Here is a 111,585-nt window from a genome sequence, read left to right on the forward strand (position 1 = left end):
GTGGTGTTGTCGCGTGCTTTTGATCGCCGCACGCCTTCGCATCAATGCGGCACGGTACGTATCGGCGATAATCCAGCAACAGCGCCGCTTGATCCTTATTGCCGTGCTTATGACCACCCCAATCTCTATGTGGTCGATGCGTCGTTTCTGCCGACATCGGCGGCGGTCAATCCTGCGCTGACGATTGCGGCGCAAGCTCTGCGCGTTGCTGATCACATTCAAGCGGAGGTGCTCGCATGAGCCGTCAAAGATCTGTGGCACTGGTGACTGGCGGGCGGCGTGGTATCGGGCTTGGCATAGCGCGTGCTTTGGCCGCCAAAGGGTTTGATCTGGCGATTACCGACCGTGAACGTGATGAGGCGGTTATCCATGAATTGCGCGGGCTTGGGGGAAGGGTGGCTTTCTTTGAAAGCGATCTGGCATCTATCGAAACGCATGAAGCGACGGTTGAAGCCGTTGTGAATGAGCTTGGAGGCATTGATTGTCTGGTCAACAATGCGGGCATGGGGTCGGTCGAGCGCGGCGATTTTCTCGGGCTGAAACCTGAGAATTTCGACACGATTATTGATGTGAACCTGCGCGGTACGATGTTTTTTACGCAAGCGGTGGTGAAATCCATGCTGGCGGTGACGGATGTGCGTTTTCCGCGCAGTATCGTGACGATCAGTTCGGTTTCTTCAGTGATGACTTCGCCCGAAAGGCTTGATTACTGCATCAGCAAAGCGGGTCTGACAGCCTTTGTGCAGGGGCTTGCACTTCGGCTGGCCGAAGCACGGATCGGCGTGTTCGAGGTGCGTCCCGGTATCATCCGCACCGATATGACAGCGCGTGTTGCCGAGCGTTATGACGGACTGATCGAAGGTGGTCTGGTGCCGATGAAACGCTGGGGCGAGGCAGGCGATGTCGGCGCTATTGTGGCCGGGCTTGCAGGCGGTGATTTCATTTTTGCGACGGGCTCGGCGATCAATGCCGATGGTGGCCTGTCGATTGCGAAGCTTTAGTTTCTCGGGAGGAGAAACGCATGAAGTACGACTATATCATTGTTGGCGGCGGTCCTGCCGGTTGCGTTCTCGCCAATCGTCTGAGCAAAGATGCAGCGATCAAAGTGCTGCTGCTGGAAGCAGGCGGAAGCGACTGGAATCCGCTGTTTCACATGCCTGCCGGTTTTGCAAAGATGACCAAGGGTGTAGCGAGTTGGGGCTGGGAAACCGTTCCGCAGAAGCACCTCAAAAATCGTGTGTTGCGCTATACGCAGGCAAAAGTCATTGGCGGCGGCTCCAGCATCAATGCGCAGATTTATACACGCGGCAATGCAGCCGATTATGATCTATGGGCTACTGAGGACGGCTGCACCGGTTGGGACTATCGCCATGTGTTGCCCTATTTCAAACGCGCTGAAGACAATCAGCGTTTCAATGATGATTTTCACTCCTATGGCGGGCCGCTTGGCGTTTCGATGCCTTCCGCACCATTGCCGATTTGCGACGCCTATATACGCGCGGGTCAAGAACTCGGCATTCCGTATAACCCGGATTTCAATGGCCGTGAGCAGGCAGGCGTCGGCTTTTATCAGCTCACCCAGCGCAATCGCCGCCGCTCCTCTGCATCCCTTGCCTATCTCGCGACGATCAGGGATCGCAAGAACCTTACTGTGCGGATGAATGCGCCGGTGCGCAGTATCGATCTGGAAAAGACCCTAGTCACCGGCGTTACACTGATGAACGGCGAGGTTTTGCGCGCAAACCGTGAGGTGATTGTCTCGTCCGGCGCTATTGGCTCACCGAAGCTTCTGCTACAATCGGGTATCGGCCCTGCTGACCATCTTAAAAAGGCTGGCGTTAATGTGAAGCATGATCTGCCGGGTGTGGGTGAGAACATGCAGGATCACCTCGATCTGTTTGTTATTGCCGAATGCACAGGCGATCACACCTATGATGGCGTGGCAAAGTTGCATCGGACGCTGGGCGCTGGCCTGCAATATATCTTTCTGCGCTCTGGCCCGGTGGCGTCCAGCCTCTTTGAAACCGGCGGCTTCTGGTATGCTGATCCGGATGCCCGCTCACCGGATATTCAGTTTCATCTGGGGCTTGGTTCGGGCATTGAAGCTGGCGTCGAGAAGCTCAAGAATGCAGGGGTGACGCTTAATTCTGCTTATCTGCATCCGCGCTCGCGTGGAACCGTGCGGCTGGCTTCCAATGATCCGGCTGCAGCACCCCTGATTGATCCGAATTACTGGAGTGATCCGCATGATCGCAAGATGTCGCTTGAAGGCCTGAAGATCGCGCGCGAAATTATGCAGCAAGACGCACTAAAGCCCTATGTCATGGCGGAGCGTCTGCCGGGGCTAAAGGTCGTCAGTGATGATGATCTGTTCGATTATGCCTGCGCCAATGCCAAGACCGATCATCATCCGGTCGGAACCTGCAGGATGGGGACGGATGCGATGGCCGTTGTCGATCTGGAACTCAAAGTGCGCGGCCTTGAAGGTCTGCGGGTTTGTGACAGCTCAATCATGCCGCGCGTTCCCTCGTGCAACACCAATGCGCCGACCATCATGGTCGGCGAAAAGGGTGCGGATATTATTCGCGGTCTCGACCCGCTACCGCCTGTTGTATTTTCATGGGAGAAAAACGAACACAAGCGGCGCGCGCGGGGTTAATCTTCGTTCACCTCAAAACGCAGATAACCCGCGATGCCGGAGCCTTTGTAGTTCGGATTGTCGGACGGGTGGTTCACGCCGTCATTGACCGGAATGATCTTGAAGTCGAAAGGTGAGACGCCTTCGAGACAGGCGACATTCACGCCAAACTGATGCGGGCTGGATCGGCGCTGGTGGAACGTATAAATTCCGCATTTCGAGCAGAAATAATGCTTGGCCGCACCCGTATTGAATGTGTAGAGCGTCAGCGCATCTTCGCCTTCCAGAACTTCTACGCCATTAAGATCTGCGGAAACAGCGACTGCACCGCGCATTCGGCAATAAGAACACGTGCAGCGGCGCGCCGTGTGAAGCCCATCGGATAGTTTGACGCGAAAGCGCACGGTTCCGCAGTGGCAGGCACCATTGGCAGTTTGAATATCAAGATTCATTTGTAACTCCTCTTTCGCCAGAATCTTATTTCGCTCTTTCCGGCTTTACCATTGGAAAAACTCAACTAAAGTCTCACTCACAAGATTTTGGGAGGGGTTGAATGAGTGGATTTGCGGTCGTCACAGGCGGTAGCACCGGTATCGGCCGACATTTGGTTCTGGCGTTCGCAGAGGCCGGATATGCTGTTGCTTTCAGCTTCAAAGGTGATGAAGAGCCGTCAAACACACTTATGGAAGAGGTGGAGGCACAAGGCGGTCAGGCGCTTGGGATCGAGTGCGATGTTGGTTCCGCTGCCGAAGTGGATGAGTTTTTTGATGAGGTTTGCAGCTGGTATGGCGATGCGCCGGACGTTCTCATCAACAATGCCGGTGTTCAGGCCTGGGCACCTTTGCTGGAGCTTTCCGAAGATGATTGGGACGATGTTATTCGTACCAATATGAAGGGCTGTTTCCTGAATACACAAGCGGCAGCCAGACGCATGGTTGATGTCGGTAAAGCTGGTTCGATCATCAATATTGGCTCGGGCTGCAATAAGCTCGCCTTTCCCAATCTGGTTTCTTATACGGCCTCAAAAGGTGGGATTGAACAATTCACCAAAGTTTCGGCGGTAGAACTTGGACCCAAGGGCATCAGGGTCAATTGTGTCGCGCCGGGCGCTATTCTCAACGAGCGCACGATGCAAGAACAGCCAGATTATGCGGCAAGCTGGAGCCGGATTACCCCATTGCGCCGCGTCGGTTCTGCCGAGGATATTTCAGGGCCGGTGCTGTTTCTGGCATCGGATGCCGCCCGCTTCGTGACAGGGCAGACACTCTGGGTTGATGGCGGGGTATTCTCGCAAGCCAGCTGGCCCGTCTGAGCATCGCGGTATATAACATCATAAAATTGATAGTGCTTTGTTTCAGGTAAAGCAGGCTCAACAAGGAATGAATTACATGAATCCTGTCTGGAAAAAATGGATTATCAGTCTTGTTTTCGGCGTGATAATTGCTCGCTTTGGCTCGTCTCTTTTAGTGCCAGCAGTATTTTCTCAGTTTGGTGGAGCAGGATCAGATTCAGGTAATGTTGACGCGATCATTGTCATCAGCTTGCTGGTTCAATTGCTTATAATTGCCGTGGTAACGACTTTTCTGTCACGCCTATCAGATACCAGACAGCGCATTGGCTGGGGCTGTTTCATACTCGGAATTGTTGTTCTCGGTGGTCTTCTCGCGACGCTTTTCGTTTCAGATATTAGTATTTTTGACATTATGCAGTCGGGTACCGAAGTACGGAATGATGAGATGACTGCGTTCATCTTCTGGCTGATGGTGCTGGTGTTGCCGTTTGCCGTCGGCGGGCTCGTTCTAACAATTCTGGGTTGGTTTCTGATTTCAAGAAACCGCCAAAAGAAGATCATCTGACGAGGCACTTTACCAGTGTGGGGTGCCCTCTGGTCTGATGGTGATCCCGACTGGATTCGAACCAGTGGCCTCAAGATTAGGAATCTTGCGCTCTATCCTACTGAGCTACGGGACCAGCACTATCAAAGCCCTGCTTGCGCTGAGCATTTTCCGACACATACTGTTTTTCGTGGCTTTCGCCAACCCCGCAAAAAGCGGGGCAGGCGCATTTATTTGCATATTGCTTTTCAGGCGGCGAGGGCGGTTTCAATCACCGACACAAAATAGCTCACGCCATAAGGAATGGCTTCGTCGTTGAAGTCGTAGGCTGGATGATGCAGGCCAGGTGTATCGCCATTGCCAAGGAAGATATAAGCGCCCGGGCGCGCTTCCAGCATGTAGGAAAAATCCTCCGCGGCCATCATCGGAGCTACATCGGTTTTCACCTTGCCTTCGCCAGCGACATTTTTTGCAACGCGGGCTGCAAAATCGGTCTGGTTATCATGGTTATAGGTGACCGGATAATTGTTCTTGTAGCGAACGGTGATTTCCGCACCCGTTACAGCTGCGATACCAGCCGCTGCATCGCGAATGCGCTTTTCGGCATAGGCGCGCGTTTCTTTGCTTAGCGTGCGCACTGTGCCCGAAAGCTTGGCAGTTTCCGGAATGACGTTATAGGCTTCGCCAGCGTTGAATTTTGTGACTGAAATCACAAGCGAATCTAGCGGATCGATATTGCGTGAAACAATGCTTTGAATAGCGATATGCAGTTGTGAACCAGCAAGGATCGGATCAATTGTGCGGTGTGGCTGCGCTGCGTGACCACCACGTCCTTTGATCGACAGATCGAACTCGTCGGTTGCTGCCATGATCGGGCCTTTGCACATGGCAAATTGGCCGACCGGCAAGCTTGGAAGATTATGGACGCCATAGACTTCCGTAATCGCGAAACGGTCCATCACGCCGTCCTGAACCATGGCAAGCGCACCTGCGCCACCTTCTTCGGCTGGCTGGAAAAGCAGAACCGCAGAGCCGCGGAAATTGCGGGTTTCAGCGAGATATTGTGCAGCACCCAAAAGCATTGCCGTATGACCGTCATGGCCGCAGGAATGTGCTTTGCCCGGATTCTGGGAGGCCCATTCGACACCGCTGGTCTCGTTAATCGGCAGCGCATCCATATCGGCGCGCAGACCGATGGCTGGACCATCACCGTGACGACCTTTGATGACGGCGACAACGCCGCTGCGACCAACGCCGGTTTCGACCAGATCACAACCAAAAGACTTCAGCTTTTCTTCGACAAATCGTGCCGTGTCGTGAACATCATAAAGCAGTTCAGGGTTTTGATGCAGATGACGGCGCCATGCGGCGATCTCCGCTTGGGTTTCGACGACACGATTAAGCACTGGCATTTCGAAAATATCCTGAGATTTTTTATGTACAGAAGTTGTCAGGATATGACGTTTCGGTGAAAGCGGGCAATCCCTATTTGCCTTTTGATTGCCACATGGCATAGATAACAGAAAGTAAATTCTCCTTTTTCATTGATGTATTCGCAAGCGGTTATCGTTCTTGCTGATTGGAACTACGAATGATCTCGAAGTCGTTGAAAATCCTTTGTGCAGCCGCGGCTCTTTCAGCCCTGACTTTGTCGAGCGCTCTGGCGAACCCATCAATTGCTGTCGATGTGGCCACCGGTAAGGTTTATTCGGCTCAGGATCCATTCCAGCGCTGGTATCCGGCGTCGCTTACCAAGATGATGACGGCTTATGTCACGTTTCGGGCGCTCCAGTCGGGACAGTTGACGCTTGAGTCACCGGTCAAGATGACCGTCAATGCTTCCAAAGAGCCGCCGAGCAAGATGGGCTATCGCCCGGGTTCGGTGTTGACGCTTGATAACGCGCTGAAAATCATGCTGGTCAAGTCAGCCAATGACGTGTCGGTTGCCGTTGCGGAAGCAGTTGGCGGCAGTGAGGCTGCTTTCGTCAAGCGTATGAATGCCGAAGCGCAGCGTATCGGCATGAGCGGATCGCGTTTCGCCAATCCAAACGGTCTGCATGATCCGAACAATTATTCGACCGCGCATGATCTGGCGGTGCTTGGTGTGCAGCTGCGTCGTGAGTTCCCGCAATATGCGCATTATTTTAATACCGAAGCGATTGACGCGGGCGACGGTAAGAAGCCACAGGCCAATTACAACATTCTGCTGGGTCGTTTTGACGGCGCGGACGGTATGAAAACCGGCTTCGTTTGTGCGTCTGGCTTTAATCTGGCCAGTTCCGCAACCCGTCAGGGCCGGACAATTCTGGCTATAGTTCTGGGCGCTGATCGTCAGGAAAACCGTGCGGTGCAGGCAGCTCAGCTGATGACCGACGCTTTCCGCTCTAATGGTGCGGGCGTGCCGACGCTTGGGACGATGGTGCCACCTGCAAGCAGCGCAGTTAATCAGGCAGTGGATATGCGCAAGGCCATTTGCAGCCAGCAGGCCATGGCTGATCGCTGGGATGGTCGCGATGTCGAAGGACGTTTGCAGCTCAATTCGCCTTATATTCACGCGATGACCCGCGAGCCTGTGCCGGTTCAGGTCGGACTTGTTTCAGCACCACCAGCGAAGATCACACGCGTTGGACAGCTCGATATTTCGCAGGTTCCAGTGCCGATGCCACGTCCGCAGCGCACATCCGCTTCAATCAATTAAGATAGTACCATGCCGCATCCAATTCCTGTTTCCGTGCTGACCGGCTTTCTTGGTTCGGGCAAGACCACGTTGCTAAATCGCTTGCTCAAAGACCCGGCGCTTACTGATACTGCTGTGATCATCAATGAATTTGGTGAAGTCAGCATCGATCATCTGCTGGTTGAAGAAGCGAGCGAAGGCGTGATCGAGCTTGCCGATGGTTGCCTCTGCTGCACCGTGCGCGGCGAGTTGGTGGATACGCTGGCTGATCTGATTGACCGTCTTCAGACGGGAAAGATCAAGGCATTGAAGCGGGTGATTATCGAGACGACCGGCCTTGCCGATCCGGCACCCGTGCTGCATTCGATCATGGGGCATCCGGTTCTGATGCAGGCTTTCCGTCTGGATGGTGTGCTCGCGACCGTTGACGCCGTCAATGGCATGGCGACGCTTGATAATCACGAGGAAGCCGTCAAGCAGGCGGCAATGGCTGATCGTATCGTCATCACCAAAGCCGATATGCCGGAAGCGCAGGCAGCGCTTGGAGCGCTCAAAGCGCGGCTGAAGCTGCTTAATCCGGGTGCGGATATTCTGGAGGCGTCGGACACGCGCACGGGCTATGCGGCTCTGTTTGAATGCGGGCTTTATAATCCTGAGACCAAGACGGCAGATGTGCAGCATTGGCTGAACGCTGAAGCCTATGAAGATGATCATCATCACGATCATTCGCACCATTCTGACCACGGCCACGACCATGTTTGCGGCCCTGATTGTGATCATGAACATCACCACCACCATCATCATCACGATGATGCGATCCGCTCATTCTCGCTGCGTCATAAGGAGCCGATTCCGTTCTCGACGTTCGAAATGTTTCTCGATCTGCTGCGTTCGACCCATGGCGAGAAGCTGCTGCGCGTGAAAGGCATTGTGCAGATTGCCGAAGACCCGGAACGTCCGCTGGTCATTCATGGTGTGCAGAAGATTTTCCATCCGCCCGCGCGCCTGCCAAAATGGCCAAAGGACGAGCATGAAACGCTTTTGGTGATGATCGTTAAGGATTTGCCGGAAGCCTATGTGCGTGAGCTTTTCGACGCATTTCTTGGCAAGGCAGGGATTGATCGTCCAGACCGGGCCGCGATGATGGATAATCCGCTGGCAATTCCCGGATTTCCTACCCGTTAATTATTTTTTCTGAATGAGAAAACGGTGAAGGTTTTCATGGCGCTCTTGCGAAAGCAGAGCGTGGCCTTCCTGCGCGCAGAAATGTGGAAGGTCAATGCCTGACAAAGGGTCGGTTGCTTCCACCCAGAGACGCGCGCCAGCTGCCATGTTTTGCAAGCGATTGCGCGTCTTTAAAACAGGAAGAGGGCATTTAAGCCCTCTCAGATCATAGACCGGAACATCTTCACCCATTGCGGATTAGTTTCCGCCGAGCTTCCACCATGCCTTTTTCTTTTCAGGCGCTGGTGCTGCCACAGTTTCTGCAACGGTGTTTGCCGTGGTCATAGGCGCTGCAATGGCTGGGTTCTGCTGCGGAACAGGAACAGAAGCTGTCTGTGTTGCATCAACGACCGCTGGTGTTGCTGCAATTGCTGTGGCTGGCTGCACCGAGATCGGTGTTGCCGCAGGCGCAATATCCGGGGCATTTGGCGTTTCAGCCGATGAAGGCGAAAGCGATGGTGGTTCACGCGTTACTTTTTCGCCGCGTGCACGTGCGGCACTCCATGCGGAGACGAGCTTCGCTTCGGTTATGCCCTGAATGGATGGTGCAGGCTTCTTTTGTGCGGCACTAAAGGCTGACTGGAACGTCTTTTCATACGATGTCGTATAGGCCATCGATTCAGCATTGGCCGAAGGCGGGCAGGCATCGGTTGCGGAAAGCGGCTGGCCATCCGGTGTCGGTACGTTGAAGACATAACGCTTTTCGCAGACGTCAACTTTTGGCGGCACCTTGGTCGCTTCAAAAGTGTCATAGCCTTGCTTAAGCATTTTCCAGAACGAGTAATTCGGGTCGCTCTTATAACGCGCCATGTTGGCTGCAGTCATACGGAACGGGAAGGCCTGAATCTGGAAGTCACGCTGTCCGCCTTTGAAAGCATCGCGGCCAAAGGCATAAATCTCGCTCACGCTCTCATCGGTCATCGAATAGCAGCCCGACGACGAACAAGCGCCATGGACCATCAGATTCTGGCCGGTGCGGTTGTGCGCGCGGTCATAGGCGTTCGGGAAACCAATGTTGAAAGCAAGGTGATATTGCGAATTTGGGTTCATCTGGCCGGGGCGAACATTATAGAAGCCCTCTGGTGCCTGACGATCACCCTCTACGAATTTCGGACCAAGTTTACCGGACCATTTGCAAATTTCATAAGATGCAATCTGATCGTATTTGCCGTTATTCTTCTGCTTCCAGACTTCGAGGACGCCTTCTTCCTTGAAAATACGAACCATGACAGGCGAAGTGCGCGTCATGCCCTTCGACTTCATCTTGGCGACCATTTTCTCGGAAAGTGGCTTTTCAGCCCGAAGGCTGAGATCGGAAACGGACGAACCCTGACAACCCGCAAGCAGAGCGGAGGCCATGAGAGTTGCAAAAAGTGCGGTTCTGATCTTCATATCGCATCAAGCCTGTTTCGAAATCTGAATTTTCAGTATTCGTTTATTAACAACAAAACCTTTCGGTATCGTTGATAATTCCTTGCTCAAATACCTAAAAAACAGCGTGTCCGCAATATGGCGGAAATGGCGGCATGATGCAAATCCGGCGCAGTTTGAGCTGCGCCGGGGTGAAATTCTGTATTTTATAGTAAACTGAAGCTTAATTCGGTCCCGGTGAAACGAGGGTCGATAAGATTATGCTTCAGTAAAAGACTTTAGAATAAGTTCTAAAGATTACGGCCGATGGCCAAGAACTTCTGGCGACGTTCCTGCTTCAGCGTCTCACCATCGACATCTTTCATCGAACGCAGCGAAGCGGTGATGATGTCACCAGCTGCAGCAATCGTCGATTCCTTACCGCGATGGGCGCCGCCGAGCGGTTCAGGAATGATGCCGTCGATGACCTTGAGGTCGAACAGATCCTGCGCGGTAATGCGCATGTTGGAGGCTGCATCCTTGGCGCGCGTTGAATCGTGCCAGAGGATCGAGGCCGCACCTTCCGGCGAAATCACCGAATAGATTGAATGTTCGAGCATATAGACGCGGTTTGCGACAGCAATCGCGATTGCGCCGCCGGAACCGCCTTCACCGATGATGATCGAAATAACAGGCACGCGCAGCTTGAGGCATTCAGCGGTCGAACGTGCAATGGCTTCTGCCTGACCGCGTTCTTCAGCGCTCACGCCCGGATAAGCACCGGCGGTATCGACAAACGTGATCAGCGGCAGCTGGAAACGGTCGGCCATTTCCATGATGCGGACGGCTTTGCGGTAGCCTTCAGGACGGGCCGAGCCGAAATTGTGCTTGAGGCGCGTCTTGGTGTCCGAGCCTTTTTCCTGACCGAGAATGGCAACGGCCTGACCATTGAAGCGGGCAAAGCCGCCCTGAATGGCTTCGTCATTGGCGAACTGGCGATCACCGGCCAAAGGTGTGAACTCGGTGAAAAGCGTGTTGATATATTCAAGGCAGTGCGGACGATCCGGGTGGCGGGCGATCTGTGCCTTCTGCCAAGGGGTCAGCTTGCGATAAATATCCTTGAGCGCATCGGCCGAGCGTTTCTCGAGACGGCTGATCTCGTCGCTCATCTCAACACTGCCTTGTTCCTGAGCGAGTTTTTTCAGCTCAAGGATCTGGCCTTCAAGGTCTGCGACGGGTTTTTCAAAATCGAGATAGTTATACATCGGGCCTGACTATTGTGCGTTTCCAGAGATGTTGGCCATAAAACACCCCAGATAACGGCTGTTTTACGACGCCTTACATATTTACTTCGAGCGCATCTTGCAAATTTTTCTGAAATTCTCTTAAACGCCGCGCGCTTAATCGGCAAGCGGATGATGTTCACTTACCAGCTTATGCAGTCTTTCTTCCAGTACATGCGTATAAATTTGCGTGGTCGAAATGTCGGAATGACCAAGCAATTGCTGCACAGTTCTTAAGTCTGCACCATTTTGCAAAAGATGGCTGGCAAAGGCGTGGCGCAGTACATGCGGAGAGATGGACGCGCTTGAAAGCCCGGCACGTGCTGCCAAAATTTTAAGTTCACGGCCAAAAACCTGTCGCGCCAGATGCCCGGTTTCAGAGAAGGCGGGAAACAGCCACGGATTATCATCGCTGCCGGGTAAGGCATCGCGGACCACGATAAAGGCTTGCAGCGCTTCGCGCGCTTTTGGCGACAAAGGCACCATGCGGTCCTTTGAGCCTTTGCCGCGTACAATCAGAAAGCGATGGTCCGTTCGTGCGACACTTACAGGAAGGCCAACAAGTTCTGAGACACGCAAGCCCGTTGCATAAAGCGTTTCGAGAAGGGCATGGAGACGCAAAGCCTTGAAATGCTCGGCTGGCTCCGTTGCTTCCTGTGCTTCCAGCGCTGCGCGGTCGAGAAGGCGACCTACATTTTCGACGCTCATGATTTTTGGTAGTGGCTTCTGCTTTTTTGGCGCATCGATCACACTGGTCGGATCGTCCTGCCGAAAGCCTTCCGCATAGAGAAAGCGATAAAATTGTCTGAGTGCAGACAGGCGCCGCGCTTGTGACGTAGCCGCGAAACCTTCATCGGCCATGCTATCGAGAACACGACGGATATCGTCGGTCTTTGCCTCAGCGAGATTGATGCTGCGCGCTGTGAGCATATCGGCTGCTGCTTCCAGATCGCGCTGATAGGATTCCAGCGTATTATGCGCTGCGCCGCGTTCCGCACTCATCATTTCAAGAAAATTTTCAATCGCGAGTGATGCGCGCATGTCTATTCCTGATTATCCGTGTTGTCTTCCACAACTGGCTCTGGCTGTGGTGGCGCAATGACGGTCTGCTTCAACTTCGACGACGGAATCTCGGTGGTGATTTCATGGGTGGTGGGCTTCACAAAACTGGCGAGCGAGAACATTGCGCCATAGATTATGGCAGCAATCACAGCGAGCAGAAGAAGAATGCGCGTCAGCGTGGGCATGCGTTGTTTATGCTCGGCTATTAAGACGAAAGCAAGGAGCGTCCGAACTTGGCGCTAAAAAGCCGTATTTGGTTCGGTTTTGTCGATGAAAGGATTGACGGCGCACGGTTTTTCATATGGAACCGGAGGAAATGGATGAGGCCAATGAGCAGTACAACAAAACAAACAGATATTAACGAGAAGGCGGACATTGTTCGTCAGCTTCTTGGCGCGAAAGTGGTTGTTCTTGTTGGGCTGATGGGTGCAGGCAAATCGACGGTTGGCCGCAAAGTGGCAACCATGCTCAATTTGCCGTTTAAGGATGCAGATAACGAGATCGAGTCTGCGGCCCGCATGACGATCCCTGAACTGTTCGATGCCTATGGCGAGGCAGAGTTTCGTGATCTAGAACGCCGTGTGATCCTGCGTCTGCTTGAAGATGGTCCGATGGTTCTTGCCACTGGTGGTGGCGCATATATGAACGCCGAAACCCGCGAAGCTATCGCCGCAAACGGTGTTTCGATCTGGCTCAACGCGGAGCTGGATGTCTTAATGGATCGCGTTTCGCGCCGTCAAAATCGTCCGCTTCTCAAGAATGATGATCCGCGCGGCGTGATGCAGCGACTGATGGATGTGCGCTATCCGGTTTATGCGCTGGCTGATGTGCATGCCATGACACGCGACGACAAAAAAGAAGTGATTGCCGGAGAGCTGATCGATGTTCTGATCGCGCATCTGGACAAGAATCAGGTTTAAAGCCTCTGGGAGAATGCAATGAGTGCCGACAATGTGACAGTTCCGGTTTCGCTGGGAGACCGGTCTTATGAAATCCTGATCGGCAAAGGATTGGTTGCACGCGCTGGCGAAGAAGTTGCGAAGCGTCTTCCGGGCATTCGCGTGGCAATCGTCACCGACGAAAATATCGCCAAAGCGCATCTTGAAGCACTCACAGAGAGTTTTGCGCGCGCAGGCATCGAATCAACGCCGGTTATCGTTGCTCCGGGCGAAAAGTCGAAATCGTTTTCCGTGCTCGAAACTGTCACCAATGCCGTGCTTGCAGCGCGTCTTGAGCGTGGTGACGCAGTTGTGGCCTTTGGTGGCGGCGTGGTCGGTGATCTCTCCGGTTTTGTTGCAGGCATTGTGCGTCGCGGCATGAACTTCGTGCAGATGCCGACCTCTCTGCTGGCGCAGGTGGATTCGTCCGTTGGTGGCAAGACCGGCATCAACACTCAATATGGCAAGAATCTCGTTGGCGTTTTCTATCAGCCGCAGCTGGTGCTGGCGGATACGGATGTGCTCGACACGTTAAGCCCGCGCGAATTTCGTGCAGGCTATGCCGAAGTCGCGAAATACGGCCTGATTGATCGCCCGGATTTCTTCGCATGGCTTGAGAAAAACTGGGAAGCGGTTTTTGCAGGCGGTGCAGAACGTACGCAAGCCATTGCTGAATCATGCCGCTCGAAGGCCGCAGTTGTCGCACGCGATGAGCATGAAAATGGTGATCGTGCGCTGCTTAATCTTGGTCATACATTTGGCCATGCGCTGGAAACAGCGACAGGATATGATTCAAGCCGTCTGGTGCATGGCGAAGGCGTTGCCATCGGTATGGCACTAGCACATCGTTTTTCGGTGAAGATGAACCTTTGCGGTATTGAAGACGCTGAACGCGTCGAGGCGCATCTGAAGACTGTTGGTCTGCCGACGTCGCTAAAAGATGTGCCGGGTGGTTTGCCGGACGCTGAAAAGCTGATGGATTACATCGCACAGGACAAGAAGGTCTCGCGCGGTGCGCTGACCTTCATTCTGACACGCGGTATTGGTCAGTCATTCATTGCCAAGGACGTACCTCCGGCGGCAGTGCTTGAGTTTCTTAAAGAACGACTGATCGCCTGATGGCCGTTCCCGCAAATAAGCAGGAACTGCTTGCGGCGATCGAAACCAATTATGCGCGACTGGTGCTTGATCTGGGTCGGGTGTCGCCTGAAAAATCCGCGCTCAAAACCATGGATGGCCATGCCAAAGGCACGCTGATGAGCGTGCATGATTTGGTTGCCTATCTGGTTGGCTGGAACGAGCTGGTGCTCAAATGGTGCACGCGCAGGGATCAGGGGCTTTCCGTTGATTTCCCGGAAACGGGTTTTAAATGGAATGAACTGGGCAAGCTCGCGGCCAAGTTTTACCATGATTATGAAGATATGCCGTTTGCCGATCTTCTGACGCGGTTTGAAACTGCGAAAAATGCGCTGGTCGCATTGATTACGGAGCGCACTGACGCAGAGCTTTATGGTGTTGAGTGGTATGAGAAATATACGCTCGGGCGCATGATTCAGTTCAATACGTCCTCGCCCTATGCCAATGCGCGGGGACGTCTGCGCAAATGGCTTAAGGCTTAGAGATAGAAAGATCAGCGGCGGGTTGGTTCGCCGGGTGCCGAAGGTTCCAGCGCCAGCGCGTGAACACCGGTATTGAGTTCATCTTTCAGCAGATCGTTTATCGCACGATGACGCGCTATGCGGCTTAAGCCTGTGAAAGCATCGGACACGATGCGCACGCGAAAATGTGTTTCGCCGGTGCCGTCATAGACCTCATGTTCGCCACGATCTTCGTGATGATGGCCGGCATGGAGATGGCTTTCATTGATGATTTCAAGCTTTTCGGGGGCAAACGCTGCTTGCAGTTTTGCTTCCATCGAAGATTGTTTGCTATTGTGAATGGACATTTGGGCCAGTTCTCCCCATATAGACGCTGTGCTTCATATAGACGTCGCCCCGGCGACAATCGGTGGGGCAAATCCGCACAGGAATTGGTATCTGCATAAAATTTTCGCCCTGACCTCGTGGCCAAAACCATTCAGGACGAAAAGTCAATTCTTGTTTCGTCACTCTTATTCCGCATAATCCGATTCGATGACAACGAACTCAAAATTTTTCGACAGCATCCGCATCCGTCCCAAGAAGGAAGCGGAAAAGAAGTCCAGTGGTCCCTGCTGCCAATGGGATGGTTGCGATAAGCCTGGTACGCATCGTGCCCCGGTTGGGCGTGAGCGCGAGGGTGAGTATCTGCGTTTCTGCGTGGATCATGTCCGCGAATATAATAAGAATTTCAATTATTTCTCTGGTCTCAATGACAGCGATATTTCGAAATTCCAAAAGGATGCGATCACCGGCAACCGTCCGACATGGTCGACGACCTCTAATCCGACAGGATCCACACGCACGTCGCCCGATATGGCAAAGCGGCGTTCGGGTTCTGCTGCCTATCAGAACCGTATGCGTGATCCGTTTGGCTTCGTGAAGGATGCCAAAAACAACACCGGTACTGCCAAGGCTGTGCAGCGCAAACCGCGCACTTTGGAAGTAAAGGCACTTGGAACACTCGGTCTTGATGCAAATTCAACTAGCGATATGATTAAGTCTCGCTATAAAGAACTTGTGAAGCAACACCATCCCGATGCAAATGGTGGTGACCGCGGGTCTGAAGAAAGATTTCGCGAGGTCATTCAGGCTTATCAATTGCTCAAGACGGCAGGTTTTTGCTAAAGCCTGTTTGGGCTTTATGAGCCGAGTATCAGGGCATTCTTTGCCCTGACGGACATTCATCTACTGCGCTTTTGTGCAGATGCGATTACGGATGCCCGCAACTGAACTCAAGGGGCGCCATCCGGCTCGCCGGAAATCGGCCTCCTGATTGAATTTGAATGTCGCGGCAGGACAGTTCCTGTCGCTCTGGAGGCATGATGAACAAGGTTGAGCGGGATATAGCCAATTTGCCGGATACTACGGTTTCGGTACGCGAAGTGTTCGGGATCGATTCCGACATGCGTGTGCCAGCCTATGCGGCAGGCGATTCCTATGTGCCGGAAATAGACCCGGATTATATTTTTGACCGCACCACGACGCTCGCGATCCTCGCAGGATTTGCCTATAATCGTCGCGTGATGGTTTCCGGTTATCATGGTACGGGTAAATCGACCCATATCGAACAGGTCGCAGCCCGCCTCAACTGGCCTTGTGTCCGTATCAATCTCGACAGCCATGTCAGCCGTATCGATCTCGTCGGTAAGGATGCAATTGTCGTCAAGGACGGCATGCAGGTTACTGAATTCAAAGATGGCATTCTGCCCTGGGCCTATCAGCACAATGTTGCGCTGGTTTTCGACGAATATGATGCGGGTCGTCCGGACGTCATGTTCGTGATCCAGCGCGTTCTGGAAACCTCTGGCCGTCTGACGCTTCTCGACCAGAGCCGTGTGATCCGTCCGCATCCAGCGTTCCGCATGTTTGCAACTGCAAACACCGTTGGCCTCGGCGACACGACTGGTCTTTATCACGGCACGCAGCAGATCAATCAGGCACAGATGGACCGCTGGTCGATCGTGACGACGCTGAATTATCTGCCGCACGACAATGAAGTGAACATCATCCTCGCCAAGTCCAAGCATTACCAGAATGCTGAAGGCCGTGAGATCGTTAACAAGATGGTTCGCGTTGCCGACATGACCCGTCAGGCCTTTATCAATGGCGATCTTTCGACCGTGATGAGCCCGCGTACTGTCATTACCTGGTCTGAAAATGCCGCGATCTTTAATGATGTCGGCTTTGCATTCCGCCTGACCTTCCTCAACAAGTGTGATGAACTTGAACGCCAGACTGTGGCTGAGTTCTATCAGCGCGCTTTCGGTGAGGAACTTCCAGAATCGGCTGCCAATATCGTTTTGGCATAAGACTGGATGATGCTCGTCGCCCATAATGGGCGACGATGCTCTGTATGAAGTCAGGATAGGCAGATGTCGGGCCAGAAGTCAGGAATTGGCGATAATTCGCGCGAGCGCAAAAACGGACCAGTGGATTCTGAGCCGTTCAAGCGGGCGATGACTGTTACAATGCGCGCCATTTCCGGTGAGAACGAACTGGAAGTGGCTTTCAGCAATGATCGCCCAGCGCTGACTGGCAACCGTGCCCGCCTGCCTGATCTGCCAAAGCGCCCGACTGCCCATGATGTTGCCGTCACACGCGGCCTTGGCGATTCCATGGCGCTGCGTCAGGCGCGCCATAATGCCCGTATTCACGCAAGCCTTGCGCCAGAAGGCAAACAGGCGCGCGCGATCTACGATGCGGTTGAGCAGGCGCGTGTCGAATCCATCGGTGCGCGCGCCATGGCAGGTGTTGCCGAAAACCTTTCGGTGATGCTGGCTGATAAATATGCCCGCGCCAATTTTTCCGCAGTGACTGACAAAGAAGATGCGCCGCTCGAAGAAGCTGTGTCGCTTCTCTTGCGCGAAAAACTGACCGGACGCAAAGCGCCCGCTGAAGCTGGTCCTGTGCTTGATCTCTGGCGCGAATGGATTGAGCAGAAGGCTGGTCCTGAACTCGCACTTCTTGGCGAAAATCTCGAAGATCAGCAGGCTTTCGCGCGCACCGTGCGCGACATGCTGGCCTCGATGGATATGGCTGAGGAGCTTTCGCAGGAAGAGCAGAGCGACGAGCAGGACGAAGACAACGAGCAGACGCCGGAGCAGGACGAAAACGAAGAAGGCGGCGAGGAAAATCAGGAAGGTTCTGATTCCGCTGAAAGCGACGAATCGGATAATTCCAGTGAAGAAGGCGAACAGGGCGAAATGGAAGCCACAGACGCCTCTTCCGATGATCTTGACGATAGCGAGGATGTCGACGCGGAAACGCCGGGCGACACACGCCGTCAGAACCAGCCTTTCGCCAATTTCGCCGAGCATGTCGATTACAACGTGTTCACGCATGAGTTTGATGAAGAAGTTGAGGCCACCGATCTTTGTGACGAGGCCGAACTTGCGCGTCTGCGCGGTTTTCTCGACAAGCAACTGGCCAATCTGCAAGGCGTTGTTGGCAGGCTTGCCAACCGTTTGCAGCGCCGTCTGATGGCGCAGCAGAACCGCTCATGGGACTTTGATCTGGAAGAGGGGTATCTCGATAGTGCACGTCTGGTGCGTATCGTGATCGACCCGACGCAGCCGCTTTCCTACAAGATGGAGCGCGATACCGATTTCCGCGATACGGTTGTGACGCTGGTGATCGACAATTCCGGCTCGATGCGTGGGCGTCCAATTACGGTTGCAGCGACCTGCGCCGATATTCTGGCGCGCACGCTGGAGCGTTGCGGTGTGAAGGTCGAAATTTTGGGCTTTACAACTAAGGCTTGGAAGGGTGGGCAGTCACGCGAAGCATGGCTTGGTCGTGGTAAGCCATCCAATCCGGGTCGCCTGAATGATCTGCGTCATATCGTTTATAAGCGCGCAGATGCACCGTGGCGCCGTGCACGCAACAATCTTGGCCTGATGATGCGCGAAGGCCTGCTCAAGGAGAACATCGACGGTGAGGCGCTGATCTGGGCGCATCAGCGCTTATTGGCACGTCCTGAACAGCGCAAGATCATGATGATGATTTCTGACGGTGCGCCGGTAGATGATTCCACGCTTTCGGTTAATCCGGGCAATTATCTGGAACGTCATTTGCGTGCGGTGATCGAAGAGATCGAAACCCGCTCGCCGGTTGAGCTGATCGCTATTGGTATCGGCCATGACGTCACGCGCTATTATCAGCGTGCTGTGACGATTGTGGATGCCGAAGAGCTGGCTGGTGCGATGACCGAGCAGCTCGCTTCCCTGTTTGAAGAACAGGGTGCAGGTGGGGCAGGGCGAGGACGCCGCCGCGCTGGCAGGTGATATTGGTTAAAGATAATGAAGGGGCTGGAGTAGCCCCTTTTTATTATCTTCTTACGCTTGCTGGCGGGTTGCTGCCAACACGATTTCACGAATGCAGACGCCCTGTGGCTGGTCATAAGCATAGACGATAGCGCGTGCTACGTCGTCGGCTGCCAGCACAGGCGCACCCATGCTCTTCTTCCAATCCTCATAGCCTGCCTTGATGCTTGCATCATTGGTGTGGCTGAGAAGTTCGGTTTCAACAGCTCCCGGCGCAATCGTCACAACACGCACGTCATGCGGGGATAGTTCTTCACGCAGGTTCTCGGAAAGGCCGTGCACCGCAAATTTCGTGGCTGTGTAGGCAACGTGATTGGCGAATGTCTTGCGACCAGCCACCGAGCTTATGTTGATTATAGTGCCGTGCTTGCGTTCGACCATACCAGCGGAGACGGCATGAATGCCATTGAGCAAGCCCTTGACGTTCACGTCCAGCATCTTGTCCCATTCGTCCGGATTTTGCTTTGTTGCGTCACCCAGCAGCATGACACCCGCATTGTTGACGATTACATCGGCAGGGCCAAATTTCGCTTCGGCTTCGTGAACGGCGGCCAAAAGAGCTTTGCGGTCGGTAACGTCGACAGATTTGCACAATGTGTTTGGTAGATTGAGCTTTTCCATCGCATCAAGGCGACGTGCCAGCAGCAGCAATGGATGACCACGAGCAGCAAACATCTTCGCTGTGGCAACGCCAATACCTGAACTCGCGCCGGTAATGATGACGAGCGGCAGCTTTCCCTTATTATCGGACATCTAATAAATCTCTATCTAAATATAAATATCTTCAGAAAAGCACAAAAGACGAGGGCGAAATAAATCCGCACAGCCTTTGCTAATTATAAACAATATAGAAACCGAGTCCGATAAATAAATTCGGGATGGTTAATCATCCATATTATCGGAGCGCGGTATATAGAGTTTACCGCGCCCAGAGGAAACTGAATTTTATTCAGATAAATGGATTGTGATTGAAGATCTATTTCGCACGATCCGGCGCATAAAGCGCTGGGGCGAAAACCGCCAGAATTGCACCGTAAGGCACCAGCATCAGCGTTCCCATTACAACCTTCACAAAGAAGTCACCGATAGCCAGCGAAGCCCAGAGAGGCATTCCAAGACCAAGGAAAGCGGCGGGATCGGTCAGCGATGAGTCCGGCAGGCCAGTTATGGCGTCAAGCCATGCAAATTGTGCAGCGAAGGCAATGGAGAAGAACAGCAGCGTATCGACAATCGAGCCGAACATTGCTGCCGCGAAGGGAGCTTTCCACCATGTCTTCTTGCGCAGGCTATTGAAGACCGTAATGTCCATCAATTGCGCAATCAGAAATGCTGAGCCAGACGCAATGGCGATACGCGGCGTTGCCAGCCAGATCGACATGAAAACACCAAGGACAAAACCCGCATAGACGACTTTACGCGCGGCCGCAGGGCCAAAGCGACGGTTTGTCAGGTCATTGACAAGGAAGGCAAATGGATAGGTAAAGGCGCCGTAGGTTAGCATTTCGCCGAGGCCAAAATGCTCAAATGGATATTGCACAAAGATATTGGAAGCGGCGACAGCCGCGCACATGCACAATATGGCCGGCAAAAGCCGGGACAAAGCAGGGCTTGTATTCAACATTTTTTTATCCTGGGTGATGTCACCAGTAAAAAAGGCTGACGCGAGTCAGCCTTTTTTGTCAAAACTTAAAAAGCTGATTGCTTATGCAGCAACTTCAGCCTGCTTCTTCGCGATCTGACGCTTCAGCAGGCGAGCGCGCTGCGAAAGTTCTTTGTCGTCTGACTTTGCGAGGAAAGCGTCGAGGCCACCGCGATGCTCAACCGAACGCAGAGCAGAAGCGGAAACGCGAAGACGGTAGCTCTGGCCGAGAACTTCGGACATAAGCGTAACATTGCAGAGGTTCGGCAGGAAGCGGCGACGCGTACGGTTGTTCGCGTGGCTGACATTGTTGCCGTACTGGACCGAGGTGCCGGTCAATTCACAAGCGCGGGACATTTTGGTCTCACCTTCAAATTTTTGTTTCTCAGGCCCCGACTCGAATGTCCGAATTCAACGCAATCATAGCACTATTTCTGCTGCTGGCGCGCGATCTCGGACAGGCGGCCTATTGGGAAAGTCGCGTTTCTATAGTGAGACTAGCGATTACAGTCAAGATAGATTCCGTCAGCATGACCTAAAGGCGCGCAATTCCGGCAGTTTTCAGCCCAGACCACGCAATCCGATCATAACTTTGCCAGCTTTTTCTGTTCGACACAGCATATCAATTAGAAATCTGGCGCAGATTTTGAGTTATTGATACTCGAAAGCTTAAAAGCAAGACACAGCATCTGTCGAAAAAGAGAATCGGTTACAGGTGTAGTTCATGGGTCGAGTGGCCGGGCATCATTCTTGTGAGAGGATTGATGCGACGCTGATAAGACGAAAGGAAAGTCTGGCATGATCATGCAATCGTATTTCCAGCAACCGGTTAATAAGCGGGTCGTCAAGCGAAGACTTGCATTTCTTACCGGACTGACGATTGCGACTGTGTCGATGATGAGTTCCGCGAAAGCTGATGATCTCTATCGGACTGAATACGATATTTCCATGTTTGCGCTTTCTATTGCGCGCTCTGCGATTGAGACGGTCGTTAAAGGTGCCAATTATGGCGTGAATGGCCGTTTTAAAACCTCTGGTATCGCTCGCATTTTTGATGATACCGACGGTACTGTTTATGTGGGCGGCAGTTCGACCCAGAGCAAGGTGACGCCCTCTGCCTTTGATCTCGCTTATAAGCATGGGCGAAAGAACAAGAGCACGAAGATACGTTTTTCAGGCGGTAATGTCACAGCGTCAGAAAACGTGCCGCCGGTCAAAAAGCGCGATCCGTGGGTAGAGATAACCCCAAAAGACTTTATCAATGTCAGCGATCCGCTTAGCGCGCTGATGATTCCGACCAAAGACCCGAAGGCAGTTTGTAATCGGACGCTCAGAGTTTTTGATGGCCAGACCCGCGCTGACATAATTTTGAGTTTTAACGGCACCGAATCCTTCACCACCAAAGGTTTTACGGGCGAGTCTGTTATCTGTTCGGCGAAGTTTGTGCCGCTTGCCGGGTATCAGAAGGGCAAGAAGGCCATCGATTACCTCGCCAATCGCAGCAAGATCACGATCTCATTTGCTTCGCTTGGCAATTCAGGCATCTATGCGCCGGTGGTGGCGCGTATCGGCACACAGCTTGGAACACTGAAAATCGAAGCGACGCGATTCGAAAAAATTCAGTAAGCGTCTTTATTCTCAATGTTTCGGATGCAGGCATTCGTCATGATTGCCAAGAATTTCGATAACCCGGCACTGATCGATACGGCCGTGTGCCGTGCAGTCCAGCATCCTTAACAACTCGGTTTTCAATGACATCAGCTTTGCTATGCGATGCTCAACATCGATCAAACGTGCGCGCGCAATAGAATCAGCCGCAGAGCAGGACTGATCGGGATTGTCCTGAAGGTCCAAAAGTGTACGGATTGCATCGACTTCAAAGCCCAGATCACGCGCATGGCGGATGAAAAGCAGTCGCTGAATATCTGCATTGTCGTAAAGGCGGCGATTGCCTTCCGTGCGTGGCGGCACGGGCAAAAGCCCGATTTGCTCGTAATAACGGATAGTTGGCACTTTTACACCACTGGCTTTAGACGCCTCGCCAATCGGAACATTTGTAATCATTTTTTCACTTGCTCCTCTAGTCGCTAGAGGATGTAGACCTTGTTTTAGACATTTCAAGTGTGATCTCGCTAGGGGCAGGCTATGAACGAAATTCTGAAACAAAACCGGTTTCGCGTGGAAGGTATGGATTGCGCTTCCTGCGCAACGAAAATCGATACAGCTGTGCGCCGGGTTTCGGGCGTGGAAGATGTTTCCGTATCCGTGACAACAGGCATGATGACGGTGCGCCATGATGGTAGCAGCGATCTGGAAAGCGTCGCCAAAAAGGTTCGCAGCCTTGGTTATGGCATTGAGCCATTGGTTGACGAAAAGGCGCCTGCGAAGCATCACGATCACGATCGTGACCATGCAGGCTGTAGCGGCCATGATCATGACCACAAGCACGACCACGCTCATCATGATCACGCTCATGACGAGCGGGAAGCAAAGCAGATTATAGCGGCTGCCGACAGTTTCCGTTTCCTTGTTGAAGGGATGGATTGTGCTTCCTGTGCGGCCAAGATCGATACGGCGGTGCGCCGTGTTGGTGGCGTTCAGGATGTTTCGGTTTCCGTGACCAACGGCACTATGATCGTCAATCATGATGGCTCATCGCAGGCTGATGATATTGCGGCGAAAGTCTCTCAGCTCGGTTACAAGGCCAGTGTGCAATTGGCTGCTGATGCAACATTGAAGCCAGCCGCACGCGTAAAGCCAAAGCGCTGGTGGCAGAGCGCTAAGGGTCAGATGATGCTCGCCTGTGGCGGTGGTCTGGTGCTTGCCTATATCGTCGGGCATCTTTATCCGCCGATTGAACTATGGGCCTTCACGGCTGCCATGCTGATCGGTCTGATACCGATTGCAAAACGCGCCTATTCGGCTGCCATCAACGGCACGCCATTTTCTATCGAAATGCTGATGACGATAGCGGCAATCGGCGCGGTCATCATTGGTGCGACGGAAGAAGCCGCAGCGGTCGTATTCCTGTTTTTGGTTGGCGAATTGCTGGAAGGTGTGGCCGCTGGCAAAGCGCGTGACAGTATTCAGTCGCTGACTGCCCTTGTGCCAAAGACCGCTTTTCTCGAAAGCAATGGCACAACGAAAGAAGTGCCAGCGGAAGAGTTGAATGTCGGCGATGTGATTGCCGTGCGTCCCGGCGACCGTATGCCTGCTGATGGCGAGATTATTGCTGGCGAAAGCGCTATTGATGAAGCACCGGTGACGGGTGAAAGCACGCCGGTTGGTAAAGCCGTGGGCGACAGTGTTTTTGCTGGCACCATTAATGGCGATGGTTTGCTGCGGGTGAAAGTGACAGCCGCAGCGCAGGACAATACGATTGCGCGTGTTGTGCGGCTTGTTGAAGAAGCACAGGAAGCCAAAGCGCCGACAGAACGTTTCATCAATCGCTTTTCGACCTATTACACGCCGGGCGTTGTGGTCGTCGCAGCTCTCGTTGCCATTCTGCCACCGCTTGTGGCAGGTGCTGAATGGGGTGAGTGGATTTACAAGGGCCTTGCCATTCTGCTGATCGGTTGCCCTTGTGCGCTGGTTATTTCGACACCTGCGGCCATTGCAGCTTCGCTTTCAGCCGGTGCGCGCCGTGGACTTTTGCTGAAGGGTGGCGCAGTTCTGGAGACCATCGGCAAGATCACAACAGCCTGTTTTGATAAGACCGGCACATTGACCGAAGGCAAGCCTCAAGTCACCGATGTTCTCTCTGCCACACTTTCAGAAGATGAAGTGCTGCGACTTTCTGCATCGCTTGATGCGGGTTCCAGCCATCCGCTCGCTCTGGCGATTGTTGGCGCATCGGAAGCGCGTGGACTGAAAATCTCGGCAGTTTCGACCGGCAAGGCACATGGCGGTAAGGGTGTGTCGGGCGTGGCTGATGGTGTTGAGCTGTTTTTGGGTTCACGCAAGGCTGCCAATGAAATCTCTGTCATTCCGGACGATCTTGCTGCCCGAATTTCGGCCTGTAACGATGAAGGCAAGACGGTTTCGGTGCTGGTTGCAGATGGCAAAATCGCGGGCGCTATCGCGATGCGTGACGAGCCACGTGCAGATGCGATTGCAGGGCTAAAGACACTCAAAGCTGCCGGTATTCGCACTGTTATGCTGACCGGTGATAATCGCCGTACAGCAGAGGCAATCGGCAAGGATCTCGACATTGAGGTGCGTGCCGAACTTTTACCAGAAGACAAACAAAGCATTGTTGGCGAGTTCCGCAATGAAGGTCAGATCGTTGCCAAGGTCGGCGACGGTATCAACGATGCGCCAGCACTTGCCGCAGCGGATGTTGGTATCGCCATGGGCGGCGGTACTGATGTGGCGCTGGAAACGGCGGACGCAGCCGTGCTGCACGGGCGTGTAGGCGATGTGGCCGCAATGGTTGATCTATCCAAGCGGACCATGCGCAATATTCATCAGAACATTGCAATCGCGCTTGGGCTGAAAGCTGTTTTTCTCGTGACAACAGTGCTGGGTATTACCGGCCTATGGCCAGCCATTCTGGCCGATACGGGTGCAACCGTTCTGGTGACGATCAATGCGCTGCGCTTGCTGAGACAGCCTTCTTAGAACGCGCATCTTTTTCCGAAAACCGTTTCACACTTTTCGGGATGCGCTCTAAAAACAAAACCGGCGAAGTTTCCTTCGCCAGTTTTTTAAAAACTTATTCGCCAATCAGTTCGCGGATACGATCACCATTTTGCTTGGCAAAGGTGACATGCTCCGGGTTGATCTGTTTCACTTCATCGACAAGCTGGTCTTCTTCTTCGGCATCCGCTGCTGCAAGTCCGCTCATCATCGCGAAGTAGGCGAGAAGATAATCGCGGGGTGCAATATTTTCCGCCTTCATCACTTCGACGACTTGCGGGCGCGACTCAATACTTTTGACCATGGAATCCATTGAAGGTCGCGCATCCAGACCTTCTTCCGCGGTCGGAGAAAGCTGCATATCTTCAAGCTTGTTATGGATTTTCAACATCCGGTCCAGCAGGTCTTCGCTGAGCTTGAAATTGTTGATTTCTGCTGGTGTTTGCAAAGGCGTCGCAATCGCCAGAATGTCTTCGGCAACAGCTGTTTTGACAGTTTGCGGCAGGATCGCGAGCGAGAGGCCCAGCAGGGCTGCGGTCTGGAAGCGTTTTGCATTCTTGAAGCGTTTCATCGTGAAAATCTTTGTCATGATCGAATCCTAGAATAAATCTTTGCGCTTACGGATTTCCGCAAAAACAGCTTCATCAGTTGCGTTCTGCATCCCAAGACGGGTGCGAATGCGGGCATCGTGCCAGCGCAGAAACGGATTGGTTGCCATTTCAAGCGCTATGCTGGTGGGTAGCGTCATCTTATCAGCCGCACGCAGTCGCGCAATCTCTGCTGAACGTTCTTTCAGAGCCGAATTGTCGGGATCGATTGTGAGAGCGAAACGCGCATTGCTCTGGGTATATTCATGGCCGCAATAGACTGCCGTGTCGCCCGGAAGGGCCACAAGCTTTTGCAGCGATTGGAACATCGTGCCGGGTGTTCCTTCCAGCAGACGTCCGCAGCCCAGTGCGAAAAGCGTGTCGCCGGTAAACACGACTTTTGCTTCCGGCAGGTAGAAGGAAATCTCGCCATTCGTATGGCCGGGCGTGGAGATCACTTTGACTTTGAAAAGCCCGAAGGTGAATTCGTCGCCATCCTGCACGGTGCGGTCGAGAGTGGGAATTTTATCGGCCTCAGCCTTTGGACCAATGATGCTAACGCCGAATTTGGCCTTGAGCGCCGCATTGCCTTCGACATGGTCGAGGTGATGATGCGTTGTGAAAATGAAATCCAGTGTCCAGCCACGGCGCTTGAGAGCGTTTTCAACGGCTGCCGCATCGGGCGCATCAATTGCCGCCGTCAGATCGCTTTCAGGATCATGAATGAGAACGCCATAATTATCGCTGCGGCAGATGAATTGTTCAATGTCCAGCCTTTTGTCGATTTGGGACATGGCGTCCTCCTTGATTAATCTTAGTCTTTACGGGCTTCTGGCAAAGTGTGCTTCTGGATAAGCGGCATTTGTAAAAGTGTGAAGACAACGGTGATCGGCATGATGCCCCAGACCTTGAAGGAAACCCAGGCATCGGTCGAAAAATTGCGCCACACGACCTCATTCACCACCGCGAGGAAAATGAAGAACAGGCCCCAGCGGAAAGTGAGCTTCCGCCAGCCTTCAGCATCAAGCTTGAAGGCCGAATCAAACACATAGCCCAGCAGGGATTTACCGAACAAAAGTCCGCCCAACAGGATCGCACCAAACAGCGTGTTGACGATGGTGGGCTTCATCTTGATGAAGGTGTCGTTGTGCAGCCAGAGCGTCAGCGCGCCAAACACCAGAACCACGATGCCGGAAATAAGCGGCATCATCGGCAACGTGCGCGTCAGCGACCATGAAACAGCAAGCGCTATAACGGTCGCAACCATGAACAGGGCGGTTGCCAGAAAGATCGGTTCGCCAATCTGGCCAAGCACCGGAAAGCGTTCGATCAGATTCTCACCACGTGCATTGGCGAAGAAAAATACGAGAAGCGGTCCGAGTTCCAGCGCAAGCTTGAGAAGTGGCGGCACTTCCTTGCGCTCGGCTTCGGTTTTTTGCGAGGGATCGCGTTCAAAAACGGGATGCTCCATCAGGCAACTCCTGCGATGGCGCGGGCAAAATCCTTGGCCGCAAATGGTTCAAGATCATCGACACCTTCGCCGACGCCGATGAAATAGATCGGAAGCTTATGTTTGGCCGAAATAGCGACGAGAATGCCGCCGCGTGCCGTACCGTCTAGTTTGGTCATGACAAGGCCGTTGACGCCAGCGATATTCTTGAAAATCTCAACCTGATTGAGCGCATTCTGGCCAGTGGTGGCATCAAGCGTCTGAAGAACTGTGTGTGGGGCTTCAGGGTCGTGCTTGCCAAGAACGCGGACGATCTTTGCAAGTTCGTCCATTAGTTCGGCCTTGTTCTGCAAACGGCCAGCCGTGTCGATGATGAGAACGTCGCTGCCTGCATCTTTCGCCTGTTTCCATGCGTCATAGGCAAGGCCCGCCGCATCCGCTCCGAGCTTGCTTGAAACAACAGGCGAGCCGGTACGTTCGCCCCAGATATGGAGCTGTTCGATGGCGGCGGCGCGGAAAGTATCACCTGCCGCAAGCATAACCTTGAGGCCGCCAGCGGTCAGCTTTGCAGCAAGCTTGCCAATGGTTGTGGTTTTGCCGGTGCCATTGACGCCGACAACCAGAATGACATGTGGCTTATGCGAAAGATCAAGCTCCAGAGGCTTTGCGACCGGCCCAAGCACCTTTTCGATTTCCGCGCCCATAATGTTACGGACTTCTTCGCCGGTGACGTCTTTGCCATAGCGACCGGATGACAGCGCATCGGTCACACGCATAGCGGTTTCAAGGCCGAGATCGGCCTGAATGAGCACGTCTTCAAGATCCTGCAACGTGTCTTCATCAAGCTTACGCTTGGTGAAAATGCTACCAATGGAATCGCTGAGCGAATTGGATGAACGCAGCAGACCGCGACGTAGCCGTTCGAACCACGAAAGCTTTGGCTCAGGTGCAGACTCAACCGGTACTTCTTCCTGATGTTCTTCAACCGCCTTGGCGACTTTAACTTTTTTCGGCTTTGCCACTTCGGGCTGAGGCGCGGGCTCGACAATTTCCTCAACAATGGGTGCCTCGGAAACTTCAGGAGCTTTCGCGACTTCGGGTTCAGCAACAGGTTCCGGCGCTGGCGTTTCCACCACGATCGGTTCCATCACCGGTGGCTGTTCAATCGGGATTTCGATCTCGGCAACCGGATGTTCGATCACAGCGGCGGGTTCTTCAACCGGCTCTGGCTCTGGAACAATCTGAGGTGCTTCAGGTTCGGCAACGACCACTTCGGCAGTAGGGATTTCAGCTTTTTCAGGCGCTTCGACAGCTTCTGGAAGCGCTGCTTCCACAGCATCGGGGGCCGGTTGTTCGACCGGCTTTTCCTCGACCTCCTTCTTGCCGAAGGAGAACATTTTCTTGATGAAACCCATTGCCATGAATTTTGATGCCTTGTCTAAGCCGCTTTGTGCTCTGCCTGACGAGTGAGAAGTTTTTCACCGTCATGCCCGATCACAATTCGTTCGATAATTTCGCCAGCATTGCCCTGATCCACAGCGGCCAGCGTAAAGCCTTCCGTGCGGGCAATGCCTTCCTTCTCGATCAACAGGCGCTGCACAGTGCCGTTGAGAGAAGCGAGGTGTTTTTCATAAGCCTGATCGCCCACAGCGCGCAGCCTTTTGGCGCGATCTTTGACGATGTCGCGCCTGACCTGTGGCATACGCGCAGCCGGTGTGCCTTCGCGAGCGCTGTATGGGAAGACGTGCAAATGCGTCAGCCCGCATTCCTCAACGATCTTCATTGAGTTTGCAAACATCTCTTCAGTTTCGGTCGGGAAACCAGCAATGATGTCGGCACCAAACACGATGTCCGGACGAAGCGCGCGCACATCCTGGCAGAAGCGGATGGAATCATCGCGCAGATGGCGACGCTTCATGCGCTTTAAAATCATGTCGTCACCCGCCTGAAGCGACAGATGCAGATGCGGCATCAGGCGCTTTTCGTTGGCGATTGCTTCCATCAGGTCTTCGTCGGCTTCGATGGAATCAATCGATGACAGACGCAGGCGCTGCAAATCCGGCACCTGGCTGAGAACGGTCTTCACCAGTTTACCAAGGCGTAAGCTTCCCGGCAGATCGGGGCCGTAAGAGGTCATATCCACGCCTGTCAGAACAACTTCCGCGTAGCCATTATCGACAAGGCGCTTGACCTGATCGACCACGCCACCCATCGGCACCGAGCGCGAATTGCCGCGACCATAAGGGATGATGCAGAAAGTGCAGCGATGATCGCAGCCATTCTGCACCTGCACAAATGCGCGCGCGCGGCCTTCAATGGCATCGACCATATGGCTCGCGGTTTCGCGCACTTCCATAATGTCGTTGACACGGACCTTCTCAAACTGGTTCACGCCGAAATCGGGCAGCATGCGGTAGGAGTTGGATTTCAGCTTTTCCTCATTACCGAGAATGAGATCGACTTCATCCATGGTCTCAAACTTGGCCGATTCTGTTTGTGCGGCACAGCCCGTCACAATGATACGGGCCTGCGGATTATCGCGGCGCGCCTTGCGGATTGCTTGACGCGCCTGACGCACGGCTTCCGATGTAACGGCACAGGTGTTGAAGATGATCGCGCCATCTTTCAACTGGCCAAGGCCAGCGCTATCGGCTTCGCGTTTCATCACCTCGGATTCATAGGTGTTGAGGCGGCATCCGAAGGTTACGACTTCCACAGCCATCAGGCAGCTCCCCGGCTCGTTTTTGGGGCGTACTCCCATGCGCCGGTTGCAGGATCAAATGTGCCGTCGAATTCCCATTCGGCAGGGCCGGTCATCATGACGTGATCATCCTCGCGCCATTCGATTTTAAGCGGGCCGCCGGGGACATTGACGGTGACATTGCGTTCGGTGCGGCCTGTGCGTGCGCCTGAGACGGCAGCAGCGCAGGCGGCGGAACCGCAAGCGCGGGTGAGGCCCGCACCACGTTCCCATGTGCGCAGATTCATGCTTTCGCGCGATGTGATTTGCGCGATGGAAATATTAGCACGCTCGGGGAAAATCGGATCATGTTCCAGCCCCGGCCCATATTGATCGAGCGCATAGGACCAGACATCGTTTTCGACCCAGAAGATCGCGTGCGGATTGCCCATCGATGCAATAGACGGGGCTTGCAGCACCGGCGCATCGGCAGGGCCAGCAGACAGATCAATGGCGCGGGTGTCGTCTACCTCATGGGCGAGGGGGATTTCCTTCCAGCCAAAATGCGGTTTACCCATATCGACCGTGATCAGCCCGTCTTGGTGCTCATTGGCGGTCAGAATTCCTGCCAGTGTCTGGAACGTGTAATCCTGTTTGCCGCTTTCATTGGAAAGCCACTGCACAACGCAGCGCGTGCCGTTGCCGCATGCCTGCGCCTGTGTGCCATCGCAATTGATGATCTCAATGTAATGATCGGTGCCGGGCGTTTTGGGATCATGGATCGCCATGATCTGATCGAACGAGGTGGCTTCGTCACCGGCCAAACGGATTGCAGCGTTCGGTGCGATACGATCGTCGCGCCCTCGCATATCGGCAACAATGATCTTGTTGCCTAGTCCGTTCATTTTGGCGAAGATAGCCTTACTCATTGATGGTTCCGGATCCCGTATATTCTGGAAAGGTTCTGGAGCGCGTTTCGATCTGATTTGATCAGATCTGCGCTCCAACTTATTTATTTTAAGCCGCATCTTAGTCCGAAAAGCGTTTCACACTTTTCAGGATGCGCCTTATATGGCGGAAAAGCCCACAAATTGCCAGTACCGGCGCGCTATTGGCCGCATCGACCTTTGATGACATTCATTATTGATAGCAATTTCTTCAAAAACTGTGTCCTTCCTGCGCCATTTCAAAAATTTCTAAGCTATTTCAAGCCTCTTCGTCTCATTTTGCATAAATTCGCCATAGCCGACTGTTGATTTTTTAACCATATCGCCATTTTATCGGTGCAATATTGTTTTAGTTCGAGCTTTCAAACTCGACGGTGCGAGGGGCGTCCCCCGAATAGTCAGCCCCACGAACACGCCTGAACTTAAGGCGGAATTGGAGAACCAGATGGGAATTTCAAAAGCAAGTTTGCTCAGCATTGCTGCGGCGGGCGCAATTCTGGCTGGTTGTCAGAGCTCCCGGGTTGGTGGCTTTGACAATACGGTATCGCCGCCGCCACCTGCACCGCTGCGCTCTGCTCCTGTGAGTTCCGTACAGTCTGGCAATCTGAATGCGCCGACGTCCTTCCCGACGGCGCCAGCAACGGACATGTCGCAGCCAGAAGCTGGTACACAGGTTGCAAGCCTTCCGCCCGAATCAGCGCCTGATCTGACACCGGGCAAGGTTGCTGGTGTGTGGAATGCATCGCTCGCCGGTCAGCAGTGTAAGATTGCAACGCCACAGACCAAATATGGTCAGGGTTTCCGTGCTGGTCCGCTGCGCTGCCCGGGTGAACTCGGAAGCCTCGCTTCATGGGCGGTCAGTGGCAAGCAGCTTTCGCTCTATGATGCCAATGGTGGCACGGTCGCGACACTTTATTCTTCCGGTCAGGGCCGTTTCGATGGCCAGACGACGAGCGGACAGTCGGTTTCGTTGTCGCGCTGATCAGACAATTGAGTTAAAGACAGGCGGGGCAGTCGCAAGACGCTCCGCCTTTTCTGCAATTAGGCGGTTGGACAAGCTATCATGTCTTTCGACGGTAATCTGAAGGCGTTCCCATCGGTTCGCGAGCATTATGATGCGCTGGTCAGGGCAGGCGAGGTTGATTCCGATCCCGCACAGCTTGAGTTGACCGCGCGCTATGACCGACTGATTGAGGAAGTTTGCACCAAACGTCTGTCGCGCAAATCGAGCGCGCTTGGCTGGTTGTTTGGCAAGCGCAAGGAAATTGCCACAGTCAAAGGACTTTATGTTCACGGCGAAGTTGGTCGCGGCAAGACAATGCTGATGGATATGTTCTTTCAGCTTTTGCCGGTAGAGCGCAAACGCCGTGCGCATTTCAATGATTTCATGGCGGATGCGCATGAGCGCATCAATGCCCACCGTCAGGCTTTGAAGCGTGGCGAAACCAAGCAGGAAGACCCGATCCCGCCGGTGGCTGAAGCTTTGGCTGAACAGGCGTGGGTGCTTTGCTTCGACGAATTTACCGTGACCGACATTGCCGATGCGATGATCCTGTCACGTCTGTTCAGCGCATTGTTTGAACGCGGCGTTGTGCTGATTGCAACGTCGAACGTTGCGCCTGACAATCTCTATCGTGACGGGCTGAACCGCCAGTTGTTCTTGCCGTTCGTTGATATTCTGAAAAAGCATGTCGATGTGATCAATCTCGATTCACGCACGGATTATCGTTTGGAGAAGCTTGATCGTCAGCCGGTTTATCTGACACCGCTGAATTCCGAGACGACCAAGCGTATGGATGCTGCATGGACCGCCCATAAGGATGGTCAGCAAGAAAAGCCTGATGTGGTACATATCAAGGGTCGCGATATTGTCGTGCGTCAGGCCGTGCCGGGCGCAGCGCGCTTCACCTTTGACGAGCTTTGCGCGCAGCCACTTGCAGCGAATGATTATATCGCCATCGTTTCGCGTTATCAGACGCTGTTTATTGACGATGTGCCGGTGCTTGATCTTTCACGCCGCAATGAGGCCAAGCGCTTCATTCTGTTGATCGATGTTCTTTATGACAATCACGCGCGACTTTTTGTTTCTGCTGAAGCCCAGCCTGAAAAGCTTTATCAGGCAAGCCAGGGCGTGGAAGCTTTCGAGTTTGACCGCACAGCATCGCGCCTGTTTGAAATGCAGAGCGCCGAATATCTGGATGCATTTTCTGAAAAAGCAGCACAGTGAGCTGAGGGGGTGTATTGCCCCTTTACCATCATCTAACTGCCACAGACTCGACTTATAGCATCCGCAGGCTATGTTATCTGGACATGGCTTGGGTGTAGTACGGTTTTCTTTTAATCGGTTCTGCTCACCAGTGGAATTTATTTGCGGACGTGCTGTCTCGTTTCAGGGGATACGAAACAGCCCGACGAAGAGACTCAATTGCCTCCATTTTGCCAAAATATCTTACGTTTACGTAAGTCCATATAAATCTAACCGATTGAAAACATTGGTCGCAAAATAATGAGTTGAGTTTTTTTTGAAAGAGTCCTATCGAACCCTCGCAGCGCAGACGCGTTTTCCGGGAGGAAACCGGATAGCTTCATGCGTTTCTGGATCAAACTTGAGGAAAGAAACAATCATGGCACGCAACAAGATTGCCCTCATCGGCTCCGGTATGATTGGCGGCACGCTCGCTCATCTTGCTGGTCTGAAGGAACTCGGCGACGTCGTCCTTTTCGACATTGCGGAAGGTACTCCGCAGGGTAAGGGACTGGATATTGCAGAATCTTCACCGGTTGACGGTTTTGATGCGAAGTTCACCGGTGCAAACGACTATGCCGCAATCGAAGGCGCAGACGTTGTCATCGTCACCGCAGGCGTGCCGCGTAAGCCGGGCATGAGCCGCGATGATCTTCTGGGTATCAACCTGAAGGTCATGGAACAGGTCGGCGCAGGCATCAAGAAATACGCTCCTGAAGCTTTCGTTATCTGCATCACCAACCCGCTTGATGCGATGGTTTGGGCTTTGCAGAAGTTTTCCGGTCTGCCAGCGCACAAAGTTGTCGGCATGGCTGGCGTTCTTGATAGCGCCCGTTTCCGCTACTTCCTGTCGGAAGAATTCAACGTGTCGGTTGAAGACGTCACTGCATTCGTGCTTGGCGGCCACGGCGACAGCATGGTTCCGCTCGCTCGTTACTCGACCGTTGCTGGTATCCCGCTGCCAGACCTCGTCAAGATGGGCTGGACCACACAGGAAAAGCTCGACAAGATCATTCAGCGTACCCGTGATGGCGGCGCAGAAATCGTCGGCCTGCTCAAGACCGGTTCTGCTTTCTACGCACCTGCTTCTTCGGCAATTGCGATGGCTGAATCCTATCTCAAGGACAAGAAGCGCGTTCTGCCAGTGGCAGCACAGCTGACCGGTCAGTATGGCGTCAAGGACATGTATGTCGGCGTTCCAACCGTAATCGGTGCCAATGGCGTTGAACGTATCATCGAGATCGATCTCGATAAGAGCGAGCAGGCCGAGTTCGAAAAGTCGGTCGCTTCTGTAGCCGGTCTTTGTGAAGCTTGCGTCGGTATCGCGCCGTCACTGAAATAAGTTCCAGATAAGGCCGGGTGGCTGCGCATACGCAGTCCCGGCCTTTTCCGGCTGTTAATCCGCAGAGGACAACCAGATGAATATTCACGAATATCAGGCTAAGCGCCTGCTCCACACTTTCGGCGCACCGATCGCCAATGGTGTGGCTGTTTATTCCGTCGAACAGGCGGAAGAATGGGCGAAGACGCTTCCAGGCCCGCTTTATGTCGTCAAGAGCCAGATCCATGCTGGTGGACGCGGCAAGGGCAAGTTCAAGGAACTCGGTCCTGATGCAAAGGGCGGCGTTCGTCTTGCCAAGTCGATCGAAGAAGTTGTTTCCCATGCCAAGGAAATGCTCGGCAACACGCTCGTGACCAAGCAGACCGGCGACGCTGGCAAGCAGGTCAACCGTCTTTACATCGAAGATGGTGCAGACATCGAGCGCGAGCTTTATCTCTCGATCCTCATCGACCGCACCGTTGGCCGTCCTGCTTTCGTCGTTTCGACCGAAGGCGGTATGGACATTGAAGCTGTTGCCGAAGAAACGCCAGAAAAGATCATCACCGTTGCTATCGATCCTGCCAAGGGCGTGACCGATGAAGACGCCAACAAGCTCGCCGATGCGTTAGAGCTTAAGGATGCAGCGCGTGAAGACGGCCTCAAGCTGTTCCCGATCCTCTACAATGCATTCTCCGAGAAGGACATGAGCCTTCTGGAAATCAACCCGCTGATCGTCATGACCGATGGCCGCGTGCGCGTTCTCGATGCCAAGGTATCGTTCGACGGCAATGCACTGTTCCGTCATCCTGACATTCAGGAACTGCGCGATCTGTCGGAAGAAGACGAAAAGGAAATCGAAGCTTCCAAGCACGATCTCGCTTACGTCGCTCTTGATGGCAACATCGGCTGCATGGTCAACGGCGCAGGCCTTGCCATGGCAACCATGGACATCATCAAGCTTTACGGTGCTGAGCCAGCTAACTTCCTCGACGTTGGTGGCGGCGCTACCAAGGAGAAGGTAACGTCTGCGTTCAAGATCATCACCGCTGATCCAGCTGTTCAGGGCATTCTGGTCAACATCTTCGGTGGCATTATGAAGTGCGACGTGATCGCTGAAGGCGTTATCGCTGCGGTCAAGGAAGTCGGTCTCAAGGTTCCTCTGGTTGTCCGTCTTGAAGGCACCAATGTTGAGCTTGGCAAGAAGATCATCAACGAGAGCGGCCTGAATGTTATTTCGGCTGACGATCTCGACGATGCGGCGCAGAAAATCGTCGCTGCAGTGAAGGGAAACTAAGGCATGTCCATTCTCGTTAACAAGGACACCAAGGTTCTCGTACAGGGCCTGACCGGCAAGACCGGTACTTTCCACACCGAACAGGCGCTTGCTTATTACGGCACGCAGATGGTCGGCGGTATCCACCCGAAAAAGGGTGGCGAAACCTGGGAAGGTTCCAAGGGCGAAAAGCTTCCGATCTTCGCAACTGTTGCAGAAGCTAAGGAACGCACAGGTGCTGACGCATCGGTGATCTACGTTCCGCCAGCAGGTGCAGCAGATGCAATCATCGAAGCGATCGAAGCTGAAGTCGGCTTCATCGTCTGCATCACCGAAGGCATTCCGGTCATGGATATGGTTCGCGTCAAGGAGCGTCTGGAACGCTCGAAGTCGCGCCTGCTCGGACCAAACTGCCCGGGCATCCTGACCCCTGAAGAATGCAAGATCGGCATTATGCCGGGCAATATCTTCAAGAAGGGTTCGGTGGGTGTTGTTTCGCGCTCCGGTACACTTACCTATGAAGCAGTGTTCCAGACTTCGAACGAAGGCCTCGGCCAGACCACTGCTGTCGGTATCGGCGGCGATCCGGTGAAGGGCACTGAGTTCATCGACGTGCTGGAAATGTTCCTCGCCGACGATGAAACCAAGTCGATCGTCATGATCGGTGAAATCGGTGGCTCCGCTGAAGAAGAAGCAGCGCAGTTCCTGAAGGACGAAGCAAAGCGCGGCCGCAAGAAGCCAATGGTTGGCTTCATCGCTGGCCGTACGGCTCCTGCCGGACGCACCATGGGCCACGCTGGCGCCGTGATTTCGGGCGGCAAGGGCGGCGCAGAAGACAAGATTGCAGCCATGGAATCGGCTGGCATTCGCGTGTCTCCTTCGCCAGCACAGCTCGGCAAGACGCTGGTTGAAGTCCTCAAGGGCTGAGACTGCGTAGTTGATTGAAATGAACCGGCAGTGGCGAAAGCTGCTGCCGGGGCAAGCGCATCCCGAAAAGTGTGAAGCGGTTTTCGGACAAGATGCGCGCAAAATGCCGTGGCGGTCGGTTTAAGGGAATGTCAGGCTTTGGCCATCATTCTTCCGCAGGAATAGAGTTCGCGATTGAGTTATGCCGGGGTCTGTTGTGGTTCCTCCCCGGCGGCGTGAGGGATGAAGGTCAAAAGCTTCCGGCCCGCGCATGATGAGCCACTACAAGGAGACGGAGCGGAGGCTCCGGATTAGGTTATGGCAAGGCAAGAACAAGCCAACGACGTTTTCGCCCTTACCTCGTTCCTCTATGGCGGCAATGCCGACTATATTGAGGAGCTCTATGCCAAGTACGAGGATGATCCCAACTCGGTTGATGCCGAGTGGCGCGATTTCTTCGCACAGCTGAAGGACGATGCCGACGATGTGCGCAAAAACGCACAGGGCGCAAGCTGGACCCGCAAGAACTGGCCAATTCAGGCCAATGGCGAGCTGATTTCGGCACTCGACGGCAACTGGGCCGAAGTTGAAAAGCATGTCACCGACAAGCTCAAGGGCAAGGCTGCAAAGGGCGATGCGAAAGCGTCTGCTCCAGCACTGACATCGGAAGAGATTGCACAGGCTGCACGCGACAGCGTTCGCGCCATCATGATGATCCGGGCATTCCGTATGCGTGGCCATTTGCATGCCAATCTTGATCCGCTTGGCCTTGCTGAAAAGCCAAATGATTTCAGCGAACTTGATCCGGCAACTTATGGCTTCACGCCTGCCGATTATGATCGCAAGATCTTCATCGATAATGTTCTCGGTCTTGAATATGCGACCGTTCCGCAGATGCTTGAAATCCTCAAGCGCACCTATTGCGGCAATATCGGCGTTGAATTCATGCATATTTCCGATCCGGTCGAAAAGGCCTGGATTCAGGAACGCATCGAAGGCCCGGATAAAGGCTATGCTTTCACCGCTGAAGGCAAGAAAGCCATTTTGTCGAAGCTGATTGAAGCCGAAGGCTTTGAGCAGTTCATTGACGTGAAGTACAAGGGCACCAAGCGTTTCGGCCTTGATGGCGGTGAATCGCTGATCCCGGCGCTGGAACAGATCGTCAAGCGTGGCGGTCAGATGGGCCTGAAGGAAGTCGTGCTCGGCATGGCGCACCGTGGTCGTCTGAACGTGCTGTCTCAGGTTATGGGCAAGCCGCATCGCGCAATCTTCCACGAATTCAAGGGCGGCTCTTATGCGCCTGATGATGTGGAAGGTTCGGGCGATGTGAAGTACCATCTTGGCGCTTCGTCGGACCGTGAGTTCGATGGCAACAAGGTTCACCTTTCGCTGACTGCCAACCCGTCGCATCTTGAAATCGTCAACCCCGTTGTCATGGGCAAGGCACGCGCCAAGCAGGATCTGCTTGTGGGCCGTACCCGCGACGACATGGTGCCGCTAACTGAACGCGCAAAAGTTCTGCCGCTGCTGTTGCACGGCGATGCTGCTTTCGCAGGTCAGGGTGTTGTTGCCGAGTGTCTTGGTCTTTCAGGCCTGAAGGGTCACCGCGTTGGCGGTACGCTGCACTTTATCATCAACAACCAGATCGGTTTCACCACCAATCCGGCCTTCTCGCGTTCGTCGCCTTATCCATCGGATGTGGCGAAGATGATTGAAGCGCCGATTTTCCACGTCAATGGTGACGATCCGGAAGCGGTTGTCTTCGCAGCGAAAGTTGCGATGGAATTCCGCATGATCTTCCACAAGCCTGTTGTTGTGGATATGTTCTGCTATCGCCGCTTTGGTCACAATGAAGGTGACGAACCTTCATTCACCCAGCCGTTGATGTATAAGGAAATCCGCGCGCACAAGACAACTGTTCAGCTTTACAGCGACAAGCTGATTGCTGAAGGTCTGCTGGCACAGGCTGACATCGACAAGATGAAGGCTGACTGGCGCGAAAAGCTTGAGCAGGAGTTTGAAGCAGGCCAGAGCTATAAGCCAAACAAGGCTGACTGGTTTGACGGTGCGTGGAGTGGTCTGCGTACGGCTGATAATGCTGACGAACAGCGCCGCGGCAAGACCGGCGTTCCGATCAAGACGCTCAAGGAAATCGGCAAGAAGCTCATTGAAGTGCCGAAGGACTTCAATGTCCATCGCACGATCCAGCGCTTCCTCGATAATCGCTCCAAGATGATCGAGACTGGCGAAGGCATAGATTGGGCAACTGCTGAATCGCTGGCATTTGGTTCGCTGGTTTCTGAAGGCAGCCCGATCCGCCTGTCCGGTCAGGACGTGGAACGCGGCACCTTCTCGCAGCGCCACACGGTTCTCTATGATCAGGAAACCCAGAACCGCTATATCCCGCTGAACAACATTCAGAAGGGTCAGGCGATCTACGAAGCCATCAACTCGATGCTTTCGGAAGAAGCTGTGCTCGGCTACGAATATGGTTATTCGCTGTCCGATCCACGCGCTCTGGTTCTCTGGGAAGCCCAGTTTGGTGACTTTGCCAACGGTGCACAGGTCGTCTTCGATCAGTTCATCTCGTCGGGTGAACGCAAGTGGCTTCGTATGTCCGGTCTCGTCTGCCTTCTGCCGCATGGCTATGAAGGTCAGGGTCCTGAGCATTCGTCTGCTCGTCTGGAACGCTGGTTGCAGATGTGTGCGGAAGACAACATGCAGGTTGCCAACGTTACCACGCCGGCTAACTACTTCCACATCCTGCGCCGCCAGATGAAGCGTGACTTCCGTAAGCCGCTGATCATGATGACGCCAAAGTCGCTGCTGCGCCACAAGCGTGCTGTGTCGAGCCTCAATGAACTGTCGGGCGATTCATCGTTCCACCGTCTGCTTTGGGATGACGCACAGTACAACAAGGGCGATGAAGGCATTAAGCTTCAGAAGGATGCCAAGATCCGCCGCGTCGTTCTTTGCTCGGGTAAGGTCTATTATGATCTTTACGAAGAGCGCGAAAAGCGTGGCATCGACGATGTTTACCTGCTGCGTGTTGAACAGCTTTATCCGTTCCCGGCAAAGGCGCTCATCAATGAGCTGTCGCGCTTCCGTCAGGCAGAAATCGTCTGGTGTCAGGAAGAGCCGAAGAACATGGGTGCGTGGTCGTTTATCGATCCGTATCTGGAATGGGTTCTTGCACATATCGACGCCAAGCATCAGCGCGTTCGCTACACCGGTCGCCCGGCAGCGGCGTCTCCTGCAACAGGTCTGATGTCGAAGCACCTTGCGCAGCTTGAGGCTTTCCTCGAGGATGCACTCGGAAATTAATTTAGTTGTCAGTAAGAAGCGGTTTGCAAAAGCCGCTTCATCCTGAGTTGAACATAAATCTAAAGATCGAAGATCACGGAAGAAGAAACCATGGCCACCGAAATTCGCGTTCCCACGCTTGGGGAGTCCGTTACTGAGGCAACCATCGGAAAGTGGTTCAAGAAGGTTGGCGACGCAATCGCTGCTGACGAACCGCTGGTGGAACTGGAAACCGACAAGGTGACAATTGAAGTTCCAGCTGCGGCTGCGGGCGTTCTCGCTGAAATCGTGGCGCAGGAAGGCGACACTGTTGAAGTGAACGCACTGCTCGGCCAGATTTCTGGCGCAGGTTCCGCTCCTGCTCCTAAGAAGGAAGAAGCCAAGCCAGCAGCAGCTGCTGCTCCGGCGGCGGCGCCTGTTGCTTCCGCATCGTCGGGTCCAGCAATGCAGCCAGCACCGGCCGCTTCCAAGCTTCTCGCTGAAAAAGGCCTGTCGGCTGATCAGGTTGATGGTTCGGGCAAGCGCGGTCAGGTTCTCAAGGGCGACGTTCTCGACGCAATCGCTAAGGGCGTTTCGGCAACACCAGCAGCAGCTGCGCCTGTTGCTGCACGTCCTGCTTCGTCGGCTGACGATGCTCCACGCGAAGAACGCGTGAAGATGACCCGTCTGCGCCAGACCATTGCCAAGCGCCTTAAGGATGCACAGAACACTGCTGCAATGCTGACGACTTACAACGAAGTCGATATGTCTGCGGTGATGGAACTGCGTTCGCGCTACAAGGACATTTTTGAAAAGAAGCACGGCGTTAAGCTCGGCTTCATGGGCTTCTTCACGAAGGCTGTGACGCATGCGCTGAAGGAAATCCCGGCTGTTAACGCTGAGATCGACGGCACCGACATCATCTACAAGAACTTTGCGCATGTCGGCATGGCTGTCGGCACTGACAAGGGCCTTGTTGTTCCTGTTATTCGTGATGCCGATCAGATGTCGATTGCTGGCGTTGAAAAAGAACTGGGTCGTCTTGCAAAAGCTGCACGCGACGGTTCGCTTTCGATGGCTGACATGCAGGGTGGCACTTTCACCATCACCAATGGTGGTGTGTACGGTTCGCTGATGTCTTCGCCGATCCTCAACTCGCCGCAGTCGGGTATTCTCGGCATGCACAAGATTCAGGATCGTCCGGTTGTTGTCGGCGGCCAGATCGTTATTCGTCCGATGATGTATCTTGCGCTCTCCTACGATCACCGTATCGTTGACGGCAAGGAAGCCGTGACCTTCCTCGTTCGCGTGAAGGAAAGCCTGGAAGATCCAGAACGTCTGGTTCTTGATCTGTAAGGGTTAGAAGAACATGGAGCCGGGTATCTTTTCCGCGTCGCCTTTCCTCCCGCTGATTGGCTGGAGTGTTGTTTTGCTGGTGGTTCATATCCTCCTGCAGGGCTGGACGGTGACAAGGGAACTCGGCTCCAAATGGAATGCAGGTCCGCGCGATAATGGCTTAAAAGCCTCTGGTCATCTGGCCGGCCGTGCGGAACGCGCTTCCAACAATTTCCGCGAAACCTATCCGGCATTTGTTGCACTCGCTTTGGGTCTTGTATTCAAAGGCGATGCGGCAACTCTTGGGCTTTATGGTGCGTGGATCTGGTTCGTCTGCCGCATCATCTATGTACCGCTTTATCTGGCGGGTATTCCGTATATCCGCTCGCTGGTCTGGGTTGGTTCGCTGGCCGGGCTTGCACTCATGTTTTTCAATCTGGTTTTTTAGGCGATTTCCTGCATCTGAACGGTGCCGGGCGAAGGAAAAGCGATGCATCCCTATCTGTTTGAACTTGCATCTCTGATGGCGATTTTCGTTTTTGCTATCGTTTCGCCGGGCGCCGATCTGGCGATGGTTATTCGTCAGTCGCTGATGCATGGTCGTCGCGAAGCAATCATTACCAGCTTCGGTATTGGCGCAGCACTTATGATGCATGTCACCTATACGGTGCTGGGTCTTGGGCTGATCATTTCCAAATCAATCTATCTGTTCAATATCGTCAAATGGTGCGGTGTGGCCTATCTGGTCTATATCGGCATCAAGGCATTGCGTGCCGGTTCAACCAAGATCGATGTCGATATGAGCACACAGGAAGTGCCTGTTCAGCAAAGTGCACTTAAAGCTTTCAGCCTCGGTTTTGCTGCCAACGCGCTGAACCCGAAAGCCGTGTTCTTCTTCCTTTCGATTTTCTCGACTGTTGTTAGTCTGCACACCCCCAATGAAGTGAAGCTCGGCTATGGTGTTGTGATGGCCTCGGCATTGATTTCATGGTTTATCGGTGTCAGCCTTTTCATGACGACGCCAAAGATGCGCGCGGTGTTCTCGCGTGCTTCAAAATGGATCGACAGAACCAGCGGTGTTGTTTTCATTGCACTTGGTCTCAAACTTGCCATTGCGAAAGCACAATAACAGGGCCAAAGCGCAGTAATCGCTGCCGGATGATTGAGGAGAACCGACAGATGCATGACGTTAAGAAGCTTTTGAAGGTAATGGCTGCATCAGCGCTTGCTGTGACGGTTTTCTCGAGCGCCGTTCAGGCTGCCTGTACACAGAACCGCGCGACGTATCGTGATCAAGGCGATGCTTACACGCTCACCTTCCATGAGGCGCAGTCGAACGCGCTCAAGATGAGCCCGGCACCAACCAATGAATTCACTATTACTGCTGATGACAAGCCGGATTTCAAATTGTCGGGTCTTGTAATCTGGCCGGAAGAGGGGGTTGCGCGCCCCTATGCGCTGATCACCTATAATTGCAAGAATGGCGGCACTGATCCGGAAGATCTGGATGATTGCAGTCTTTGGCAGAGCGTTGTCTATGCGCTCAAAGAGGGTGCGGAAGCCGATGTGTTGCCGAAGGCCGATGAGCCGGCAGCGCAGGCAATTCTGTTTCCCGATCTGGTATCAGCGCTGGACGGATATGATTTTGGTGCAGCGAAGCCGGAAAAGCCGCTTCAGTTTGAAAGCTTCCGCTTTAAATCCTGCACACCTGAGGAATGACCGGATTTCTGGTTGAAAATAGTTGACGAGCCGGGAGTGGCTCAGACGTAAGAAGGATAGTTCAATGTCTTATGATGTGGTTGTCATTGGTACCGGCCCCGGCGGCTATGTTGCTGCAATCAAGGCGGCACAGCTTGGCCTTTCGGTCGCTGTTGTGGAAAAGCGCAAGACCTTTGGCGGCACCTGTCTCAATGTTGGCTGCATTCCTTCCAAGGCGCTGTTGCATGCGTCTGAAGTCTTTGCGGAAGCCGGTCATTCATTTGATGCGCTCGGCGTTGAAATCAGCAAGCCGAAGCTCAATCTCGAAAAGATGATGGCGCACAAGGATGCGACCGTTAAGTCGAACACATCGGGCGTCGAGTTTCTGTTCAAGAAGAACAAGATCACCGCCTTCATCGGCACAGGCAAGGTTATTGCCAAGGGTAAGGTTTCTGTGACTGCCGAAGACGGCAGCGTTCAGGAAATCGAAGCCAAGAACATCATCATTGCAACCGGTTCGGACGTCGCTGGCATTCCGGGCGTTAAGGTCGATATTGACGAGAAGGTCATACTGTCGTCGACCGGCGCAATCGCGCTCGACAAGGTTCCTGAGCATCTCGTCGTCGTTGGCGGCGGCGTGATCGGTCTCGAGCTTGGTTCGGTCTGGGCGCGTCTTGGTGCGAAAGTGACTGTCGTTGAATATCTCGACAAGGTGCTTGGTGCGATGGATGGTGAAGTGTCCAAGCAGTTCCAGCGTCTGCTGGAAAAGCAGGGCATTGCCTTCAAGCTCGGTGCGAAAGTAACCGGTGTTGAAAAGTCGGCTAAGGGCGCGAAAGTGACCTTTGAGCCGGTTAAGGGAGGCGATGCAGAAACCATTGAAGCCGATGCAGTTCTGATCTCTACTGGCCGTCGTCCTTATACGGATGGTCTGGGTCTTCAGGAAGCTGGCGTGAATGTTGATGATCGTGGTCGCGTTGCGATTGACGGTCACTGGCGCACCAATGTCGAAGGCATTTATGCTATCGGTGACGTGGTTCAGGGGCCGATGCTGGCGCACAAGGCTGAAGATGAAGGCATTGCTGTTGCCGAAATCATCGCCGGTCAGGCTGGACACGTAAACTTCGACGTCATTCCAAGCGTTGTTTACACGCAGCCAGAAGTGGCTTCTGTCGGCAAGACCGAAGAAGAACTGAAAGCCGCTGGCGTTGAATACAAGATCGGCAAGTTCCCGTTCACGGCCAATGGTCGCGCACGCGCCATGCAGCATACTGACGGCTTTGTGAAAATCCTCGCTGATAAGGCAACGGATCGCGTTTTGGGTGCGCATATCCTCGGCTATAATGCCGGTGAAATGATCCACGAACTGGCCGTTTTGATGGAATTTGGTGGTTCGTCGGAAGATCTGGCACGCACCTGCCACGCACATCCAACCATGTCGGAAGCTGTGCGTGAATCGGCACTCGCGACCTTTGCCAAGCCAATTCATATGTAGTTGCTGGTATCAGCGATGTAATGAAAGGCCCGCGCAAGCGGGCCTTTTTCGTATGGTTAGTTCTGTGCCGGTGGCGCAGGTGGTGGTGGCGGAGCAGGTGGCTCTGCCGGTGCCGGTGCTGCTGCGGGTGGAGTTGCTGGCGGTGCGGCAGGCGGCATCGTGGTTTCGCCCTGCGCAGCAGGTGGCGGTGGCGCGGACGTATCTGTTGTCCCGCCTCTGTAGAAGAAGAAGCCCAGAATAAGGATTGCAGCGAGCAGTATTACTGCAAGCATCATGCCGCTGCCGCCTTTAGGCTGCGGTGGCCTTCCGACCGGGTTTGCAAGCGGATCCGTCTGACGCGGATTGTTTAACGGATCATTCCTGGGATCGAGTGGGTCAACCATTAGCTCTCCTCCTTTTGGTCGTGACCATTGGAAGATTTAACGCGAGCACGCTGCAATTGTTCCGAATTACATTGCGGTGACCGTGTAGCCCTGCGCACGTAGTAGTTCGATCAGCCCTTCTTTTCCGGGAAGGTGCAATGCGCCTACAGCAACAAAAACTCCGCCATTTGCAAGAATTGGGGCCGCACGTTTTGCCATGATATGATTGCGATCTGTCAGCAGAACCCTTTGAAAAAGCGCGTAATCTTCTCCAGAAAGGCTATCGGGCACGACCTTGCGCAATGCTGGCATGATCATGCCGGTTTCGCCCTGAAGATAGAGCGCAATCGTCGTTTCCATAGCGTCTTCAATTGTGTCACCGTATTCGGCAGTAGAAATCAGATTGCGAATATGAAAATCAAGCGGAAGCGCGTTCATGGCTTCAAGCTGCTCGACCGCGTTTTCAAGACCGAGGACCGTCCGGCCCTGATCCTGCGCTTTTGTGATCAAGTATTCGTCGAGGAAGTCCGCGCCTTCGAGCTTTCTCTGTCTTTCGCATTTGGGAAGCGCCAGCAGGCTGGTGATGATCCATGGTTTCATCTTGCCAACGGCACCAAGAATGATGCCGCGCGCTTCCAGTTTCTTATCGATCTCTTGAAGCCGATCCTGTGGTAGATGCGATTGCAGCGTGGAGCCATCGGTGAACTGGATCAGTTCCGGCTGTTCAAGTTTAACCCGCAGAAAGGCTTTCGGATCGGTAATATCTGTGGCTTCGACGACAATTCTATCCGCATCACTATAGGCATTCGTCACGGCCTCGGGCAGGGCCATCACACGCGGATCGCTTAGGTGAATGGTTCCGAATAAATAGGATGGCTTGAGCCCATCCTTCTCGATTTTCCAGAAGATGCCCTTGTGGTTGGGCATTTCGCTCGCTTCTTTCTGAAGCTCGGACCAGAGTTTTGGGTCTTTTTTGACCAGACCGTCGATCAGATTGACACCGTGTGGAATACAGGTGGCTTGCGTGCTTTCAGCCCGGGCATGGGCGGAACTGACGATGAGAACGCAGGCAAAAAGAAAGAACAGCTTTTTCATGAGGTAAATATAGGGTTGTTAGTCTTGGATGGCACCCCTGATTAAGCGCGGGGATGCGCTTTGTCGTAAACATCAAGAAGCCTCGCGCTGTCGACGCCGGTATAGACCTGCGTGGTTGAGAGGCTTGCGTGGCCAAGCAATTCCTGAATGGTGCGCAGATCACCGCCGCGGCCCAGAAGATGCGTGGCAAAGGAATGGCGCAGCGCATGTGGCGTTGCGGTGTCAGGGAGGCCGAGGCCTGCGCGCAGCTTTTGCATTTCGCGCTGGATTATGGCTGCATGAAGTTCCCCGCCTTTAGCCCCTCTGAACAAAGGCTTGTCGGCTGAAAGATCAAACGGGCAGAGTTCCCGGTATTGCGCAACGGCACGATGAACCGCTGGAAGCAGTGGCACCATGCGGGATTTACCGCCTTTACCCGTAATGGTGATGGAAAGTGCGGAGGCGTCGCTCAATGCATCACCCGCGAGGCCCAGTGCTTCGGAAATGCGAAGGCCGCAGCCGTAAAGCAATGTCAGTACCGCTGCATTGCGCGCAGCAATCCAAGGCTCTTCCGCCATCTGGCCATCGGCTGCGACAACCTTGCGCGCATCGTCTGCGGTTAAGGGCTTTGGCAGTGATTTTGGCTGGCGCGGTGCGCGTATGGCGCTCGCGCCTGCGGCATTGACCAGACCACGTTTTTCCAGATGCTTGAGCAGGGAGCGTACACCAGCAAGACCACGTCCCAATGTGCGGGCGCCAGCCCCATCGCTGCGGCGGTTTGCGAGATAGGAGCGCAGATCAGCGACGCGCAGGCTGCCAATATCTTTGATCGAAGGCGGCTCGCCCAGATGCCCGGTCATGAATTGCAGAAACTGGCGGGTGTCCCGCTCATAGGCTTCCAGCGTATTTTCCGACAGCCGCCGCATGTCTTTGAGCGTTTTCAGCCACTCCTCACGTGCAGCCGCAAGATCTGCGCGGGCAGGGATAGGGAATTCGCTTTTGCTCGTCATGGTCGGGATTCGCTGCTTGAGTTGGGCTTGGTGTAGTTTGCCAGCGATAGGTTGCCGGGCGGTAAAGATACCGCCTTCCGTTTTTCTTGGCGTTTTTATGGGAAATTGGGTAAGCGATAGAAAATAGTCCTTCAAATACGGAAATATTCATGTCGCGCCTAGAAAATCCAATCCAGCTTGCCGTTGTTGGCGCCGCTCATGGCATCCGTGGCGAAGTGAGAGTTAAGACCTATACCGATGACCCTCTCGCTATTGCTGATTATGGACAGCTCTATGATGCGCAGGGCAAGGCCTATGAAGTGCTAGAAGCGCGCGCGGCCAAGACTGTGGTTGTTGTTCGCTTTAAAGGCGTCAATGACCGCAATGCTGCTGAAGCCTTGAACGGCACCGAGCTTTTCATCGACCGTTCGCAGCTTCATGATGAAGAACTTGATGAAGACGAGTTTTTCCAGACTGATCTGATCGGACTTGAAGCCTTTGATGCGGATGGCAAATCTTACGGTGTTGTCAGCGCCCTTTTTGATTTTGGCGGCGGCGATCTGATTGAGTTGAGCCTCAAGGGCAAACGTCCGATGCTGATTCCATTTACGGAAGCGGCTGTGCCGGAAATTGATTTTGATAAGGGCACGATTACCGTCGAGCCTTATGCTGCCGGGCTTATTGCTGATGAAGATGACAATCCGGACCGGGAGCGTAATAAGCCGCAGAATGAAAAGAAGCGGCCAAATAAGTCATGAGTGATTTGCCTGAAACAGATAAGCACGGATTTCATGCCTCGGTGCTGACCCTTTATCCCGAAATGTTTCCGGGACCGCTGGGTGTATCGCTGGCAGGAAAAGCGCTTACTGATAATACATGGTCGCTTGATACAATTCAGATCCGCGATTTTGCTGAGGGCAAGCATCGCATGGTCGATGATACGCCATCGGGTGGCGGCGCTGGCATGGTCATGAAGGCGGATGTGGTTGCGCGTGCGCTTGATTCTGTTGCCGATGACCGCCCCATGCTGCTGATGAGTCCGCGCGGTGCGCCATTGACGCAGAAGCGTGTGCGCGAACTGGCTGACGGTCCGGGCGCCATCATTCTCTGTGGTCGTTTTGAAGGCGTCGATGAGCGGGTGATTGAAGGTCGTCAGCTCGAAGAGATTTCGATTGGCGATTACATTCTCTCAGGTGGAGAGACAGCGGCTATCGTGTTGCTTGATGCGATTGTCCGGTTGCTTCCGGGTGTAATGGGCAATCAGGAATCAGGCGAGACGGAAAGTTTTGAGACCGGGCTTCTTGAGCATCCGCATTATACGCGCCCGCAAGTCTGGGAAGACCGTGCAATCCCCGATGTACTGACATCGGGCAATCATGGTGCCATTGCGAAATGGCGTCATGCGCAGGCTGAACGCATTACAAAAGAACGGCGTCCTGATCTCTGGGACGCTTATCGCGAGGGAAAACGCAAATGAACCTGATTCAGCAACTCGAAAGTCTTTCACTCGCGCTGCTGGCGCTGGGTGCTTATTGGGTGAGTGGTGTGAGCTGGTGGCTATTTGCGATTCTCATCCTCGCGCCTGATTTGTCTTTCTTTGCCTATCTCAAAGGTCCGCGCACGGGCGCTATCATTTATAATATCGCGCATAGCTGGATTGGTGTTGTGCTTGTGGCAGTTCTCGGCTGGGTGATGAGCTGGCCGCTTTGCTTCGCTATTGCGCTTATCTGGGCGGTTCATATTGGTATTGATCGCGCTCTCGGCTTTGGCCTCAAATATGGAACTGGTTTTCAGGATACGCATCTTGGACGCATTGGCGGCAAGTCGTGAAATCGTAGTCTTGATATTGATTCATTTCACGCAATGGTGTATTGCCGCGCCAGTTCGGGAAAACCCGACGTCTTTTAACTAATAAATGGTGCACCGCTCCTGCCTGATGTATCGGGCATAACCACAGGGCCAAGATGCTTGGTGGTAAGTGCAGAGCGCTCTGGCTGTTTGAGAATAATTCGTAAAGGAGTCAGACGATGACCGACATTATTCGTCAGCTTGAAGCCGAACAGGCAGCAAAGATTGAAGAAAAGCGTAAGCTTCCAGATTTCCAGCCAGGCGACAGCGTTCGCGTTCAGGTTCGCGTTACCGAAGGTACACGTACCCGCGTACAGGCCTATGAAGGCGTTTGCATTGCGCGTTCCGGCGCTGGCATCAACGAAAGCTTTACCGTTCGTAAGATTTCTTACGGCGAAGGCGTAGAGCGCGTATTCCCAGTTTACTCGCCAATCGTAGAAGGTGTTGAACTCGTTCGCCGCGGTAAGGTCCGTCGCGCGAAGCTTTACTACCTTCGTGGCCTCACCGGTAAGGCTGCACGTATTGCTGAGAAGAAAGACAACCGCACCAAGGCAGAACGCGAAGCCGACAAGGCCGCTGCTGCTAAGGCAGAAGCTGCAAAGACTGCTGCTGAATAAGCCAGTTTTCGCAAGAATCTGAAAAAGGCGGTCTTTGGGCCGCCTTTTTTATTTGCAAAATCCAAAAGCCTGCGTAACATATTGCATAATTCCGCCAATATTGCGCAAGATTGTTACTGCGACACCCTGTTGCGGTTTGTGTTTCTTGACGAAATGCAACGGCGGGTGCATATGACAGCCAATTAAGAACTATTCAAAGGAACTCTCGCAATGAGCGCGCCGCGTACACTTTACGACAAGATTTGGGACGACCATGTAGTGGATCAGCAGGACGATGGTACCTGCCTCCTTTATATTGATCGCCATCTTGTGCACGAAGTGACAAGCCCGCAGGCTTTTGAAGGTCTGCGTATGGCGGGACGCCAGGTGCGTCATCCTGAGAGAACACTGGCTGTTGTCGATCATAACGTTCCGACATCTCCAGATCGCGTAAACGGCATCAAGAACGAAGAAAGCCGTATTCAGGTTGAAGCGCTTGCAAAAAATGCAGCCGACTTCGGCGTTGAATATTATTCTGAACGCGATAAGCGTCAGGGTGTTGTGCACATCGTTGGTCCGGAACAGGGTTTCACGCTGCCGGGCATGACGATTGTTTGTGGTGACAGCCACACCTCGACCCACGGCGCTTTCGGATCGTTGGCACATGGTATCGGCACATCGGAAGTTGAGCATGTTCTCGCGACCCAGACGCTGATCCAGAAAAAGGCCAAAAACATGCTGGTGCGTGTTGAAGGCGAATTGGCTCCGGGCGTTACCGCCAAGGACATCACACTTGCCATCATCGGCGAAATCGGTACTGCAGGTGGCACCGGTTACGTGATCGAATATGCAGGCAGCGCTATTCGTTCATTGTCGATGGAAGGTCGTATGACCGTCTGCAACATGTCGATTGAAGGCGGTGCACGCGCTGGTCTTATCGCGCCAGACGAAACAACTTTTGCTTATGTCGCTGACAAGCCACGCGCGCCAAAGGGCGAAGCGCTGGAGCAGGCGATCGGTTACTGGAAGACGCTGCATTCGGATGAAGGTGCGCATTTCGACAAGATCGTTGAACTGGATGCCGCGAAAATTTCGCCAGTCGTATCCTGGGGTTCTTCGCCGGAAGACGTGGTCTTTGTCACTGACATCGTTCCGAACCCAGACGAAATCAAGGACGAAACCAAGCGCGCATCGAAGTGGCGTGCGCTTGATTACATGGATCTGAAGCCGGGCACGAAGATGACCGACATCAAGATCGACCGTGTTTTCATTGGTTCGTGCACGAACGGACGTATCGAAGATCTGCGTGATGCAGCACGTATGGCTGCGGGCAAGAAAGTTGCCGCAGGTGTCAGTGCCATGATCGTTCCGGGTTCTGGTCTTGTGAAGGAACAGGCTGAAGCGGAAGGTCTCGACAAGATCTTCATCGAAGCAGGTTTTGACTGGCGTGAGCCAGGCTGCTCGATGTGTCTTGCGATGAATGATGATCGCTTGAAGCCGGGTGAACGTTGCGCTTCGACCTCGAACCGTAACTTCGAAGGCCGTCAGGGCTTCAAGGGCCGCACACATCTTGTATCGCCAGCAATGGCTGCGGCTGCAGCAATTGCCGGTCATTTTGTCGATATTCGCGACTGGAACTGATTTTATTTGAGACGCGCTGATCTGATTGAAACAGATTGGCGCTTCTTAGAACTATGTTTTAACGAGCGCTATTTCCGAAAACCGCGTTACACTTTTCGGAATCGACTCTTATGCATGCAAGAGCTGCCGGAGTAATTCGGCAGCTTTATTATTTATAGCACTACATTTCAGGCTCTAAATTAGCTCCTTTTTCATGCTTTCAGTGTATTATGTTTTATTGCAATGGGCTTATATTGTGATGTGCTGGCAGGCATCTATGCGGGAAAATATGAATGGACGGCGCTGAGTTCATACTGCTGATAAACATGACGGTTTCCGGCCTGTTTGCGCTTACTTTTTTCGGTATTGCGGCCTATGCGCGTGACAACAGTGCGGCGCCGGTTTTTGGCATCGGCTTTATTTTCGCGATGCTTTATTTTCTCACCGAACTGCTGATGCCTTCAATTCCAAGTCAGAAACTTGGCTATATGCTGGCATTTATTGTGTATTTCGTGACGATGTCATTTCTCGTTGTCGGCGTTGCACGCATGTATTCTGTGCCTGTTCCCTGGTGGCCACTTGGGATTCTTACAATAGGTTCAGTGGTCTTAATCTACGGTATTTACGATATTGCCCGCAGTGAAATGCTGGGTCGTATTCTCTATCAATTGCCGTATTTTTTGATTCTGATGCTTGCAGCCTGGATTGTGATCCATAGCCGAACAAGCAGTCGAACCCGTACAAGACCTTTTGGCCGCGCCTGGGGCGCTCTTGATGGCCTGATGGCGGGCTTGTTTACGGTGAGCGCAATTCATTTTCTGATTAAGCCGGTGCTGGCTAATCTGGTTGGTGGTGTTGGTGCATCGCCTGATGATTACATTCGCACGGACTATGCGCTTTTGGTCCAGTCGATCGGTGCCGGACTTTCGGTCGCTGGTGGCTTACTTTTGCTTTTGAGCCTCATGGGTGAGCTGATTTCCGACGTGACGCTGCGTTCGGAGACCGATCAGCTTTCAGGGCTTCTTAACCGGCGCGGTTTCGAGTTTCGTGCGGAAGCGGCAATTGAAAAGTCTAAGCGTATGCGGCAGGCACTGTCGCTGATCGTCTGCGATATTGACTACTTCAAACTCATCAATGACACCCATGGACATGCTTTGGGTGACCGTGTGATTGCTGTATTCGCGGATGAGTTGCGCCGCACGGCAGCAGCGAAGGGTGGCATTGCGGCACGTATGGGGGGGGAAGAGTTTGCTGTGCTGTTGCCCGGTCATACGATCCAGTCAGCATGGCGCTTTGCGGAGCGTGCGCGGTTGTCTTGTGCCGATATTTCTCTGCCGGCTTCTGCTGGCGAAGTTACCTTCACGGTTAGTTTCGGTGTTACGGAGATGGAGTTTGATGACTTTTTCTCTGACGTCTACAAGCGTGCTGATGGGGCGCTTTATGAGGCCAAAAAAAATGGCCGTAATTGCGTTCGCACGGCTTTGCCCATGATGCTTGATGACAATGTCGTCGAATTGCGTGGCACAAACAGAGCTCGATAAAACACGTTGAATTATACGGATATGCTTTACCTTTGAGTGGCCTGTTGTCTACAATCGCCCTACTCCCGTTTTGGGGGATGTGCTTGGAGGAAAAGACCGAAATGACCACAGATCATGCCGTCGATATTGCCCTGCTTCATTTGCGTGACGCTCATGTGTTTGCGCCTTTGCTTGCGAGCTATGCGCAGGCATTGAAGCGCGGTGCGCCACGCCGACCGGATGATTTTTATGCCGAGCATCTGTTGCAGGACCGTGCGACCGAAATTCTTGGTGCGCGCGTTGACGGCGATCTCGTTGGCTTTGTCATTTTCTTCGATCTTCCAGAGCCGGTTTCCGGCCTGCGAGCAGGGCAGGTGGATCACATTTACGTCCATCATGACCATCGCGGCAAAGGCATTGCGAAAGCTCTGATTGATGTGCTGGCTGACAAGGCTGAAGAGCGCAGTTGGTCGAAGCTTGTGCTCAATGCGCCGCGCGTTCCGGAAGATGGCCGCAAGCTCTACGAACAGGTCGCCACGGCTGCCGACTGGTCCAGCTATGTGATTCGCTTCGGCAACTGAGTTTCGCCTGTAAAAGTGGATGAAATTACACATGTTTTGCCAAATACGGGACTTCAATCGTTTGAATTCCTAAATCACGTGAAAGTGTCGTCCGGGTGCGACCAATTGTTAGTCTTTTCGTGAAAAAGCTTCTTTGACGTGGTGGTGAAAGCGCAGTAGAAAGCGCCACATAGGGTCGTGCGACACGATCCAGCCACATTTTCTGGGTCGTGCCGGCGCAGGATCGAACAGTTCCGTTTCCTTGCGCTGTTAACGACATCGAACCGGGCTCCGAATGAGCCCGCATCTGCTTCATCATGCCAGACAAAACCGGCATATGGCGAAGCGGGTGGAAACGTCAGGGAAGCCCACGAGAGCCATGACACAACCGACCGTTACGCGTCAGCGTCCTTTGTCGCCACATCTGTCGATTTATCGACCGAAGATTACGATGACGATGTCGATCATCCATCGTATCACCGGTGTTGCGCTTTATTTCGGAACCCTTCTTCTCGCTGCTTGGCTGATTGCCGCTGCAATTGGTGAAGACGCTTTCAACACTGTGAGCTGGATCTACAATTCGTGGATCGGCTATATTGTGCTGTTTGGCTACACATGGGCGCTGTTGCACCATCTGGCTGGCGGCGTGCGCCATTTCATCTGGGACATGGGTGCCGGACTTGAAAAGCACACAGCCAGCAAGATCGCTTGGCTGACGTTGGCCTTCTCACTGCCTGTAACAATCCTTCTCTGGGTTGTTGTTTTCGCAGTGCGCTGAAAGGAGTTCTGACATGAGCGATATGCGTACACCTCTCGGCAAGGTTCGCGGTCTGGGGTCTGCCAAGGAAGGTACCGGCCACTTCTGGTTTCAGCGTATGAGTGCCGTGGCGCTCGTTCCGCTGGTTCTGTTTTTCGTTGGTCTGGTCATTTCGCTGCAGGGCGCAAGCTACGCGGAAGTGAAAGCCGTTCTGGCGCATCCCTTCACCGCTCTGGTGATGGCGTTGTTCGTGCTGACCGGCGTTTACCACATGCGTCTTGGCATGCAGGTTGTTATTGAAGATTACATTCACAGCGAAGGCCTGAAGGTTCTGCTGGTCATGCTCAACACCTTCTTCACGGTGGTTGTGGGCGTGGTTTGCGTTTACGCGATCCTCAAGCTGAGCTTCGGAGGTTGATAGCCCGATGGCTAGTGCACAAAACAATGCAGCTGGTGCTGCGGGCGAAAAGAACTACACATTCGTTGATCACAAGTTTGATGTTGTCGTGGTGGGCGCCGGTGGTGCCGGTCTGCGCGCAACACTTGGCATGGCTGAACAGGGCCTGAAGACAGCCTGTATCACTAAGGTTTTCCCGACGCGCTCCCATACGGTTGCAGCGCAGGGTGGTATTGCCGCTTCGCTCAAAAACATGGGCCCGGACAGCTGGCAGTGGCATATGTACGATACCGTCAAGGGATCGGACTGGCTGGGTGATACCGACGCCATGGAATATCTGGCGCGTGAGGCTCCCGCTGCGGTTTACGAGCTTGAACATTACGGTGTGCCGTTCTCGCGTACCGAAGAAGGCAAGATTTATCAGCGCCCATTCGGCGGCCACATGCAGAACTTTGGCGATGGTCCGCCAGTTCAGCGCACCTGCGCTGCTGCTGACCGTACCGGCCACGCGATCCTGCACACGCTTTACGGTCAGTCGCTGAAAAACAATGCGCAGTTCTTCATTGAATACTTCGCGCTTGATCTGATCATGACCGACGGCGTCTGCACGGGCGTTGTCGCATGGAACCTTGATGATGGCACAATCCATCGCTTCTCCGCCAAAATGGTGGTTATGGCGACGGGTGGTTATGGTCGCTCATATTTCTCGGCAACCTCTGCGCATACCTGCACCGGCGACGGTGGCGGCATGGCGGCACGTGCAGGCCTTCCGCTTCAGGATATGGAATTCGTTCAGTTCCATCCGACCGGCATTTACGGCGCGGGCTGTCTGATTACCGAAGGCGCACGCGGTGAAGGCGGTTATCTCGTCAATTCCGAAGGCGAGCGCTTCATGGAGCGTTATGCGCCTTCCGCCAAGGATCTTGCCTCGCGTGACGTTGTTTCGCGTTGTATGACCATGGAAATCCGCGCTGGTCGTGGCGTTGGCAAGAACAAAGATCACATCTACCTGCATCTCGACCATCTTGATCCGGCTGTTCTGCATGAACGTCTGCCGGGAATTTCCGAGTCGGCCAAGATTTTCGCAGGTGTGGATTTGACCAAGGAACCGATCCCGGTTCTGCCAACGGTTCATTATAATATGGGCGGCATTCCAACCAATTATTGGGGCGAAGTGCTCAACCCAACCAAGGAAGACCCAGATCGCGTTCAGCCGGGCCTGATGGCTGTGGGTGAAGCTGGTTGTGCATCGGTGCATGGTGCAAACCGTCTTGGTTCCAACTCGCTGATCGATCTGGTGGTGTTTGGTCGTGCGGCTGCAATCCGCGCTGGCGAAGTCATTGATCGTTCTGCAAAGATCCCGGACATCGACGAAGCTGCTTGCGACAAGATCATGGATCGTTTCCATCGTCTTCGTTATGCGAACGGCAATACGCCAACCGCAGAACTGCGCGAAAAGATGCAGCGCACCATGCAGGAAGATGCAGCCGTGTTCCGTACGTCGGAATCGCTCAAACAGGGCGTGGCACGTATGGCGGAAATCTGGAAAGAACTGCCTGATCTTAAGGTATCTGACCGTTCGATGATCTGGAATTCCGATCTGGTTGAAACGCTGGAACTGGAAAACCTGATGGCAAATGCCATGGTGACAGTTGTTTCGGCTGAAGCCCGCAAGGAAAGCCGTGGCGCACATGCGCATGAGGATTTCCCGGATCGTAATGATGCCGAATGGCGTAAACACACCCTTTCCTGGCTGTCGCCAAATGGCGACGTGAAGCTTGATTACCGCCCTGTTCACCTCGATCCGCTGACGACCGAGGAAGAAGGTGGCATCAATCTGGCCAAAATCGCGCCGAAAAAGCGCGTTTACTAATCGAGGGAATGAGCAATGGTTGAACTCGCACTTCCCAAAAACTCCCGTATGCAGGAAGGCAAGACCTGGCCGCGTCCAGATGGTGCCACGAATGTAACGGAGTTCCGCATTTATCGCTGGTCGCCGGATGACGACGCAAATCCAAGCATCGATACTTATTATATCGATCGCGATGATTGCGGTCCGATGGTGCTCGACGGTCTTCTCTACATCAAGAACAAGATCGATCCGACGCTGACGCTGCGCCGTTCGTGCCGTGAAGGCATTTGCGGTTCCTGCGCAATGAACATCGATGGCGCGAACACGCTTGCCTGCACCAAGGGCATGGACGAGATCAAGGGTTCCATCAAGGTCTACCCGCTGCCGCATATGCCTGTGGTTAAGGATCTGGTGCCTGATCTCAGCAACTTCTACGCTCAGCACCGTTCGATTGAGCCATGGCTCAAGACGGTTTCGCCTGAGCCGCAGAAGGAATGGTTGCAGAGCCACGAAGATCGCCAGAAGCTTGATGGTCTTTACGAGTGCATTCTCTGCGCTTGCTGCTCGACCTCGTGCCCAAGCTACTGGTGGAACGGCGATCGTTATCTTGGACCAGCTGTGCTGCTTCAGGCCTATCGCTGGCTGATCGACAGCCGCGACGAAGCAAAGGGCGAACGTCTCGATAATCTCGAAGATCCGTTCCGCCTGTATCGTTGCCACACGATCATGAACTGCGCGCAGACTTGCCCGAAGGGTCTTAACCCTGCCAAGGCGATTGCCGAAATCAAGAAAATGATGGTTGAGCGCCGCGTGTAATCGCGGCAATCGCCTTTTTTGTTTCCCTGTCGGCCTGTGGCCTCCACGCCTTTTGTGCCGAAATCAAGAAGATGATGGTTGAGTGCCGCGTGTAATCGCGGCAATCAAATACTGAATTAGAGGGAGGCTTTGCCTCCCTTTTCTTTTGCGGCAAATCTGGCTGATACTTGATTTTTTCGTATCGCCCATATCTGATCAGAAAGCAGAAGTTTAGTCCTTGTTTGAAGGTTTCATCATGCTTGATCATATCGGCTTCAATATTTCCAGCATGCCAAAATCCAGCGCATTCTATGATGCCGCGCTCAAACCGCTCGGTATTTCGCGTGCTATGGAATTTGGTGACTGGGTTGGCTATGGCCGCAATGGCAAGCCAGAGTTTTGGATCGGCAAACAGAAAGGTGCAAAACTCGAAGGGGTTCTGCATGTGGCCTTTTCAGCCGGAACACGGTCTGAAGTCGATCGCTTCTATGAAGCGGCACTTGCCGCAGGCGGAAAAGACAATGGTAAGCCGGGAATACGCGAGCATTATCACCCGGATTATTACGCAGCTTTCGTGACCGATCCTGACGGTCATAACATCGAAGCTGTCTGTCATCTGCCAGGATGAAAAAAGCGGGCAATGCCCGCTTTTATTTTATCACACCAGTTTGGCGTCCAGCGTTACTTCAATGGCACCAAGCGCCTTAGAAAGTGGGCAGGTCTTTTCCGCTGTTTCAGCGAGCTTCTGAAAATCGTCGTTTGATATGCCGGGAATGGTTGCATTAAGCGTCAAAGCACTGCGTGTAATCTCGAAGCCGCCACCAGATGCAGGAACCACTGTGACCGCGGCTGTTGCTTCAAGCTTTTCTGCCGGAGTGCCATTTTGTGTCAGAAGTGCTGAGAGGTTCATCGCAAAGCATCCTGCATGCGCTGCTCCCAGCAATTCTTCTGGATTGGTACCAGCGCGACCACTTTCATCCTCAAAGCGCGCTTTGAAGTCATAAGGCAGATCTTTCAAAGCACCGCTCTGTGTATTGAGCGTGCCTTTGCCTTCTTTGAGCGTGCCTTTCCAGACGGCTGTTGCTTTTCTATCCATGATGAAACTCCTCTGTTGGGTTTAAAAACCACATAGGGCGCATTCCGATGCGTTCCAGTGTCAGCTATGGGCAATCTTACGGTTTGTATCGTCTGCCCATGCCAGTGAAAGCATGAGAACCATGATAATAATCATGTTGAAGAAGAAGCGATCATAGGGCATCGGGAAATAAGCAAATTTTCCAAGAATTCCGATGACCATGGCAAAGATAATACCATTCAATCGCGGTATATCTGATCTGATCCCGGCTCTCGCCATTGCGATCCATGCGACCAGTGCTATCAGAAGTATAGAAGGCCAGCTTTCGAGATAAAGCGCCAGTATGAGACCACGAATATAGGCTTTGATCAGAAGGGCGAGCGAAAAATCCGGGTTAAAACCGGCCATAGAGCTTGGCATATTAATGCAGGTGAAATAGAGGTGTGCCCACCAACCAGGATGTCCTGCAGTTTTCTCCATCACTAATGCTGCCGCGATACACACTGCGAAAGCGATCACTAGTGGGAGTTTTCGCCAGCCGAACAGGATTGCTGTGATCAGCAGAGCGAATATCATGATTATATTGTCTGGACGGATCGTGAAGGAGAGCACGAGTAGCATCGCACCCAGCCAGTCATGTTTACGCAGAATGGCAAAAATGGCAGCGAAGGAAAGCGCTGCCATGGTGATATCGGGAAATACAGCTGACGATATTGGTCCATAACCGGCCAGCAAAAGAACAGGGCCGACGATGAGGCCAGCCTGAAGCGATTTATAGCTGGCGAGCAACCAAAGCGTGAGAAGCCCAATCGTAAGTGAGGCCGCAATGCTGATCAGGTGGCCGCCACGAGCCAGGCCGGTATAAGGCTCCAGCCAGCGCAGCAGTTGAATATAGCCAGCCTTGACGCGATACATGACCAACAATGACTTGAAGCTATCCGGGTTCTCCCATTGGGCACTCCGAAAACCGCCATCGTGTTTCAAGACTTGAAGTTCGCCTTCTGATGCGACCTCGGCGACTTGCCGCCATGTTTCCGTATGCAGCGCATTTGCATCGGGATAGCGGTTTTCCAGTGCTGTCGCGATATAGGGGATCATATCCCAATTATTGTCAGGCTTAACGGCCGAATAGATGACGGCTGCTGCCATAGCGATAATGATGGCAAGGGCGCCTGCAATTTTAGACAGTTTGTGAACACATGCCGCTGACCATAAGCTTGCCTGCGCCTGCAAAATCACGTCGATCAATCGCTTATTGGTATGCATGCCCTGAGGCCCCCACGCCTATGCTATGTTTTGCTTTTTTAGCAGACGTGGAAGCTTTTTCCAGTGGTCGTGAGAGGCTTAAATCGCCTCTCCTTGCAGCAGACGCGGGGTATCGCCCGAAAGGCCCGCAGCCTGTTTGATAAAGAACGACTTGAGGCTTGGAACGCGATCCACAAGACCCAGTCCAATGTCGCGAATGGTGCGCACAGCCGGATTGTCGTTGGAGAAGAGTTTGGTCAGCACATCGGTTGTGACACCCATCTGCACCGTGTCGAACCGGCGCCATGCCTGATAGCGTTCCAGTGCTGCAAAAGAGCCTATGTCGAGACCGAGGCGGTCTGTCTCGACAATCACTTCTGCAATGGCTGCAGCATCGCGGAAACCAAGGTTGAGGCCTTGACCGGCGATTGGATGAATACGATGGGCTGCATCGCCCACAAGTGCGAAACGTGGCTTTACAAATTCGCGTGCCAGCGTGAGGCCGAGTGGGAAGGCGCGGCGCGGGCCTTCAACCGTCAGTGCGCCAAGGCGATGGCCGAAACGCTGCTCGAGTTCTGTTTCAAAGATGAAGTCATCTTCCCGGATGAGGCGCTCCGCATCGGCGGTGCGTTCTGTCCAGACGAGAGAACTGCGATTGCCTTTCAGCGGTAGGATAGCGAATGGGCCAGCAGGCAGGAAATGTTCGTCGGCACGGCCCCCATGGGGGCGTTCATGGGAAACATTACAGACGATGCCCGACTGATCGTAATCCCAGTTAACAGTCTTTATGCCTGCAATATCACGCAGGCGCGACTTCGCGCCATCAGCGGCAATCAGCAAGCGCGTGGAGATAGTTTCGCCATTGGCCAAAGTAACAGTGACGGATTCGGGCAGCGTTTCAAAATTCTCGACACTCATGCCTTCGATAAAGGTGATGCCGAGTTCGTCTGCCTTGTTGTGAAGGGCGGTGTTGAGAACGCGGTTTTCCACCATATGCGCAAAGGGCTCGCCGGGGTTCACGTCGCCAGCGAATGTCAGAAAGACCGGACGCACGGGATCAGAGGTGCGGGAGTCTGTTACGACCATCTCAGTGATTGGCTGAGCATCTGTGACAATCTCCTGCCAGCAGCCAAGCTGATCGAGCATGCGTGAGGCGGCAGCGGCAATGGAAGAAGCACGCGGGTCATTTTTCCATGCGCCAGCCGGTGCGCCATCAATGACGGTTACGGAAAGATGCGGGGCTGCGGATTTGACAGCAACAGCAGTCACAAGGCCGACATAGCCACCACCTGCAATCACCAGATCGCGTTTGTTGGCTGCATTTTGAGTGGCTTCGGCGGACATGGCTCTTCCTTTCAGATCGTTCTTCGATGAAGCAGATAAGGCTGCGACAGTTTGGGGGAACTTGACAGTTTCCCTTGTGCAAGCCCAAACAGTTCATCAAGAATATGTTCTCTATATAGGGTTTCAGGAGACAGGCTGTCCATGTCCAATAATGAAAAGACCAATCTATCAAAGACCGAGCAAACGGCTGCCATGCAGCAGCTTCTTGAAACGCTTGATCTTGAAACGCTGGAAGTGGATCTTTTCCGTGGTAACAGCCCACAAGTGGGCTGGCAGCGCGTTTTTGGCGGGCAGGTGATTGGTCAGGCGCTGATTGCAGCGCAGCGCACGGTGGAGCCGGAACGGCAGGTTCACTCTCTGCACGGCTATTTTGTGCGGCCGGGTGATCCAGCAATCCCGATTATCTATGAAGTCGACCGCATTCGCGATGGTTCGAGCTTCAATACGCGCCGTGTTCTGGCAAAGCAGCATGGTAAGGCGATCTTCACGCTCTCTGCGTCATTTCAGATTGATGAGCCTGGTCTTGATCATCAGATCGAAATGCCGGAAGGTCTGCCATTGCCTGAGCAACTGGTCGGCGATCATGATCTGAAAGACGAATATCTGCATCTTGCTCCGTCGGGTGTGCGCAAATATTGGGAACAGGAGCGCCCGATTGAGATAAAGCCGGTGTCGCTCAAGCATTATTTCTCGCGCGAAAAACTGGCACCAAGTCAGCATGTATGGGTGCGGGCGCGCGGCATCGTGCCGGATGATCGTGCGCTTCAGGCGGCTATTCTTGCCTATCTCTCCGATATGACATTGCTTGATACATCTCTTCACCCGCACGGACGCACGATTTTTGATCGTGATCTGCAGGTGGCGAGCCTTGATCATGCGATGTGGTTTCATCGCCCATGCAGGCTCGATGACTGGCTTTTATACACACAGGATACCCCAAGTGCTTCCGGCGCACGTGGATTTAACCGTGGCGCGCTTTATACCCGCGATGGGTTGTTAATCGCGTCGGTTGCGCAGGAAGGGCTTATTCGTGTGCATGAAAAAGCCAAATGATGATATTTTAATCATCAGGAATATACGTGTTCAATTTTTATGCAATTGCCACCTGCATGAAATGAGGCCTAGGTCTAAAAACTGAATCCGATGAATCACTTAAAGCGGTTTTGCCCATCCGGGTTAGACCGCTTTTATTTTTCCATAGAAAGATTTTTTCGGCGCTTTCATCATTTGCCTTGTTTACCGAAAAGCCCGCATTTTGGGCGAAAATACAGCGTCCATCTGACAGTTCTGAGACATCAGTGAGCATCAGACATCAGAAAAATTGCATTTTTATGGTGTGGTGGTCGGTAACTGGCACGATTTTTGTTTCTCTTAGTTCGAACCGGTCTTTTCAGCGCAGACGCGTTTGAAGCCGCCATTCGACGGAGATACTCGATGCTCATAACTGAAAGATTCAAGCAGACGGCATTTGCCACCCTTCCTGCGCTGCTCGTATTAGCGGGAACAGCCTTTGCGCAGGATGCAGCCGAAGCTACCCCGACCCTTGATACGGGCGACACCGCCTGGATGCTGACTTCAACCGCGCTCGTGCTGATGATGACCATTCCTGGTCTCGCACTTTTCTACGGCGGTATGGTTCGTAAGAAAAATGTGCTTTCCACTGTGATGCAGAGCTTCGCAATCACCTGCCTTATGTCAGTATTGTGGATGTTCTTCGGCTATTCGCTTGCTTTCACCGACGGTGGTTCGATGAACGCCTATATCGGCGGTTTCGATAAGGCATTCCTGTCGGGCGTGACGATGGAATCGCTCACCGGAACAATTCCTGAATATCTCTTCATCGTGTTCCAGATGACCTTTGCGGTTATCACACCAGCGCTGATTGCCGGTTCGTTTGCTGAACGCATGAAATTCTCCTCCATGCTCGTTTTCATGGTTCTATGGCTGTTCATCGTCTATGTGCCGGTTGCGCATTGGGTATGGGGCGGCGGCTTCCTCGGTTCTGACGGCGTTCTCGACTTTGCTGGTGGTACGGTTGTTCACATCAATGCTGGCGTTGCAGGTCTTGTTGCAGCCCTTATCATTGGCAAGCGTGACGGTTACGGCCACGTCAACATGGCTCCACACAACCTCGTTCTATCGGTCATTGGTGCTGCTCTTCTGTGGGTGGGCTGGTTCGGCTTCAACGCTGGTTCGGCTGCTGGTGCCAATTCGCTCGCTGCTGTCGCTATGCTCAACACGCAGGTTGCGACCGCTGGTGCAGCTCTCGCCTGGATGTTTGCTGAATGGGCAATCGCCGGTAAGCCAAGCGTTCTTGGTATCATCTCGGGTGCCGTTGCTGGTCTGGTTGCTGTTACGCCTGCCGCTGGCTTCGTCAACCCAACGGGCGCACTGATCATCGGTATCATCGCAGGCCTTATCTGCTACGTGGCAGCGGTTAAACTCAAGCACGCACTTGGCTATGACGACTCGCTCGATGCCTTCGGCGTACACGGTGTTGGCGGCTTTGTTGGTGCGATCCTGACTGGCTTCTTTGCTGATGTGGCAATTAATGCTGCTGGTGAAGGCGCAACCATGGGCAAGCAGTTCTTTGGTGCGGCAGTCACGATTGTTTACACCGCAGTTGCAACAGCCATCATCCTTTATGTGATCAAGGCCATCATGGGTCTGCGCCCGACAAAGCAGGAAGAAATGGAAGGTCTTGACATCGCGTTGCACGGCGAGTCTGTTCAGTAGAACAGGGTTGTCTCAAGAAGAAAAAGGCGCGGGAAACCGCGCCTTTTTCACGTTCAGCGTTATTTGCATGTGCAGGACACTGCATGGTTAATGAGGAATTAACCATCGCAAGGCTAGGATCAGCCCGATTCATTGCGCCCAGGGCATTCAAAGCCCAAGGGCAACAAACCATAGTTCGGGACAGGCTTTATGCGGCAAGGATATTCGCCCTCATACCCGCTGCGTGACGAGCGGATTTCGGAAGATAGACTGCGACTGGTCAATATCTTCCGCAGGCAATTTTATATCCTCTTTGGGCTGGCGCTGCTTTCGCTGGCAGCGATGGCTGTTGGCGCGCTCGCTACATGGAACGTGGCTGATCCCAGCCTCAGTCATGCGACGGATAATCCTGTCACCAATGCGCTTGGCTATCCGGGTGCTGTCTTCTCCGACATTGCCATGCAGTTTTTCGGCCTTGCCAGTGTTCCGGCTCTTCTGCCGCTTGCAGTCTGGTCGTTGCTGATGATGACGCGCGGTGGCATTGGACGTATTGCCAAGCGCAGCATCGCTTGGTTTGGCGCGGCTTTGCTGTTTGCAGCCATTGCAAGCTGCTTTGTGGTTCCCGAAAGCTGGCCAATGCCAATTGGTCTCGGCGGTGTTTTCGGCGACCTGGTGCTGCGCATTCCCGGCATCTTTTTAGGTTCCTTCCCGCAAGGTGCAATTGCGTCGGGGATTGCGCTGGTTCTGGCTTTCCCGGCGCTTTGGCTGTGCCTGTTTGCAAGCGGGATCATCGGACGAGGCAACGCTGCGACTGATGGCGCGAGCGAACGCGGCGCATCGGCTGAAGATGATTATTCGGATTATGAAGATGCAGACGATGAAGCATCTTCCGGTGGCCTCTCTGCATTTGTTGGTTCTCTTACCCACACAATTTACAGCGCAACAGCAACTTTCAAACGTTTAACCGGAATGAACCGCCGCAAGCCGCGCGAAGACGAATATGGCGATATGCGTCACGTACGCCGCAGTGCGGAAGCGCGTGGCAGTGGTCGTCATGAGCCGGGCTTTGGAGGCGCATCTTCGCAAGAACCGCCATTCGATATGGATGGTGACGGCGAAGATATGCCGCTTGCCGGTGAAGAGTGGCACGATGCACCGCCGCAGCGCTCTAAAGCGCGGGTCGCTGAACGTGCACCAGCACCAAAGAGCGGTGCGCGCATTCAGCGTGAAGCGCAGTCTTCGTTCCTGAAAGATGGCGGCGCATTTGAAATGCCATCGTTGCATTTCCTTGCTGAACCGAAGCTTGTGCAGCGCGATGCATCACTGTCCAAGGATGCTCTCGAACAGAATGCGCGTCTTTTGGAAGGTGTGCTGGAAGATTTCGGCGTGCGTGGCGAGATCATCAATGTGAAGCCGGGTCCGGTTGTCACGCTTTACGAGCTTGAACCTGCTCCGGGTATCAAATCGTCTCGTGTGATTGGTCTGGCTGACGATATTGCCCGCTCGATGAGCGCGATAGCAGCCCGTGTTGCTGTCGTTCCGGGCCGCAATGTGATCGGTATTGAGCTGCCAAACCAGAAGCGCGAAATGGTTTATCTGCGCGAAATGCTGGCAAGCCGTGATTTTGAGCAAACCAAAGCAAAGCTTGCGCTGGCGCTCGGCAAAACTATCAATGGTGAGCCGGTCATCGCCGATATTGCAAAAATGCCCCATGTTCTGGTGGCGGGTACGACAGGTTCCGGTAAATCGGTGGCGATCAACACGATGATCCTGTCGCTGGTCTATCGCATGACGCCAAAAGAATGCCGCCTGATAATGATTGATCCGAAGATGCTGGAGCTTTCGATCTATGATGGTATTCCGCATCTTCTGACGCCCGTTGTGACCGATCCGAAGAAGGCTGTGGTTGCGCTGAAATGGACCGTGCGGGAGATGGAAGACCGCTATCGCAAAATGTCCAAGGTTGGCGTTCGCAACATTGACGGCTTCAATCAGCGCGTTGGCGAAGCCCAGAAAAAGGGTGAGAACATCGCGCGCACTGTGCAGACCGGCTTTGACCGGAACACGGGCGAAGCGATCTACGAAACCGAACAGCTTGATCTGGAACCAATGCCATATATCGTCGTGATTATCGACGAAATGGCCGATCTGATGATGGTCGCGGGCAAGGATATTGAAGGTACAGTACAGCGTTTGGCGCAGATGGCGCGTGCAGCGGGTATCCATGTGATCATGGCAACGCAGCGTCCATCAGTCGATGTGATCACTGGTACGATCAAGGCGAACTTCCCGACACGTATTTCGTTCCAGGTTACCTCCAAGATCGATAGCCGCACCATTCTGGGTGAACAAGGCGCTGAGCAGCTGCTTGGTCAGGGCGATATGTTGTTCATGGCCGGTGGCGGTCGCATTCAGCGCGTGCACGGTCCATTCGTGGGCGATGACGAGGTTGAGCGTATTGTTCAACATCTCAAGCTTCAGGGCGTGCCGGAATATCTCGACGCGATCACCGAGGATGAGGAAGAGGACGAAGGTGGCGGTCCGGCTGGAACGTCCAACCTTGAAAACTCCGACGATCCTTATGATCAGGCTGTTGCCGTGGTGTTGCGCGATAAGAAGGCTTCGACTTCCTATATCCAGCGTCGCTTGGGCATTGGTTATAACCGCGCTGCCTCGATTATCGAGCGCATGGAAGAAGAAGGTATTGTCGGCCCTGCAAATCATGCTGGCAAGCGCGAGATACTTGTGCCGACAGAAGACGACTATTAATTCTCGGGATCTCATCGGTTTTTGTGCTGCCATACTGGCGCCTAACTGCCGATTTATTCTGAGACAATGATGAAAAAAGAGAGTTTGCCCATGATGATCTCCCGTATTTCGAGCTTTATGAAGGCCAGCCGCTTTGTGGCCGTCCTCGGATTGGGAGCATTGAGCTTTGGTGTTGTGGCTCCGGCTTTTGTGCCGGTTGCGGCCCATGCACAGGGCGCAAGTAATGCAGCGGCTGCACAGCAGATCGCCGATCATTTCTCATCATTGCGGACGCTGACTGGGGAGTTCGTTCAGTTCGGCCCCAAGGGCGAACAGACCGGCGGCACCTTCTATCTGGAACGTCCGGGCAAGATTCGTTTCAACTATGACAAGTCGCCAATCCGCGTGATTTCTGATGGCAATCAGGTTGTCATCAACAATCGTAAGCTCGATACATGGGATATGTATGCGCTCGGGACCACACCGCTGAAAATGCTGCTTGCTGATCGGATTGATCTCGGCGGCGGACGCCTTCAGAGCGTCAAGCAAGAACCGGATATGACGACGCTGATCGTGGGTGATAAATCGGCTTTCGGAAATTCGAAAATCACCATGATGTTTGAACCAAAGACCATGGATCTCAAGCAGTGGACCATCACCGATGCTCAGGGCCTCGACACCACAATTATGGTGTTCAATCTTCGCAGTGGCGTTCGCTTTACCGACGACATGTTCAAGATTGACTATCAGCGCGCAGCGATGAAGCGTAAGGGCCAGTAAAACTTCACGCTCGATATTTGCATTTGCCGGATAAATCGTTAGGTTCGCGGCCATCTTCTGATGGCTGTGAGTCTTATTCCCATGACATTTTCTGTTGCTACCTGGAACATCAATTCCGTTCGCTTGCGTATGCCGCTAGTCGAGCAGTTTTTGAGCGATTATCAGCCGGATGTTCTCTGCTTGCAGGAAACCAAATGCCCCGATGATCAGTTTCCTTCCAAGGGCTTCCGCGCGCTTGGATACGAGCATATCGCGATCAGTGGTCAGAAGGGTTATCACGGCGTTGCAACGATCTCAAAACGACCGCTGAGCGATGTTGAAAAGGTCGGTTTTTGCGAGATGGGCGATTGCCGTCATTTAAGCGCTGTCGTCGAAGCGGGTGGCAAAAAGCTCCGTATCCATAATTTCTATGTGCCTGCGGGTGGCGATGAGCCAGATCCGGCAATCAATCCAAAATTTGCGCACAAGCTTGGTTTCCTTGAGGAAATGCGGGCGATTGTTGCCGACAGGCAGGATGGAAACTCGTCGATCCTCGTGGGCGATCTCAACATTGCGCCGCTCGAAAACGATGTCTGGTCGCATAAGCAATTGTTGAAAATCGTCAGCCATACGCCGATTGAAACGACCACACTTGAAGATCTTCGCGTTAAAGGCGGCTGGAGCGATCTGATGCGTCAGGTCATACCGGCTGACCAGAAAATCTATACATGGTGGAGCTATCGCGCGAAGGATTGGGATGCAGCCGATCGCGGCCGCAGGCTTGATCACGTCTGGGGTTCGGCTGATCTGGAAGCGCATATGAAAGGTTTGCAAATTCTGCGCGAAGCGCGTGGCTGGGATCGTCCATCCGATCACGTACCAGTAATTGCGACATTCGATCTGGATTAATCGAACACGCCAGCCTATATAGAGCGAAGTTCAGAAGAGGAGAAAAGAGCCATGGATCGTTCAGCACTGTTTTCAATGACCAGTGTTTTCAACGTTTCCGGGGTTCTTCATGTCTTCTCTTCTCACGCTTCAGGGTATTTCCGCGCTCACGGCTGATGGCCGCACACTCTTTTCCGGTATCAATTTCAGCGTAACCGAAGGCCGTATTGGGCTTGTCGGGCGCAATGGTATTGGCAAATCCACCCTTCTGAAAATCATGAGCGGGGAGTTGCCGCCTGCCAGTGGCACTGTTGCGCGCAGTGGCCGGATTGGCGTGCTTGCGCAGAATATCGGCAGTGATGGTCAGCAGACTGTAGCCGATCTGTTTGATGCGGGTGCTGCCTTTGACATGCTTGCGCGTATCGAAGCAGGTGAGGGCACTGACGCTGATTTCGAGCAGGCCGACTGGCTTTTGCCGCAGCGTTTTGATGAAGCCTTGCAGATGTTTGGGCTTTCGCTTGCGCCACAAACCCTACTTTCAGCATTAAGCGGCGGGCAACAGACACGAGCAGCGCTCGCAGCTTTAATGTTTCAGAAGCCTGATCTTATTTTGCTCGACGAACCCACCAATAATCTTGATCGCGATGGTCGTCTGGCTGTCGCTGACATGCTTGCGAAATGGCAGGGGGCTGCTGTTATCGTCAGCCATGATCGCGAATTGTTGCGGGGAATGGATGCGATAGCAGAGCTTTCGCAAGGTGCGTTGACGCTTTATGGCGGCAACTGGGATTTCTATCACGAGCGTAAGGAAGCAGAGCGGGAAGGGGCGCAGCGTGATCTTGAGCTTGCGCAGCGCGATGTGAAACAGGTCAGGCTCAAAGCGCAGGAAGCCGCTGAACGGCAGGCAAAAAGCGATGCGCGCGGGAAGAAGTCTCGTGCTGATGCAGGCATGAGCAAGCTTCTGCTGGATGCGCGTGCCGATAAAGCGCAAAAGACTGGCGGTCGTGGTGAATTGCTTGCTGAGCGCAATGCAGAGCGCGCGCAAAGCCAGTTGCGTGAAGCGGAAGCAAAGGTCGAACGCAATAAGCCTATGCGGTTTAATATTGAGGCTGCGCTTTCGCCTTCCGGGCGTGTGATGCTGGAAATGCGCAATGTTTCTGGCGGGCCAGTACCGGAACGCCCGGTTATCCGAGACTTCTCGCTGAAAATTGTCGGGCCAGAACGCATTGTCATTCGCGGTGCAAATGGCGCTGGCAAAACCTCGCTTCTACGGTTGATTTCTGGCGATTTGCAGCCTGTTTCAGGTGAGATCAAGCGCTTTGCGTCTATTGCCATGTTTGATCAGCAGATGAGTCTGATGGACCGAAATGCGACGCTCTATGAGAATTTCCGCAGGTTGAACAAAGGTTCCAGCGATAATGATGCTCATTCGGCTCTGGCGCGTTTCTCATTTCGTGGTGAGAGTGCGTCGCGTCTGGCGGGTAGCTTAAGCGGTGGTGAATTGCTGCGTGCAGCATTGGCCTGTGTGCTCGCAGGAACGCTCAGACCTGAACTGCTTATTCTGGACGAGCCGACAAATCATCTCGATCTTGATTCAATTCAGGCTCTGGAAACAGCGCTCAATGATTACGAGGGTGGCCTGCTTCTTGTGAGCCATGATCAGGCATTTCTCGATGCGATAGGTATCGAGCGGGTCATTGAATTATGACTTAGTCGTTGCCGTCAAATTGCGGTGCTACTTTTTCAATGTCGGCAATCAGTTGCAGCAGGTTTCTGCTGATATGCGCGTGAAGCGAGGCTGCGGCTTCCGGATATTCTTCCAGAATGCGCCGAAACACCGAACGGCTGATACGAATAACTTCGGTTTCTTCCTCAGCCAGTGCACCCGTCATGCGGGAGGTTTGGGCAATCAGCGCCATTTCGCCAAGCATGGCGCCAGGGCCGACGGGGCGGATTGTGACCCGCCCTTCGTCTGCATCATGAAACAGGCTGATATTGCCCGATACGACGATATAGCCGCAATCAGCACTCTGGCCTTCGCGGAATAGCTCACGACCAGCACGCAGCACAAGACGTTCTGCGCCAAAGGCGAGCAGACGCAACTGTTCGGGTGAAAAAGACTCGAACAGGCCTACTGAGCTGAGAATGCGGATATCGTCATCGAGCGCCATAGCTTGTCATGACACCCGCATCATGCGCTGTCCATCATGGGACAAGTTTGTATCCCCCGCTTTCTGTAACCAGAAGCGATGCATTGGATGGATCCTTTTCAATTTTCTGGCGCAGACGGTAAACGTGAGTTTCCAGCGTGTGTGTCGTAACGCCCGAATTATACCCCCACACTTCCTCAAGCAGCACATCGCGGCCAATGACCTTGTCGCCGGCGCGATAAAGATACTTGATGATCGCGGCTTCTTTTTCGGTCAGGCGGATCTTGCTGCCCTTCTCATCGAGAAGCAGCTTCTGGCCCGGCTTGAATGTGTAAGGCCCGACGATGAATGTGGCGTCTTCACTCTGCTCGTGCTGGCGCAACTGCGCACGAATACGCGCAAGCAGAACGGCAAACTTGAATGGCTTGGTGACGTAATCATTCGCACCTGATTCGAGACCAAGAATCGTGTCCGATTCGGTGTCGTGGCCAGTCAGCATAATGATTGGAGCTTTGAACCCGCCTTTGCGCAGCAGCTTGACTGCTTCGCGACCGTCCATATCCGGCAGACCAACGTCCATGATCAACAGATCAACAATGCCGTTGCGCGCCGTCTGAATGCCCTTGGTGGCATTGTCTTCCTGAAGAATCTGGAACTCTTCGCACAGCTCCAGCTGTTCGACGAGGATGGAGCGGAGATCTTCGTCATCGTCCACGAGCAGTATTGTACGACCTGTCATGCCTGTCCTCGTTACTCTTTGATTCAAATAGTGGTTCGTGTTTTATGACATTTAATGGCGATAAGTTGAAGCCGTGAAAAAACAGAGCAGATTTTCAGGCGATCACCCAAACTTTACCAGCAGGCAGAAAACGGAGGCAGGCTTGTCCAGAAATCACAATAACCGCGGAATTGGCATCATCGATGTACGGGCAAAGCCCGGCCATAAAACGCGCGGCCTGCTTGCTGCTGGCAATTTGGTGCTCGAATGTGCGCTTGGCAAGGGGGGAATCAGCGCTTTCAAGCGCGAAGGTGACGGTGCGACGCCACTTTCTTCCATGCGGTTGCTTTATGGATATCGTCGTGGCGATGCCCGGCAGTGGCCTCTCACGCCTTTGCCGCTGAAGCGTGTGCGCAAGCTTGATGGCTGGTGCGATGCACCGAACAACGCCAATTACAATCGTCCAGTCCATCTTCCGTTCAAATCAAGCCATGAGAAGATGTGGCGTAACGATGATGTTTACGATGCCTGTATTGTGATGGATTGGAATATCAGCCCGCGCAAACGTGGCTGTGGCAGCGCGATTTTCTTTCATCTTGCGCGTCCGGGTTATACGCCGACCGAGGGCTGTATAGCATTGAAGCGCGCCGACATGGCGCGCCTCTTACCGCATTTGACAAATAGGACGGTGATACGCGTATTGCGGTAATCAGAGCGCTATGCGCTCTAATCTTTTTAGTACGCACTGTCCTACGCAAAACCGCTTCGCACTTTTGCTGGAAGTGCTTTAATGAGCCCCTGCCGGAACGATTTTCACTTCATTGCCCTCAACATCATAGAGTTTGCCGTTCTGGATATAATCGCCATCATGCAGTTCTGCGATCTGGTGGTGGCGAATGATGCGCTCAGTGCCTTCGGCAAATACTGACATCTGGTTTGAGTTACCGACTTTGAACTCGTTGAACATGAGGTTAAGCACGATGGCCATCAATGCAGCCGAGCTGATGCCTGAATGAAAGATCGTCTCAAACCATGCCGGGAAGTGGTGATAGAATTCGGGCGCTGCAATCGGAATCATACCGAAGCCAATCGACGTCGCCACGATGATCAGATTGATATTGTTCTGATAATCGACTTTTGACAGTGTGCGAATGCCGCTTGCGGCAACGGTTCCAAACAGCACGATACCGGCACCGCCGAGTACGGCTGGCGGCACACAGGCGATCACACGGCCCATAATCGGCAGAAGACCAAGCGTGATAAGAATAAGCCCGCCGGTGGCAACTACGTAGCGGCTTTTCACGCCTGTTACGGCCACAAGGCCGACATTTTGCGCGAAGGCGCTTTGCGTGAAAGAGCCGACGACGGGTGCGAGAATGCTCGATGCCATATCAGCGCGCAGCCCATCGCCGAGACGGCGGGAATTGATCTTGGTTCCCAGAATTTCTCCGACCGCCAGAATATCGGCAGAGGTTTCAACCAGCGTGACGACAATTACGATAAACATCGACAGCGTTGCTGCGATGCTGAAAATTGGCCAGCCAAAGTGGAATATTTCGGGCAGGGCCATCACCGGGCCTTCCGCTACACGCGAAAAATCTGTCATGCCGAGCGCCCATGCAACGCCTGTTCCGATCACCATTGCAAGCAGGATCGACAGCCGCGAAATCGTAGCGTTACCGATTTTGCTGAGCAAAAGCACGATCAACAGGGTGAGACCTGCAAGACCAATATTACCCATGCTGCCAAAGTCGGGCGCCTTGCTGTTGCCGCCCATGGCCCATCGCGCTGCAACCGGCATCAGTGTGAGACCGATGGTGGTAATCACAATGCCGGTGACAAGTGGTGGAAAAAAACGCGTCACGCGCGAGAAGATTGGCGTGATCAGAAAGCCTATGAGGGCTGCCGCTATCACTGCCCCCAGCACAACTTGAATGCCTGCCTCGCCGGTTTCGGCAGAGGTTACGATGGCAACCATCGTCGCAACACCAGCGAATGATACGCCCTGCACCAGCGGAAGTTGGCAGCCAAAAAATGGAATGCCGATGGTTTGCAGAACAGTTGCGACGCCACCGGCAAAGAGCGAAGCGGTAATCAGCAGACCGATCTCGCTGGCGCTTAAGCCTGCCGCCTGACCAATAATCAACGGCACGGCGACAATGCCGCCATACATCGTTAGAACATGCTGAAATCCATAGGCAAGATTGGCGGCAACGGATAATTTTTCGTCTTCAGGACGCGGACTGGCCATCATCCCTGTTGGGTGTGCATTCACGATTATTCCTCCCGATGTCTCTCCTCAAAGACAGGGGGCGAGTATATCCCTCACACACAGACTGACTGCATTGCTTTTGCTTGAAGTTGTTTTCGATGCAAGCGGCCTAATGCTTTTGTCCTACGCGCATCTTTGTCCGAAAACCGTTTCATATTTTTCCGGTTGCGCTCACACTGACGCTTCGCGCATGGCATCGCTGAGAACGGTAAAGATGTAAGGCTCAATTGACTGCGCAACGTTGAAACGCAGATAGCGCGTTGCATTGCGCGATGGGCTAAAGACGTCACCAGGTGCTAACAATACGCCCTTTTCAAGCGCATAGGCTGCGATGCGGCCTGAATCCATGCCTTCAGGTAGTCGCGCCCAGAGGAATATCCCGCCTTGTGGCTCGGTCCATATTTCAAGTCCGGTAGCCTTCAGTCGCTTGGCGACCAGTGTCATAGCATCGGCGAGCTTGGCGCGCAGGCTGTCGATGTGGCGACGATATGTGCCGTCGGTTAGCAGTGAATGCACGATTTGTGCCGAGACAGTATTGCCCGCAAATGTGCTTGCAAGCTTGAGATCGGTCAATCCATCAATCCAGTCGCGGCGACCGGCAATATAGCCAACGCGGGCCGCAGCCGAGAGCGTCTTTGAAAAACTGCCCATATGCAGCACGCGATCAAAGCCGTCGAGTTCGGCAAGAAGCGGCGTTGGTGATGGATGAAAGTCGCCAAAAATATTATCTTCAACCAGTGTTATGTTATGGATTTCCGCAAGCTTCAGCAAGCGGTGGGCAATCGCAGGTGTCATGGTGCCACCTGTGGGATTATGCAGCCCTGCATTGGAAATATAGAGCTTCGGCGCGTGCTCCTCAGCAGCCTTTGCAAAGGCCTCCAGATCGGGTCCACTATGCGTATAGGGGATGCCAATGAGTTTGACGCGATGTGAGAGAAGCGCTGCCTGAAAATTGAAATAGCAGGGATCGTCGACCAGCACAGTATCGCCAGGCTGCAACAGAAAGCGGAAGATGAGATCAATTGCGTGGGTGCCTGAATCGGTCAGCAAGATATCGCCGCCGGACATATCGATGCCTTGTTCAGACAGTTTGCGCGCCAGATGGTTGCGCAAAGGGCGGTAGCCGAGTGGTTCGCCATAGGTGGTGAGATTGCTGTTCTCATCGCGGGCGATTGCGCGCATGGCACGACGAATGCCTTCAAGCGGCAGCCATTCATCGGGTAGCCAGCCACAACCGGGCTTATAAGTTTCGCTGTCAGCTTCAAGTGATTGGCGCATGACCCAGAAAGGGTCAATCTGCCGGTCTTTGTGGGGCGTGGTTGCAGCAACGGTAAATGGTTGGCGTCCGCGCTCAGACACATAAAAACCTGCACCCCGTCGTGACTGGATAATACCTTCTGCCACCAGCCGGTCATAGGCTTCCACTACAGTAGATTTCGAGACATTCATGGTTTCTGCCAAACGGCGGATCGATGGCAGACGTGCACCGGGTGCGAGGCTCATGGCAGCAATGCGGTCGCGAATAATCGTCATGACCTTTTCAACGAGCGAGATTTTTTCAGCAGTTGTCTTCTCTTCGCTGTTGCCACCGAGATAAGCGGCTTCAACTGCTTCAAGACTGCGCAACAGGCCCGTTGAAATCATCTGTACCATCCTTCGTATCAGTACAGTTTAGCAAAATTGTACGGAAACTGTCTCTGCTTATTTTGCCGAATTCACGACACTTTGCCAGAATCATCTACATGAAACTGCAACAGATCGAAAAGACATATGAACAAGACTGCGGGTTGGATTAACGGATTTATTGGGGTTCTTATTTTCAGTGGGTCACTGACAGCCACGCGTTTGGCCGTCATCGATATAGACCCGACTTTTTTAACTATGGCACGAGCTTCGATTGCGGGCCTGTTGGGGCTCGCGCTATTGCTCGTTTTCCGCGCGCCATTTCCGAGCCGAAATGACGTTGTTTCGCTGATTGTTGTGGCGCTTGGTGTGGTGGTTGGTTTTCCATTGCTGACAGGCATTGCGCTGCAACACATGACCTCGGCCCACGCGATTGTGTTTATCGGCCTGCTGCCTTTGGCGACAGCCGTGTTTGCTGTACTGCGTGGCGGTGAAAATCCGCGCCCACTGTTCTGGCTGTTCTCTGTTGTGGGGAGCGCTATTGTTGCGTCTTATGCTTACGGGCAGGGCTCTCAGTCAACGTTACTGGGCGATGTGTTGATGCTGGGCGCGATTATTGTCTGCGGGCTTGGTTATGCAGAAGGGGCGAGCCTCTCGCGCAGGTTGGGCGGCTGGCAAGTAATCTGCTGGGCGTTGGTGTTTTCGCTGCCTGTCATGCTGCCGCTCAGCATTCTGACCCGTCCTGAAACATGGACTGGCATCGGCGTCATGGCATGGGGTGGACTTGCCTATGTGACGCTATTCTCAATGCTGATTGGCTTTTTCTTCTGGTATCGTGGCCTTGCGCAAGGCGGTGCGGCGGCAGTCGGACAGCTTCAGCTGTTGCAGCCATTCTTCGGCTTGATGCTGGCTGCATCCATTGCCGGTGAACCGGTCAGCATGGGTATGGTTTTGACCGCTGGCGTGGTGGTGCTGTGTGTGGCTGGAGCCAAACGGTTTGCTTAGACAAGCTTGTCGCCCAAAAGTGGGAACCGGTTTTGGGATAACGACAAGCGTTACAAAAACGTCCAGACAGTCGTGCGTTTGACTTCTGCATCCTCAAGCGCACGTGTGACTGGCACTGTGTAAACGGCCAGCTGCTCAAGCCGGTCTTTGGGCAGATAGGAACGGCCCGGATCTCCGACGATGATACGGGCACCGCGTTCCGCCAATTTTGAAAACCATGGAATCAGACGATCTGCCAGCGGCTTTTCGTAGAACACATCGCCTGCAAGCACGACTTCCCATTCATGATCCTGATCGATCAGATCGGTGAGTGTCGGGGTGATCGCAACATTGTTTGCGGCCGCGTTGATTTCGATAGCTGGCAGCGCAAATGGATCAATATCGGAAGCGATAACGCTGTTCGCTCCGGACTTCATGGCTGCAATGGCAACCAGACCTGAGCCGGAAGCGAAATCCAGTACAGTTTTGCCGAAGACCGTTTCCGGATGATCGAGAATATAGCGCGCGACACCCTGTCCGCCTGCCCAGGCAAAGGCCCAAAAGGGTGGCGGCAGGCCGATGGTTGCCAGTTCTTCCTCGGTCCTATGCCAGAGGTCGTGTGCTTCATCGGCCAGATGGAGATTGATTTCCGGCACATGCGGCGGCGCTTGCAAGCCTGTATTGGCCAATATGAAATCACGCGTCGCTTTATGTGCCGGATCAAGCATTAGATGTCTTTAGCGTCCAGTCCGCCCATGCGGCAGACTTCAATCCATTCATCTTCCGTTACCGGCTGGACCGAAAGACGCATGGACGTTACCAACGCCATCTTTTCGAGCTTCGGATTGGCTTTCACGTCTTTCAGCGTCACCGGCTTTGGCACATCGCGCACAGCCTTGATGTCGACGCAATCCCAACGCGGATCGTCGGTGGTGCTGTCGGGGTGGGAAAGCGCGCAAATCTCGACAATGCCCACGACTTCCAGCCCTTCGTTGGAATGGTAGAAAAAGCCTTTGTCGCCAAGCTTCATGGCGCGCATGTTGTTGCGCGCCAGATAGTTGCGCACGCCGTCCCACTGTTCGCCTTGTTCGCCACGGGCTTTTTGCATTTCCCATGACCATTTGAATGGTTCAGACTTGAACAGCCAGTAAGCCATGATCTGCCCTTATGCGTTTGCTGGATTGTTGATCGCCCAGTTCCATGGGCGCACGGTCACATCAGCAAAAAGGCCAGCCAGCGCGTAAGGATCATTCGCGCCGATCTTTTCGGCTGCTGCCTTTTCGGCTGCTTCCACGACAACGAGGCTGCCATTTGGCTTGCCATCTTCACCAAGGAAAGGGCCTGCAAACTTCAGAACATCACCAAGGCCTTTAAGATAGTCGAGATGGGCCGGGCGCGTATCAAGGCGCACTTGCAGATGATCGGGCTTGTCGTTGCACAGAAGAGCAAAAAGCATGTTATTCTAACCTTTTTGTTTGAGCATGATCTTATCCGAAAACCGGTTCCCACTTTTCGGGATCATGCTTTAATCCTCAGTCTTGAGTGGTCGGTTAAGAAGTGCCGTTACGGCTTCATCAATCGTGATATGTCCGGCAAGAAGCGCTGCAACCGCCGTGATAATCGGTGCAGGCACGTCATGTTGTCTGCAAAGTTCAGCTGCGATGGGGGCGGTTGCCACACCTTCGGCCAGCGGACGGTTGGTGAGATCTTCGCCACGACCGATTGCCAGCCCATAGGAATAGTTGCGGGATTGGGACGATGAGCAGGTCAGCATCAGATCGCCAAGTCCCGAAAGACCCATGATGGTTTCTGGTTTTGCGCCGATGGCCTGCGCAACACGGCGCAGTTCGGCAAAGCCGCGTGTGACAAGGGCTGCTTGCGCGCTGGCACCATAGCCGCGCCCGATGGCAGCACCTGCAGCAAGCGCCAGCACGTTTTTCAAGGCTCCGCCGATTTCAACACCTTTGAGATCGGTGGTCGAATAACAGCGGAAGGCTGGCCCAGAGAGCATCGCTGCAAGCTGATCGGCAATGGCCGCATCTTCGCAGGCGATTGTGACCGCAGTTGGAAGGCCGCGCGCCACGTCCGTTGCGAAGCTTGGGCCGGAGAGTGCGCCGATTTTGTGATGCGGCAGAACTTCCGCCACCACTTCCGACATCAGCCGTCCGGTTTCGCGCTCAATGCCCTTGGCGCAGAGAATGACGGGTGCCGATTGCGGGATAGAGTTGCTCAGTTCCAGCAGCCCTTTGCGCATTGCCTGTGCAGGAATGACGACGAGAACCGCATTGGCATTTTCAAGAACTGCTTTGGCGTCCGTGCTGGCGCGAATACCTGCGGGCAATTCGATCTCGCCGAGATAGGCTGGATTGCGGCGCTGGTCGTTCACGTGGAAGACGGTTTGGGCATCGCGTGCATAAAGCCATGCCTCGTGACCGCTGCCAGCTGCCATGGCTGCAAGGGCAGTTCCCCATGCGCCGCCGCCGAGAACTGTAATTTTAGCGCGTTCGCTCATGCCTTTGCTCCGCGACGTCCGGTGCCGAACATGGGTGCTGATTTCTCATCAAGCGGCCAGCGTGAGCGCGGCGCGAGATTAAGCGAATCAGGCCCCTTGGTTGCAGCCCGCTCGGCACCTGCCCATGCAATCATTGCTGCATTGTCGGTGCAGAGATTGAGCGGCGGTGCGATGAAGCTGAAACCATGCTTTTCGCAAAGCTTTTCCAGCGAGGCGCGCAACGTCTCGTTGGCGGCAACACCACCCGCGACGATGAGCGAGGGTGTAGCGCAATCCGGGAACTCATCTTTAAAACGCTCAAGCGACCGCTTCACGCGATCCGACAAGGTGTCGGCAACCGCATCCTGAAAAGATGCGCAAATGTCTGCAACGTCCTGATCGGAAAGTGGAGCAAGCTCTGTTGCAGTCTGCCGCACAGCGGTCTTGAGACCGGAGAATGAGAAGTCGAGCCGCGCTTCCCCCTTGAGTGGTCGTGGCAGCGGGAAACGTTTCGGGTCGCCCTTTAATGCCATGCGCTCAACAGCTGGACCACCCGGATAAGGCAGGCCCATCAGCTTGGCAGTCTTGTCGAAAGCTTCGCCCAGAGCATCGTCGATTGTTGTGCCAAGGCGTTCATAATCGCCAAGACCACGCACAAGAACCATCTGCGTATGACCGCCGGAAACAAGCAGCAGCAGATAAGGAAATGGAAGGTTGTCGGTCAGGCGTGCAGTCAGTGCGTGGCCTTCCAGATGATTGACCGCATAAAACGGCTTGTTTGCTGCCATGGCCATAGCCTTGGCAGTCATCAGCCCGACAATCAGTCCGCCGATGAGACCCGGACCCGCAGTCGCGGCAATTGCGTCCACGTCGTCAAGCTTCACATTGGCGTCTTTCAGAGCACGTTCCACTAGCCGGTCGAGCGCTTCAACATGGGCGCGGGCGGCAATTTCCGGCACTACGCCGCCGTAAGGTTCGTGTTCGGCGATCTGGCTGAGCACCACATTGGACAAAATATGCCCTTTGCCGCTATCGTCACGTTCAACGATGGCGGCGGCTGTTTCGTCGCAACTTGTTTCTATTCCAAGAACGCGCATTTGCGGTTAGACCCTGCTTGTCTCGTAATCTTACGTAAATATTTTAGAAACCCGGTATCATGGACGGCGCGATATGCAAACAGCATCCTTGAAGATTGGCAGCTTGAAGATCGGCACAAGGGGCAGCAAGCTTGCGCTCGCACAAGCCTATGAAACGCGCTCCCGCCTGATTGCCGCGCATGGCCTGAGCGAAGATGCGATTGAAATCGTGCCGATGTCCACTGCCGGTGATCGTATTCAGGATCGCCCGCTGTCGCAGGTTGGCGGCAAGGGGCTGTTTACCGAAGAAATCGAAGCAGCACTGAAAGATGGCCGCATTGATCTGGCTGTGCATTCCACCAAGGATATGCCAACTGTTCTGCCGGAAGGTCTTCATCTTTCCACATTCCTTGAACGCGAAGATCCGCGCGATGCTTTTGTTGGCCACACGTCTAAGCGTTTTCTCGATCTGCCGCAGGGTGCCGTGGTCGGTTCATCTTCGTTGCGCCGTCAGGCGATGATCAAACGTCTGCGGCCCGACCTTCAGGTGGTGATGTTCCGAGGCAATGTCCAGACTCGTCTGCGCAAGCTTGAAGAGGGCGAAGTGGATGGTACGTTCCTCGCCTGTGCCGGTTTGCGGCGGCTTGATCTGGCAGATGTGATCACCGATCTGCTCGATCCGTCGGTGTTTCTGCCTGCACCGGGACAAGGTGCAATCGGGATTGAAACCCGTATTGGTGATGAAAAAATCGACGCATTGTTAAAGCCGCTGGCGCATCATGATACGCATGTGGCGCTGGCCTGTGAACGTGCATTCCTTGCGACGCTTGATGGTTCTTGCCGCACGCCGATTGCAGGTCTTGCGATTGTTAATGGTGACACCATTTCATTCCGTGGCATGATCCTCATGCCAGATGGTCGTGAGGCGCATGAAGTGACCGCCGAAGGTTTGGCATCGGATGCAGCTGAGCTTGGATCGGATGCTGCAAAGCGTGTGCGGGCGCAGGCAGGAGCTGATTTCTTTGAGGGCTGGGAGTAACATTGGCAGCTGAGCATAAGACAGGAACGCGTGGGCCTGTTCTGATAACAAGGCCTGAACCATCGGCATCAGTGACGGCAGCAAAGCTCGCCGCACTTGGTTTTTTGCCGGTTTTGCTCCCTTTGAGCCGTACTTTTGCTCTGGAATTTTCTGTCGGGAATCAACCTTTTGACACGCTTGCTGTAACCAGCGCGAATGCATTCCGGTATGCGTCGGTCGAGTTTCTGAAGCCTTATAAAGCACTGCCGCTGTTTGCTGTCGGTGAAGGCACCGCGCGCGCCGCGCGCGATATGGGCTTTGAGAAGGTTATTGAGGGCGGCGGTGATGCCGTTCGTCTGGCATCGTGCATGGCAGGGCATTTGCCGGAAGGCGCAAAGGTTTTGTATCTCGCGGGGCGGATACGTCAGCCAATCTTTGAAGAACGGGTATTGCAGGCGGGCCTCAAAATGCAGGTCTGCGATGTTTATGACGTTGAGCGGATTGATTACTCCGATGATGAAATCAGAGCGCTTTTGCCCAAAAGTCCATTTGTCGCGGTCCTGCTTTATTCAGGCGTTGCAGCCCAATATTTGGCTCGGATGATGCCGCAGATTGAGGCCGCATTTGGCCCGGATACCCGCTTTTTGTGCATTTCTGGTCGGGTTGCTGAGCAATTACCGGAGACATGGAAGGCGCAGGCACTCACCGCCGACCATCCCGATGAGCAGGGGATTTTTCGTTTGTTTTCCAAACTTTGACTCTTTTGGGCGCAACCTTCCTTCATCTCGTGATTTTATCTGATAAGCTTTACAAACATTCTTTGCACACCGAGAGGACCCATGGCGAAATCTGGCACTCCGCGGCATTCCAAATCGGCCAACAAGCCCGTGACGATCAATCTTGATCCGTCGGATGTTAAACGCGTTAATGAAGCAGCAGCGCCGAAGGTGACGCCGGCTGCTGAGCCAGTGGGGGATGCGGTGGTGAAAACTGAACCAAAGCCAGAAGAAAAGCCTCCGTTTAAGCCAGAAGCTAAAACAGAAAAGCCGCCCTTTACGGCGGGCGTGAAGCCGGAGGCACCACGTGCTAGTGCAGCTACTTCCGTACCAGCACAGAAATCGGGTTCAGGTGGCTCTCATCTGCTGGCGGGTGTAGCAGGCGGTGTGATCGCAGTGGCGGGCTTGTTTGCGCTGCAATGGGGCAATGTTGTGCCATCGCCAGGCGCAAGGGTGACTGCAGAGCAACTGGCCTATATGGAACAGCAGATTGCAGACCTACGTTCCAATCCAGCGCCTGCGCCACTTGATGATGCCAGCAAGGCGCAGCTTGCAGATTTGCAGAAAAACGTCGAGGCAGCTGAAATCAAGGCGGAAGCTGTTGCAGGGACTTTGACAGAAGTTCAGCAGCAATTTGCGTCGCTTCCAAAGTCAGATGCTGCGCCTGTTGATGTCTCAGTGTTAACCGAGCGTCTCAGTGCGCTTGAAACGCAGTTAAGTGACGCGAAGAATCAGGCTGATCAGGCCGCAGCTGGTGTTTCCGGCAACAGTGGCACGATTTCAAACCTTGAACAGAAGCTGGTTTCGCTTGAGGGCAAGGTAAGTGAAAGTGCGCGCCAGCCCGATGCGTCGGTATTGATTGCTGCCAATGCGCTGAAGACTGCGATTGATCGCGGTGGTTCATATAAGGCTGAGCTTGATACGTATGCCTCGGTTGCTCCGCAGGATAAGACAATTGAAGGGTTAAATGCCTTTGCGCATTCAGGTGTGCCGACAGTTGCTGATTTGAATGCATGGTTTGGGCCTGTCGCTAACAAAATCATCGCCACTGAAAACAAACTACCCGCTGATGCAGGTGTGTGGGATCAGTTGGTAGCCAGCGCAAAGGGGCTTGTCAGTGTGCGTCCGGTTGCGGGCAATGTCAGCGGAACTGGAGCAGGGCCAACGACTGCTCGAATGGAAGCAGCGCTTCACGCCGGTGATCTGGAGCGTGCCATTTCCGAATGGGAGCAGCTTACCCCTGATGCAAAAGCTGTTTCGGCAGAGTTTGCGAGCCAGCTAAAAGCGCGTCACGACGCCGATGCACTTATTCAGCGCGTCGTAACTGAAAGCATCAAGCCAAAAACCGCAACAGACGCCACGGCGCCAAACTAAGGAGGCGTCCATGCTGCGTGTGATTTTTTACTTCGCTATTGTCGTTGTTCTGGGGTTTGGTTTTTCCTGGCTTGCGGATCGTCCGGGCGAGCTTGATGTCACCTTTGCTGGCAATCATTACAATGTGCCGCTGATTACCGCTGCCGCAGGTGTAGTGGCAATTGTTGCTGCAATTCTGATCCTCTGGTGGGTCATCAAAAGCACCATTCAATCGCCTTACACGCTGCGCCGTCATTTTCGTTCGCGCAAACGCGACCGGGGGTATCAGTCGCTTTCAACAGGATTGATTGCCGCTGGTGCAGGGGATGCAGAAGCTGCGCGCCGCATGGCAAAGCAGGCAGGCACGTTGCTTGATCCTGATCTCGAACCGATGATCAAGTTGCTGGAAGTTCAAACGGCCATGCTTGAAGGCCGTTCGGATGATGCGCGCAAGGCATTTGAGGCAATGGTTGAGGACCCAGAAACCCGACTTCTGGGCTTGCGCGGACTTTATATCGAGGCGCAGCGCATGGGTGCACGAGAAGCGGCACGTCACTATGCGACAGAAGCCGCGAAACATGCACCGCAGCTTGAATGGGCGTCCTCTGCCGTTATGGGGCAGCTTTGCTCGGAAGGCGACTGGGATGGCGCGCTTAAACTGGTGGATGCGCGTAAACAGGCCCTCTCGCATAGCAAGGATGTTGTTAAGAAGGAGCGTGCAGCGCTTCTGACTGCCAAAGCAATCGCAACTGTTGATGTCGATCATGCAAATGCCAAGGCTATTGCGCTGGAAGCCAACAAGCTTGCGCCTGATCTGGTGCCTGCAGCTGTTGTTGCAGCACGAGCATTGTTTGCTGATGGTGAAGTGCGCAAGGGGTCGAAGGTTCTTGAGGCTGCGTGGAAGCGTGCGCCGCATCCAGATATTGCTTCGACCTATGTTTATGGCCGCGCTGGAGACACAGTGCAGGACCGTCTCAAGCGGGCAAAGCACTTGGTGACGCTCAGGTCCAATAATGCCGAAGGCAGTCTTGCACTTGCGCGGGCTGCTTATGACGCGGGCGATTATCGTCTGGCGCGAGAAAATGCCGATAAGGTTCTGCGCGGTTCGCCGCGCGAAAGTGCTTATCTGCTGCTTGCCGACATTGAAGAAGCCGAAACAGGCGATCAGGGCAAGGTGCGTCAGTGGCTTGCACAGGCGGTTAAAGCGCCGCGCGATCCGGCATGGACCGCTGATGGCTATGTGTCTGAACAGTGGTCGCCTGTATCGCCAGTGACCGGACGCTTAAATAGCTTTGAATGGAAAGTACCTGTCGAGCAGCTTTCACCGGTGATTGAAGTGGAAAAGCCCGAAATTGCAGCGGCTGTTGACGATTCTGTTGTTAAAAATAACGCAATCATTCCAGCTGAAAAACTTAAGCCCAAGCCTCAGAACGATGATGTGATTGAGGCTGAGGTGGTGTTGCCAAAGCCGAAACCTGTTGAGGTAAAGCCAGAGCCGAAAAAACCTGAAATCCAGCAGGTAGAGAAGCCAGCAATTATCGATGCAGCCGAGCCGGATAGTGACGAGGCAGACAAAAAGCGGACGGCTCATATCATTGTGGATGATCCCGGCGTTGATGAAAGCAAGGCATCACAGAAGTCGCAAAACGGGCTTCGCCTGTTCTGAATTGGCGTTTTAGCGGGTAAATTGTTGCCTAAAGACCACGACGATGCCGTCTTTCGCTGTTGAAAGGCGGCATCGTCGCTTTCCAGTCTTGTCTCATATTTTCATCTCGCTAGTTTTAAAGCTTCTAAAGAAGAGCAGACCGAGTTGGTCTTTTGCGGTTTGAGACTTGGCGAGGGTGAATGTTCGAGCGGTTGCTGGATTTTCTGAAAGAGTTACCCGGAAACGGTTTACGTGAGCGGGGCGAAAAGTTTTCCGACGATGATCCAAGACTGGCTGCGGCAGCATTGATGTTTCACATCATGGATGCTGACGGTGATGCGCGTGAGGTAGAGCGCGCTAAGCTTTCCGCCATGCTTGCGCAGAAATACGGGTTGAAGGGCGATGCCCTTAAGCAGCTTATTAGAGCTGCCGAAGAGGCTGATCAGGAATCAATCAGCCTTTCGGATTTTACCTCTGTTCTCAAACGCCATCTGGATTATCAGGCCCGGCTCGATTTCATCGCCCTGATGTGGAACATCGTCTATGCCGATGGTGTTGCCAGCGAAGTAGAGGTTGATGTGATGTGGCGTGTTGCCGATCTGATTGGCATCAAAGCTGAAGATCGGGATCAGATCGAAACACGTGTTCAGGCCGGAAATATCATCGCGCCAGAAGCCTGACGCGATGATCAAAAGTTAAGTGCGTCCTTGCAGATTGCGTGCTTTGCGCAGCTGCGGGAACATCGCGGCCCATGCAGCAGCAACTGCGATGGAGCCTATTCCGCCGATAACAACCGCTGGCACTGCGCCAATGGCCGCAGCCATAAGCCCCGCACGAAATTCGCCAAGTTCATTCGATGCGCCGACAAACACCATATTGACCGCATTGACGCGTCCGCGCACATGGTCTGGTGTCCAGAGCTGCATCAGAGTTTCGCGGATATAGACGCTGATCATATCGGCAGCACCCGCAAGAGCCAGAGCGATAATCGACAACCAAACGAGTGTCGAGACGCCAAAGATGATATTGAACAGGCCAAACAGAGCCACAAACACGAACATCACGCGGCCCGCGTGGTCGCGGATCGGATGACCCGCGAGCCAGATCGCGGTCAGGACTGCGCCGATCCCGGGTGCAGAGCGTAGCAGACCTAATCCCCATGGGCCGAGATCAAGAATATCGCGGGCATAGATTGGCAAGAGTGCAACCGTGCCGCCAAGCAGAACCGCAAAGAGATCAAGCGAGATAGCACCCAGAACGATCTTTTCTTTCCAGATATAGCGGAAACCAGCAAGCATGGAGGTAAGCGAACGCTCCTCCATCGTCGTATGTTGCTTTGGTTTTGGGATTGAAAAAATCAGAATCGAGCCTGCAATCAGAAAGACTGTTGCTACACCATAGGCTGCAAGATGCGAGATACCATAGAGCAATCCACCGGCAACCGGGCCGACAATTGTTGCCACCTGCCAGGCTGATGAGTTCCATGAAACTGCATTTGCAAAATCTTCTGTTGGAACAAGGTTCACAACAAGAGAGGCCGAAGACGGTCCAAGAAATGCACGGGCAATGCCAAACACCAGCAGCGCTGCGAAGACGATTATCGGTTCGAAATCGCCGAACAGCGTGAGCAGCAGCAGAAATGCTGTGACACCTGCTTCCAATATCAGCGACAAGCCCATGACAAGGCGACGGCCAAAGCGGTCGGCAGCAGCGCCTGTAAAGAGCACCAGCAGCAGGGCTGGTAGAAACTGCACGAGCCCGACCATGCCGAGATTGAATGCATCGCGGGTCTGGTCATAAATTTGCCAGCCGACAGCGACGCTCACGATCTGAACGGCAAATGCGCTCAGGAAGCGCGCGGCCCAATATTTTTTGAACGACGTATGGCGGAATGCGGCGTAGCGATCCGCGTGGGTGGCATCAGTGCTGGGGGACATTGCTCAGAACATCTGTGAAAGGGAGTTCTTTCTTATAGTAATTTATTGCGAGCAATGATCACTTTTTCTTGGAGAATCGAAATCTTATGAAAGAGTTGGTGTAGTTTGCTGCCAAATCTTAGTTTTGGTGCAAAGAGACCGGCCTAAGCCGGTCTTTTCGATGATTACGCATTCGTATTGGTGGTCAGTCCTTGCCGAGAAGGCCTTTCCAGATAATCGCCCCTATGGCTGCACCAACTAGCGGAGCCACCCAGAATAACCACAATTGGCCGAGCGCGTTGGTTTCGGCAAAGAGAGCTGCCGCCGCTGAACGTGCCGGATTAACTGAGGTATTGCTGATGGGGATGGCTACGAGATGGATCAGCGTAAGGGAAAGACCAATGGCGATTGGTGCAAAGCCTTTTGGCGCAGAAGATGATGTTGAGCCAAGGATCACGATGAGGAAAAATGCGGTGAGCACAATTTCTGCAATCAATGCAGAGGTGAGGCTATAACCGCCGGGTGAAAGTTCGCCATAACCATTGGATGCGAAGCCACCGACGGTAAAGCCAGCTTTGCCCGTGGCAATGAGATAGAGAATGGCTGCCGCAGCAATGCCGCCCAAAACTTGCGCAACCCAGTAGGGAATGAGGTCTTTTGCAGGAAAACGACCGGCGACCAGAAGACCAAGAGAGACGGCTGGATTAAAATGACCACCCGAAATCCCGCCTACGGCATAGGCCATCGTAAGGACGGTGAGGCCGAAGGCGAGAGCGACACCGGCAAAGCCGATACCCAATTCAGGATATGCCGCAGCAAAGATTGCGCTGCCGCAGCCGCCGAAAACAAGCCAGAATGTTCCGAAAAATTCCGCAGACAATTTATTCAACATGGAAGTCCCCAGTGTTGGTGTCGTGATAATGCCAATGCGAATCAATTTTTCAAATATATATCTAGCTATTTTTCGCTTCAATTACATTTTATTGTTAGTTTATTTTATGAATATTTCTAATATTTAATATTATTATCAAATTTGGTTTTATCCCGTCAGCTGTTATTTAAAGTTCCGCTAATTTATCAAATATACTTGATAAATCCGTAATTTAGCCGCTTTTGCGCCTTAATTTAAATCATGCATGTTTTCGTCGAGTATATTGCGGTGATGGGTGAGCACGGGCTATAAGAAGCTTGTTCATGCAGATAATTGCGATGAAATCGATCTTGGTAAGCGGGTGTTTCGTGGGGCGTTTTAGGGAGTTGCCAGTCTTGAATATTCAATTTCAGGCGCGAACATGCAGACTGGTTTTACAATCCGCCATGGTGATTGGCATCAGTGCGGCTGTTTCCGGCTGCACCGCGACGACATGGTCAGAAACGGTCAGGATCGATAGCAGGCCGCCAATGCCAACGGAATGTGCAGGCTGGCAGAGGATTGATCTTAAACAGCGAACGACGATGATTTTGTTGCGGGAAGACGCACGCCTCGTCACTGACATTGATTCCCACAATCTCAAAGGCCGTAACCTGGGCTGTTGGGAATAATCAGCATCCGTTTTAGTTATTAATTTGCATCGTTTATGCCGCAATTATTTTTTGCGGAGTGGTTTGGTGTGTCCGCCCCAAGATTTGCCCAATTTTTCTGCGTTATAGAAAATCAAATCTCTCGTAATTTTTACAGGTGATTTCGACATAATTAACCTCACATTAACCATAGGGGTTAAAGGTCATTTTAAATTAGATTTCATCCGCGGCATTGATTGGTGTGCGGACAATTTAGAGAAGCGCAGCGGTGATACGTTTTGAGAATGTTGGCCTGAGATATGGCATGGGGCCAGAAATCCTGAAGGATGTCAGCTTCCATATTCCGCCGCGCTCATTCCAGTTTCTGACTGGACCATCAGGCGCGGGCAAGACCTCGCTGCTGCGACTGTTGTTCATGGCGCTGAAGCCTACGCGTGGACTTATCAATATTTTTGGCAAAGATGTCGCGCGTCTTGACCATAAGGCTGTGCCGTTGCTTCGTCGCCGTATTGGAATTGTGTTTCAGGATTTTCGTCTTCTTGATCACATGACGACCTATGAAAATGTTGCGCTTCCATTGCGTGTACGTGGCAAAGAAGAAGCCACTTATCGTCATGAAGTCGAAGAGCTTTTGCATTGGGTTGGCCTTGGTGATCGTATGAACGTGCTGCCCCCTGTTCTTTCAGGTGGAGAAAAGCAGCGCGCGGCAATTGCGCGTGCGCTGATTGATCAGCCGGAACTGCTGTTGGCCGATGAGCCGACGGGCAATGTCGATCCACCACTTGCAAAACGTTTGTTGCGGCTTTTCGCTGAGCTTAATCGTTCGGGCACTGCGGTTATTATTGCGACGCATGATTTATCTTTGATGGATCAGGTCAATGCTCGCCGTATGATCATAGAACATGGGCGGCTCGATATTTATGAATAATGCGAGCAGAAATAGCCAAAGCGCTTTTGCGAAAGCCATGACAGATCTCCGCATACGCTTTGAAGATCTCAAAGATATGCTGCTGGTGCGCATTGGTAAACGCAGAAAGCGTCAGGGACCAAATCCGATTGTTCCGGATGGAAGTGTAACCGGGACAGCTTTGGTCACTGTGATTGCGATTATGACCTTTCTTGCCTGCCTCACGCTTGGCGGCGTTACCCTTGTGCGAACATCGGCTGCGCAATGGCAAAGCCAGATTGCACGTGAGGCAACCATCCAGATCAGGCCTGTCGACGGGCTGGACATGGAAAAGGCTTTGTCGGATGCCAGCAGCATTGCGCGCGGTTTTTCCGGGGTCAAAGACACCAATATTATCGACAAGGATGCAACGGCACGGCTGCTTGAACCATGGCTTGGCAGTGGCCTGAATATCGACGAACTGCCAGTGCCGCGTCTTGTCGTTGTCACGATTGATGAGAATGCGCCGCCGGATTTTGAAACCATGCGGGCGGAGATTTCACGCGCTATTCCTAGTGCAAGTTTTGATGATCATCGCACATGGGTCGACAGGCTCGTTTCGATGGCCAATACGACGGTGCTTATAGGTACTGGCGTTCTGTCACTGGTTATTGCTGCAACGGTTTTGACGGTGATTTTTGCTACGCGCGGCGCGATGTCAGGCAACGGCCATATCATTGAAGTTCTGCATTTCATCGGCGCAGAATCAAAATTCGTTGCGCGCGAATTTGAATGGCACTTCTTCCGCACGGCGCTCAAAGGTGCCTTGTTTGGCGGCGGTGCGGCTATGTTTGTGTTCTTCTGCTTCTCATGGTGGGCATCCCGACGCATGGGAACACCGGCTGGCGATCAGGCCGCGGCTATGTTTGGCAATTTCGCCATTGGTCGCGAGGGCTATATCGGCGCTGCAGCAATCATCATTCTTGTGAGCTTTTTGACGATGCTGACAAGCCGGCTGACGGTTGTTCGTCAGCTTGCGACGATGGATGGTCCGGGAGTGCGGGCTGAATGACGGCTTTTTTTGCTAATACCGATCGCAAATCGCGAATTTCGGGCAGCTTTCCGACATATCGCCGCAATGGTAGCTATGATGGCAAGTCGAACGAAAACGCAGTTGAATATCGGGAAAGCAATGATGCAGCGGCAGGCCAAGAGGCAGGGGCGCATATGGGCGCTGTGGTATGGCGCCGCAGTAGCACTATTGACGCGCCTTCTGGCCTTGCACTGGCGGGCGCTAAATTTCTATGGTCGCTTTTAATGCGTGTATTCCGTCGACTTCAGCCTGTTTCCATTTTTCTGTTTTTGGTGATTGTCGCCTTTCTGATCGGCTTTGTTGCGTTCAGTGAGAAAGTGACAAGCATGCAATCGCCTGCATTGGATACGCCTGCTGATGCAATTGTCGTTCTGACAGGTGGTCAGTCCCGTATTCAGGCGGCGCTTGACCTTTTGAAAGATAAGCAAGGCAAGCGACTGCTGATCAGTGGCGTGCATCCTTCGACCAATGAAAAAGATTTGCAGCGCGCTACCCATACGGATGCCAGCCTGTTTAACTGTTGCGTCGATCTTGATCGCTCAGCGCTGAATACAGTGGGGAATGCGACTGAAAGTGAACGCTGGATACGCGCCAACAAGTATCGCCGTGTGATTGTCGTTACGAACAATTACCACATCCCACGCAGTATTCTTGAGATGTCATCGAGGATGCAGGACGTGGAATTCGTGCCTTATCCGGTGGTCAATGGAGAGAAGCGTGCTCATAGCTGGGTGGCTGAAAGCGATACGCTCCGCGTGCTATTTATCGAGTATATTAAATACATTGGCGCGGCCATTCGAGTGGGCGGAGCGAAGATTTTCGGCGAAGCCGCCTAGTCCTTTCGAGATCGTGCGCAATTGATCGTCTTTCAAAACGATTTCCTTATGGAAAATTCTCGGCTTCCTGATATATCGGGTGCCGCTGCTTTCTCAGAAAAGCCTCCAGTTTCTCTGCTTAGTTGCTCCAAATGCTACAATTTGGAGCGATGGGTATAACCAAGGTTATCGCCGATACGATGCTTCTCTATCTGCGCTCCATTTTGTTCAATCTCGCCTTTTACATCGGTACATTTGTGCAGATGGTTCTCTACACACCATTTTACTTTTTGCTTCCGCGCAAGAAGGCATGGATCGTACCGAAGACATGGGCACGCGTTAATCTGTGGCTGCAAAAATATATTGCAGGTACTGACTATGTGATTGAAGGCCTCGAGAATATTCCTGAAGGCGCTTATATCGTCGCGCCAAAGCATCAGTCGGCATGGGACACTTATGCATTCCTACCGCAGCTGGATGATCCGGTTCTGATCCTCAAACGTGAGTTGATGCGGATACCGCTGTTTGGTTGGTATGTCGCAAAAATGGAAATGATCCCGGTTGATCGTGGATCGCGCGTAAAGGCACTGCATTCGATTACAGTTGGTGCGCAGAAGGCGATTTCTGAAGGCCGTCAGATTTTGATTTATCCCGAAGGCACACGTCGTTCGCCGGGTGCGCCGCCAGAATATAAATATGGTATCGTGCATCTTTATGATGCGCTGAAACTTCCAGTTTTGCCAATTGCGCACAATGCGGGGCTTTATTGGCCGCGCCGTAAGTTCTTTCGCTTTCCCGGCACAATTCGTTGCAGAGTCTTGCCACTCATTCCAGCAGGACTGGAAAAAGAAGAGTTTCTGCGTCGTCTGATCGAAACGACGGAGACGGCTTGCGATGAACTGCTTGTTGCAGCAAGCCGCGATGTTAATGCACCACCTATGCCACCGACAGCCGTTCAACGGTTGAAGGAACTCAGTGAAACAACCACAACTCCCGAATAACTCGATTGCGCTTTGTTACGTCAGAGGGAACGACAATTCGTCACGTTTTGTTGAAACTTCGTTTTTCTTGCACGCAAACATGAAACCCGTTATCAGAGCGCGACACGAAAGGACCCATCATGAATATTGATGCTATCTCGATTGGTAAGAATCCGCCAGAAGACATCAACGTAATCATCGAAGTGCCAGTTGGCGGACAGCCGATCAAGTACGAGATGGACAAAGAAGCTGGTGCCCTGATTGTGGACCGTTTCCTTTATACGCCGATGACCTATCCGGGCAATTACGGCTTTGTTCCGCATACGCTTTCAGAAGATGGCGATCCGATTGACGTTCTGGTGTGCAATACCCGTCCGCTGATCCCGGGTTGCGTGATTAACTGCCGTCCAATCGGCGTTCTTGTCATGGAAGACAATTCCGGCAAGGATGAGAAGATCATCGCAGTTCCTTCGCCAAAGCTGACACAGCGCTACGAAAAGGTGCATGATTATTCCGATCTTCCGGAAATCACACTCAAGCAGATTGCGCATTTCTTTGAGCACTACAAAGATCTGGAACCAGGTAAGTGGGTTAAGATCGGTGACTGGGGTGATGAAGATTACGCACGCAAGTTCATCGTTGAAGCGATTGAACGCGCTAAGAACAAGTAATCGACCTTATATGATTTAAAAAAATGCCCGGATGAAAATCCGGGCGTTTTTGTTTGTCTTACTGCTTTGCTTCTTACAAAAGTGCTGGAAGCAGCGTCGTCCACATGAACTGACGGATGAAAAAGATAATCAGCAGCAGGACGATCGGCGAAAGATCGATGCCACCGAGATTTGGCAGGATATTGCGGATCGGACGCAGAACCGGCTCGGTAACTTTGTAAAGAAATTCGCCGATTGAAGCCACAAAACGGTTGGAAGAGTTGACGACGTTGAACGCATAGAGCCATGAGAAAATGGCACTTGCGATGATGATCCACGTATAGATATCGAGCGCCAGATCAATGGTGCGAAACAATGCGATCATAAAAAACTTCTCCTTGAGAACTTGCCGAGATGTAGCGGTTGCATTGGGCAAGAACAAGGGTTGGGCATCGTGTGATTAGAATTTTTAACGCGCTAGCGATGTTTGCGTCTTGAGAAAATTGTAATAGCGAAGAAATTTATAATAAGTGCCGATTGAGTTCGATGTTTTTACGCACGAGATCTGTAACATGCTCAAGCGTGTGATCACGAACCCGCATATTGTGCAGATGTTCGAGTGTGTTGGCAACGTAATCGACATTCGCGCCAGATTCGCCACGTGCAGAAGCCACAATCGCAGCAGCATCTTCGGGCTTGAGCGAGCCAGCATATTGCTCATGGCGGCGGTCGGCCACATAGGTTACGGCTTCAACATCGCGCCCGTCTACTAAACGTAAACGCAGTCGCTTTTCATGATAAACCTGATGCGACATTTCTCGCTCGCGCAGATAGATCATCACTTCATCGGTCATATCGCCGGGAACGCGGAAGGCAATGCCAAGGCATGATCCACCAGCATCGAGCCCCAGAACGAGCCCGGGATGATCCGGCGTGCCACGATGAACATGCGAATAGATGCACAAGCTTCGGCGATAGCCATGCAAACGCGCGCGTACAGTCTCCACATGAGCGAAACCCGGTTTCCACATCAGTGAACCGTAACCGAATACCCAGAAATCATTCATGTGTTGATGGTCGGTGTGCTTTGTCATGATGAGAATCAATATATGTTCAATTATGACGAGTTTTTATCGTTAATCTCAGAATATCCAGCATTTTTTGATGAGCTGAACTTCACAAGACTCAATCCTGCCATAATATAGCCACCTGTTGCAGACAGCACGTTGATGAGTGATTTTTCGTGTTCGCAACAAACATCATGTCCCGCTAACCAAGTATTTGATTAAACAGAGGCTTTTTTGATGGCGCATGCTGGTATCGAAACCCCAAAATCCAGAAAGCGTCCGATCACGATTGCGATTATCGTTCTTGTGCTGATAGCCGCCTATACGGCTGGCTGGTTTTATGCTGCCGATAAGATTGAAGTAAGGGCTAAAGCTGACATAGCCAAGCTGGCAGCGCAGGGCGTTGGCGTTCAGTGTGAAAATCTGCATATGGGCGGTTACCCGCTTCGCGTGGATGTGGTTTGCGCCAGCATCTCATGGCAGAAGCCTTCTGAAGGTATGGCGCTGCGTGCCGGGCGATTTACGTCTGGTTCTCCGGTCTATGCGCCACGTTCACTAAGCAATGAGTTGACCGGGCCAGCTTTTGTCGAGTTTCCGGGTGTGCAGCCCCTCGAAATCAACTGGGAAAAATTTACCTCCAACACGCGTCTCGCACGACCTTTTCCAACCGAGATTGAGCTAAACGCACGAGACGTTATGGTCGGATTGCGAACCGAAACCACGACCACTGAGCAGATTAGCAAGCTTGAGCAGATGAATTTTCGCATGAGCAATGAGGAAGGTCAGCTCAAGATCAACGGTCGTTTCGCTGGATTGAAGCTCGAACCCTATATTATCGGCAATGCCAAAAGCCCAGAAATTGATGGCTTGGTGGATATAGCTGTTGCGGATGCGGCCACTTTCCTTGCTCCGAGTTCTGCACCATTTAACGAACGGATGCGCGGTCATAGCGGTGTTATCAATCAAGCATTTCTCTCGATGCCAAACGGCGCAATGCTGACGGTCTCTGGGCCTTTTTCAGTTGGTGAAAAAGGTGAAATTGATGCTGACCTGAAAGTTACCATGGTCAACTCGCAATCGTTCGCACAGGCTGGCCAGACGGTGTTTCCAGAACAGGGCGGCAATATTGCAACTGTCCTTTTCGCTCTTTCCGCCATGCCGAAAGACGAAAACGGCAACCCTGTTATTGATATTACCGTTCGAAAGGGGAAAGCCAGTGCTGGCTTTATCCCGCTTGGGCGTTTGCCCAACCTATAAAGAAAAGGGCAGTATGTGATACTGCCCTTTTTTTATTTCTTGTCGCTTGTTTGTGAGGCTGCCTGACGTCCGAAGTTCGGTGCATCAACTTCCTGACCCGCATCAATGATGCTGCGACGCACGGCCCGTGTCCGGGTGAAAAGATCAAACAGAGCTTCACCATCGCCCCAGCGGATCGAGCGCTGCAACGAGGCGAGATCTTCCGAGAAACGCGCCAGCATCTCAAGGATTGCGTCCTTGTTATGCAGGCAGACGTCGCGCCACATGGTTGGATCAGATGCAGCCAGACGCGTAAAATCGCGGAAACCTGACGCCGAGTATTTGATGACTTCCGATTTTGTCACCTGTTCAAGATCGCTGGCGGTGCCAACGATGTTGTAAGCGATGATATGCGGAAGATGCGAAACAATGGCCAGCACCAGATCATGATGCTGCGGGTCCATCTGATCAAGGCGCGAGCCGCAATCCGTCCAGAAGGCAGAAAGCTTGTTTATGGCTGCCTGATCCGTGTCTGGCAGTGGCGTGAGAATGCACCAGCGATTGTTGAATAGCTCGGCAAAACCTGCATCAGGACCAGAATATTCAGTACCAGCAAGCGGATGGCCGGGAATGAAATGAACGTTTTCTGGCAGTTCCGGCTGCATCTGCGCAATGACAGATGCTTTGGTTGAGCCGACATCGGTAACGATTGCTCCGGGCTTCAGATGCGCAGAAATCTGTCTGGCAACTGTGCCGGATGAGCCGACAGGAACCGATACGATAACGAGGTCGGCATCTTTGACGGCTTGCGCACTATCGGTCGAGTAGCTGTCGCCGAGGTTCAGTTCCTCGGCGCGCTTTAATGTTTCAGCACTGCGTGTTGCAATGGCGATATGATTGGCAAGACCTTCGCGGCGAATGACACGCGCCAGCGATGAGCCGATAAGGCCGATACCGATGAGCGCGATTTTTTCAAAATGAATCGTGGACATCGTCTTATTTCAAAAACTCGGTCAGAGCTGCCACAACGCCACGATTGGCCTCTTCAGTGCCAACAGTCATGCGCAGTGCATTTGGGAAGCCATAGCCTCCCACACGACGCAGGATATAGCCGCGCTTTGAAAGCCACTCATCGGCCTTATCTGCCGAATGTGTGGAATCTTCCGGGAAATGGAACAACAGAAAGTTTGTGACAGATGGAGTGACGCGAAGACCAAGCTTCGTGAATTCGTCTGTGAGCCATGACAGCCATTTTTCATTATATTCGACCGACTTCACCACATGAGCGCGGTCGCGGATTGCGGCAGCACCAGCAGCGATTGCTGCTGAGTTCATGTTGAAAGGCCCACGGATACGGTTGACCGCATCGATAACGTGCAATGGCGCATACATCCAGCCGATACGCAGGCCCGGCAGACCGTGAATCTTCGAGAAGGTACGGGTCATGACGACATTTTCGTTCGACGATACCAGTTCAAGACCGGACTCATAATCGTTGCGCCGAACATATTCTGCATAGGCAGCATCCAGCACCAGCAGAACGTTCTTCGGCAGACCTGCATGAAGACGACGCACTTCCTCAAACGGCAGATAGGTGCCGGTCGGATTGGCGGGATTGGCAATGAAGACGATCTTCGTGCGTGGTGTTACGCCAGCAAGAATCGCGTCGACGTCGATGCGCTCGTTCTTTTCCTTTACCGTAACAGGCGTTGCACCAGCGCCAAGCGTCTGGATTTTGTAAACCGCAAAGCCATGTTCGGTGATGATAGCTTCATCGCCCGGAGCCAGATAGGTCTGGCAGATCAGGCCGAGCAATTCATCCGAGCCATTGCCGCAGATGATGTTGCCGATGTTAAGCCCCTGCGATTCAGCGATTGCCTCGCGCAATGCCTGCGCCTGACCGTCTGGATAAATCGCAAGCGTATCGGCCAAATGTCGATAGGCCTCAATTGCATGAGGGCTGGGGCCGATTGGCGTCTCATTGGAGGAGAGCTTATAGACCTTTGCAACGCCTTCGACGTGTTCCTTGCCTGGTACATAGGCTGCGATATCGAGCAGGCCGGTTTTAGGCTGGGGACGGGAAAGGTCTTGCGTATTGGTCATGATTTTGGCTCCGCCAAAAGGACTGATGTTAAGGTTGCGTAGCGGGCATAAACCTCTGCTGCGTTCAAGTCGAGAAAAACCTTACTGTGAAAGGTTGCAGCGCTATTTTTTGGGTTCTTTTGACGCGGTTTTTCTCAACCCGCTGACCGGTGTTCCCTGTGGGGCGAGAACTGGCACGAAGACACGACGCGATGAGCGTTGTGCGACAGGCAGTCCCTGATAGAGGCGCTTCTGCGCTTCGACCACCAAAACGCCTGAAAATAGTGGCCAGAGCTTGCGGGCAATACCTTCGATTGCCATGCACGGACGCATCATCCAGCGGCGTTTCACGGGTGGGAAATGCAGTGCATTGCTGATTGTATTGACGCTGAAATTTGCCTCACGCAAAAGTGCCGTCAACTGTGTGCGGCTATAGGGGCGGCCACTGCCAAATGGTGTGCGGTCGAGACGTGCCCAGACACCACGACGGTTTGGCACGACGATAACGAGCCGTCCGTTCGGGGCCAGTACGCGCCAAATTTCTTTCAGCGTTTCCGAAGCGTTTTCGGCATATTCGAGTGCATGCACCATCAACACCCGGTCGATGGAAGAATCAGGCAGCGGTAGTTCTTCGTCGAAGACGAGTGCAGTGCTTGATTTGCCCGATGATGGCCATGCAACGGCACCCTGTCCGGCAGGCATGAATGCGAAGCTTCGTTCGGTATCTGCGCTGAAACGGTCGAGATAGGGGAGGCTATAGCCAAGGCCCACAAGTCGTTCACCCGGAACATGCCCCCATAGTGCCGCAAGCGCCATGCGAATGGATCGCTCGGCGAGATGACCAAGGGTGGTTTCATAAAAGGAGCGGAGTTCGATAATGTCCGGATGCATGGCAGGCACGCTATATCAAATCAATGAAATGGCAAATGATTATGCACACTTCATCCGTTCTCAAACTCGTGCACTGCAAAAGGGTGCATTTTTCTGAAAGCATGCTATAGAGCGTGCCTTTCAGAGCGAAGTTATGCTTATAAATCAGGAGACGCAGCAGATGCCTCAGGTTGGCGGAAAAACCATCGACGTGCTTTTCAGCCCGGAGGAAATCGCTGCGCGTAATCTCGCGCTGGCAAAAGAAATAGCAGGACGTGACTTTCACAATCTGCTGACGATTTCGATCCTCAAAGGCTCGTTCATCTTTGCAGCTGATCTTATTCGTGCCATGCACGATGCGGGTGTGGAGCCCGACGTCGAATTCATCACCGTTTCCAGCTATGGCAAGGGGACGACAAGCACTGAAGTGCGTCTGCTACGTGACATCGACAGCGATGTGAAAGACCGCGATGTTCTTCTGATCGATGACATTCTCGAATCAGGCAAGACGCTCAAATTTGTGCGCGAGCTGATGATCGAACGTGGTGCGCGCAGCGTCAGCATTGCTGTCCTCCTCGACAAGAGCGTGCGGCGCAAGGTTGATCTGGATGCGGATTTTGTCGCCTTCGAATGTCCCGACTATTTCGTCGTCGGCTATGGCATGGACGTCGCGCATTCGTTCCGGCAGTTGCCCTATGTCGGTCACGTCCGGGACTAACCCAGAGATTTCGGCACTTTATTGCGCATTATCCGACGCAAAACCGCTACGCACTTTTGCTGGAAATGCTCTAACGGCCTGCAAATGGCGCTTTTCTGCGCTTCCGGTGCTCACGTACTTTAAGTACGCTGCGCGCCGGTTCTCGAAAACCACCATTTCCGGCACGTTCTAAGTAAAATCTCTCGCGGCTAGTGGCGTGCGTTTCGGAAAGGCTGATCGCGGTTTGATCAGTCGAACTGCAACAAGCGCTGGAGATATTCTTTTTCCATCTGTGGCGTGAGTGCGTCGCCGAGCTTTCGACGAATTTCATCCAGAATCTCACGTGCGCGCTGAATATCAATCTCACCGGGAATCTTGACGCCATTCTCATTCGACATGCCGTTGCTGCCCTGCTGACGCCCGAGTGGATCGCGGCCATTCTGTCCTTGTCGACCATTCTGGCCTTCGCCTTGCTGCCCCATGGCTTGCTGCATTTGCTGCATCATATCGCGGCCACCGCGGCGCAGAGCCTCCAGCGCATTGCCTTGCTGGTCTCCGGCTTCTGAACCTTCGTTGCGACCCAAAGCATCTCCGGCATTCCCCATGGATTTGTCTGCGTCAGAGAAATCCTTATTTGGATTTATGCCCATGCCTTTCAGGTCTTCGCCGAACTTTTTCAGTTCTTGTTGAAGTGCTTGCTGCTGCTGTTGCAGCTTGCGCATAGCTTCAGCCATTTCCGAAGATGTTTCACCGGACTGGCCGCCTTGCTGAGATTCGCCTTGCCCCATGGTTCCATCATCACCCGGCAACATATCTTCATCGCCGAACTCGCCGCTGCCATATTGCTGCTGCTGCATTTGCTGGTCGAGCTTAAAAGTCTCATTCATCATCTGTTGCTGGCGGCGCATAAGATCACCCAGCTTGTTCATCTGCTGCTGCATCTGATTGGCTTGGCCCTGACCTTGCCCTTGCTGACCGGGTTGCGACTGTTGACCCATTTGCAGGTTATTCATTAGGTCCTGCAATTGCGACAGGAGCTGTTCAGCCTGATCACGTGAACCCTGACGCGCCAGATTTTCAATCTGGTCCATCATGCGCTGCAAATCCTTGTCGGTCAGCATCCGCGCATTCGGGTCCATAGGCTGATTACGGGCGTTCGGGTTTTGCTGCTGGCGCTGTGCAAATTCGCGCAGGAATTGCTGCATGGCTTCACGCAGTTCCGCAGTCAGCTTCTCGATTTCTTCCTGTGAGGCACCATTTTGTAATGCATTGCGCAGGGCTTCTTGTGCCTGACGCAGACGCTTCTCTGCTGCCGACAGATTGCCATCTTCGATGCCCAGTGCCACCTGCCACATATAATCCGCTGTATCGCGCAGTGCATCGTCGCCTGTTGCCAAGCGCAGACGCGTATGGATGGTCACAAGGCCGAGATAATGGGCTTTGTCCTTAATCGTCTCTTCCGGGCGGATCATCAGCGCTGAAAGCATATCGCGTACATGATCACGCTGCGTTGCATCGAGTGCAAGAATCCGACGCTGTTCGGCGACGGCTTTCGCCAGCGGATTGGAGAAAGGACGTTCCGGAAGCGTGATGATCTTGGTCTCGCTGCGACCAAACTTGCCTGCAGCATCGGTTGCTACGAGCGTCAGCGCTACTTTCTGACCAGCCCATGGGTGTTGGGTCAGGTCTTTGGATGTTGTCGCTTCTTTGGTTCCGCGACGCGGCAACGCAAGTGGCAGGTCGGGCGCGTCATAGAGCGGTGCCGTTTCCTCGTCCTCGTGGTCAATGTCGAGCGGAACTATTTCGCCATAGGCTTTGACTGCGCCGTAATCGTCGGAAATTTCATAGCTGAGCTGCAAAGTACCGTTTAGTGCATGGCCCGGTTCTTTGCTGAAACGAATAGTCGGTGGATTGTCTGGCGTTACAGCAAAGGTCCAGCGGGCATCTATGCCTGAAAGATTGAGCGTCTGGTCCTGTTGCAGATCATAGCGGAAATTCCGGCTATCATCGACGCTTGTTTGCTGCTCTTCTTCGCTTTGCTTTGGTGCAATGGGCTTTATCTCTGCGCGATGGCCTGTGGCATCGGTCGTGGTCAGTCGTTCGGAACTGCCGCCGATGATACGGATATTGACGACGCTGCTTTGCGGCACCTCTATCGGTTTTTCGACATTTGCATCATCCAGCGCTGTGCTGAGGAATATCGGCGCACGACCGGTATAGGATGGCGGCGTTACCCAGGCATCAATGCGCGCAACGACACTTGCCGAACCGGCACGGATATTAAACGCATCGGCAATCTGGCCGCTATTCGGGCTGAGGCTATAGGCGGCGGCAGTCACGAACAGCAAGGCCACGACAGCACGCAGTGCATAAGGATCGCGTTCAGGAATGTGCGGACGTGGAACACCGGATTGCAGATTTTTCAACCGCTCGGCCATGCGGCGCTGATGTTCCTGCCAGAGGGCAACGGCAAAGGGATCGTTGGCGCCGGTCGCCATCTGTCCAGTCTGGACGGCCAATGGCTCGTGAATCAGTCCATTCACATCTTCAATGCGGGCGGTAATGGCCCCGTCATCGGGAAGGCGAAAGCGGAAAGGCAGATAAAGCGCAATCAGCCCTGCAAGGCCAAAAAATCCAAGCACGCCAAGATGCAGCCAGCGCGGCATGAGCGCAAAAAGCCCAAGCCAGCTTAGGCTTGTAAAAAGGGCAATCAAAAGAATCAGCGGTAACACGAGCGGCCATGCCCGCTCGAAGCTGATTGTCAGAAAGCTTTGTAGACGCAGGCGCCGAAGGGCCGCACCCTCGCCGGAAAACAGGCGGAAAAACGCATCGCGCTTGCGAATTGGCAAGTCTTTGCTGTCTTTTGTCTGTTGTGTCATCGGGTCTTTCTGATGCGTGTAACGCCTATGGTTGTTTCATAGAATAACACGCATCATGGCAAAGGCGAGGCTAGGCACCTAATTTATAGCCAATCAGGCACGGAATCGAGTGCCAGAAGCTCTTCATAGGTCCGGCGTGGACGAATGACGTGATAACGATCACCATCCACCAGCACTTCCGGGATCAGAAGACGGCTGTTGTAGGTGCTCGACAGAACCGCGCCATATGCGCCGGTCGTGCATACGGCTATGAGATCTCCGGGAGCAGGCTTCGCCACTTCACGGTCAAGGCCGAGATAATCGCCGGTTTCACAAACAGGGCCGACAAAATCGGCACGAATGCGTGGGGCGTTATCTTTGGTTTCCAGAACAGGCTTGATGTCGTGGAAGGCTTCGTAAAGCGTTGGCCGGATGAGATCGTTCATCGCTGCGTCAACGATGATGAAGTTCTTGGCGTCGCCTTCTTTGACGAAAATCACTTCTGTTACCAGAAGACCTGCATTGCCGACGATCAGACGACCTGGCTCGAAGACGGTCTTAAGGCCAAGCGGCTTGATGTGCTTGGCAACGATTTCCGCATAGGCCACAGGCAGCGGCGGTGGGTTGTTATCGGTGCGATAAGGAATGCCCAAGCCTCCGCCAACATCAACGTGGCGGATATTGTGACCGTCGGCACGCAATTCCTCAACCAGCTGAGCCATCAGCGCAAATGCATTGTCGAAAGGCTCAAGATCAATGATTTGGCTACCGATATGCATATCAATGCCGACGACATCGATACCGGGAAGGCTAGCCGCACGCGCATAGGCCTGACGGGCTTTTACGCGTGGAATGCCGAATTTGTTTTCGGATTTGCCAGTCGAGATTTTAGCATGGGTCTTTGCATCAACATCGGGATTGATGCGCAAAGACACCGAGGCGACCTTGCCTGCTTTCACTGCACGAGCTGAAAGGATTTCCAGCTCTGGCTCGGATTCAACATTGAAGCAGTAGATGCCTGCTTCCAGTGCAAAATCCATTTCATGCGGTGTTTTGCCAACGCCGGAGAACACGATTTTGTTTGCCGGAATACCTGCGGCCAACGCGCGGCGAATTTCGCCTTCTGAAACCGTGTCAGCGCCTGCGCCAAGCTTGGCAAGCGTCTTTAGAACAGCCAGATTGGAGTTGGCCTTTAGCGCATAGGTTACCAGCGTTTCCATATCCGAGAAAGCTTCGTTGAAAACGCGGAAATGACGCTCAATGGTTGCGCGGGAATAGACGTAAAAAGGCGTGCCAACCTGTTTTGCAATCTCGGGCAGGCTTACATTTTCGGCATGAAGAACGCCGTCGCGATATTCAAAATGATTCACGGGAAACAATCCGAATGGGGGAGGAATTACAGGATTTTGTCGAGGATGAAGGGCTTGTCTTCCTTCGGTTTTTCGACGGTACGACCCTGTTCATTGGTGATGAGCTGCGCTGGCGGTGGCTCAAGTGGGCCTTTACGTCCGCAAGCGGCAAGAGTGGCAGCAAGGGCTGCGATCAGAAGCACGGAAGAAATGGCGGAGCGGCCTGTCATCAGCTTTGGTTCCCGGAATTTGTCTATGGGTCAGGTCTAACCCAAAATATCAGAAAGTGAAATCACTCCTTTAAGAGTGACTTCACCAGGATGGTCAGCTTACGCTTTCGCGATACGATTTTTCCAGTAGGCAATCTGCTTGCGCACTTGCTGAGGAGCGGTGCCGCCAAATGACTGGCGGCTTTCAACCGACTGCTCAACCGTCAGATAGCCGAAGATCGCATCGGTAATGCCCGGGTTGATCGACTGCAGATCTTCAAGTGTGAGAGCAGCGAGATCGACCTGCTTGCTTTCAGCCAGTGCTACGGCGCGACCAGTTACATGGTGCGCATCGCGGAATGGAAGGCCCAATTCACGCACCAGCCAGTCAGCAAGATCGGTTGCTGTTGAATAGCCGGAACCAGCGGCCTTTTTCATGCTGGCGACATTGATAGTCATGTCGCGCACCATGCCTGACATGGCAGCGATTGCGAGTTCCAGATTTTCAGCAGAGTCGAAAACCTGTTCCTTGTCTTCTTGCATATCCTTGGAATAGGCGAGCGGCAGACCCTTCATAATGGTCAGAAGTGCAACCAGCGAACCATTGATGCGGCCGGTCTTGGCGCGAACGAGTTCGGCAGCGTCCGGGTTTTTCTTCTGCGGCATGATCGAGGAGCCGGTCGAGAAGGCATCAGATAAACGCACGAAATTGAACTGCGGAGTCGACCAGATGACGATTTCTTCAGCGAGACGCGACAGATGGCCCGCGCAGATTGCAGCCAGTGACAGGAATTCAAGCGCATAGTCGCGGTCGGAAACGCTATCCAGCGAATTGCGGGTTGGCTCGCGGAAACCAAGCGCTGCTGCTGTCATGTGACGATCAATCGGGAAGCCGGTTCCAGCAAGGGCTGCGGCACCGAGAGGTGATTCGTCCATGCGTTCAATCGCATCACGCACGCGAGACAGATCACGGCCAAACATTTCGACATAGGCCATGCAATGATGACCAAAAGTGACAGGCTGCGCGGTCTGCAAATGTGTGAAGCCCGGCATGACGGTTGCTGCATGTTCTTCGGCACGTTCAAGAAACGCGTTGATGAGGCCTTCAAGAGCAATAGCCGTTTTCTGCAATTCCTGTTTAACCCAGAGGCGGAAGTCAACCGCCACCTGATCGTTGCGCGAGCGGGCCGTGTGCAGACGTCCTGCCGATGCGCCAATGAGATCGGCCAGACGCGCTTCGATATTCATGTGAATGTCTTCGAGCTTGCGCGAGAAGGTGAATTTGCCGTCTTCGATCTCTTTGAGGATGGTTTTTAGGCCGTCTTCGATCTTTTTATGATCGTCTGCCGCAATGATGCCTGTCTTTGCAAGCATGGCTGCATGGGCGAGTGATCCCTGAATATCCTGCGCATAGAGTTTGCGGTCGAAGCCAATTGATGCATTGATCTCTTCCATGATCGCATCGGGTCCTGAGGCAAAACGGCCGCCCCACATCTGATTGCTTGATTTTTGTTCGCTCATGCTCGTATGCCTCGAATGCAAGACTAGGAAAGAAGTGACGCGAGATGGCAAAAGACAACGATAAGGCTAAGTCAGGAAATCGCAGGATCGTCTATCTTGCCGCTCTGGCCGGTGTCATTGCCGGTATAGGCGCGGTATACGTGATGGAACGGCCTTCTGGCAATGCTACACCCAGCAAAGTTTACGTTCAAAGTGATGAGGCTTCCGCACAATGTGCGTTGAAGGCCGATAGTCTGAAGAGCCTTGATCAAGCTGCAACCGGAAGCGTTGCCGCCATGCGTGCCGCAGAGAAGCCGATTTCAGTGGCTCATATCGCTTTCACTGGACCTGATGGTAAGCAGATGACGCTTGGTGATTATAAGGGCAAGACGCTGCTTGTGAACCTCTGGGCGACATGGTGTGCGCCTTGCCGCGAAGAAATGCCGGAACTGGATAATTTGCAAGCGGCAAAGGGCGGTAGCGATTTTGATGTGGTTGCCATCAATATTGATACAGGCTCGGACGAGAAGCCGAAGAAGTTTCTTGAAGAGATCGGCATCAAGAGCCTGAGCCTCAACCGCGATGCCACTATGTCGAGCTTCAATGAATTAAAGCGCAAGAATCTCGCATTTGGCCTGCCTGTGACTTTGCTGGTCGATAAGGATGGTTGTCAGATTGCATCAATGAATGGTCCCGCACCTTGGGATGGCCCGGACGCTATCAAGCTGATTGAAGCTGCGCAGAAACTTTAGATAGACAAATATTCGGTTCAGTGGCTTCCTTTCCATAGCGAGAGGAAGTTTTCTATGAGCATTGAAGTCTGGCTGGCATTTTCTGCCGCATCCATTGTGCTTTTGGTTATCCCGGGGCCAACGGTTTTGCTGGTGGTTTCCTATGCACTAGGGCAGGGCTGGAGAGCCGCACTCCCGATGGCAATTGGTGTGGCGCTTGGTGACTTTACCGCCATGACGCTTTCGATGCTCGGCGTCGGTGCGCTGCTCGCTGCATCGGCGACGGTCTTTACTGCGGTTAAATGGATTGGTGCTGCCTATCTCATCTGGCTTGGCATAAAGCTGTTTCGGGCCGGTGGCACAATGGACGCCAAGGCGCGTCACGATGAGGTCAAGCCAGTGCGGATGCTGCTTCATGCATGGCTGGTGACAGCGCTCAATCCAAAAAGCATTACGTTTTTCGTGGCTTTCCTTCCGCAGTTCTTAAGCCCGCATCGTGATTTTCTCACGCAGATGCTGGTTTTTGAGAGCACATTCCTTGTGCTGGCATTTCTCAATGCCTTCGCTTATGCGCTGATTGCCACACGCGCCCGTCGCTTCTTTGCAAATGAGCGTGCTTTGCGCATTTTCAATCGCGCTGGCGGGACGATGCTGATTGGCGCGGGCATTGCAACCGTCTCAATCCGATCAAGCTGATTTGAAACCGGCACGCTTGAGCTGAACAATTGCCAGTTCGAGTGCAGACAAAAAGGCCGAGCGGTCTTTAGGTGAAAACGGCGCTGGTCCGCGCGTCGTTTCGCCTGCGGAACGCAGCGAATCCATCAGATTGCGCGTGGCAAGCGTGTTGCCGATGGTGCTTGCCGTATGCACCTTCCCATTGGGTGCGATGACTGATGCCCCCATTTCAATCGACCGGCTTACCAGCGGAATATCTGCCGTAATGACAACGATGCCGGGACGTGAATTTTCAGCAATCCAGTCATCCGCCGCATCCAGCTTGTCAGAAACGATGACCCGTTCGACGCGTTCTGCATCGCGCGGAATGGCGATGTAGCTGTTGGCGACCAGGACAACCGGCAGATTGTGCCGTTCGGCTACGCGATAGACTTCCGCCTTTACCGGGCAGGCGTCGGCATCAATAAAAATGCGGATTGTGTCATTCTGAATATCCATGCCGTTTCATAGGCAGAAGCGAGCCATTTGGCAAATTGATCGCAACAATCAGTTTTATGCGATAGCGCAAAGCATGGAACGGGATTAGAGGGAAGCAAACAGGAACGTCTGCATCATGTCTACCCGCTTTTTCCCGATTATGTTTGTGCTTCTCTGGGCCACTGGCTTTATCGGGGCAGGGCTTTCCATGCCTTATGCGGAGCCGTTCAGCTTTATGGCTGTGCGGTTTTCGATTGCAGCATGCATTATGATCCTGTGGGCTTTGGCAAGTGACAGTGTCTGGCCGAAAGGCAAAACGCTGCTCAATGCAGCCATTGTCGGCTGCCTTATTCACGGCGGCTATCTTTCAGCACTTTTCTGGGCGGTGCATCATGGTCTGCCTGCGGGCATGTCCGGACTGGTTGCAGGTTTGCAACCGATGCTGACCACGCTGATTGCAGCACTTCTTCTGGGCGAGCGCGCCAGTGGACGGCAATGGCTGGGGTTACTGATTGGCTTTCTTGGTGTTGCCATGGTGGTTTGGCCGAAGTTCTCGGGCCATAGCGGTGTTGACCCGCAAAGTCTGATTGCAGCCTTTTTGGCAGTTCTGGCAATTAGCACCGGCACAGTGTGGCAAAAACGTTTCGGCACGGCAGCGGATTTGAAGACCGGGACTGCGGTGCAATATATCGCGGCGGCAGCAATGACTGCGATTTGTGCTTTCGCCTTTGAAACCCGCGTGATGATCTGGTCGCCGCAACTGATCTTCGCGCTGATATGGCTGACGCTTGCGATCTCCATCGGCGCTATTCTGGCGCTTCTGGTGATGATCCGCGAAGGGGCTATGTCGAAGGTTGCGTCACTTTTCTATCTGGTGCCGGGCACTGCCGCGATCATGGCTTATCTGATTTTTGGTGAAACGCTGGGGCCAATTCAGATCGCGGGCATGGTTGTGACGACGCTCGGTGTGGCGCTGACTACTTTGCGTCGATAAGTTCGGGCTGCTGTTCGCGCTTGCGGTAGATCATAATTGCCGCGTTGATTTCTGCGCCAATAATGAAGATCGCGGACAACATATAAAGAAACACGATGGCCACCATGATCGAGGCCAGGCCCGCATAGGTGGTGACGTAGTTTGCAAATGTTTCGAGATATTTTGCAAAAGCAGTTGCGGCGGCAAGCCAAGCAATGAGCGTGATGCCAATTCCGGGAAGAATGTCGCTCATGCGGCGTTTTCCAGCAGGCAGCCAAATATGCACGATGAAAAGTGCCAGCACCAGAACGATCACTGCAATCGTATAGCGCCAGATGGCAATTGTGCCGGTAAAAGGCGCAATGTCTGGGAACCATTGCTCAGCCAGACGAACGGCAAGCGGTGCAAGAACCAGCAGAAAGCTGATGGCCATCAGGCTGATTGTGCCAATGAGAACGAAGCCCAAACTTTGCAGGCGGCAGAAGATGATTGAACGCTGGTCGGTTACGCGATAGGCGCGGTTAAGCGACATGCGCAAAGCTTCCACACCATTGGAAGCAAAATAGGCTGCCGCGATGACACTCAATGTCAAAAGTCCGCTGCGCTGAACGGTCAGAACATTCATAACCTCATTGGCAATCGGGCCCGCAATATTGGATGGCCACATATCGAAAATGACATGCACGGCATTATTGGCAAACTCCTTGGTGCCAAGAAAACCAGCCAGTGTTGTTGCGAAAATCAGGAATGGAAATAGCGCCATTAGCCCGGAAAGGGCGATGTGCGAAGCAAAAGCCCAGCCGTCGTCGGTGCTGAAATGCCAGTAAACGTCGTAAGTGACCTGACGGAGAAAACGTTTAACTTTTCGCATCCGTAGATTTTTTCCTTCGGTCGACCGACATTCATTCCAAGCGTTTAAATCTAGTATTAGATTCAATATTGCAAGGGGATAGCGGTTTTAAACGTGCCACGAATCAAGCACTCTCAATAAAAATAGGAGCGGAATCCGTATATGGTCGTGGAAATTGCAAAGCGTAGCATTCTTATAACCGGCTGTTCTTCGGGTATTGGGGCCTATTGCGCAACGGCTTTGCATGAGGCTGGCTGGCGCGTGTTTGCGACTGCACGAAAAGACGAGGATATTGCTGCACTCAAAGCTAAAGGCATTGAGGCGTTTTATCTCGATTATACTGAGCCGCAATCAATCGAAGCGCTGGTTGATGCAGTTTTGCGCGCCACCGATGGCAGGCTTGATGCACTTTTTAACAATGGTGCCTATGCGCAGCCGGGTGCCATTGAAGATTTGCCGGTCGAAGCATTGCGTGCACAATTTGACGCTAATTTCTTCGGCTGGCATGATCTGACGCGGCGTATCATTCCCACGATGCGCGCGCAGGGGCAGGGCCGGATTGTGCATTGCTCGTCTATTCTGGGGCTTGTGCCGATGAAGTGGCGCGGCGCTTATGTGGCATCAAAATTCGCGCTCGAAGGATTGATGATGGCGCAACGCATGGAGCTGGAAGGTTCAGGCATTGAAGTGTCGATGATCGAGCCGGGGCCAATAGCATCGCGCTTTACCTATAGTGCAGCGGCGCATGCGCGGGCCAATATTGACCTTGAAAACTCCGTGCATCGCGAACTCTATCAGCGCCAGATGGCAAAGCTCGAAGGTGGTGGCACAAAATCCAAAAACAAGCTTGGCCCGGAAGCGGTTTACGCGGTACTTGTGCATGCACTGGAAGCGCCAAAGCCGCGTCCGCATTACGCAGTTACGCGACCGGCGAAACTGGGTATTCTGGCTCGACGCCTGCTGCCGTCACGCTGGCTCTACAAAATGCTGTCCGATCAGTCTTGAAACCAACAAGACGACGGATAATGGGAGGAATGTAAATGGATTTCGTCTTCAAGGCGGCGGCCATGGTGGCCGTGATTGCTGTGGCAATCGTTTTGATTATTGGCCTGCGCAATATGATGCGGGGCGGTGACGGTAATTTCTCCAACAAGATGATGCAGTTGCGCGTTCTGCTGCAATTTGTTGCAATTCTGCTGGTCGTGGGGGCAATCTATTTTGCACGTCAGGCAAGTGGACAATAGCAAATGGTCAAGCTCAATAAGATTTATACCCGTACAGGCGATGATGGCACCACCGGCCTCACATCTGGTGCGCGCCGACTAAAATCCGATTTGCGCGTGGAAGCCTATGGCACGGTTGATGAAACCAATGCCTGTATCGGCTTGGCGCGACTGCATACAAGCGGTGCAGATTATGGCCCTATTGATGTGATGCTCATGCGCATCCAGAATGATCTGTTCGATCTGGGAGCTGATCTTTCAACGCCGGATGATGGGGAGCCGCTTGCCTATGAACCGCTGCGCATTGTTGCATCGCAGGTGACAAGGCTTGAATCCGACATCGATTATTTGAATGTTTCAATTCCGCCTTTGCGCTCGTTTATTCTGCCGGGTGGTTCGGCTGCGTCAGCAGCGCTACATCTGGCGCGCACGGTTTCGCGTCGTGCCGAACGACTGATGGTGGCGCTCGCAAAGGTCGAAGGCGAAGTCGTCTCAAAAGAGGCATTGCAATATATCAACCGCCTCTCCGATTTTCTGTTTGTTGCCGCCCGCGCCGTCAATGATAACGGCGCGAAAGACGTTCTTTGGGTGCCGGGCCAAAACCGGTAGGCATTGCCGTGAGGCCGGTCTGCAACTGGCGTTCTGTTTGCGCTTCGGTGCTCACTTACCTTAAGTAAGCTCCGCTCCGATGCTTAACAGACCACCATTTTCGCCACAGCCTGACGACAATGCGCGTTGCGGCTAGCTTTATCTCTTCGTTTTTACGCATGTCGTTATCGGAAAACCGGTCCCCACTTTTCCGCGACATGCTTTAGACGCCACGCTTATTGCCCCAGATCAGTACGTGAAGCTGGGGCAGAACACGCGCTTCAAACCAGTGATCTTCCATCACCTTGTCGATCAGCCATTCCATGCGGCTCATGATGCCATCCATGTCGATACGGGCGTCGTCATCTTCCGGCGGTGGTGGCGTGTGATTTCCCGGTTGAAGATAGACGGCCAAATGCGAGTGTCGGGCCGATGCAGCTTTTGCAAAGGCATAATCTGCATCATCAAAGACCACGAATTTCAACACTGTCTTTGGTCGTGATCCCGCAGCATCAATGCAGGCGGCGAGGGCCTGCCAGTCGGTTTCCATGCCGCTTGAAGGCGGTTTGGGGCTTAAGACCAATGTATCAAGTCGTGAAAACCAGTCTTTCGCGATCGATCCCTGTGTCTCTAGCGCAAAGCGGTAGCCTTGCATGTGACCATGATCGATCAGTGGTCCTAATGGTTGAATAGCCGGGTTTCCGCCAGAAAGTGACACTGTTATTGGCTTTTGGCCCGAAAGTGTCGTCACTTCATGCCATATGGCATCAATGCTCATCGGTTTCCAGTCATGGCGAAAGCGGCTTTCAACAGCATGCAGACTGTCACACCATGCGCAGCGGTAGTCGCAGCCGCCCGTGCGCACAAAAACAGTCGGCTCGCCGCTTAATACGCCTTCGCCCTGAATGGTTGGACCGAAAATCTCGCTGATGCGGATTTCAGGATGCTTGTTCATTGTTGCAGGAAACAAGGTTGCAGACGTTCTGGCCGATATTCCGCCCATGTTTTTGGGGTTTCGCTAACCCTTACCGCCGTCACTTCCTGCCAGCGGCTATGACACCACTCATAAAGGTGACGCGCCAGAAATTCTGCTGTTATGCGGTTATGTCCGAGCACATCGTTCAGATGGCGATGATCGAGTTCATCATCGATATAGCGCTTGAGTGGTGCAAGCTCGTGATAATCGCGGACAAAGCCATGCTGATCAAGATCATTGGCGGACAGTTCAACTTCCACGATATAGTTGTGTCCATGCAAGCGCGCGCATTGGTGATCGGCAGGAAGCTCTGTCAGCTGATGCGAAGCAGAGAAATGGAATTCCTTGGTGATGCGAAACATCAGGCGATCCTTTTCTCGATTGCTGCACGCCAGAAATCAGCGTCGGCATAATGTGTGGGATCTGTAACACCAGCGAGGTGGAAGGCCTCGCGTCGTTCGACACAGGTGCCGCAACGTCCGCAATGATGCTCGCCGCCTTTGTAGCAGGACCATGTTGCTTCAAATGGCGTTTCGTATTTTTCGCCGTCTGAAACGATGTCGCTTTTTGACTTGTGCACATAGGGCGCAAGCAGCCGCACATCAGCATAATCTTCCAGCGCATGGTTTTGCATGGTCTGGAAAGCATCGATAAAGCCGGGACGACAATCGGGGTAGATAAAGTGATCGCCACCGTGAACGGCGAGCGCTACGGCATCAGCTTTCTGTGCTGCTGCCACGCCGAAAGCAATGGCAATCATGATAGCATTGCGGTTGGGAACGACGGTAATTTTCATCGTTTCCTCGGCATAATGACCATCGGGAACATCGACGTCGTCTGTGAGCGCTGAGCCGGTCAGGCTTGCACCAATGGATCGAATATCGATGATTTGATGAGGAACGTTAAGCCGCTTTGCGCAGGCTTCAGCAAAGCTCAGTTCCTTTTTGTGTCGCTGGCCGTAATCGAAAGAAATAAGGCCAGTGAGCTGATGTTCCACTGCGATTTTATGCGCAAGCGAAACGGAGTCCAATCCGCCGGAGCAGATGACAAGCGTCTTCATAGTTTGAGTCCTTGTTTTGACCGGGTAGGCTGCGACCGGATGTTTACGCTGCACTCCTAACGCATGAGGTATGGCTTGTAAACGCCACGAAAATGGGAGGGCGCGGCATGAAGAAATTAAACGGGCCGACTGGTGCCAAGTCGTCAGGCGGCTTTCGGATAGACGTTAGTGCGAAAACGGAATGACTATCTGTCAGAATATATTCATTTAAATCGATATTGCCGCCCATGCACGATTGACGCGCACGTCAACCGTCTTTAGGTTTCGTGCCGGTTCCTGATGCTGCGGGGAAATGCTGGCTTTGACGGCGTTTCTGTCAGCAGCGTTGTCATGTCGGATTCTGACATGCGGGCAAAGATTCATGGCGGCATAGTCAGGCCGCAAAAAGTCATTGAAGAGGTAATCGCGGATGAAAGTCCTTGTCGCAGTAAAGCGGGTTGTAGATTACAACGTAAAGATCCGTGTTAAGGGTGATGGTTCAGGCGTTGAGCTTGCGAACGTCAAGATGTCGATGAACCCCTTTGACGAGATCGCGGTTGAAGAAGCGATCCGTTTGAAGGAAGCAGGCAAGGTCACGGAAATCGTCGTGGT

General features: G+C 53.4%; 116 protein-coding genes, 1 tRNA gene and 1 pseudogene (1 of these 118 running past the window's edge). 67 read left to right on the top strand and 51 right to left on the bottom strand.

Translation table 11 applies throughout. The features are described from left to right. The 3 genes in view from J2782_RS12730 to J2782_RS12740 are tightly spaced (at most 20 nt apart) and all read left to right on the top strand, a layout consistent with a single transcriptional unit that may run on beyond the window. Positions 1 to 240: the 3' end of a GMC oxidoreductase gene (locus tag J2782_RS12730; protein WP_310013349.1), read on the top strand. It extends 1,245 nt beyond the left edge of the window; the window shows 240 of its 1,485 coding nt (coding positions 1,246-1,485); its start codon lies off the left edge, out of view; the stop codon is at positions 238 to 240. After that, entirely contained in the window at positions 237 to 1,001 is a 765-nt protein-coding gene (locus J2782_RS12735) for a 3-ketoacyl-ACP reductase (RefSeq protein WP_310013083.1), read from the top strand. Before J2782_RS12730 ends, J2782_RS12735 begins: the two co-directional genes overlap by 4 nt. A gap of 20 nt (positions 1,002 to 1,021) precedes the next feature. Continuing rightward, complete coding sequence (locus J2782_RS12740) at positions 1,022 to 2,659, top strand: GMC family oxidoreductase (RefSeq protein ID WP_310013084.1); 1,638 nt, start codon at positions 1,022 to 1,024, stop codon at positions 2,657 to 2,659. Here the strand turns inward: J2782_RS12740 and J2782_RS12745 are convergent. Next, entirely contained in the window at positions 2,656 to 3,090 is a 435-nt protein-coding gene (locus J2782_RS12745) for a GFA family protein (RefSeq protein ID WP_310013087.1), read from the bottom strand. The two genes, J2782_RS12740 and J2782_RS12745, sit on opposite strands and share 4 nt — an antisense overlap. A gap of 101 nt (positions 3,091 to 3,191) precedes the next feature. On the opposite strand from J2782_RS12745, the gene J2782_RS12750 reads away from it, so the two are divergent. Next, positions 3,192 to 3,950, top strand: coding sequence for an SDR family NAD(P)-dependent oxidoreductase (locus J2782_RS12750; RefSeq protein ID WP_310013090.1), 759 nt, complete (start codon positions 3,192 to 3,194; stop codon positions 3,948 to 3,950). Between the two features lie 37 nt (positions 3,951 to 3,987). After that, the gene (locus J2782_RS12755) at positions 3,988 to 4,494 is read left to right on the top strand and encodes a hypothetical protein (RefSeq protein WP_310013094.1); all 507 of its coding nucleotides are present in this window, start codon (positions 3,988 to 3,990) and stop codon (positions 4,492 to 4,494) included. 38 nt (positions 4,495 to 4,532) lie between these two features. Here J2782_RS12755 and J2782_RS12760 read toward each other — a convergent pair. Together J2782_RS12760 and J2782_RS12765 are read right to left on the bottom strand one after the other, a co-directional pair. Beyond that, positions 4,533 to 4,609 (bottom strand) — tRNA-Arg (locus J2782_RS12760). Positions 4,610 to 4,721: 112 nt separating this feature from the next. After that, complete coding sequence (locus tag J2782_RS12765; RefSeq protein WP_310013096.1) at positions 4,722 to 5,885, bottom strand: M20 aminoacylase family protein; 1,164 nt, start codon at positions 5,883 to 5,885, stop codon at positions 4,722 to 4,724. A gap of 179 nt (positions 5,886 to 6,064) precedes the next feature. On the opposite strand from J2782_RS12765, the gene J2782_RS12770 reads away from it, so the two are divergent. Continuing rightward, a complete protein-coding gene (locus J2782_RS12770) occupies positions 6,065 to 7,171 on the top strand; it encodes a D-alanyl-D-alanine carboxypeptidase family protein (RefSeq protein WP_310013099.1) in 1,107 nt (368 codons plus the stop codon). A 9-nt stretch (positions 7,172 to 7,180) separates the two neighbouring features. Next, complete coding sequence (locus tag J2782_RS12775) at positions 7,181 to 8,335, top strand: CobW family GTP-binding protein (protein WP_310013101.1); 1,155 nt, start codon at positions 7,181 to 7,183, stop codon at positions 8,333 to 8,335. Here J2782_RS12775 and J2782_RS12780 read toward each other — a convergent pair whose 3' ends face one another. The 5 genes from J2782_RS12780 to J2782_RS12800 all read right to left on the bottom strand — a co-directional run bounded on the left by J2782_RS12780 (position 8,336) and on the right by J2782_RS12800 (position 12,254). Further along, the gene (locus J2782_RS12780) at positions 8,336 to 8,566 is read right to left on the bottom strand and encodes a sulfurtransferase TusA family protein (RefSeq protein ID WP_404989632.1); all 231 of its coding nucleotides are present in this window, start codon (positions 8,564 to 8,566) and stop codon (positions 8,336 to 8,338) included. 6 nt (positions 8,567 to 8,572) lie between these two features. Then, on the bottom strand, positions 8,573 to 9,766 hold the full coding sequence (locus tag J2782_RS12785; protein ID WP_310013102.1) for a hypothetical protein: 1,194 nt from the start codon (positions 9,764 to 9,766) through the stop codon (positions 8,573 to 8,575). Between the two features lie 269 nt (positions 9,767 to 10,035). After that, the gene (locus J2782_RS12790) at positions 10,036 to 10,989 is read right to left on the bottom strand and encodes an acetyl-CoA carboxylase carboxyltransferase subunit alpha (protein ID WP_250041438.1); all 954 of its coding nucleotides are present in this window, start codon (positions 10,987 to 10,989) and stop codon (positions 10,036 to 10,038) included. Positions 10,990 to 11,124: 135 nt separating this feature from the next. Beyond that, entirely contained in the window at positions 11,125 to 12,048 is a 924-nt protein-coding gene (gene xerD, locus J2782_RS12795; RefSeq protein WP_310013105.1) for a site-specific tyrosine recombinase XerD, read from the bottom strand. 2 nt (positions 12,049 to 12,050) lie between these two features. After that, entirely contained in the window at positions 12,051 to 12,254 is a 204-nt protein-coding gene (locus tag J2782_RS12800) for a recombinase (RefSeq protein WP_310013107.1), read from the bottom strand. Between the two features lie 144 nt (positions 12,255 to 12,398). Here J2782_RS12800 and J2782_RS12805 point away from each other — a divergent pair, with 144 nt between their 5' ends. The 3 genes from J2782_RS12805 to J2782_RS12815 are packed head-to-tail and all read left to right on the top strand — an operon-like array spanning position 12,399 to position 14,626. Then, a complete protein-coding gene (locus tag J2782_RS12805) occupies positions 12,399 to 12,989 on the top strand; it encodes a shikimate kinase (RefSeq protein WP_250041443.1) in 591 nt (196 codons plus the stop codon). Between the two features lie 18 nt (positions 12,990 to 13,007). Next, positions 13,008 to 14,126, top strand: coding sequence for a 3-dehydroquinate synthase (aroB, locus tag J2782_RS12810; RefSeq protein WP_310013111.1), 1,119 nt, complete (start codon positions 13,008 to 13,010; stop codon positions 14,124 to 14,126). Further along, on the top strand, positions 14,126 to 14,626 hold the full coding sequence (locus tag J2782_RS12815; RefSeq protein ID WP_310013113.1) for a ClbS/DfsB family four-helix bundle protein: 501 nt from the start codon (positions 14,126 to 14,128) through the stop codon (positions 14,624 to 14,626). Before aroB ends, J2782_RS12815 begins: the two co-directional genes overlap by 1 nt. A gap of 11 nt (positions 14,627 to 14,637) precedes the next feature. On the opposite strand, the gene J2782_RS12820 is transcribed toward J2782_RS12815, so the two are convergent. After that, complete coding sequence (locus J2782_RS12820) at positions 14,638 to 14,952, bottom strand: BolA family protein (RefSeq protein ID WP_310013115.1); 315 nt, start codon at positions 14,950 to 14,952, stop codon at positions 14,638 to 14,640. 187 nt (positions 14,953 to 15,139) lie between these two features. On the opposite strand from J2782_RS12820, the gene J2782_RS12825 reads away from it, so the two are divergent. From J2782_RS12825 to cobT, 3 genes are all read left to right on the top strand, one after another. Beyond that, the gene (locus tag J2782_RS12825) at positions 15,140 to 15,772 is read left to right on the top strand and encodes a J domain-containing protein (RefSeq protein ID WP_310013117.1); all 633 of its coding nucleotides are present in this window, start codon (positions 15,140 to 15,142) and stop codon (positions 15,770 to 15,772) included. Between the two features lie 197 nt (positions 15,773 to 15,969). Then, positions 15,970 to 16,956, top strand: a complete 987-nt coding sequence (gene cobS, locus J2782_RS12830; RefSeq protein WP_250041668.1) for a cobaltochelatase subunit CobS — start codon at positions 15,970 to 15,972, stop codon at positions 16,954 to 16,956. A gap of 63 nt (positions 16,957 to 17,019) precedes the next feature. Next, positions 17,020 to 18,930 (top strand): cobaltochelatase subunit CobT, encoded by a 1,911-nt coding sequence (gene cobT / locus J2782_RS12835; RefSeq protein ID WP_310013119.1) that lies wholly within the window; start codon positions 17,020 to 17,022, stop codon positions 18,928 to 18,930. A 51-nt stretch (positions 18,931 to 18,981) separates the two neighbouring features. Here the strand turns inward: cobT and J2782_RS12840 are convergent, their stop codons facing one another. The 3 genes from J2782_RS12840 to rpmB all read right to left on the bottom strand — a co-directional run bounded on the left by J2782_RS12840 (position 18,982) and on the right by rpmB (position 20,965). Then, a complete protein-coding gene (locus J2782_RS12840; RefSeq protein WP_310013123.1) occupies positions 18,982 to 19,722 on the bottom strand; it encodes an SDR family oxidoreductase in 741 nt (246 codons plus the stop codon). A gap of 223 nt (positions 19,723 to 19,945) precedes the next feature. Beyond that, a complete protein-coding gene (locus J2782_RS12845; RefSeq protein ID WP_310013125.1) occupies positions 19,946 to 20,590 on the bottom strand; it encodes a queuosine precursor transporter in 645 nt (214 codons plus the stop codon). Positions 20,591 to 20,671: 81 nt separating this feature from the next. Beyond that, positions 20,672 to 20,965 carry a 50S ribosomal protein L28 gene (rpmB, locus tag J2782_RS12850; protein ID WP_094578447.1) on the bottom strand — a complete coding sequence of 98 codons (294 nt, stop codon included), beginning with the start codon at positions 20,963 to 20,965 and terminating at the stop codon, positions 20,672 to 20,674. Positions 20,966 to 21,009: 44 nt separating this feature from the next. Here rpmB and J2782_RS12855 point away from each other — a divergent pair, with 44 nt between their 5' ends. Beyond that, the gene (locus J2782_RS12855; protein ID WP_310013126.1) at positions 21,010 to 21,147 is read left to right on the top strand and encodes a hypothetical protein; all 138 of its coding nucleotides are present in this window, start codon (positions 21,010 to 21,012) and stop codon (positions 21,145 to 21,147) included. Between the two features lie 265 nt (positions 21,148 to 21,412). Continuing rightward, complete coding sequence (locus J2782_RS12860; RefSeq protein WP_404989639.1) at positions 21,413 to 22,234, top strand: DUF3108 domain-containing protein; 822 nt, start codon at positions 21,413 to 21,415, stop codon at positions 22,232 to 22,234. Positions 22,235 to 22,246: 12 nt separating this feature from the next. On the opposite strand, the gene J2782_RS12865 is transcribed toward J2782_RS12860, so the two are convergent. Beyond that, positions 22,247 to 22,669 (bottom strand): MerR family transcriptional regulator, encoded by a 423-nt coding sequence (locus J2782_RS12865; protein ID WP_310013350.1) that lies wholly within the window; start codon positions 22,667 to 22,669, stop codon positions 22,247 to 22,249. A gap of 84 nt (positions 22,670 to 22,753) precedes the next feature. Between J2782_RS12865 and J2782_RS12870 the strand changes: the two genes are divergently transcribed. Further along, on the top strand, positions 22,754 to 25,228 hold the full coding sequence (locus tag J2782_RS12870; RefSeq protein ID WP_310013131.1) for a heavy metal translocating P-type ATPase: 2,475 nt from the start codon (positions 22,754 to 22,756) through the stop codon (positions 25,226 to 25,228). 94 nt (positions 25,229 to 25,322) lie between these two features. Here the strand turns inward: J2782_RS12870 and J2782_RS12875 are convergent, their stop codons facing one another. The 6 genes from J2782_RS12875 to dapF are packed head-to-tail and all read right to left on the bottom strand — an operon-like array spanning position 25,323 to position 30,892. Further along, the gene (locus J2782_RS12875; protein WP_404989640.1) at positions 25,323 to 25,826 is read right to left on the bottom strand and encodes a hypothetical protein; all 504 of its coding nucleotides are present in this window, start codon (positions 25,824 to 25,826) and stop codon (positions 25,323 to 25,325) included. An 18-nt stretch (positions 25,827 to 25,844) separates the two neighbouring features. Beyond that, a complete protein-coding gene (gene gloB, locus J2782_RS12880; protein WP_310013133.1) occupies positions 25,845 to 26,627 on the bottom strand; it encodes a hydroxyacylglutathione hydrolase in 783 nt (260 codons plus the stop codon). A 20-nt stretch (positions 26,628 to 26,647) separates the two neighbouring features. Beyond that, positions 26,648 to 27,304: a septation protein A gene (locus J2782_RS12885; protein ID WP_310013135.1), complete on the bottom strand. Its 657-nt coding sequence runs from the start codon at positions 27,302 to 27,304 to the stop codon at positions 26,648 to 26,650. Next, entirely contained in the window at positions 27,304 to 28,704 is a 1,401-nt protein-coding gene (gene ftsY, locus J2782_RS12890; RefSeq protein WP_310013137.1) for a signal recognition particle-docking protein FtsY, read from the bottom strand. The genes J2782_RS12885 and ftsY overlap by 1 nt, the downstream gene beginning before the upstream one ends. Positions 28,705 to 28,721: 17 nt before the next feature. Then, the gene (mtaB, locus tag J2782_RS12895) at positions 28,722 to 30,005 is read right to left on the bottom strand and encodes a tRNA (N(6)-L-threonylcarbamoyladenosine(37)-C(2))-methylthiotransferase MtaB (RefSeq protein ID WP_310013139.1); all 1,284 of its coding nucleotides are present in this window, start codon (positions 30,003 to 30,005) and stop codon (positions 28,722 to 28,724) included. Then, complete coding sequence (gene dapF, locus J2782_RS12900) at positions 30,005 to 30,892, bottom strand: diaminopimelate epimerase (protein ID WP_310013142.1); 888 nt, start codon at positions 30,890 to 30,892, stop codon at positions 30,005 to 30,007. The genes mtaB and dapF overlap by 1 nt, the downstream gene beginning before the upstream one ends. Before the next feature lie 463 nt (positions 30,893 to 31,355). On the opposite strand from dapF, the gene J2782_RS12905 reads away from it, so the two are divergent. From J2782_RS12905 to lpdA, 11 genes are all read left to right on the top strand, one after another. Next, complete coding sequence (locus J2782_RS12905) at positions 31,356 to 31,892, top strand: protease inhibitor Inh/omp19 family protein (protein ID WP_310013147.1); 537 nt, start codon at positions 31,356 to 31,358, stop codon at positions 31,890 to 31,892. Positions 31,893 to 31,973: 81 nt separating this feature from the next. Further along, positions 31,974 to 33,137 carry a cell division protein ZapE gene (gene zapE / locus J2782_RS12910; RefSeq protein ID WP_310013150.1) on the top strand — a complete coding sequence of 388 codons (1,164 nt, stop codon included), beginning with the start codon at positions 31,974 to 31,976 and terminating at the stop codon, positions 33,135 to 33,137. Positions 33,138 to 33,534: 397 nt separating this feature from the next. After that, positions 33,535 to 34,497, top strand: coding sequence for a malate dehydrogenase (gene mdh, locus J2782_RS12915; protein ID WP_310013153.1), 963 nt, complete (start codon positions 33,535 to 33,537; stop codon positions 34,495 to 34,497). A 76-nt stretch (positions 34,498 to 34,573) separates the two neighbouring features. Then, positions 34,574 to 35,770: an ADP-forming succinate--CoA ligase subunit beta gene (sucC, locus tag J2782_RS12920; RefSeq protein ID WP_310013155.1), complete on the top strand. Its 1,197-nt coding sequence runs from the start codon at positions 34,574 to 34,576 to the stop codon at positions 35,768 to 35,770. A 3-nt stretch (positions 35,771 to 35,773) separates the two neighbouring features. Further along, positions 35,774 to 36,676 carry a succinate--CoA ligase subunit alpha gene (gene sucD, locus J2782_RS12925; RefSeq protein WP_024898520.1) on the top strand — a complete coding sequence of 301 codons (903 nt, stop codon included), beginning with the start codon at positions 35,774 to 35,776 and terminating at the stop codon, positions 36,674 to 36,676. A gap of 297 nt (positions 36,677 to 36,973) precedes the next feature. Continuing rightward, the gene (locus tag J2782_RS12930; protein ID WP_310013162.1) at positions 36,974 to 39,979 is read left to right on the top strand and encodes a 2-oxoglutarate dehydrogenase E1 component; all 3,006 of its coding nucleotides are present in this window, start codon (positions 36,974 to 36,976) and stop codon (positions 39,977 to 39,979) included. Between the two features lie 90 nt (positions 39,980 to 40,069). Then, on the top strand, positions 40,070 to 41,293 hold the full coding sequence (gene odhB / locus J2782_RS12935) for a 2-oxoglutarate dehydrogenase complex dihydrolipoyllysine-residue succinyltransferase (RefSeq protein WP_250041488.1): 1,224 nt from the start codon (positions 40,070 to 40,072) through the stop codon (positions 41,291 to 41,293). A gap of 13 nt (positions 41,294 to 41,306) precedes the next feature. Further along, complete coding sequence (locus tag J2782_RS12940; protein ID WP_310013165.1) at positions 41,307 to 41,720, top strand: MAPEG family protein; 414 nt, start codon at positions 41,307 to 41,309, stop codon at positions 41,718 to 41,720. 42 nt (positions 41,721 to 41,762) lie between these two features. Continuing rightward, the gene (locus J2782_RS12945; protein WP_310013168.1) at positions 41,763 to 42,401 is read left to right on the top strand and encodes a LysE family transporter; all 639 of its coding nucleotides are present in this window, start codon (positions 41,763 to 41,765) and stop codon (positions 42,399 to 42,401) included. Positions 42,402 to 42,451: 50 nt separating this feature from the next. Continuing rightward, a complete protein-coding gene (locus J2782_RS12950; RefSeq protein WP_310013170.1) occupies positions 42,452 to 42,991 on the top strand; it encodes a hypothetical protein in 540 nt (179 codons plus the stop codon). Between the two features lie 64 nt (positions 42,992 to 43,055). Then, entirely contained in the window at positions 43,056 to 44,462 is a 1,407-nt protein-coding gene (lpdA, locus tag J2782_RS12955; RefSeq protein WP_310013173.1) for a dihydrolipoyl dehydrogenase, read from the top strand. Between the two features lie 56 nt (positions 44,463 to 44,518). On the opposite strand, the gene J2782_RS12960 is transcribed toward lpdA, so the two are convergent. The 3 genes from J2782_RS12960 to J2782_RS12970 all read right to left on the bottom strand — a co-directional run bounded on the left by J2782_RS12960 (position 44,519) and on the right by J2782_RS12970 (position 46,908). After that, the gene (locus J2782_RS12960) at positions 44,519 to 44,845 is read right to left on the bottom strand and encodes a hypothetical protein (protein WP_310013175.1); all 327 of its coding nucleotides are present in this window, start codon (positions 44,843 to 44,845) and stop codon (positions 44,519 to 44,521) included. 66 nt (positions 44,846 to 44,911) lie between these two features. Next, complete coding sequence (locus J2782_RS12965; protein ID WP_310013177.1) at positions 44,912 to 45,919, bottom strand: TraB/GumN family protein; 1,008 nt, start codon at positions 45,917 to 45,919, stop codon at positions 44,912 to 44,914. Between the two features lie 41 nt (positions 45,920 to 45,960). Continuing rightward, positions 45,961 to 46,908: a tyrosine recombinase XerC gene (locus tag J2782_RS12970; RefSeq protein WP_310013179.1), complete on the bottom strand. Its 948-nt coding sequence runs from the start codon at positions 46,906 to 46,908 to the stop codon at positions 45,961 to 45,963. A gap of 149 nt (positions 46,909 to 47,057) precedes the next feature. Between J2782_RS12970 and rimM the strand changes: the two genes are divergently transcribed. From rimM to J2782_RS13030, 12 genes are all read left to right on the top strand, one after another. Then, on the top strand, positions 47,058 to 47,645 hold the full coding sequence (gene rimM, locus J2782_RS12975) for a ribosome maturation factor RimM (RefSeq protein ID WP_310013182.1): 588 nt from the start codon (positions 47,058 to 47,060) through the stop codon (positions 47,643 to 47,645). Further along, the gene (gene trmD, locus J2782_RS12980) at positions 47,642 to 48,364 is read left to right on the top strand and encodes a tRNA (guanosine(37)-N1)-methyltransferase TrmD (protein WP_310013188.1); all 723 of its coding nucleotides are present in this window, start codon (positions 47,642 to 47,644) and stop codon (positions 48,362 to 48,364) included. Before rimM ends, trmD begins: the two co-directional genes overlap by 4 nt. Continuing rightward, positions 48,361 to 48,717 (top strand): DUF4260 domain-containing protein, encoded by a 357-nt coding sequence (locus tag J2782_RS12985; RefSeq protein ID WP_310013189.1) that lies wholly within the window; start codon positions 48,361 to 48,363, stop codon positions 48,715 to 48,717. Before trmD ends, J2782_RS12985 begins: the two co-directional genes overlap by 4 nt. Positions 48,718 to 48,914: 197 nt before the next feature. Further along, a complete protein-coding gene (gene rplS / locus J2782_RS12990) occupies positions 48,915 to 49,352 on the top strand; it encodes a 50S ribosomal protein L19 (protein WP_310013191.1) in 438 nt (145 codons plus the stop codon). A gap of 210 nt (positions 49,353 to 49,562) precedes the next feature. Further along, positions 49,563 to 50,972 (top strand): 3-isopropylmalate dehydratase large subunit, encoded by a 1,410-nt coding sequence (gene leuC, locus J2782_RS12995; protein ID WP_310013193.1) that lies wholly within the window; start codon positions 49,563 to 49,565, stop codon positions 50,970 to 50,972. Between the two features lie 272 nt (positions 50,973 to 51,244). Then, positions 51,245 to 52,492 carry a GGDEF domain-containing protein gene (locus J2782_RS13000; protein ID WP_310013196.1) on the top strand — a complete coding sequence of 416 codons (1,248 nt, stop codon included), beginning with the start codon at positions 51,245 to 51,247 and terminating at the stop codon, positions 52,490 to 52,492. Positions 52,493 to 52,593: 101 nt separating this feature from the next. Beyond that, entirely contained in the window at positions 52,594 to 53,052 is a 459-nt protein-coding gene (locus J2782_RS13005; protein ID WP_310013197.1) for a GNAT family N-acetyltransferase, read from the top strand. 358 nt (positions 53,053 to 53,410) lie between these two features. Then, positions 53,411 to 53,809 carry a succinate dehydrogenase, cytochrome b556 subunit gene (sdhC, locus tag J2782_RS13010; protein WP_310013199.1) on the top strand — a complete coding sequence of 133 codons (399 nt, stop codon included), beginning with the start codon at positions 53,411 to 53,413 and terminating at the stop codon, positions 53,807 to 53,809. A 13-nt stretch (positions 53,810 to 53,822) separates the two neighbouring features. Then, positions 53,823 to 54,206 carry a succinate dehydrogenase, hydrophobic membrane anchor protein gene (gene sdhD / locus J2782_RS13015; protein ID WP_310013201.1) on the top strand — a complete coding sequence of 128 codons (384 nt, stop codon included), beginning with the start codon at positions 53,823 to 53,825 and terminating at the stop codon, positions 54,204 to 54,206. Positions 54,207 to 54,213: 7 nt separating this feature from the next. Further along, a complete protein-coding gene (gene sdhA / locus J2782_RS13020) occupies positions 54,214 to 56,058 on the top strand; it encodes a succinate dehydrogenase flavoprotein subunit (protein WP_250041520.1) in 1,845 nt (614 codons plus the stop codon). A gap of 15 nt (positions 56,059 to 56,073) precedes the next feature. After that, complete coding sequence (locus J2782_RS13025) at positions 56,074 to 56,853, top strand: succinate dehydrogenase iron-sulfur subunit (protein ID WP_250041522.1); 780 nt, start codon at positions 56,074 to 56,076, stop codon at positions 56,851 to 56,853. A 235-nt stretch (positions 56,854 to 57,088) separates the two neighbouring features. Then, positions 57,089 to 57,460 carry a VOC family protein gene (locus J2782_RS13030; protein WP_310013208.1) on the top strand — a complete coding sequence of 124 codons (372 nt, stop codon included), beginning with the start codon at positions 57,089 to 57,091 and terminating at the stop codon, positions 57,458 to 57,460. A 30-nt stretch (positions 57,461 to 57,490) separates the two neighbouring features. On the opposite strand, the gene J2782_RS13035 is transcribed toward J2782_RS13030, so the two are convergent. From J2782_RS13035 to J2782_RS13045, 3 genes are all read right to left on the bottom strand, one after another. Next, entirely contained in the window at positions 57,491 to 57,928 is a 438-nt protein-coding gene (locus tag J2782_RS13035; RefSeq protein ID WP_310013210.1) for an OsmC family protein, read from the bottom strand. Between the two features lie 60 nt (positions 57,929 to 57,988). Next, positions 57,989 to 59,173, bottom strand: coding sequence for a hypothetical protein (locus J2782_RS13040; protein WP_310013213.1), 1,185 nt, complete (start codon positions 59,171 to 59,173; stop codon positions 57,989 to 57,991). A gap of 78 nt (positions 59,174 to 59,251) precedes the next feature. Continuing rightward, positions 59,252 to 60,496 (bottom strand): ubiquinone biosynthesis hydroxylase, encoded by a 1,245-nt coding sequence (locus J2782_RS13045; protein ID WP_310013215.1) that lies wholly within the window; start codon positions 60,494 to 60,496, stop codon positions 59,252 to 59,254. Positions 60,497 to 60,637: 141 nt separating this feature from the next. Here J2782_RS13045 and tesB point away from each other — a divergent pair, with 141 nt between their 5' ends. Then, entirely contained in the window at positions 60,638 to 61,549 is a 912-nt protein-coding gene (gene tesB, locus J2782_RS13050; protein ID WP_250041532.1) for an acyl-CoA thioesterase II, read from the top strand. A 37-nt stretch (positions 61,550 to 61,586) separates the two neighbouring features. Here tesB and J2782_RS13055 read toward each other — a convergent pair whose 3' ends face one another. Then, entirely contained in the window at positions 61,587 to 61,802 is a 216-nt protein-coding gene (locus J2782_RS13055) for a hypothetical protein (RefSeq protein ID WP_310013218.1), read from the bottom strand. Positions 61,803 to 61,930: 128 nt separating this feature from the next. Between J2782_RS13055 and J2782_RS13060 the strand changes: the two genes are divergently transcribed. The 5 genes from J2782_RS13060 (at position 61,931) to J2782_RS13080 (ending at position 69,314) form a co-directional block, all read left to right on the top strand. Further along, a complete protein-coding gene (locus J2782_RS13060; RefSeq protein WP_250041534.1) occupies positions 61,931 to 63,232 on the top strand; it encodes an ammonium transporter in 1,302 nt (433 codons plus the stop codon). Between the two features lie 189 nt (positions 63,233 to 63,421). Further along, positions 63,422 to 65,980 (top strand): FtsK/SpoIIIE family DNA translocase, encoded by a 2,559-nt coding sequence (locus J2782_RS13065; RefSeq protein WP_310013223.1) that lies wholly within the window; start codon positions 63,422 to 63,424, stop codon positions 65,978 to 65,980. Between the two features lie 90 nt (positions 65,981 to 66,070). Further along, complete coding sequence (locus J2782_RS13070) at positions 66,071 to 66,739, top strand: outer membrane lipoprotein carrier protein LolA (RefSeq protein WP_310013224.1); 669 nt, start codon at positions 66,071 to 66,073, stop codon at positions 66,737 to 66,739. Positions 66,740 to 66,820: 81 nt separating this feature from the next. Next, positions 66,821 to 67,627, top strand: coding sequence for an exodeoxyribonuclease III (locus tag J2782_RS13075; protein WP_310013229.1), 807 nt, complete (start codon positions 66,821 to 66,823; stop codon positions 67,625 to 67,627). A gap of 109 nt (positions 67,628 to 67,736) precedes the next feature. Next, a complete protein-coding gene (locus J2782_RS13080; RefSeq protein ID WP_310013230.1) occupies positions 67,737 to 69,314 on the top strand; it encodes an ABC-F family ATP-binding cassette domain-containing protein in 1,578 nt (525 codons plus the stop codon). Between the two features lies 1 nt (position 69,315). Here J2782_RS13080 and J2782_RS13085 read toward each other — a convergent pair whose 3' ends face one another. Beyond that, entirely contained in the window at positions 69,316 to 69,777 is a 462-nt protein-coding gene (locus J2782_RS13085; protein WP_310013231.1) for a Crp/Fnr family transcriptional regulator, read from the bottom strand. Positions 69,778 to 69,811: 34 nt separating this feature from the next. Then, positions 69,812 to 70,495, bottom strand: a complete 684-nt coding sequence (gene optR, locus J2782_RS13090; RefSeq protein WP_250041544.1) for a response regulator OptR — start codon at positions 70,493 to 70,495, stop codon at positions 69,812 to 69,814. Positions 70,496 to 70,637: 142 nt separating this feature from the next. Here optR and J2782_RS13095 point away from each other — a divergent pair, with 142 nt between their 5' ends. Continuing rightward, a complete protein-coding gene (locus J2782_RS13095) occupies positions 70,638 to 71,183 on the top strand; it encodes a L,D-transpeptidase family protein (RefSeq protein ID WP_310013234.1) in 546 nt (181 codons plus the stop codon). A 78-nt stretch (positions 71,184 to 71,261) separates the two neighbouring features. Here the strand turns inward: J2782_RS13095 and J2782_RS13100 are convergent, their stop codons facing one another. Further along, positions 71,262 to 72,728, bottom strand: coding sequence for a nucleobase:cation symporter-2 family protein (locus tag J2782_RS13100; protein WP_310013354.1), 1,467 nt, complete (start codon positions 72,726 to 72,728; stop codon positions 71,262 to 71,264). A 189-nt stretch (positions 72,729 to 72,917) separates the two neighbouring features. Then, on the bottom strand, positions 72,918 to 74,390 hold the full coding sequence (locus tag J2782_RS13105) for an aminotransferase-like domain-containing protein (protein ID WP_310013236.1): 1,473 nt from the start codon (positions 74,388 to 74,390) through the stop codon (positions 72,918 to 72,920). 126 nt (positions 74,391 to 74,516) lie between these two features. Here J2782_RS13105 and J2782_RS13110 point away from each other — a divergent pair, with 126 nt between their 5' ends. Then, positions 74,517 to 75,374, top strand: a complete 858-nt coding sequence (locus J2782_RS13110; protein WP_310013237.1) for a DMT family transporter — start codon at positions 74,517 to 74,519, stop codon at positions 75,372 to 75,374. 50 nt (positions 75,375 to 75,424) lie between these two features. Here J2782_RS13110 and J2782_RS13115 read toward each other — a convergent pair whose 3' ends face one another. The 5 genes from J2782_RS13115 to tsaD all read right to left on the bottom strand — a co-directional run bounded on the left by J2782_RS13115 (position 75,425) and on the right by tsaD (position 78,941). Beyond that, positions 75,425 to 76,081 carry a class I SAM-dependent methyltransferase gene (locus J2782_RS13115; protein WP_310013239.1) on the bottom strand — a complete coding sequence of 219 codons (657 nt, stop codon included), beginning with the start codon at positions 76,079 to 76,081 and terminating at the stop codon, positions 75,425 to 75,427. Then, positions 76,081 to 76,509: an EVE domain-containing protein gene (locus J2782_RS13120; protein WP_100558477.1), complete on the bottom strand. Its 429-nt coding sequence runs from the start codon at positions 76,507 to 76,509 to the stop codon at positions 76,081 to 76,083. Before J2782_RS13120 ends, J2782_RS13115 begins: the two co-directional genes overlap by 1 nt. A 9-nt stretch (positions 76,510 to 76,518) precedes the next feature. Further along, positions 76,519 to 76,809, bottom strand: coding sequence for a YciI-like protein (locus J2782_RS13125; RefSeq protein ID WP_310013242.1), 291 nt, complete (start codon positions 76,807 to 76,809; stop codon positions 76,519 to 76,521). Positions 76,810 to 76,878: 69 nt separating this feature from the next. After that, entirely contained in the window at positions 76,879 to 77,865 is a 987-nt protein-coding gene (locus J2782_RS13130; protein ID WP_310013244.1) for an NAD(P)H-dependent glycerol-3-phosphate dehydrogenase, read from the bottom strand. Then, the gene (gene tsaD / locus J2782_RS13135) at positions 77,862 to 78,941 is read right to left on the bottom strand and encodes a tRNA (adenosine(37)-N6)-threonylcarbamoyltransferase complex transferase subunit TsaD (RefSeq protein ID WP_310013246.1); all 1,080 of its coding nucleotides are present in this window, start codon (positions 78,939 to 78,941) and stop codon (positions 77,862 to 77,864) included. The genes J2782_RS13130 and tsaD overlap by 4 nt, the downstream gene beginning before the upstream one ends. Positions 78,942 to 79,014: 73 nt before the next feature. Here tsaD and hemC point away from each other — a divergent pair, with 73 nt between their 5' ends. The 5 genes from hemC to J2782_RS13160 all read left to right on the top strand — a co-directional run bounded on the left by hemC (position 79,015) and on the right by J2782_RS13160 (position 84,392). Beyond that, positions 79,015 to 79,959 (top strand): hydroxymethylbilane synthase, encoded by a 945-nt coding sequence (gene hemC / locus J2782_RS13140; RefSeq protein WP_310013249.1) that lies wholly within the window; start codon positions 79,015 to 79,017, stop codon positions 79,957 to 79,959. 2 nt (positions 79,960 to 79,961) lie between these two features. Beyond that, on the top strand, positions 79,962 to 80,696 hold the full coding sequence (locus J2782_RS13145; RefSeq protein ID WP_310013251.1) for a uroporphyrinogen-III synthase: 735 nt from the start codon (positions 79,962 to 79,964) through the stop codon (positions 80,694 to 80,696). Positions 80,697 to 80,777: 81 nt separating this feature from the next. Continuing rightward, on the top strand, positions 80,778 to 82,088 hold the full coding sequence (locus J2782_RS13150) for a COG4223 family protein (protein ID WP_310013253.1): 1,311 nt from the start codon (positions 80,778 to 80,780) through the stop codon (positions 82,086 to 82,088). A 10-nt stretch (positions 82,089 to 82,098) separates the two neighbouring features. Further along, positions 82,099 to 83,733 carry a heme biosynthesis HemY N-terminal domain-containing protein gene (locus tag J2782_RS13155; RefSeq protein WP_310013254.1) on the top strand — a complete coding sequence of 545 codons (1,635 nt, stop codon included), beginning with the start codon at positions 82,099 to 82,101 and terminating at the stop codon, positions 83,731 to 83,733. Between the two features lie 179 nt (positions 83,734 to 83,912). Continuing rightward, positions 83,913 to 84,392 (top strand): tellurite resistance TerB family protein, encoded by a 480-nt coding sequence (locus J2782_RS13160; RefSeq protein WP_310013256.1) that lies wholly within the window; start codon positions 83,913 to 83,915, stop codon positions 84,390 to 84,392. 15 nt (positions 84,393 to 84,407) lie between these two features. Here J2782_RS13160 and J2782_RS13165 read toward each other — a convergent pair whose 3' ends face one another. Further along, positions 84,408 to 85,649 carry an MFS transporter gene (locus J2782_RS13165; protein WP_310013259.1) on the bottom strand — a complete coding sequence of 414 codons (1,242 nt, stop codon included), beginning with the start codon at positions 85,647 to 85,649 and terminating at the stop codon, positions 84,408 to 84,410. A gap of 184 nt (positions 85,650 to 85,833) precedes the next feature. Continuing rightward, the gene (gene aqpZ, locus J2782_RS13170) at positions 85,834 to 86,520 is read right to left on the bottom strand and encodes an aquaporin Z (RefSeq protein WP_310013264.1); all 687 of its coding nucleotides are present in this window, start codon (positions 86,518 to 86,520) and stop codon (positions 85,834 to 85,836) included. Positions 86,521 to 86,894: 374 nt separating this feature from the next. Between aqpZ and J2782_RS13175 the strand changes: the two genes are divergently transcribed. The 6 genes from J2782_RS13175 (at position 86,895) to ppa (ending at position 91,594) form a co-directional block, all read left to right on the top strand. Next, entirely contained in the window at positions 86,895 to 87,170 is a 276-nt protein-coding gene (locus J2782_RS13175; protein WP_310013269.1) for a hypothetical protein, read from the top strand. 247 nt (positions 87,171 to 87,417) lie between these two features. Continuing rightward, the gene (ftsE, locus tag J2782_RS13180) at positions 87,418 to 88,077 is read left to right on the top strand and encodes a cell division ATP-binding protein FtsE (protein ID WP_310013272.1); all 660 of its coding nucleotides are present in this window, start codon (positions 87,418 to 87,420) and stop codon (positions 88,075 to 88,077) included. A 37-nt stretch (positions 88,078 to 88,114) separates the two neighbouring features. Beyond that, positions 88,115 to 89,107, top strand: a complete 993-nt coding sequence (locus J2782_RS13185) for a cell division protein FtsX (protein WP_310013275.1) — start codon at positions 88,115 to 88,117, stop codon at positions 89,105 to 89,107. Beyond that, a complete protein-coding gene (locus J2782_RS13190; RefSeq protein ID WP_310013278.1) occupies positions 89,104 to 89,964 on the top strand; it encodes a YdcF family protein in 861 nt (286 codons plus the stop codon). The genes J2782_RS13185 and J2782_RS13190 overlap by 4 nt, the downstream gene beginning before the upstream one ends. Positions 89,965 to 90,143: 179 nt before the next feature. Continuing rightward, positions 90,144 to 90,944: a lysophospholipid acyltransferase family protein gene (locus tag J2782_RS13195; RefSeq protein WP_250041672.1), complete on the top strand. Its 801-nt coding sequence runs from the start codon at positions 90,144 to 90,146 to the stop codon at positions 90,942 to 90,944. Positions 90,945 to 91,063: 119 nt separating this feature from the next. Further along, positions 91,064 to 91,594, top strand: a complete 531-nt coding sequence (gene ppa / locus J2782_RS13200; protein WP_310013280.1) for an inorganic diphosphatase — start codon at positions 91,064 to 91,066, stop codon at positions 91,592 to 91,594. Positions 91,595 to 91,667: 73 nt separating this feature from the next. On the opposite strand, the gene J2782_RS13205 is transcribed toward ppa, so the two are convergent. Next, positions 91,668 to 91,958 (bottom strand): YggT family protein, encoded by a 291-nt coding sequence (locus tag J2782_RS13205; protein WP_250041585.1) that lies wholly within the window; start codon positions 91,956 to 91,958, stop codon positions 91,668 to 91,670. A 136-nt stretch (positions 91,959 to 92,094) separates the two neighbouring features. Continuing rightward, a complete protein-coding gene (locus tag J2782_RS13210; RefSeq protein ID WP_310013283.1) occupies positions 92,095 to 92,667 on the bottom strand; it encodes a gamma-glutamylcyclotransferase in 573 nt (190 codons plus the stop codon). A gap of 210 nt (positions 92,668 to 92,877) precedes the next feature. On the opposite strand from J2782_RS13210, the gene J2782_RS13215 reads away from it, so the two are divergent. Next, positions 92,878 to 93,897: a DUF2125 domain-containing protein gene (locus J2782_RS13215; RefSeq protein ID WP_310013287.1), complete on the top strand. Its 1,020-nt coding sequence runs from the start codon at positions 92,878 to 92,880 to the stop codon at positions 93,895 to 93,897. A 32-nt stretch (positions 93,898 to 93,929) separates the two neighbouring features. Here J2782_RS13215 and J2782_RS13220 read toward each other — a convergent pair whose 3' ends face one another. From J2782_RS13220 to J2782_RS13230, 3 genes are all read right to left on the bottom strand, one after another. Continuing rightward, entirely contained in the window at positions 93,930 to 94,868 is a 939-nt protein-coding gene (locus J2782_RS13220; RefSeq protein ID WP_310013290.1) for a prephenate/arogenate dehydrogenase family protein, read from the bottom strand. Between the two features lie 4 nt (positions 94,869 to 94,872). Beyond that, positions 94,873 to 95,979, bottom strand: a complete 1,107-nt coding sequence (gene hisC / locus J2782_RS13225; protein WP_310013292.1) for a histidinol-phosphate transaminase — start codon at positions 95,977 to 95,979, stop codon at positions 94,873 to 94,875. Between the two features lie 102 nt (positions 95,980 to 96,081). Then, complete coding sequence (locus J2782_RS13230) at positions 96,082 to 96,849, bottom strand: class I SAM-dependent methyltransferase (RefSeq protein WP_310013355.1); 768 nt, start codon at positions 96,847 to 96,849, stop codon at positions 96,082 to 96,084. Positions 96,850 to 97,009: 160 nt separating this feature from the next. On the opposite strand from J2782_RS13230, the gene hpt reads away from it, so the two are divergent. Further along, positions 97,010 to 97,546: a hypoxanthine phosphoribosyltransferase gene (gene hpt, locus J2782_RS13235; RefSeq protein WP_310013294.1), complete on the top strand. Its 537-nt coding sequence runs from the start codon at positions 97,010 to 97,012 to the stop codon at positions 97,544 to 97,546. A 227-nt stretch (positions 97,547 to 97,773) separates the two neighbouring features. On the opposite strand, the gene J2782_RS13240 is transcribed toward hpt, so the two are convergent. From J2782_RS13240 to argH, 4 genes are all read right to left on the bottom strand, one after another. Then, positions 97,774 to 100,404, bottom strand: a complete 2,631-nt coding sequence (locus J2782_RS13240) for a TIGR02302 family protein (RefSeq protein ID WP_310013295.1) — start codon at positions 100,402 to 100,404, stop codon at positions 97,774 to 97,776. 83 nt (positions 100,405 to 100,487) lie between these two features. Next, positions 100,488 to 101,753 (bottom strand): diaminopimelate decarboxylase, encoded by a 1,266-nt coding sequence (lysA, locus tag J2782_RS13245; protein ID WP_310013297.1) that lies wholly within the window; start codon positions 101,751 to 101,753, stop codon positions 100,488 to 100,490. A 26-nt stretch (positions 101,754 to 101,779) separates the two neighbouring features. Next, positions 101,780 to 101,962 (bottom strand): LPS translocon maturation chaperone LptM, encoded by a 183-nt coding sequence (lptM, locus tag J2782_RS13250; protein WP_007872064.1) that lies wholly within the window; start codon positions 101,960 to 101,962, stop codon positions 101,780 to 101,782. Positions 101,963 to 102,061: 99 nt separating this feature from the next. Continuing rightward, complete coding sequence (argH, locus tag J2782_RS13255) at positions 102,062 to 103,462, bottom strand: argininosuccinate lyase (RefSeq protein ID WP_310013300.1); 1,401 nt, start codon at positions 103,460 to 103,462, stop codon at positions 102,062 to 102,064. A 44-nt stretch (positions 103,463 to 103,506) separates the two neighbouring features. Between argH and tlpA the strand changes: the two genes are divergently transcribed. Together tlpA and J2782_RS13265 are read left to right on the top strand one after the other, a co-directional pair. After that, complete coding sequence (gene tlpA / locus J2782_RS13260; protein ID WP_310013302.1) at positions 103,507 to 104,193, top strand: thiol:disulfide interchange protein TlpA; 687 nt, start codon at positions 103,507 to 103,509, stop codon at positions 104,191 to 104,193. Positions 104,194 to 104,247: 54 nt separating this feature from the next. Continuing rightward, on the top strand, positions 104,248 to 104,868 hold the full coding sequence (locus J2782_RS13265; RefSeq protein WP_310013304.1) for a LysE family translocator: 621 nt from the start codon (positions 104,248 to 104,250) through the stop codon (positions 104,866 to 104,868). Here the strand turns inward: J2782_RS13265 and J2782_RS13270 are convergent. Beyond that, positions 104,860 to 105,345 carry a YaiI/YqxD family protein gene (locus J2782_RS13270; RefSeq protein WP_310013307.1) on the bottom strand — a complete coding sequence of 162 codons (486 nt, stop codon included), beginning with the start codon at positions 105,343 to 105,345 and terminating at the stop codon, positions 104,860 to 104,862. The genes J2782_RS13265 and J2782_RS13270 overlap by 9 nt on opposite strands. A gap of 115 nt (positions 105,346 to 105,460) precedes the next feature. Here J2782_RS13270 and J2782_RS13275 point away from each other — a divergent pair, with 115 nt between their 5' ends. Beyond that, a complete protein-coding gene (locus J2782_RS13275; protein WP_310013309.1) occupies positions 105,461 to 106,318 on the top strand; it encodes a DMT family transporter in 858 nt (285 codons plus the stop codon). Here J2782_RS13275 and J2782_RS13280 read toward each other — a convergent pair. Then, entirely contained in the window at positions 106,302 to 107,168 is an 867-nt protein-coding gene (locus tag J2782_RS13280; RefSeq protein ID WP_310013311.1) for a YihY/virulence factor BrkB family protein, read from the bottom strand. The genes J2782_RS13275 and J2782_RS13280 overlap by 17 nt on opposite strands. Positions 107,169 to 107,309: 141 nt before the next feature. Between J2782_RS13280 and J2782_RS13285 the strand changes: the two genes are divergently transcribed. Genes J2782_RS13285 through J2782_RS13295 form a run of 3 tightly spaced genes read left to right on the top strand, consistent with a single transcriptional unit; the run spans position 107,310 to position 108,979 of the window. Then, positions 107,310 to 108,152 carry an SDR family oxidoreductase gene (locus tag J2782_RS13285; protein WP_310013312.1) on the top strand — a complete coding sequence of 281 codons (843 nt, stop codon included), beginning with the start codon at positions 107,310 to 107,312 and terminating at the stop codon, positions 108,150 to 108,152. 35 nt (positions 108,153 to 108,187) lie between these two features. After that, the gene (locus J2782_RS13290) at positions 108,188 to 108,391 is read left to right on the top strand and encodes a twin transmembrane helix small protein (RefSeq protein ID WP_250041615.1); all 204 of its coding nucleotides are present in this window, start codon (positions 108,188 to 108,190) and stop codon (positions 108,389 to 108,391) included. Between the two features lie 3 nt (positions 108,392 to 108,394). After that, the gene (locus tag J2782_RS13295) at positions 108,395 to 108,979 is read left to right on the top strand and encodes a cob(I)yrinic acid a,c-diamide adenosyltransferase (RefSeq protein WP_310013313.1); all 585 of its coding nucleotides are present in this window, start codon (positions 108,395 to 108,397) and stop codon (positions 108,977 to 108,979) included. A gap of 202 nt (positions 108,980 to 109,181) precedes the next feature. Here the strand turns inward: J2782_RS13295 and queE are convergent, their stop codons facing one another. Genes queE through queC form a run of 3 tightly spaced genes read right to left on the bottom strand, consistent with a single transcriptional unit; the run spans position 109,182 to position 110,994 of the window. Then, a complete protein-coding gene (gene queE / locus J2782_RS13300) occupies positions 109,182 to 109,913 on the bottom strand; it encodes a 7-carboxy-7-deazaguanine synthase QueE (protein WP_310013356.1) in 732 nt (243 codons plus the stop codon). Continuing rightward, entirely contained in the window at positions 109,910 to 110,296 is a 387-nt protein-coding gene (queD, locus tag J2782_RS13305) for a 6-carboxytetrahydropterin synthase QueD (RefSeq protein ID WP_310013315.1), read from the bottom strand. Before queD ends, queE begins: the two co-directional genes overlap by 4 nt. Then, on the bottom strand, positions 110,296 to 110,994 hold the full coding sequence (gene queC / locus J2782_RS13310) for a 7-cyano-7-deazaguanine synthase QueC (protein WP_310013317.1): 699 nt from the start codon (positions 110,992 to 110,994) through the stop codon (positions 110,296 to 110,298). The genes queD and queC overlap by 1 nt, the downstream gene beginning before the upstream one ends. 409 nt (positions 110,995 to 111,403) lie before the next feature. Between queC and J2782_RS13315 the strand changes: the two are divergent. Then, a pseudogene (locus J2782_RS13315) lies at positions 111,404 to 111,585 on the top strand (electron transfer flavoprotein subunit beta/FixA family protein); the annotation flags it as partial.

Origin of the sequence: Brucella pseudogrignonensis (genome assembly GCF_031454375.1) — a bacterium.
In the GTDB taxonomy this organism is placed as follows: Bacteria; Pseudomonadota; Alphaproteobacteria; order Rhizobiales; family Rhizobiaceae; genus Brucella; species Brucella pseudogrignonensis_A.

Excerpts from the sequence above, each read along its gene's own strand:
- J2782_RS12735 (WP_310013083.1), top strand. The coding sequence starts at position 237 with ATGAGCCGTCAAAGATCTGTGGCACTGGTGACTGGCGGGCGGCGTGGT.
- J2782_RS12740 (WP_310013084.1), top strand. The coding sequence starts at position 1,022 with ATGAAGTACGACTATATCATTGTTGGCGGCGGTCCTGCCGGTTGCGTT.
- J2782_RS12745 (WP_310013087.1), bottom strand. The coding sequence starts at position 3,090 with ATGAATCTTGATATTCAAACTGCCAATGGTGCCTGCCACTGCGGAACC.
- J2782_RS12750 (WP_310013090.1), top strand. The coding sequence starts at position 3,192 with ATGAGTGGATTTGCGGTCGTCACAGGCGGTAGCACCGGTATCGGCCGA.
- J2782_RS12765 (WP_310013096.1), bottom strand. The coding sequence starts at position 5,885 with ATGCCAGTGCTTAATCGTGTCGTCGAAACCCAAGCGGAGATCGCCGCA.
- J2782_RS12770 (WP_310013099.1), top strand. The coding sequence starts at position 6,065 with ATGATCTCGAAGTCGTTGAAAATCCTTTGTGCAGCCGCGGCTCTTTCA.
- J2782_RS12775 (WP_310013101.1), top strand. The coding sequence starts at position 7,181 with ATGCCGCATCCAATTCCTGTTTCCGTGCTGACCGGCTTTCTTGGTTCG.
- J2782_RS12780 (WP_404989632.1), bottom strand. The coding sequence starts at position 8,566 with ATGGGTGAAGATGTTCCGGTCTATGATCTGAGAGGGCTTAAATGCCCT.
- J2782_RS12785 (WP_310013102.1), bottom strand. The coding sequence starts at position 9,766 with ATGAAGATCAGAACCGCACTTTTTGCAACTCTCATGGCCTCCGCTCTG.
- J2782_RS12790 (WP_250041438.1), bottom strand. The coding sequence starts at position 10,989 with ATGTATAACTATCTCGATTTTGAAAAACCCGTCGCAGACCTTGAAGGC.
- xerD (WP_310013105.1), bottom strand. The coding sequence starts at position 12,048 with ATGCGCGCATCACTCGCGATTGAAAATTTTCTTGAAATGATGAGTGCG.
- J2782_RS12800 (WP_310013107.1), bottom strand. The coding sequence starts at position 12,254 with ATGCCCACGCTGACGCGCATTCTTCTTCTGCTCGCTGTGATTGCTGCC.
- J2782_RS12805 (WP_250041443.1), top strand. The coding sequence starts at position 12,399 with ATGAGCAGTACAACAAAACAAACAGATATTAACGAGAAGGCGGACATT.
- aroB (WP_310013111.1), top strand. The coding sequence starts at position 13,008 with ATGAGTGCCGACAATGTGACAGTTCCGGTTTCGCTGGGAGACCGGTCT.
- J2782_RS12815 (WP_310013113.1), top strand. The coding sequence starts at position 14,126 with ATGGCCGTTCCCGCAAATAAGCAGGAACTGCTTGCGGCGATCGAAACC.
- J2782_RS12820 (WP_310013115.1), bottom strand. The coding sequence starts at position 14,952 with ATGTCCATTCACAATAGCAAACAATCTTCGATGGAAGCAAAACTGCAA.
- J2782_RS12825 (WP_310013117.1), top strand. The coding sequence starts at position 15,140 with ATGACAACGAACTCAAAATTTTTCGACAGCATCCGCATCCGTCCCAAG.
- cobS (WP_250041668.1), top strand. The coding sequence starts at position 15,970 with ATGAACAAGGTTGAGCGGGATATAGCCAATTTGCCGGATACTACGGTT.
- cobT (WP_310013119.1), top strand. The coding sequence starts at position 17,020 with ATGTCGGGCCAGAAGTCAGGAATTGGCGATAATTCGCGCGAGCGCAAA.
- J2782_RS12840 (WP_310013123.1), bottom strand. The coding sequence starts at position 19,722 with ATGTCCGATAATAAGGGAAAGCTGCCGCTCGTCATCATTACCGGCGCG.
- J2782_RS12845 (WP_310013125.1), bottom strand. The coding sequence starts at position 20,590 with ATGTTGAATACAAGCCCTGCTTTGTCCCGGCTTTTGCCGGCCATATTG.
- rpmB (WP_094578447.1), bottom strand. The coding sequence starts at position 20,965 with ATGTCCCGCGCTTGTGAATTGACCGGCACCTCGGTCCAGTACGGCAAC.
- J2782_RS12855 (WP_310013126.1), top strand. The coding sequence starts at position 21,010 with ATGTCCGAATTCAACGCAATCATAGCACTATTTCTGCTGCTGGCGCGC.
- J2782_RS12860 (WP_404989639.1), top strand. The coding sequence starts at position 21,413 with ATGCAATCGTATTTCCAGCAACCGGTTAATAAGCGGGTCGTCAAGCGA.
- J2782_RS12870 (WP_310013131.1), top strand. The coding sequence starts at position 22,754 with ATGAACGAAATTCTGAAACAAAACCGGTTTCGCGTGGAAGGTATGGAT.
- gloB (WP_310013133.1), bottom strand. The coding sequence starts at position 26,627 with ATGTCCCAAATCGACAAAAGGCTGGACATTGAACAATTCATCTGCCGC.
- J2782_RS12885 (WP_310013135.1), bottom strand. The coding sequence starts at position 27,304 with ATGGAGCATCCCGTTTTTGAACGCGATCCCTCGCAAAAAACCGAAGCC.
- ftsY (WP_310013137.1), bottom strand. The coding sequence starts at position 28,704 with ATGGCAATGGGTTTCATCAAGAAAATGTTCTCCTTCGGCAAGAAGGAG.
- mtaB (WP_310013139.1), bottom strand. The coding sequence starts at position 30,005 with ATGGCTGTGGAAGTCGTAACCTTCGGATGCCGCCTCAACACCTATGAA.
- dapF (WP_310013142.1), bottom strand. The coding sequence starts at position 30,892 with ATGAGTAAGGCTATCTTCGCCAAAATGAACGGACTAGGCAACAAGATC.
- J2782_RS12905 (WP_310013147.1), top strand. The coding sequence starts at position 31,356 with ATGGGAATTTCAAAAGCAAGTTTGCTCAGCATTGCTGCGGCGGGCGCA.
- zapE (WP_310013150.1), top strand. The coding sequence starts at position 31,974 with ATGTCTTTCGACGGTAATCTGAAGGCGTTCCCATCGGTTCGCGAGCAT.
- mdh (WP_310013153.1), top strand. The coding sequence starts at position 33,535 with ATGGCACGCAACAAGATTGCCCTCATCGGCTCCGGTATGATTGGCGGC.
- sucC (WP_310013155.1), top strand. The coding sequence starts at position 34,574 with ATGAATATTCACGAATATCAGGCTAAGCGCCTGCTCCACACTTTCGGC.
- sucD (WP_024898520.1), top strand. The coding sequence starts at position 35,774 with ATGTCCATTCTCGTTAACAAGGACACCAAGGTTCTCGTACAGGGCCTG.
- J2782_RS12930 (WP_310013162.1), top strand. The coding sequence starts at position 36,974 with ATGGCAAGGCAAGAACAAGCCAACGACGTTTTCGCCCTTACCTCGTTC.
- odhB (WP_250041488.1), top strand. The coding sequence starts at position 40,070 with ATGGCCACCGAAATTCGCGTTCCCACGCTTGGGGAGTCCGTTACTGAG.
- J2782_RS12940 (WP_310013165.1), top strand. The coding sequence starts at position 41,307 with ATGGAGCCGGGTATCTTTTCCGCGTCGCCTTTCCTCCCGCTGATTGGC.
- J2782_RS12945 (WP_310013168.1), top strand. The coding sequence starts at position 41,763 with ATGCATCCCTATCTGTTTGAACTTGCATCTCTGATGGCGATTTTCGTT.
- J2782_RS12950 (WP_310013170.1), top strand. The coding sequence starts at position 42,452 with ATGCATGACGTTAAGAAGCTTTTGAAGGTAATGGCTGCATCAGCGCTT.
- lpdA (WP_310013173.1), top strand. The coding sequence starts at position 43,056 with ATGTCTTATGATGTGGTTGTCATTGGTACCGGCCCCGGCGGCTATGTT.
- J2782_RS12960 (WP_310013175.1), bottom strand. The coding sequence starts at position 44,845 with ATGGTTGACCCACTCGATCCCAGGAATGATCCGTTAAACAATCCGCGT.
- J2782_RS12965 (WP_310013177.1), bottom strand. The coding sequence starts at position 45,919 with ATGAAAAAGCTGTTCTTTCTTTTTGCCTGCGTTCTCATCGTCAGTTCC.
- J2782_RS12970 (WP_310013179.1), bottom strand. The coding sequence starts at position 46,908 with ATGACGAGCAAAAGCGAATTCCCTATCCCTGCCCGCGCAGATCTTGCG.
- rimM (WP_310013182.1), top strand. The coding sequence starts at position 47,058 with ATGTCGCGCCTAGAAAATCCAATCCAGCTTGCCGTTGTTGGCGCCGCT.
- trmD (WP_310013188.1), top strand. The coding sequence starts at position 47,642 with ATGAGTGATTTGCCTGAAACAGATAAGCACGGATTTCATGCCTCGGTG.
- J2782_RS12985 (WP_310013189.1), top strand. The coding sequence starts at position 48,361 with ATGAACCTGATTCAGCAACTCGAAAGTCTTTCACTCGCGCTGCTGGCG.
- rplS (WP_310013191.1), top strand. The coding sequence starts at position 48,915 with ATGACCGACATTATTCGTCAGCTTGAAGCCGAACAGGCAGCAAAGATT.
- leuC (WP_310013193.1), top strand. The coding sequence starts at position 49,563 with ATGAGCGCGCCGCGTACACTTTACGACAAGATTTGGGACGACCATGTA.
- J2782_RS13000 (WP_310013196.1), top strand. The coding sequence starts at position 51,245 with ATGGACGGCGCTGAGTTCATACTGCTGATAAACATGACGGTTTCCGGC.
- J2782_RS13005 (WP_310013197.1), top strand. The coding sequence starts at position 52,594 with ATGACCACAGATCATGCCGTCGATATTGCCCTGCTTCATTTGCGTGAC.
- sdhC (WP_310013199.1), top strand. The coding sequence starts at position 53,411 with ATGACACAACCGACCGTTACGCGTCAGCGTCCTTTGTCGCCACATCTG.
- sdhD (WP_310013201.1), top strand. The coding sequence starts at position 53,823 with ATGAGCGATATGCGTACACCTCTCGGCAAGGTTCGCGGTCTGGGGTCT.
- sdhA (WP_250041520.1), top strand. The coding sequence starts at position 54,214 with ATGGCTAGTGCACAAAACAATGCAGCTGGTGCTGCGGGCGAAAAGAAC.
- J2782_RS13025 (WP_250041522.1), top strand. The coding sequence starts at position 56,074 with ATGGTTGAACTCGCACTTCCCAAAAACTCCCGTATGCAGGAAGGCAAG.
- J2782_RS13030 (WP_310013208.1), top strand. The coding sequence starts at position 57,089 with ATGCTTGATCATATCGGCTTCAATATTTCCAGCATGCCAAAATCCAGC.
- J2782_RS13035 (WP_310013210.1), bottom strand. The coding sequence starts at position 57,928 with ATGGATAGAAAAGCAACAGCCGTCTGGAAAGGCACGCTCAAAGAAGGC.
- J2782_RS13040 (WP_310013213.1), bottom strand. The coding sequence starts at position 59,173 with ATGCATACCAATAAGCGATTGATCGACGTGATTTTGCAGGCGCAGGCA.
- J2782_RS13045 (WP_310013215.1), bottom strand. The coding sequence starts at position 60,496 with ATGTCCGCCGAAGCCACTCAAAATGCAGCCAACAAACGCGATCTGGTG.
- tesB (WP_250041532.1), top strand. The coding sequence starts at position 60,638 with ATGTCCAATAATGAAAAGACCAATCTATCAAAGACCGAGCAAACGGCT.
- J2782_RS13055 (WP_310013218.1), bottom strand. The coding sequence starts at position 61,802 with ATGCTCACTGATGTCTCAGAACTGTCAGATGGACGCTGTATTTTCGCC.
- J2782_RS13060 (WP_250041534.1), top strand. The coding sequence starts at position 61,931 with ATGCTCATAACTGAAAGATTCAAGCAGACGGCATTTGCCACCCTTCCT.
- J2782_RS13065 (WP_310013223.1), top strand. The coding sequence starts at position 63,422 with ATGCGGCAAGGATATTCGCCCTCATACCCGCTGCGTGACGAGCGGATT.
- J2782_RS13070 (WP_310013224.1), top strand. The coding sequence starts at position 66,071 with ATGATGATCTCCCGTATTTCGAGCTTTATGAAGGCCAGCCGCTTTGTG.
- J2782_RS13075 (WP_310013229.1), top strand. The coding sequence starts at position 66,821 with ATGACATTTTCTGTTGCTACCTGGAACATCAATTCCGTTCGCTTGCGT.
- J2782_RS13080 (WP_310013230.1), top strand. The coding sequence starts at position 67,737 with ATGTCTTCTCTTCTCACGCTTCAGGGTATTTCCGCGCTCACGGCTGAT.
- J2782_RS13085 (WP_310013231.1), bottom strand. The coding sequence starts at position 69,777 with ATGGCGCTCGATGACGATATCCGCATTCTCAGCTCAGTAGGCCTGTTC.
- optR (WP_250041544.1), bottom strand. The coding sequence starts at position 70,495 with ATGACAGGTCGTACAATACTGCTCGTGGACGATGACGAAGATCTCCGC.
- J2782_RS13100 (WP_310013354.1), bottom strand. The coding sequence starts at position 72,728 with ATGATGGCCAGTCCGCGTCCTGAAGACGAAAAATTATCCGTTGCCGCC.
- J2782_RS13105 (WP_310013236.1), bottom strand. The coding sequence starts at position 74,390 with ATGATTTCAACGGGCCTGTTGCGCAGTCTTGAAGCAGTTGAAGCCGCT.
- J2782_RS13110 (WP_310013237.1), top strand. The coding sequence starts at position 74,517 with ATGAACAAGACTGCGGGTTGGATTAACGGATTTATTGGGGTTCTTATT.
- J2782_RS13115 (WP_310013239.1), bottom strand. The coding sequence starts at position 76,081 with ATGCTTGATCCGGCACATAAAGCGACGCGTGATTTCATATTGGCCAAT.
- J2782_RS13120 (WP_100558477.1), bottom strand. The coding sequence starts at position 76,509 with ATGGCTTACTGGCTGTTCAAGTCTGAACCATTCAAATGGTCATGGGAA.
- J2782_RS13125 (WP_310013242.1), bottom strand. The coding sequence starts at position 76,809 with ATGCTTTTTGCTCTTCTGTGCAACGACAAGCCCGATCATCTGCAAGTG.
- J2782_RS13130 (WP_310013244.1), bottom strand. The coding sequence starts at position 77,865 with ATGAGCGAACGCGCTAAAATTACAGTTCTCGGCGGCGGCGCATGGGGA.
- tsaD (WP_310013246.1), bottom strand. The coding sequence starts at position 78,941 with ATGCGCGTTCTTGGAATAGAAACAAGTTGCGACGAAACAGCCGCCGCC.
- hemC (WP_310013249.1), top strand. The coding sequence starts at position 79,015 with ATGCAAACAGCATCCTTGAAGATTGGCAGCTTGAAGATCGGCACAAGG.
- J2782_RS13150 (WP_310013253.1), top strand. The coding sequence starts at position 80,778 with ATGGCGAAATCTGGCACTCCGCGGCATTCCAAATCGGCCAACAAGCCC.
- J2782_RS13155 (WP_310013254.1), top strand. The coding sequence starts at position 82,099 with ATGCTGCGTGTGATTTTTTACTTCGCTATTGTCGTTGTTCTGGGGTTT.
- J2782_RS13160 (WP_310013256.1), top strand. The coding sequence starts at position 83,913 with ATGTTCGAGCGGTTGCTGGATTTTCTGAAAGAGTTACCCGGAAACGGT.
- J2782_RS13165 (WP_310013259.1), bottom strand. The coding sequence starts at position 85,649 with ATGTCCCCCAGCACTGATGCCACCCACGCGGATCGCTACGCCGCATTC.
- aqpZ (WP_310013264.1), bottom strand. The coding sequence starts at position 86,520 with ATGTTGAATAAATTGTCTGCGGAATTTTTCGGAACATTCTGGCTTGTT.
- J2782_RS13185 (WP_310013275.1), top strand. The coding sequence starts at position 88,115 with ATGACAGATCTCCGCATACGCTTTGAAGATCTCAAAGATATGCTGCTG.
- J2782_RS13190 (WP_310013278.1), top strand. The coding sequence starts at position 89,104 with ATGACGGCTTTTTTTGCTAATACCGATCGCAAATCGCGAATTTCGGGC.
- J2782_RS13195 (WP_250041672.1), top strand. The coding sequence starts at position 90,144 with ATGCTTCTCTATCTGCGCTCCATTTTGTTCAATCTCGCCTTTTACATC.
- ppa (WP_310013280.1), top strand. The coding sequence starts at position 91,064 with ATGAATATTGATGCTATCTCGATTGGTAAGAATCCGCCAGAAGACATC.
- J2782_RS13205 (WP_250041585.1), bottom strand. The coding sequence starts at position 91,958 with ATGATCGCATTGTTTCGCACCATTGATCTGGCGCTCGATATCTATACG.
- J2782_RS13210 (WP_310013283.1), bottom strand. The coding sequence starts at position 92,667 with ATGACAAAGCACACCGACCATCAACACATGAATGATTTCTGGGTATTC.
- J2782_RS13215 (WP_310013287.1), top strand. The coding sequence starts at position 92,878 with ATGGCGCATGCTGGTATCGAAACCCCAAAATCCAGAAAGCGTCCGATC.
- J2782_RS13220 (WP_310013290.1), bottom strand. The coding sequence starts at position 94,868 with ATGTCCACGATTCATTTTGAAAAAATCGCGCTCATCGGTATCGGCCTT.
- hisC (WP_310013292.1), bottom strand. The coding sequence starts at position 95,979 with ATGACCAATACGCAAGACCTTTCCCGTCCCCAGCCTAAAACCGGCCTG.
- J2782_RS13230 (WP_310013355.1), bottom strand. The coding sequence starts at position 96,849 with ATGCATCCGGACATTATCGAACTCCGCTCCTTTTATGAAACCACCCTT.
- hpt (WP_310013294.1), top strand. The coding sequence starts at position 97,010 with ATGCCTCAGGTTGGCGGAAAAACCATCGACGTGCTTTTCAGCCCGGAG.
- J2782_RS13240 (WP_310013295.1), bottom strand. The coding sequence starts at position 100,404 with ATGACACAACAGACAAAAGACAGCAAAGACTTGCCAATTCGCAAGCGC.
- lptM (WP_007872064.1), bottom strand. The coding sequence starts at position 101,962 with ATGACAGGCCGCTCCGCCATTTCTTCCGTGCTTCTGATCGCAGCCCTT.
- argH (WP_310013300.1), bottom strand. The coding sequence starts at position 103,462 with ATGAGCGAACAAAAATCAAGCAATCAGATGTGGGGCGGCCGTTTTGCC.
- tlpA (WP_310013302.1), top strand. The coding sequence starts at position 103,507 with ATGGCAAAAGACAACGATAAGGCTAAGTCAGGAAATCGCAGGATCGTC.
- J2782_RS13265 (WP_310013304.1), top strand. The coding sequence starts at position 104,248 with ATGAGCATTGAAGTCTGGCTGGCATTTTCTGCCGCATCCATTGTGCTT.
- J2782_RS13270 (WP_310013307.1), bottom strand. The coding sequence starts at position 105,345 with ATGGATATTCAGAATGACACAATCCGCATTTTTATTGATGCCGACGCC.
- J2782_RS13275 (WP_310013309.1), top strand. The coding sequence starts at position 105,461 with ATGTCTACCCGCTTTTTCCCGATTATGTTTGTGCTTCTCTGGGCCACT.
- J2782_RS13280 (WP_310013311.1), bottom strand. The coding sequence starts at position 107,168 with ATGCGAAAAGTTAAACGTTTTCTCCGTCAGGTCACTTACGACGTTTAC.
- J2782_RS13285 (WP_310013312.1), top strand. The coding sequence starts at position 107,310 with ATGGTCGTGGAAATTGCAAAGCGTAGCATTCTTATAACCGGCTGTTCT.
- J2782_RS13290 (WP_250041615.1), top strand. The coding sequence starts at position 108,188 with ATGGATTTCGTCTTCAAGGCGGCGGCCATGGTGGCCGTGATTGCTGTG.
- J2782_RS13295 (WP_310013313.1), top strand. The coding sequence starts at position 108,395 with ATGGTCAAGCTCAATAAGATTTATACCCGTACAGGCGATGATGGCACC.
- queE (WP_310013356.1), bottom strand. The coding sequence starts at position 109,913 with ATGAACAAGCATCCTGAAATCCGCATCAGCGAGATTTTCGGTCCAACC.
- queD (WP_310013315.1), bottom strand. The coding sequence starts at position 110,296 with ATGTTTCGCATCACCAAGGAATTCCATTTCTCTGCTTCGCATCAGCTG.
- queC (WP_310013317.1), bottom strand. The coding sequence starts at position 110,994 with ATGAAGACGCTTGTCATCTGCTCCGGCGGATTGGACTCCGTTTCGCTT.